This window comes from Sulfitobacter albidus (genome assembly GCF_018200035.1).
Taxonomy (GTDB): Bacteria; Pseudomonadota; Alphaproteobacteria; order Rhodobacterales; family Rhodobacteraceae; genus Sulfitobacter; species Sulfitobacter albidus.
Genome location: NZ_CP073581.1, coordinates 1,489,027 through 1,602,306, shown reverse-complemented (window position 1 = coordinate 1,602,306; position 113,280 = coordinate 1,489,027). Strand labels below are relative to the sequence as shown.

Genomic DNA, 113,280 nt, shown 5'->3' with positions numbered 1-113,280 from the left:
GGCAAGTCGCTCGGCCACGCTCCGGTCGCGCCCGGCCAGAAAGGACGCACGTACGCGGTAGGCAACTGTGCCAAGCCGTAGATCAAGGCTGGCGGGCTGGATCTGCGCGGGATCGACGGCGGGGCTTGCGTGGATCACGCCATCGGCAATCATCGCATCGATCTGCTGGTTTGGGATCACACCGGCCATGGGACGTCCTTTAATGCAAAAGACGCCCGCACCCGTCGGGGATGCGAGCGTCAATTCTATGTCGTGGTCGGGCTAGCAGGACTCGAACCTGCGACCTTCCGTCCCCCAGACGGACGCGCTACCAGGCTGCGCCATAGCCCGACATGAGCGCTGTAATATCGCAATTCATCCGGGGTGCAAGGATAAATCGCAAGCCTTTCCACGAAGGCTACGACCGCCCCGCACCGCCGCCCCGTCGCGCTGCCATGCGGTCGCGCAACGCGGTGAGTTGGTCGAGAAGGGGCGCCAGTTCGCGCGCGGTCTGCGGGGCGATCCGGCGCACGCGCGTCGCCCGGCTAAGCGCGGAGGCTTCGGCGTGAATCTCGTGTTCAAGCTGCACGGCTGGCATTCCGATATCGCGCGGTCGCGGGGCTGTATCTGCGGCTGGCGCGGCCTTGACCTCTTCGTCGGCGTCTTCCTGCGGCGTTTCTGCAGCCGCGTCTGTCGTTTGTGGATCTGCCTCCTCTGCCGCGTCGGTCGATGGTTCAGCCGCAGGCAGTTCCGTCACATCCGCAGCAGTGTCCGCGGCCGGTGTTTCGCGCGTTTCTTCTGTCGCCGCTGGCGGATTTGCGGCTGGCGTGTTGTCCGTGACGGGCCCATCCGTGTCGGGGGCGGGGGTACTGAGGAAATCGGGCAGGGGCGACATATCCTCCCCGGCGGTCCCGTCCTTGGCAGCGCCAGGGGTGTCTTGCGCGGCGGCGGCGATTTCTTCGTCCACGATCCTTTGCGTCTCGGGTGCAGGCGCGTCGGGTGCGGGGGATTCTGTTTCCGCCTCTTGAGCGGTCTCTGGCGGCGGGGCTGGCAGATCGGCGCTCCCCTCCGCGTCGCTTTCTGCGTCCTGCGTGGCGGCCTCAACCGGCGGATCGTCGGCAACCGGCTCAGGCTCGGTGGCTGCGGTGCTGAGGAACTCCGGCAGGGGCGACATATCTTCTTCGGCGGTGCCGGGGGCGACATCCTCCTGTCCGGTCTCGGCGGGCTCCGCTGGCGCGGCATCGGCCTCCTGCGGCGGCTCGAACGGAAGCACCTTTCCCTCAGGAGCGGGCGCGGGTTTTGGCTGCGGCGCCGGAGCGGCAGGGGCCGCGTCAATCACGTCGGTGTCGTCCAGAACGGGCGACAGCGCAGATACATGCGCCATGCCCTGCTCCCGCAGAATCTTTTGCACGCCCTTGATGGTCAGCCCATCGTCGTGCAGCAGTTTCTTGATCCCACCCAACAGCTGCATGTCCGCGGGACGGTAATATCGCCGTCCGCCTGCGCGCTTGATTGGTTTTACCTGGGTGAATTTGCTTTCCCAGAACCGCAGCACATGCGCCTGGATGCCGAGCCAGTCTGCGACCTCGGAAATCGTGCGGAAAGCGTCGGGAGATTTGGGCATGGCCTAGCGCTTGTTGCCGTCGGCCACACGGTCTTTCATCAGATGCGAGGGGCGGAAGGTCAGCACGCGGCGCGGGTTGATCGGGACTTCCTCGCCGGTCTTTGGGTTGCGGCCGACGCGGGCCGATTTGTCTCGCACCGAAAAGGTGCCGAACGACGAAATCTTGACCTGTTCACCGCGCACCAACGCATCGGACATCTCGTCCAGAACGGATTCGACCAATTGCGCACTCTCATTCCGGGACAGACCGACTTCACGAAACACCGCTTCGCTCAAATCCATTCGCGTCAATGTTTTGTTAGCCATCATTATCCCCCGTTGTTTCCAGAATCTTGAACCCGTTGACAGGTCAAGTCAATAAATTAGAACAGACCGCTCGGGCTGTAGCAGCAAACGCGCTACCACCGCAAGACGACCGCACCCCAGGCCAGGCCCCCGCCGATCGCTTCGGTGACGATCAGATCACCCTGTTTGATCTGGCCGCGTGCGTGGCCCACCGACAGGGCCAACGGGATCGAGGCGGCGGAGGTGTTGCCGTGGTCCTGCACGGTCACGACGACCCGCTCCATCGGCAGGCCGAGCTTTTTGGCGGTGCCCTGAATGATGCGGATGTTGGCCTGATGCGGCACAACCCAATCGATCTGATCGCCGGTGACACCTGCGCGCGCCATCGCGGTGGTCGCTGTCGCTGCGAGCTTTTCGACCGCGTGGCGAAAGACCTGATTGCCCTGCATGCGCAGATAGCCGGTGGTGCCCGTCGATACGCCGCCGTCGACGTAGAGCAGATCGCGGTGGGTGCCGTCGGAATTGAGATCGGTCGCCAGGATGCCGCGATCCTCGGGCGTGCCGTTCCCCTCGCGCGCCTCAAGCAACAGCGCACCCGCGCCATCCCCGAACAATACACAGGTGCCACGGTCGGTCCAGTCCATGATCCGGCTGAACGTCTCGGCCCCGATGACCAGCACGCGGCGCGCCTGACCGGAGGCAATCAGCGCATTGGCATTCGACAGCGCAAAGACGAACCCGGCACAAACCGCTTGAATATCAAAGGCAAATCCCGATTTCATACCCAACTGCGCCTGTACCATCGTGGCGGCGGAGGGGAATGTCAGATCGGCGGTAGACGTCGCCAGAACAATGGCGTCTACATCATCCGCCTGCATGCCGGCCATGTCGAGTGCGGCGCGCGCGGCGGCGGTGGCCATGCTCGAGGTGGTTTCATCCTCGCCCGCGAAATGCCGCCGCTCGATGCCAGAGCGGGAGCGGATCCATTCATCCGTGGTGTCGAGCGTCGCCTCGAATTCAGCGTTCTCGACGATCCGTTTGGGGAGGTAGTGGCCTACGCCGATGACGGCGGCGCGCAGGGTCACGTATCGTTCTCCTGCTGGGCGGGCAGGGTGGCGGCGACCCGCGCGGCAAGCTTGTCGTTGAACCCGTTGTCCGCCAGTTGTGCCGCCAGTTTGATCGCGGCGGATACCCCCGTGGCATCCGCCGATCCGTGCGATTTCACCACCGTGCCGTTGAGCCCCAGAAACACGCCACCGTTGACACGGCGCGGATCGATCTTGCGGCGCAGACGCATCAGCGAGGTATAGGCCAGCACCGAGGCCAGCCGCGACAGGATCGAGTATTTGAACGCCTCGCGCAGGCGGATGCCGATCAGGCTCGCCGTGCCTTCGCCCGTCTTGATCGCGATGTTGCCGGTGAATCCGTCGGTGACAATCACATCGGCGCGGTCGCCGGAAATATCGCCCCCTTCGACGAATCCGACAAAGTCAAAGCCCGCGTCGGCGGCATGGTCGCGAATCAGGTCATGGGCTTCCTTCAGCTCGGTGCGGCCCTTGTGTTCTTCGGTGCCGACGTTCAGCAGGCCGATGCGGGGATGATCCACCCCCAACCCGTTTCGGGCGTAGGATTTGCCCATCAGCGCAAAGCGCAGCAGATCGTCGGCATCGGCACGGATGTCGGCGCCCACGTCGAGCAGCACGTTGAACCCCTGGGCATTGGAGGACGGATAAAGGACGGCAATCGCGGGCCGGTTCACGCCCGGCATCTTGCGCAGGCGGATCATGCTCAGCGCCATCAGCGCGCCGGTATTGCCACAGGAGACGGCCACGCTGGCCTCACCGGAGCGTACGGCCTCGATCGCGGAATACATCGACGTGCCCTTGCCCTGGCGCACGACCTGGCTGGGCTTGTCGTCCATCGTCACGACCCCTTCGGCGTCGTGGATGGTTACGCGGTCGGCAAGGGTCGGCTGGCGTTCGACCAATGGCGCCAACTCGGACCGGGGGCCGTGCAGGATGAACGCAATGTCGGGATTGATCTTGGCCGATTTGACCATGCCGGCAACAACGGCTGCCGGCCCCTGGTCGCCCCCCATCGCATCAACAGAGATGAGGGTGCGGGCTTTCGCGGGTGAACGATCGGACGGGTCCGTCATGTGGTGCGAATGCCTTTGGTTGTTACCGCTCGCGCGCAGCTTACGCTGCGTCTTCGTCGAGATCAATCTCGTCCGTGAGGGCAACGATTTCCGCATCCGCATAGTGGCCGCAGGCCGCGCAGATATGGTGCGGGCGCTTCAGCTCGCCGCAGTTGGAGCATTCGTTGGGGTTTGCAGCCACAAGCGAATCGTGGGCCCGGCGGTTGTTGCGGCGGGATTTGGAAACTTTGTTCTGTTGGACAGCCATGTCTGGTGCCTTTGTGCTGGGGGCTGCGGGGCGGATCGTGTCGCGCGCAGCCGGGTGTGCGTTGAAATCCCCTGTCGGAGCGTAGCGTGCGTTTAGGCAAGTGTTGCCGGCTTGTCCAACCCAAAATGACAAAAAACCCCTGAAATCGCGCCATAGAGCAGCGCAATAGCAGATATTTGCCGGGGCGGGGTCAGTCCTTCTTGTCGGTCAGCTGGTCCTTGAGCGCCGCAAGACCGGCAAAGGGTTTGAGATCATCGTCGCTGAGCGGCGTTTTCCCCGCTTCGGTGACCTGCACGGGCTCCAGCGTCGCACCTTCCTTGCGCGGGTAGTCGGGCACAGCCAGCGCCAGCGCTTCTGCCATGACGGCGGCGGGGTCGATCCAGGCGCCCAGCTCTTCGGCGGTGTCATCTTCCATTTCGACTTCTGGCGCCTCCGGCTCCGGCATCTCGCGCAGGAAATGGCGTATCACGTCGGTGTCGATCCGGGTGGTCACGGGCTCCAGCGTGGTCACGCAGGGTTGCACCACGGTGGCACCCAGGCGCGCCTCCAGCAGCCAGTCGGTATCACCGATCGGGCGCAGGGTGCCCGCAAAGCTGAGCTTGCGCAGCGCGTAGAGGTCCAGCTCCTGCGCCAGCGCCGCGCAGGTATCGCGGTCGGGGCGCAATTCGAACGGGGTGGGCGCGCCGGTTTGCAGATCGGCGACCCGAAGGCTGGTGGCGGTGGGACGGGAAGGGGCCATGGCGCGTGCTTTCGTTTCTTGAACCGTAGGCGAGAGTTGGTGTAAGCGAGATAGAAGCCAAGCAGACCAAGGGCAAGGGGCAGCACATGGGCAAGACGACACAGGGGCCATGGATGCGCCGCGTGATTATGGCGCTCGCGCTGGGGGCTGCGCTTTCTGCCTGCGCCCCGCAGTTTGCCAACCATGGCTACATCCCCCCCGCCGAAGACCTCGATCTGTTGACAGTGGGCGTCGATACCCGCGCCTCTGTCGAGGAAGCCATTGGCACGCCCTCGACCGCCGGTGTGGTCAACGAAAGCGGCTTTTACTACGTGCGCAGCCGCAAACGCACCTTTGGTGCGCTCGCCCCCAAGACGGTAGAGCGTGAAGTGCTTGCCATCAGTTTCGACAGCGCGGGTGTGGTCACCAACATCGAACGCTTCGGGCTGGAGCGGGGGCGGGTCGTGCCGATCTCGCGCCGCGTGACGACGTCGGGCGTGTCGAACAACGGGTTCCTCAAGCAGCTGTTGGGCAATATCGGGCGCTTCAACCCCGCGGGGCTGGCGGGGTGACCCGCGCAGGGTGAGCGCGCCTGTGTCCAGTGGCGCCGCGCGTGCGCGTGTGTGAGCGGGCCAATGCAGACCCCGCGCTATACCCTCGGATACGCCACGACCGCGCCGCAACTGGCCGCAGCGCGCGATCTGCGCAGCCGGTGCTTTGGCCCGGCGGGCGGGCGGAGGATGCGTTTGACGCAGGCGCGCGGCATCTGACGATCACTGACCGGCAAAGCGGCGCGGTGGTCTGCACCTGCCGCCTGACGACCGTGACGGGGGCCGCGATCCTTCAGACCTATACCGCCCAGTTCTACGGCGTGGACGCGCTTGCGCAACGCGGGGGCCGATGATGGAGCTGGGGCGTTTCTGCATCGACCCCGTCCGGCAGGATCCCGATATTCTGCGGCTGGCCTGGGCGGGGCTGACCGCGCAGGTTGATGCGCAGGGGGTCGGGTTGTTGTTTGGCTGCGCCTCGTTTGCGGGATGCGATCCGGCGCCCTACGCTGACGGCTTTGCCGTTTTGCGCGCGCGCTATCTGGCGCCCGAGCCTGTGCGCCCGGCGCCCAAGGCGCCAGAAATCCACGATTTTTCGGAGGTCGCACTGCCCACCGATCCGCGCGGCGCGGCGGCCCTGCTGCCGCCGCTTCTGCGCACCTATCTGCTGATGGGGGCTGGGTCAGCGACCATGCGGTGATCGACCGCGAGATGGGCACGCTGCACGTCTTTACCGGGCTGGAGATCGCGTCGATCCCGCCCGCGCGCAAACGTCTGCTGCGCGCGCTGGTGAGCGATTGACCATTCGCGCGGGGGGCGATAGGCGCATCCCATGGCACGCGCACCCCTTCTCCAGCTCACCGATATCTCCCTCACCTTTGGCGGTGATCCCGTCTTTGCCGATCTGTCGCTGGTCGTGCAGCCCGGCGACCGTCTGGCGCTGGTGGGCCGCAACGGATCGGGCAAATCCACGCTGATGAAGGTTATGGCCGGTCTGGTCGAAGCGGACGCCGGCGAGGTCGTGCCCGGCCCCGGCGTGCGCGTGGGCTATATGGAGCAGGACCCCGATCTGGCCGGGTTCGAGACGCTGGGCGATTTCGCCTCCGACGGGCTGGACCCCGGTGAGCTCTATAAGGTGGAGCGCGCGGGCGAGGGGCTGAAATTCGACCCCGACCGCCCGGTGGCCACCGCGTCGGGCGGGGAGCGGCGGCGCGCGGCTCTGGCCCGTCTGATGGCTTCCGAGCCTGAGCTTATGCTGCTCGACGAGCCGACCAACCACCTTGATATCGAGGCGATCGCCTGGCTGGAGGACGAGCTGAAATCGACGCGCACGGCGTTTGTGACGATCTCCCACGACCGCGCCTTTCTGCGTGCGCTGACGCGTGGGACGCTTTGGATTGATCGGGGTGCCGTGCGCCGTGCCGACATTGGATTTGACGGGTTCGAGGCGTGGCGCGACAAGATCTGGGAAGAAGAAGACCAGCAACGCCACAAGCTTGACCGCAAGATCAAGGCCGAAGCGCGGTGGGCGGTCGAGGGCATCTCGGCCCGGCGCAAACGCAATCAGGGCCGCGTGCGCGCGCTCGGAGAGCTGCGCGCCGAACGCGCCAGCCAGATCAAGCGGCAGGGCACGGCGGCCATGGCGCTGGAGGCCGGGCCAAAATCGGGCCGCAAGGTCATTGAGGCCGATGGCATCGCCAAAGCCTTTGGCGACAAGCAGATCCTGCGCGATTTCTCGATCACGGTGCAGCGTGGCGACCGCATCGCGCTGGTCGGGCCCAACGGCGTGGGCAAGACCACGCTGCTGAACATGATGATCGGGCGCGAAACCCCCGACAGCGGCACGATCAAACTGGGCACCAACCTTGAGCTGGCGCTGCTGGATCAGGGGCGCGACCAGCTCGACGGGGATATGTCGCTGTGGGACAGCCTGACGGGCGATCCCGATATGCGCGTGTCGGGCAAGGCCGATCAGGTGCTGGTGCGCGGCATGCCAAAGCACGTCGTGGGTTATCTCAAGGAATTCCTGTTTGACGAAGCACAGGCTCGCGCGCCCGTGCGCTCGCTTTCGGGGGGCGAAAAGGCGCGCTTGCTGCTGGCCAAGATCATGGCGCGCGAAAGCAACTTGCTGGTGCTCGACGAGCCGACGAACGATCTGGATGTGGAAACGCTCGATCTGCTGCAAGAGCTGCTGGATACCTACGACGGCACGGTGATTTTGGTCAGCCATGACCGGGATTTTCTGGACCGCGTGGCGGCCACGACCATCGCCATGGAGGGCAACGGCCGCGCGACGGTCTACGCGGGCGGCTGGAGCGACTACCTCGCGCAGCGTGGGCAGGATGATTTCGAGGGCAGCGTGACCAAGGCCAAACAGGCCCCGCCCAAGGCGCAGGCACAGGCCGCAAAGCCCAAGAAAGGCCTGAGTTTTACCGAGCAGCACCGGCTCGAAGCGCTGCCGGACGAGATCGCGCGCATCGAGGCGGAGATCGGCAAGCTGCAAGAGCTGATGAGCGACCCGGAGCTGTTCACCCGCGAGCCGGTGAAATTCCAGAAAGCCACAGAGGCGCTCATCGCCCGGCAGGCCAAGCTGGAAGCGGCCGAAGAAGAATGGCTCGCCCTCGAAGAGAAGGCCGGCGCCTGAGGCAATGGCAAAATTTCGGGGAAATTTTGGGTCCAGAGTTTCGCGAGAAACTCTGCCGCCTCACTGCATGCGCAGCGCCCCGTCGAGGCGGATCACCTCGCCGTTCAAATAGCCCATCTCGACGATGAACGCCGCCATGCGCGCGTATTCAGTGGGATCGCCGAGCCGTGGCGGGTTTGGCACGGTCGCGGCCAGACTGTCCTGCACCTCTTGCGGCAGGCCCATCAGCATAGGCGTGCCAAAGATGCCGGGCGCGATGGTCATCACGCGAATGCGCTCTTTCGCCAGATCGCGCGCCATGGGCAGGGTCATGCCCACAATCCCGCCCTTGGAGGCAGCATAGGCCGCTTGCCCCTTTTGCCCGTCAAACGCCGCGATGGAGGCCGTGTTGATGATCACCCCGCGCTCGCCGCCTGCGTCGGGCGTGTTTCCCGCCATCGCCTGTGCCGCAAGGCGCGCGACGTTGAAACTGCCCACCAGATTGATGTCGATTGTGCGTTGGAAGGCGTCGAGCGGGTGCGGCCCGTCGCGGCCCACCGTCTTGATCCCCAGCGCGATGCCCGCGCAGTTCACCGCTGCCGTCAGCGCCCCCATGGCCGCGCCAGCGCTGTCGATCGCCGCCGCGACGGAGGTCTCGTCGGTAACGTCCGTCTCGATGAAATAACCACCGATTTCTTCGGCAACGGCGGCGCCTCGTGTGGCGTCCCGATCCAAAAGGCAGACCTGCGCCCCTTGCGCCGCGAACTGGCGGGCGGTGGCCTCGCCGAGGCCCGACGCGCCCCCGGTGATGACGGCTGCGGTGGCGTTGAGCTGCATGGATCTCTCCCTATCTGAACGGATGTTCAGATAATCACGGGCGGCGCCCGCGTGCAAGGGGGCGCCACCGCAACCATGTGCCACCGGTCTCACGCAACTGCGCGCCCGTACGTGCCTTGAACCGGTCGATCCCGTAGGCGTGTGGCAGGCTGGGGCCGAGATCGACGCGGCTGATGCCCGCGCGTACCAGCCAGCGCATCGCGGACCACATCAGCAACGTATGGGCGCCCGTCGCGCGTCCCAGGTCCGTTGTCAGGCCAATCTGATAGCTCGCGCGCGTGCCGTGCAGCAGGAAAACCATCTGTGCGATCTCTTCCCCGCGCAGGCAGGCGCGAAAGATCCGCGTCTGCTGGGGGGCCACTTGGGCCCAGGCGGCGGTGAGACCGGCGGGCCATGCGGCATAGCGGCGCGTGCGGGCCTGCGCGGCGGCGGCGGCGATGACCGGGTCGCACGGGTCAAGGCTGCCGTGGCGGACCCGCAGCGCGCCCCGTTCAGTCCTGCGCAATGCGTTGCGCCATTTACCGTGCAACGCGGCGCGTTGGCTTTGCTCATCGGTGTGCAACGCAAGATCGAAAGTGGCCACCGGCGCGCGCAGGCGCAGGACGCGACCGGACGGGCGGGCGCGTTCCGGGGACAGGATCAGAGGACGGCCGCCCAGGCCCATGGCGCACAGCTGCGCATTCAGATCGGCGGGCGGGTCGGCGCGGGGCAGCATAAGGAATTCCACGCCGCACAGTCGCCTGCGCAGAAGGATCTGACCACCCGGCAGCGTGATCGGTGACCGCCCGACCAGCCGCAAGGCGGCGCCAAAGGCGGGGGTTTGGAACAGGCTGTCGCCGGGCGGATCTGGAAGCGCGTCAAACATGCCCGCAAGCTGGCCTGCGGATGGTTAAAGCCACGTTAAGCGCGCCCTCAGCCGATCTGAACCAACGCATGCCGCTTTTTGCCCGCCGACAGTTTCACCGGTGAGGCCAGCGCGCCCGCGTCCAGCATCAGCCCCGCATCCGTCAATGGCGCATCGTCCAGGCGTGCCCCGTTCTCCGCGATCAGGCGCTTGGCCTCTTTGCCCGATTTCACCAGACCCGCACGCACGATCAGCTGCACGATGGAGATACCGTCGCCGACCTCCTCGGCGCTCAGCGTCAGGGTGGGCAGATCGTCTCCCACACCGCCGCGCTCGAATACTTCGCGGGCGGTCGCCTCTGCCGCCTGCGCGGCCTCAGCGCCGTGCAACAGGCCCGTGATCTCATTGGCGAGCCGCACTTTGGCTTCGTTGATCTCGGCCCCGCCAAGCGCGCCCAAGCGGTCACATTCATCGACCGGCAGTTCGGTGTAGAGTTTCAGGAACCGGCCCACGTCGGCGTCGGTGGTGTTGCGCCAGAACTGCCAGAATTCGTAGGGGCTGAGCATATCCGGGTTCAGCCAGACCGCGCCATTCTGGGATTTGCCCATCTTCTTGCCATCGGACGTGGTCAGCAGGGGCGACGTCAGCCCGTAGACCTCGCCATCAATCACCCGGCGCGTCAGATCGATGCCGTTGACGATATTGCCCCATTGATCCGATCCCCCCATTTGCAGGATGCAGCCATAGCGGCGATGCAGCTCCATGAAATCATAGGCTTGCAGGATCATGTAGTTGAATTCGAGAAAGCTGAGCGATTGCTCGCGGTCCAGCCGCGATTTCACCGATTCAAACGACAGCATCCGGTTGATCGAGAAATGCCGCCCGATGTCGCGCAGGAAATCGAGATAGTTCAACCCGTCGAGCCATTCGGCATTGTTGATCATCATCGCATCCGACGGGCCGTCGCCGTAGGTAAGGTAGGCGCTGAACACCTGTTTGATGCCCGCGATATTGGCGTCGATCTGCTCCGGCCCCAAAAGGGGGCGTTCATCGGCGCGAAAGCTCGGATCGCCCACTTTGGTCGTCCCGCCGCCCATCAGGGTGATGGGCTTCCCGCCGGTCTTTTGCAGCCAGCGCAGCATCATGATCTGGATAAGCGAGCCCACGTGCAGAGATTTGGCCGTCGCGTCAAATCCGATATAGCCCGGCGCGCCCCCGGATTTAAGCGCCTCATCCAGCCCCTGATAATCCGTACAGTCGGCGAGAAAGCCGCGCTCCATCATCACAGAGACGAAATCGGATTTGGGATGGTATGTCATGGCGCTTGCCCTCTTGGGATGTTGCGGGGCATCTATAGGCCGGGCATACCAAAAGGAAAAGGGCACGAAGCCATGGTGGGGCGCATTGCAAAGACCGGAATGGTCACGGCGGCGGGGGCGATGTCGGGCACCTCGCTCGATGGGGTCGACGTGGCTGTGCTGCGCACCGACGGAGAGCGGATCGACAGCTTTGGCCGCAGCGCCTACCGCGCCTACACGCAGGCCGAGCGTGAGACCATCGCCGCAGGCTTTGGGCAGTGGAGCGGCGAGGCCGTAGAGCGGGCGGCCGAGGTCGTGGATGCCGCCCACGCGGAGATTTTGGCCGAGTTTTCCGACGTCGATGTGATCGGCTTTCACGGGCAGACGCTGGCGCACGCGCCGCGCACCCATGGCACGTTGCAGGTTGGCGACGGGGCGGCGCTGGCCGATGCGGTCGGCGTGCCGGTCGTGTGGGATTATCGCAGCGCCGATGTCTCTCTGGGCGGGGAGGGCGCACCGCTGGCGCCGTTCTTTCACCACGCCTGCGCGCGCCATATCGGGGCCGAGGCACCGCTGGCATTTCTGAACCTTGGGGGGGTCGGGAATCTCACGTGGGTGGACCCGCGCATCGCGCGGCCCGAAACGGAAGGTGCGTTGCTGGCGTTCGACACCGGCCCCGCCAATGCGCCGATCAACGATCTGATGCAAGCGCGGCTGGGGGAACCGTTTGACAAGGGCGGCGCACTGGCGCGGCGCGGCACTGTCGAGACGGGCGCGCTGGAGCTGTTCCTCGCCGAGCCCTATTTTGCGCGGATGCCGCCCAAATCCCTCGACCGGAACGATTTTGCCGAGATGATCGGTCTGGTCGGGGAGCTGTCGGACGCCGATGCCGCCGCCACCCTCACGGCGATGAGTGCGGCAGGCGTGACGGAGGCGATGTCGCATTGCCCGACACCCCCGGACCGGGTGCTGGTGACCGGGGGCGGGCGTCTGAACCCAGTGTTGATGGAGATGCTGCGCGTCGCGCTCGACTGTCCGGTGGTCCCGATCGAGGACGTGGGGCTGGACGGTGATATGCTGGAGGCGCAGGCGTTTGGCTATCTCGCCGTGCGAGTGGCACGCGGGATGCCGACATCCTGCGCCAGCACCACAGGCGTGCGCGCGGCGGTTGGCGGCGGGACCTTGAGCCACCCGCGCGCAGCAAGCGCGACCTGAAGGGGCGCTGGCGCGCACGACATTTTTTCGGGCGCGCGTGCGGTGTGGTTTGCGCTCAGGACCCGCAGTCAGTCGCGGCGGAAAGGATGGATTTCTCGCGTGCAAACCGGCGCATGAAAACGTCGATGCAGACCGCATCCCCCGGATTGAGCGTCGGGCGCGCGCTGCGCCGGTCGAGCGTATGGGCGGTGCCGTCACGGGTGAGCACGTCGATCCGCCACAGGTTTGGCCCGGCATCCGGGATCTCTTCTTCGATGGCTGTGACCGTGGCGGGCAGGGTGACGCTGCGCCCGCGGTGCCGGTCAAAGAGCGCAAGGGCAGCGATCAGGGCGAGGCCGCCGAGGGCGATCGTGCGTTTGCGGCTCATACGGGGATCTCCAGATCGGGGCGCAGCGTGAAGCCGCTGAATTGAAAGCCGGGCGAAACCGTGCAGCTGACGAGCGTAAAGGCGCCGGTGGAGCTGGCGCGCTGCCAATGTCCTTCCGGCACGATGATCTGCGGCGCGCCCACGCGCAGATCGCCGCTCAATGTATGCACACTGGCGGGGCCTGCGGTACTGCCGGCCAATTCCAGTCTCAGAGGTGCGCCCGTGTGGAAATGCCAGATCTCGGTCGCGTCCACCGCATGCCAGTCGCTACGCTCGCCCTCCTTGAGCAGGAAATAGATGCAGGTGCCGGTGGGGCGACCCGCGTTCTCAGCGATCCACGTCTGACGGTAGTGCCCACCCTCGGGGTGCGGCGCGAGGTCGAGCCGGGCAATGATCTCATCGGCGGTGAGCGGTGCGGTCATAGCGGAGCCTCGAAAAACACAAGATGGGGCAGGGCGTGCTCCGGGATATCCTGATAGGGCCCGCGTTCGGCAAAGCCGAGACGCGCGTAGAGCGCGCGCGCCGCCGTGAGCCGCTGCGAGGTGTCGAGCACGACGCGGCTGAATCCGTCGTCGCGGGCCTGTGCCATCAGCTGCGTGACAAGACGGCGCGCGATGCCGTGGCTACGGGCGGCTGGGCTGACATAAAGCCGCTTGATCTCGCTGGTTTTGGGGTCCAGCGCGTGGCTCATGGCGCAGCCGACGGGCGCGCCGTCGAGGCGGGCGAGCAAAATCTGCCCTTGGGGCCGGGCGTGTTCGGCGGCCAGACGGTCCATGAGAACGGTGTATTTTGGGATGGGATAAAACGTCTCGGTGATGCGGGCGTCTTCGGCGGATGTCGCAATGAGCCCCGCGCGGTAGTCCCAGCACAGCGCGCGCACGGCGGCGAGATCCGCTTCGGTCGTGGCGGGGACGATCTGCACGTTCATTGCAGCACCCGGTCGAGCGTTTCTGGTGGAACAGGGCAGGTGATAGAAACCTCGCGCACGCTGTCGCGGGTTGTGACGAGCCCCCGGATGCGGCGATTGTCGCGAAAGGTGGCGGCAGGGGCCGTGGCGGGCACGTAGATCCACTCACCACGCCGCGCGGGGCGGCGGTCGGCGTTGCCGCTGTTGATCGGGCTGAGGTCGATATAGTCGGACAGGGCGGCAAACAGTGCGGCGCTGTCGATTTTGAACGTGTGGATAGGCACGTCAAAACTGCCCTGAAGCGCGTCGAGTTTGCGCCTGGGGGCGAGGTAGACGCGGGTATCAAGCTGCTGCGCCCAGCCCTCGATCGTGGTGCCGTCCAGAAACGCGGCGGCCCGCGCGCGGCCTTTGCGCAAGGGGAGCTGGTGGTTCAGCACCGCGCCGCCGGGCAGCGTCATCCGGGTTTGGCGCAGCACCAGCGTGCGGGGATCGACGCCCGCGTGGCGGGCGAGATCTGCCGCGCTCAAAAGCCCTTCACGGCGGATGGCGGGCACATTCTGTGCGGCCGTGACGTGGTAAAGCGTCGGGCCGCACAGGCTGGCAAACGCCTCGGGCGTCATTTGAGGATGCTGCGGCCCGCGTAGATGGCAGCCCCGTCAAGCGCCTCTTCGATGCGGATCAGCTGGTTGTATTTCGCAAGCCGGTCCGAGCGTGCGAGCGAGCCCGTCTTGATCTGGCCGCAGTTGGTGGCAACCGCGAGATCGGCAATCGTGGCATCCTCCGTCTCGCCCGAGCGGTGCGACATCACATTGGTGAACCCTGCGCGATGCGCCATCTCGACCGCTTGAAGAGTTTCCGTCAAGCTGCCGATCTGATTGACTTTTACCAGCATCGAATTCGCCGCCTTGCGGGCGATCCCGTCGGACAGGCGCGCGGGATTGGTCACGAACAGATCGTCACCCACCAGCTGCACGCGGTCACCGATGGCCGCCGTCAGCGCGCACCATCCGTCCCAATCGTCCTCGGCCATGCCATCCTCGATCGAGATGATGGGATAGTCGTTGACCAGCGATGTCAGATAGTCGACGTTCTCATCCGATGTGAGCATTCTGCCTTCGCCATCAAGCACATACTTGCCGTCCTTGAAGTACTCCGTCGCCGCGCAATCAAGGGCGAGGTGGATGTCCTCGCCCGGTTTGTAGCCCGCTTTTTCAATGGATTTCAGAATGAAATCAAGCGCTTCACGCGTACCGCTGATGTTGGGGGCAAAGCCGCCCTCGTCACCGACGCCGGTGGCCAGACCGGCTTCTGAGAGCTCCTTTTTCAGGGTGTGGAAGACTTCAGCCCCCATGCGCACGGCCTCGCGGATATTCGCGGCCGACACGGGCATGATCATGAATTCCTGAATGTCGATGGGATTGTCCGCATGCTCGCCCCCGTTGATGATGTTCATCATCGGCACGGGCAGGACGCGGGCGGAGGTGCCGCCGACGTAGCGGTACAGCGGTTGCGAGCAATAGTCCGCCGCGGCCTTGGCCGTGGCAAGCGAGACGCCGAGGATCGCGTTGGCACCCAGACGGGCCTTGTTGGGGGTGCCGTCAAGCTCGATCATGGCGCTGTCGATGTCGACCTGATCGGTGGCATCCGATCCCACCAACGCCTCGGCGATCTCACCGTTGACGGCGGCGCAGGCTTCCAGCACGCCCTTGCCCATGTAGCGGGATTTGTCGCCGTCCCGCCGCTCGACCGCTTCATGCGCGCCGGTTGACGCGCCTGACGGTACGGCGGCGCGGCCCATCGTGCCGTCTTCGAGGATCACGTCAACCTCGACCGTGGGATTGCCCCGGCTGTCGAGGATTTCGCGGGCGTGGATGTCGATGATGGTGCTCATGTGGGGCATTCCTTTGGGTCAACTGCGGTTGGCGGTGGTTTAGACGGGGGCGCCGGGCTTGGAAAGGGGGGCGGCGCGCTGTTTGCGTTCGCGCCAGAGGGTGAAGATGCCCGAGCCGACGATGATCAGCGCGCCGATCAGAGTCAGCCCATCGGGGGATTCGCCAAAGAACGCCACCCCGATGATCAGCGCAAAGATCAGGCGGGTATAGCGGAAGGGCGTCACAAAGCTGATCTCGCCCACGCGCATGGCCGCGACGATGCCGTAGTACGCAAAGACGCCGATGGCGACCGACCCGATCATCAGCGCCCAGAGGCGCGTGTCCATCGGGGCAAGATCGCCGCCCGAGACGGCCAGATGAAACAGCCCGGCGGGGATGACGGCGAGAAAGCCCAGAAAGCTGAGCTGCATGGTCGAGAGGGTGGCGGGCACCTTGCGGGTGGCGATGTCGCGCGCGGCAAGGCCGAACACCCCGCCGAGCGCAAAGAGCGACAGGATCGAAAAGCCGTCGAGCCCCGGGCGGATGATCAAAAGCACCCCGGCAAAGCCCACCCCGATGGCCGCCCAGCGGCGCCAGCCCACACGCTCGCCCAGAAATAGCGCGGCGCCCAGCGTGACCACCAGCGGTGTGGCCTGCAAGATTGCCGAGGCGGTGGACAGGGGCGTGTAGACGATGGCGGAGATGAAGCAGACGGTGCCAAAGATCTCCCCGCCCGCGCGGATCATCACCGGGCCGGTCAGCATCGCCCGCTCGAACAGTGCGCGGCCCTGCATCCGCACGATGGCCCGAAGACAGCCGATCCGCCGACGCCCAGAAGTAGCAGGATCTGGCCCACGGGCAGGGCGTCGCCCATCATCTTGATGAAACTGTCCTCGATCGCGAAGCCCAGCATGGAGAGGACCATCAAGAGCGCACCGCGCAGGTTTTCCATTCACTGGGCCTTTCGTCATGCCGCGCGGGTGTGACCGCAAGGTGCGCGTGCCGCGCAAGGGATTTTTCCGGACGCGCCCGGGATCGCCCGGTGCAGTCCGCAATCGGCGGGGTTGTCTAGCCGCGCAGTTTCACCATCAACCGCGCGCCGTCCTTGCGCGTCTCGAGCGAGTTGATCTGGCGCACGAGCGCCGACAGCTTGCCGTGGCCGTAGCTGCGGGTGTCGAAATCGGGGTGCGCGGCCTGAATGGTCTGGCCGATCTGGCCAAGGTTGTACCATTCGTCGTCTTGATCGAGCTTGCTCATGGCCGCTTCGATCAGGGGCAGCGCACTGGCGGCTTTTTCGGCGGGTTTTTCCTGCGGCGGCGCGCCGTCGAGGTTTTCGATGAAGATGAAGCGGTTGACGACGTTGCGCAGCGCCTCGGGTGTTTTCTTTTCGCCGATGCCGATGACCATCAGCCCGTCTTCGCGCAGACGGTTGGCGAGGGCGGTGAAATCGCTGTCGGAGGAGACCAGCACAAAGCCGTCAAAGCGGCCCTGATGCAGGATGTCCATCGCGTCGATCACCAGCCCGATGTCGGAGGCGTTCTTGCCCTTGGTATTCGCGGTTTCCTGCACGGCCACCAGCCCCAGCGACAGCAGTTTGTTGTTCCATGAGTTCAGCCGGTCCGATGACCAGTCGCCGTAGACCCGGCGCAGGGCGGGCTCTCCCACCGATGTAATCTCGCGCAGGATCGATTCGGCGTGTTTGGCGGGCACGTTGTCGGCGTCGATGAGGACGGCCAGAAGGGGGCGGTCGCGGTCGGTCCGTTGGGGCATGGCGCATCCTTTCGCATGTGTGGCCCTGACGTAGCGGAGCGGCGGTGAAATGACCATGCCCGTTGACTTCCCCGTCCGCGCGCCCCATGTGCAGGGTCAAGGGGCGACGCTTCCTGCCGCGTGAGCAGTTGCAGCACATCCGTGATCTGCGACCCAAAGCCGCCCGAGAGTTCCCAAAATCACGCGTGGGGCCACCGCGAACCGGACGCCTTGGGCATTTCAGCCCGTTGGCGCGATCCGTGTTTGTGCACCCATGACGCGGGGCATTGCCCCGGACAAGGAAGAACATGAGCGATTTCGACATGATGGAGCTGCCCGCAGCCCTGACCAAACGTCTGGCCAAGATGGGCATGACCGAGCCGACCCCGATCCAGAAACAGGCGATCCCGCACGGGATGAACGGCCGCGACGTGATGGGCCTTGCCCAGACGGGCACGGGGAAGACGGCCGCCTTCGGCATCCCGCTGGTGGCGCAGATGCTGGAGCTTGAGGGCCGTCCGGCGCCCAAATGCGTGCGCGGTCTGGTGCTGGCGCCCACGCGCGAGCTGGCCACGCAGATAGCCGACAACCTGCGCGGCTTTGCCGAAAACACGCCGCTGAAGGTGGCAATGGTTGTGGGCGGGCAGAATATCAACACGCAAATCAAGCGTTTGGCGCCCGGTGTTGATCTGTTGGTGGCGACGCCCGGCCGCTTGCTCGATCTGATGGACCGGCGGGCAGTGCGGCTCGATCAAGCGTCGTTTCTGGTGCTCGACGAGGCGGACCAGATGCTGGACATGGGGTTCATCCATGATCTGCGCAAGATCAGCCAGGTGATCCCGAAAGAGCGCCAGACGATGCTGTTCTCGGCCACGATGCCCAAGCTCATGAGCGAGATCGCGGAAAGCTATCTGACCAAGCCGATCCGCATCGAAGTCTCCCCTCCGGGCAAGGCGGCGGACAAGGTCACGCAGGAGATCCACTTCATCGCCAAGGCGGAAAAGAAATCCCTGCTGATGGAATTGCTCGCCAAGCATCCCGGCGAGCGGGCGCTGGTGTTCGGGCGTACGAAGCACGGCTGCGAAAAGCTGATGAAGGATCTGGTGAAGGCCGGGTTCGACGCGGCCTCGATCCACGGCAACAAATCGCAGGGCCAGCGGGATCGGGCGATCGCGGGGTTCAAGGCGGGTGACATTACCGTGCTGGTGGCCACGGATGTTGCGGCGCGGGGCCTCGACATTCCGGACGTGAAATTCGTCTATAACTACGAGCTGCCCAATGTGCCCGATCAATACGTGCACCGCATTGGCCGCACCGCGCGGGCGGGCAAGGACGGGGCCGCGATTGCCTTTTGCGCGCCCGACGAGATGGGCGAGCTGAAGGATATCCAGAAAGTGCTGAAAACCACGATCCCGGTGACTTCGGGCCGTCCGTGGGAAGGCGCCGAGATCCCCGACAAGCCGAAAGGCGGCGGCGGGCGCGGTCGCGGGCGGGGACGCTCTGGCGGCGGTGGTGGTGGTGGCGGTGGCCGTCCACAGGGTGCCGGCGCGCCAAAGCCTGCGGGGCAGGGGCGCCGCCGGGGTGGTCGCGGACGCGGCAAACCTGCCGCAAGCGGCTAAGTCAGGCGGAGCAGCTGGCTCCGCCCAGCACGCAGAACTTGGCGCAGTGGGGGTGGTTGAGGGCGACGTCGCGCTCGGCCTCCTCCAGTGTCTCGCCCAGCTCGAACTCGGGCGAATAGGGCAGCAGGGTGCAGGCCAGCACCGCCGGTTTGTCGGCGCCGCGCCGTTTGACCACCATGCGCGAGCTTGAACACATCACCGCATCGGGAGATTTGTCGAGGATCCCCAGCAGGCGGTCGTGATCTCGGGCACCTCGACGCTTTCGTCCATTTCGGGGAAGAGCACGGTCATGCCGGGATTGCTCGCGTCGATGTCAAACCCGTGCTCGGCGTAGAAGGCGGCGTAGCCCGCACGGCTGTCGGCATCGCTGTCGCCAAAGACCGAGCGCCCGGCCACGGCCATGGTAAATCCGTTCTCTGACAGCCATTTCATGCCCGTCACCGTCTTGTCGAACGCGCCACGCCCGCGTTCGGCGTCATGCAGGTCGCGGCGGTAGTGATCCACGGAGATGCGCAGCGTCAGCTTGCCGGGATAGGCCGCTTGCAGGCGCAATAAACCCTCGCGCATGCGCTTGCGCATCATCGGCACCATCGCATTGGTCAGGATCAGCACGTCATAGCCACGCTCCAGCGCGGCCTCGGTGATCTCGATCATTTGCGGGTTCATGAAGGGCTCGCCGCCGGTAAAGGCGATCTCGCGCACGCCCCAGTTACGGTCTTCCAACTGGTCGAGGTAGTCGCGCACCTCGTCGGCGGTGATGTAGACCAGCGCATCATTCGTGGGCGACGACAGAATATAGCAGTTGGCGCATTCGATGTTGCACAGCGTGCCGGTGTTGAACCACAGCGTTTCGGGATTGCGCAAAGCCACGGTCGCGCGGGCCTCGCCCTTGGCTGTCACCTCCGGGTCGACGAATTTGCCCAGATTGGCCGCTACATTGTCTTTCATCGTCACACCGCTCCGCTCGTTACGCTTGTTGGGGTCACAAATGGGATACAGTCCGGCAAATGACAAGAAAAGATCACCCACACTCTTGTGAACGGAGGCGTGTCGGGTATGTTCGGGCGGAAATGTTTGCGCTAACAAGTTTCCGCTGGCGTGCGGAATGCGGCGCGATAAAGTAGGGCCGCAGCCCGCCAAGAGGAGTGTTTCATGGTTTCCCGCACCATTCCCGTCGATCCCTTCGATCTGGTTATTTTTGGCGGCACGGGGGATCTTGCCCGCCGCAAGATCCTGCCGGGGCTGTTTCGGCGCTTTTGCGCGGGGCAGATGCCGCCGCAGGCGCGCATCATCGGGGCCGCGCGCAGCGAACTCGACAAGGGGGGCTATCGTGAGATGATCCGCGAAGCGATTGCCGAATTCGGTGGTGATCTGACCGGGACGGAAGGAAGGCTTGATCCGTTTCTTGACCGTCTCGACTATGTCGCCATAGACGCGCGCGGGGAGGGCGGCTGGAGCGAGCTTGCCGAGATGATGAAGGGGACGGAGCGGATCGAGGCCTATTACTTCTCTGTCGCACCGGCGCTTTTTGGCGATATCGCGGAGCGGTTGCAGAAATGGGGCATGGCGGACGACCGTGCGCGCATCGTTGTTGAAAAGCCGTTCGGGCGCGATCTGGAAACCGCCCGGGCGCTGAACAAGACGCTGGCGACCTACTTCAACGAGGATCAGATCTACCGGATCGATCACTATCTGGGCAAAGAGACAGTGCAGAACCTCATGGCCGTCCGCTTTGGCAACATGCTGTTCGAGCCTTTGTGGAACAGCCAATACGTCGATCATATCCAGATCACCGTGGCCGAAACGGTGGGCGTCGGCGGGCGCGGCGAATACTACGACAAATCCGGCGCAATGCGCGACATGGTGCAGAACCACCTGATGCAGCTGTTGTGCCTGATCGCGATGGAGCCGCCGGCGCGGTTCTCGCCCGATGCGGTGCGCGACGAGAAACTCAAGGTGATCCGCGCGCTTGAGCCGGTCGCCTCGCACCACATCGTGCGCGGACAGTATCAGGCCGAGCCGATGAACGAGGCGGAGAACCCCGGCTACCGCACCGCGGTGGAAAATCCGCGCTCGCGCACCGAAAGCTTTATCTCCATGCGGACCGAGATCAGCAATTGGCGGTGGGCGGGCACCCCGTTCTATCTGCGCACCGGCAAACGCATGGCCGCGCGCAGCAGCGAGATTACGGTGGTGTTCAAGGATACGCCGCACAGCATATTTGAGGAGGACGCAGGCCGTCACCGCAACGTGCTGTCGATCCGTCTGCAGCCCAACGAGGGCATTACGCTGGGCGTGACCATCAAGGAGCCGGGACCGGGGGGCATGCGCCTGATAGACGTACCGCTCGACATGACGTTCGCCGAGGCGCTGGATCCAGAGGACATCGAACAGGTCGACGCCTACGAGCGGCTGATCATGGACGTGATCCGGGGCAACCAGACCCTGTTCATGCGCGGCGACGAGGTGGAGGCCGCATGGGCCTGGACCGATCCGATCATCGAAGGATGGGAAGCGCGCAACGACGTGCCCAAACCCTATGATTACGGCTCCAACGGGCCGACGGACAGCGAAGAATTGATGCGGCGCGAAGGCCGTGCCTGGCGGGAGGTCTCTGAATGAACCTGATCGAATACCCCGATAGTGAGCTGATGGCGATGCGGCTGGCGGATACGCTGGCGTCCGAGTTGAACGCCGCGCTCAACCAATCCGACCGGGTCACGCTGGCAGTGCCGGGCGGGACCACGCCGGGGCCGGTGTTCGACGCGCTCAGCGCCGTGCATCTCGCGTGGGAGCGGGTGGACGTGATGCTTACCGATGAGCGGTGGGTGGACGAGAGCCATCCGCAATCCAACGCTGCCCTGATCCGCAAGCGTCTGCTGACCGGCCCTGCGGCGGCGGCGCATTTCATCCCCTTCTATCGCGAGGGCGGGATCGACGCTGCCGTCACCGCGCTCAGCGCAGAGCTGGCGCGGCTGCTGCCCATCGATATTCTTGTGCTGGGCATGGGGGCGGATATGCACACTGCCTCGCTCTTTCCCGATGCGGACGGTCTGGCGGAGGCTTTGGCCCCCGGTGCACCCGCCTGCGCCGCGATCACGGTGCCGGGGCAAGACGTGCAGCGGTTCACCCTGACGGCCCCCGTTTTGCGCGGGGCCAATTCGGTGCATCTGCTGGTCAAGGGCGAGGACAAGCGCGCCGCATTGAACCGGGCACAGGGTCTGCCCGCCGCGCAGGCGCCGGTGAGCTGCGTGCTCGACGCCGCAACCGTGCATTGGAGCGCCGCATGACACAGTGGAGCACCCTTTCCGAGCTGCACGCAAAAACGCGCGACCGCCGGATCACCGATCTGTTTGATGCCGATCCAAACCGGGCCGAGGATTTCTCCGCCGGGACCGAGAACATGCGGCTCGACTACTCGAAAACCAACATCGACGCAGACACCCGCGCGGCGCTTTTGGCGTTGGCGCGGGCCAGCGACCTTGTAGGGATGCGCGACGCGATGTTCAGCGGTGCGCCGATCAACGACACCGAAACCCGCGCCGTGCTGCACACGGCGTTGCGCAACCTCGACGGTGGCCCGGTCATGGTCGATGGCACGGACGTGATGCCGGGCGTGCTGGCGACGCTGGAGCGTATGCGCGCCTACGCGGAGGAGGTCCGGGCCAGCACGATCACGGATGTGGTCAACATCGGTATCGGTGGCTCTGATCTGGGCCCCGCGATGGCCGCGCAGGCGCTCAGCCCCTATCACGATGGCCCGCGGGTGCATTTCGTGTCCAACGTGGACGGCGCCGACATCGCCGACACGCTGGCCCTGCTGGATGCAAAAACGACGCTGGTGATCGTCGCGTCCAAAACCTTTACGACCATCGAGACGATGACCAACGCGCGCACAGCACGGGCGTGGATGCGCGATCACGGCGGCGATCCGGCCACGCAGTTCGCAGCCCTCAGCACCGCCGAAGATAAGACCGCCGATTTTGGCATCGACGCCGCGCGCGTCTTTGGCTTTGAGGATTGGGTCGGCGGGCGCTATTCCGTCTGGGGGCCGATCGGGCTGAGCCTGATGATCGCGATCGGACCCCGCGCCTTTCACGCCTTTCTGCGCGGCGGTCAGGCGATGGACACGCATTTTCGCCACGCTGAAGGTGCGGAAAACCTGCCGCTGATGCTGGCGCTGGTGGGCATCTGGCACAACCAGATCTGCGGCCACGCCACCCGTGCCGTGCTGCCCTACGACGAACGTCTGGGTCAGCTGCCCGCCTACCTGCAACAGCTCGAGATGGAATCGAACGGCAAGGGGACCCGCCGCGACGGATCGCACAGCCCGCGCGACACCGGGCCCGTTGTCTGGGGGGCGGCGGGCACCAATGGGCAGCACGCGTTCTACCAGCTGATCCATCAGGGCACGCGGGTCATCCCGTGTGAATTCCTCGTCGCCGCCGAAGGGCACGAGCCGGAATTGGCGCACCACCACCGCCTTTTGGTAGCCAACTGCCTTGCGCAATCAAAGGCGCTGATGCAGGGCCGCGACCTTGACGCGGCGCGCACGATTGCCGCTAGCAAGGGGTTCGAGGGCGCGGAGCTGGAGCGCCAGGCGGCCCACCGCGTCTTTCCCGGCAATCGCCCCTCAACCACGCTGATCTATCCCAAGCTTGATCCGTTCACGCTGGGCCAGATCATCGCGCTTTATGAGCACCGTGTGTTTGTCGAGGGGGTGATCCTTGGCATCAACTCGTTCGATCAATGGGGCGTTGAGCTGGGCAAGGAGCTTGCAACCTCGCTGCAACCGGTGGTCGACGGGGAAGAAGAGAGTACCGACGCGCAGGATCCCTCCACGGCGGCGCTGGTGGCCTATCTGCACGCCCATCGCGCCTAGGGCGGGTTGGCGCCATCGACCTCGATAAATCGCTGGCGCACGGCGTCGGGGATCGGCATGCGCGCCGATCCGTCCTGTGTCAGCAGCACCAGCACGCAATCGAAGGTGGCGCGCAGCGTGCCGCCCGCCCAGACCTGTTGCAGCAGCGTGTAGGAGGTCGTGCGGAACGCCGTGCAGGCGCAGGTGCAGACGTAATCCTCATCCATGCGCATCTCCTGCACATAGCGGATCTCGCCTGAGCGGATGACGATGCGTGGCGCGCCCGCCTCACCACCGTAGGTGGAGATGCCCCAATCCTGCGAATACCGCACGCGCAGCCGTTCGAACCACTCCATATACCGGCCGTTGTTCACGTGGTTGAGCACGTCGAGTTCGGAAAACCGCACCCTGTCGCCCATGGCCAGCGCCTGTGGCGGCGAAATGCCAAGCGCGCGCTGCGCAGCGGCGTCAAGTGGGGTGTGATAGATCATGCCGCCTGCATACCCAGTGCGGGCAGAGGCGGCAAGATCGCCGCCTCTATTGCGACACGCCCAGCACGTTGAAGCTGCCAACCTGCGAGAAATTGGTCAGGCTTGCCGTGCCGACCTGCACAACGGCCACCTGATTGGCACCGCCATCGGTGATGCTGCCGATGATGGTGTTGTCCGCGCCGATCTGGCTGAAGGCAAAGGCATTCCCGCCCGATTCCACCAGATCATCGCCAACCGTCAGGGTGATCTGGTTGCCGGTGCCGGACTGGAACATATCGCCGGGCGTGAGCGTGCCCGCCGCCGTCAGCGCATCCGCGCCGGTAAAGCTGAGCCCGGTGTTGTTGCCGTCCCCGTTGATCGTTGCGGTGATCGAATTTACGGAGCGGGACGTGCCGCCGGACTGGTCGATGTTGAGCGTGTTGTTGTCGCCTTCGCGCTGACCGTTGATGGTAAGCTCGGTCAGGTTTGATCCGCTTTGCGTCAGTGCCACCACGTTGTCGTCCCCGGTGATCGACAGGCGCGAGGTATTGCGCGCAAAGGCGCCGAAATTGCTTTGGGAAACGGTCACCGTGTTGTCGTCGCCCTCACCGCCGCCCGCGATCACGATGCTGGAGGTGTTGGTCCCGGTCTGAACGATGTCGATATCGGAGCGATCACCGAAGATATCGATGTCGGACGTGTTCCGCCCGGCCTGAAGCAGGGTCACGAAGTTGTCGTTCCCGCGCGCGTTGTTGCCGTCGATGGTCAGGGTAGATGCGTTGCTGCCAAACAGGCCAAGCTGGCCGATCAGCACATCGTTGCGCCGACCCGACACGTCATTCTGCGAGGTATTGCCGTTGCCGGCCTGCCCGGTGAACAGCTGGTTGCGGTTGCCCAAAACGGTATCCGAGGCCGAATTGTTGTTGTTGAACTGCGTGATTTCCAGCGTGTTGTTGTTGCCGACTACGGAAGCGCCTGCGGCATTGCCGTTCCCGCCCGCGCCAAAGATCGGATCGGCGGCTTGCAGGATGCTGGTGTCATTCCCGTCGCCAATCTGGACCGACGCTGCCTGGTTCCCGTCACCGGTGGACGTCACGATCGTGAAGTTGCCGGTGCCGATCTGAACGCTGCCAAAGAGGTTGCGATCGCCCTCGGCCAGATAGTCAAACGCGTTGCCGGTGCCGATCTGCTCGGCGGAGGCTTGCTCTGCCCCCGTCGCGGTCGTCGCACCGCTGAATGTGCCCGTCTCGCCGTCAAGCGGCCCCGCGCCGTTGTCGTCGCCGGTTTGCTGGATGACCATCAGGTTCCCGCTGCCGTCTTGCAGCAGACCCGTGCCCGCAGGGGCAGGGCGGGCACCGATGATATTGCGATTGCCGGTCTGGGTCACGGTCATCGTGTTTTCCGCGCCGGAGGCGTCGGTGTTGGTCTGGGTCACGTTGCGGATGAAATTGCCACCACCGCCACCCTGGAGCACATCGACGCTGTTCTGGGTGCTGACAGCGCCCGCCACGCCGGTCTGCTGCACGGCGCCAAGCCGCGCGCGATTGCCCGTTTGCGAAATCACCGCGACATTCCGATCGCCGATCTGGTCGACCCCGTCATCAAGATGACCGACCCGGCCACGGTTCGCCGACTGGTCGACGCTCAGCGTGTTGTTATCGCCCTCCTGCCGCATTGCACGGTTCAGCCCGTCGGTGCCGCGCAGGGGGGCCGCGCCGTTGCGATCACCGGTTTGTGTGACGGTGACACTGTTCGCGGTGCCCAACTGTTCCACTGCGGCTTCATTCAGCCCGCCTTGATCCTGCGCGATGGCCGCGCTGTTCGAGGCGCCGCTTTGCACAAGAACGGCTTCGTTCTCGTCCGCGGCGGCGGTCTGGGCGACGAGAACGGCAATGCTCGAGACGGTAACGAAAAGGGAAAATTTCATGATGTCAGGCTTTCTTGAAAAACGGTATTCGAGGTCAATTCTGATAAACGCCGGCGACGTTCCCGCTGCCGTTCTGGTCTAGGAATGCGATGTTGGCGTTGCCCATCTGGACAAAGGCTGCCTGATTGCTATCGCCCGCAACCAGCGCCGTAATGGTGTTTGCGTTTCCGGTCTGCGCGGCGGCCATCAGGTTGTCGCTGCCGGTAACAACACCCGAAAAGACATTACCGGCGCCGATCTGCGAAAAGACACCCGGTGTCAGCGCACCGCTTGCGGCAGCGCCGGAGAACGGGCCGCCCGCATTGTTGCGATCCCCGGCGATGGCCAGGCTGAACACGTTGTCGCCAAGCTGTTCGAGATCGGCAAAGTTCAGATTGCCCGTCATTGTCACGGTCGCATCATTGTCACCGCCGGTGCCTGACAGATAGTCTTGGCGCGTACGCAGGGTGTTTGTATCCCCCTCGATGCGGACTTCGAGCATGTTTGTGCCCTGCTGGAAGGCGTAGATCCGGTTGGCATTGCTCAGCCCGATCAGATCGACCTGGGCGATATTGGTGACGATCTGGTCGATGCCGATTTCGTTGTCATCGCCCTCGACCACGGCCATCTGGATGTTGTTTTCGGTGCCGTCCTGGCGAAACCCGATCTGGTTGCGGTTCCCGTTGAGCACGAGGCGGCCCATGTCGTTCATGCGCCCGCCCTGACGCAGGCCAAAGCGGTTGTCGTCCCCGATGATGTCGAGGATGATCTTGTTGCCGTAGATACCGGGATCGACGGTGTCGGCCTCCTGCACGATGGAACTGTCGGCAAGGCTCGGCTCTGCCGCGAAGCCCGACAGCGCCAGACGCCCGTTGTTGGAGCCGAGAATGTTGACATCGATCTCGTTGGGGCCCTCGCGCCCCGTATCGTTCGAGCGTTGTTCGACCCGGTCGATGATGTTGTCGGCGCCGGTCATGGTAACGCTGGCGCGTTGCGCGGCCTCTCCGGACTCCTGCACCTGCCGCACGGCGCGCAACAGGTTGCGGTCCCCGTTCTGCTGGATCACCGTCAGGGCATTGGCCCCGTTGACCACAGAGCCTTCGGAGATCTGCTCAATGCTGCCGACGGCGTTTTCGTCGGAGTTCTGGAGCAGGTCGATGGTGTTGAAGATGCCGGGGGTGTTGCGGCGTCCGATCTGGAGGATGCCGGGCAGTGTCAGGCCGATCGTGTTGTCGGTCCCGGTCTGCGAAATCGTGAGCGCGTTGTAGATGCCATCCTGCAGCATCGGATCTGCGTCCGACCCCGCCAGATTGCGAATGCCGGCCTGCGTGATGATGGCAGAGTTGTCCGATCCGATCTGATTGATCAGCACATCGTTGTCGCGATTGCTTTGCGCTTGCGCCGATGTCGCGGCGAAAGCGCATGATGCGAAGAGGATCACAGATCTGCGGTTCATTTTGGAATTCCCTGCCCGAGGTGTCTTCGTATCATTGGAAAACGGATCCGGGCGGCGCTGGCGCCGCCCGGAAGAAAATCAGCTTACTGGGTGATGCCAGCGCTGTTGGCGTTGCCGGTCTGTGTGAACACGGCCATGTTGCTGTTGCCAAGCTGTGCAACCGCAACCGCGTTGCCGTTACCGCCGACGGTACCGGTGATGGTATTGAGGTTACCCAACGTTGTGGCGCTGCCCTGCTCAAGCGCAAAGGCGTTGTCGTTGCCCGTGATGGACAGTGTTGCCGTGTTGTCGTTGCCCCACTGCGCCACAAGGCCGTTCACGCCACCGACGCCTGCCGCGACGCCGAAGAGACCGCCGGAGGTGGCCCCGTTGTCATCGCCATCAATGGTGACGCCCGCATCGTTCAGATCGCCGATCTGCGAAATGCCGAACGCGTTGTTGTTGCCGTCGTTCAGGATGGTCGCGGCTGCCGTGTTGGTGTTGCCCGCCTGGGACAGACCGACCACGTTGTCGTTACCCGAAATGGCGGCCACTGTGACAACGTTGGAATTCCCAACCTGGTTGACGCCCAGCTGGTTGCTGTTGCCCGAGATCACGATGCTGAGCGCGTCGTTCAGTGCGCCCGACTGGTTGAAGCCGAATTCGTTCGAATTGCCCCCGGCAATCGTGAATTGCAGCTCGTTCTCGGTACCGGACTGGATCGCGCTCGACGTCGCCGCGCCAACCACTGCAAGACCGGTCAGGGCGCCACGGCCGTTGTCGTCACCGGTGATCGAGATGGACAATGTGTTGCCAGCGCTGCCGTCGAACTGGGTGCCCTGGCGCACGGTCGCGATCAGGTTGTTGTTGCCGGTTTGCGAGACGTCCGCGACCTGGCCTGTCCGGCCCGCGGTGGTGCCGTCTGTCGAGCCACTGCGATCTTGTGACACGGAGGTGATTTCGTTTCCGCCGCCCGTCTGCGAGATCGTTGCTGTGTTGCCGGACGCACTTGAGGTCCGTGCGACTTGGTTGAGCGTGCCGATTTCGTTGCCGGATGCAGCGCCGGTGCTGTCCTGAGTGACGGTCGCCGTGCTGCCTGGGCCGCTCTGGTTGAATTGGAACACGCCAGTGCCGCGGTTCACGATGGTGCCTGTACCGATGGCGTTCGCGTCACCGGATTGCACGATGCTGATCGTGTTGCCGAGGGCGGTGAACTGGCCACGCTGTGTGACGACACCGTCCGAACGGCCCGCGTCGTTGTTCGATCCGCCTGTCTGATCGATCAGGGCAGAGTGGTTGCTGCCAAGCTGCTGCAGATACGCTTCGTTGCCATCGGCCATCGCGCCGGACATGGAAAGCGTCAGCGCCGTCGTTGCCGCAAGTGAAATTCTGAAAATAGTCATAGTGTACCTTCTTTAGTTTTGCCCAACCGGGCGGTTTGCAAGTCTTATCCGTCCGGTCGCGCGGGGTGCGCAGCCGACTAGCGAATTCGAAACACTTTCAATTTCTTTGAGAGTGTTATGGCGACTGCGAAATGCAGCCTGAATTGAAGTGGAAACTCTCGGCTATATCACGTCATCCAAAACAGGCTGTTGCGCGTGATTAAGGCGTTGCGAAATTCAACCGATACGTGTAATTCTGGATCCACTCCCGTTTATATGTCTTCGCGCCATATCAATCGGCGCAGTTCTGAAATTGTACTGGCAAAATAAAATGCGCTGCTTTCAGGCATTTGTAACATAACTGGGTGATGGCAATGCGAGCACGCTTAAGGACCCCCCCCGTTTCCTCCGTATCGCAGTGGTGAGCACAAGCACTCCGCACCATCCCCTGAGTTGCATTATTAACAAAATGAAAACGCTTGTTCAAATGTTTTCCAGATTTTGGCCATATTCCTGACTTACTTGTTAAATATTGGAAACAATGGGCGATAATCCGGATGACTTTTTGACTGCCGCACTGGCTCCCCGATCAGTTTTCTACCCTTGCGGGAATATGGGCGCGCGCATTTGTGTCCGACCCGCAACAAATCCCGTCCCGACGCAATGAGTCGTTCTCAGTTTTGCGAATCGGTGATAGGGAATAGCGACTGTTACGATTTCTCTCCGTTCCGCAAAACGCGCTGAACGGTGTTTCACGAAAATCAGTTTTTACATTGAGGATATGATGCAGGGATCATTCTTTCCCGGATTTCGCGGTCTGGCTTTCGTCGTCGGCATGATGACGTTGGCGGCGCAGCCGTCCACCGCGCAGGATCTGGTATATACGCCGACCAACCCGTCGTTTGGCGGAAACGCCCTGAACTCGGGGCATCTGCTGGCAATCGCAAGCGCCCAACGGGACGCGACGGCGCGCGATGCGAACGATGGCAATGGGACGGCCGATGGGGACGGGACGACCGGCAGCGGCACCACCGACGCCGATCTATTCGTGCGCCAGCTCGAAGGGCGGCTGCTGTCCGCGTTGGCGGGCCAGGTGACCGACGCCATCTTCGGAGACACGCCGCAGCAGGGCGGCACGGTGACCTTCGGCACAACGACGGTCGAATTCGCCCGGTCGCTGGACAGTATCACCCTGCTGATTGCGGATTCTCTCGACGGCACCGTGACCGAGATCATCGTGCCACAGTTGGTGACACAATAAATTCAGGGTACGCCCGCGCCGGTATTTGCGCGTGAACGAACGGGCGACAGGAAGAGGTTGAGAGCAGATGTTTTTTCAGGGTCTTACAAAATTGGTGGGCGTCGTCGCTCTCTGTGGTCTGGGGGCCTGCACATCGTTGACGGATCTGACCGTCGGCGAATACGAGGCGAGCTTCAGCCAGATCACCCCGCAGAACCGTGCGTTGCGCGCCGTGCCTGCGCCAAGCCACCGGGTGACGGTGTCGGTCTTTGATTTTCCGGATCTGACCGGGCAGTATAAAGAACCTGCGAACGTGCAATCGCTGTCGCGCGCCGTGACGCAGGGCGGTGCGCCGATCCTGATCAAGGCGCTTCAGGACGCGGGTGAGCGTCGCTGGTTCTCGGTCCTGGACCGCTCAAATCTCGAAGCATTGATCCGCGAGCGCCAGATCGTGACGGAGATGCGCCGCCTGTACCGGGGGGAGCAGAACATCAATCCCGACGCGCTCGCGCCGCTCGATCATTCGGGCATCATCTTGCAGGGGGGCATCATCGGGTATGACAGCAATGTCATGACCGGCGGTTTTGGCGCCCGTTATCTGGGCATCGGGGGCGACCGGCAGTGGAAGCTGGATATCGTCACGGTTTCGCTGCGGGCGATCTCCACCAACTCCGGTGAGGTTCTGGCAAGCGTTGTGGTGCGCAAACCGATCGCCTCGGTGGCGGATCGTGCCTCCATCTTCCGCTACATCGCGCTGGATGAGCTGCTGGAAAGCGAGGGTGGCATCGCGACCAACGAGCCCAAGCAGGTTGCGGTCGAGCAGGCGGTCGAAAAGGCCGTGATGGCGCTCATCGCCGAAGGCAACGAGCTGGGCGTTTGGCATTTCAAGGATGATGCTGCCGGCAAACGCTATATCGCGGATTACCGCGCTCAGAAGTACGACGGCAACATCCCTGCCGCCGCAGGGCGCACGCTGCGCCCGAATACGCAGAACGCGGCGCGCACGGTCAAGACCCGTCCAATTACACGCACGGTCCGGCGTGTCACCCAGCGCAGGCTGGCGCCGCAGCCGCAGCCCGCGCAGGTTGACCGTGCGCCGCTGCCACCCGCGCAGCCTGCCGCGGATGAAGCCGTGGGATGACCGCCCGGGCGAGCTTGCATCCTTTCCAGGACGGGCGGTGTTAACCGCCCGTTTTTTGTTGTGGCAGGGCGGTCCATGATTCGACGTCAAATCAGCACATCCCCTCCTTATTCGCGCCTGTATGTCCGGCGACCCTCATCCGAAAGAAAAATCGGATTTGAGGACAATCGACATGTGGAAATTTGCGACAGCAGCTGTCATCGCCCTGACGGGCGCGGTAGGCGTGACACCCGTGGCCGCGCAGGCCGAAGGGAATGCCGACAACAATCAGATCCAGCTGAGCGGGGACTTTGAGGCAAATACCCTGAGCATTCTTCAGGCACCTGCCTCTGTCGGCAACTCGGTTACCGTGCGGGTGTCGGGCACCAACAACGGGGCGGCGTCGATCAGGTATCAGCCCGACCCCGCATGGTTCGAGGCCAGCGCGCCCGGTATCGTCCGCCAGAGTGGTCGCAAGAATTCTGCCGATCTTGAAATCGCCGGTATTGGCAATCTGTTCGGTATCACCCAGCGCGGTACGCAAAACAGCGTCACCGGGCGCATCAGCGGCACCGGAAATCAGGCCGCGATTTCGCAGACCGGACATTCCAACCGCGCCGTTTTCACACAGACCGGAACCAACAACTTCGTGGCAATTCAACAAAGCATGTGATACCACATTAAGAATTCTTTATTTATGGATTCTACAATGTTTACCAACATGCGCGTTCATACGCTGGGCCTTCTTGCGGCTGCCACGCTGGCCGTCGGGGCCGCCGCGGATGAAAACCGACTTTTCATTCTGCAGGACAGCACGCAAGGATCCGGCCTGGGGAATACCCTTTTTGTGGATCAATCGCTGGCGACGGGGTCGACCATATCGGGCCAGATCAATTCCGATACGGCGGCGGTACAGGCAGGCGGTGGCAACAGCGCCACGATCAACGTCGCCAATACCGGCGGGCAGGTGGCCCTCAACCAGACAACGCTTGGAACCGGCGCCGGGAATTCGGGTGACATCAACATTACCGGTCTCAGCGGGGTGGGCGTGCTCACGCAGCTTGGCCTGAACAACGTCGGTGACATCGACGTGACGGGGGCAGGGGCCTCCGCGCTCCTTGAGCAATTGGGCGATGGAAACATCGGCGCCGTGACGGTGTCGGGCCGCAATGCCACGGGGGAGCTGCGCCAGAACGGCAACAACAATGATACCAGCCTGGATGTGTCGGGGGCCGGTACCACGGTTATCCTGACCCAGACGGGCAATAACATCGTTGCGGCACCGACCGTGGTGTCCAACGGCGGATCCGTCATCATCAATCAAACGTCTCCCTGACATGCGCCGCTGGTCGAGCGGGCCGGCCTGTAGGCCGAATGGCATCCTTTCGGTTGTTGCCGGGGGGTCATGATGTGTGCCTCAGCTGTCCTTGCCGACGGCGACGCGATGGTGATCCCGCAGATCGACATGACACCGCAGGACGGGATCATCGCGGTCGAAGCGCGCGCGCTTGGCATGGGGGCGGGGCGTGTGACGGCAACCCTCACGATTGAGAAATCCGATGGCGGCGGGACCATCAGTACCAGCCAATCGCGCGACATCACCCTCACACAGGGCAGCGATGATCTGGTGGCAAGCACGTCATTCTCGGTACAGCCGGATCTTGCGCTGACGGCAACACTCACCATGGTATCGGACGGGGTCGTTGTGGCCAGCAGTACGGTATCAATCGCGGATAACTGACCACGTCATTCATACTGGAACTTCACATGACCCTTTTTTCACGTCTCTTTTGCATTCTGGCCGTATCGCTCGCGACTGGCACGACAGCGCAGGCGCAATCCCAGCAGGAGCTGATCGACGCGTTTGCGGGGGAGTGGTATATCTTTGATCCCGCCATGCGCGCCGGGGCGGAGGCGTGCAACCTGACGCTCACGGGCACGCCAAAGGAAAGCCTGTATCCTGTCAGTTCCGTCAATTGCGCGGTGCAGTTCAGCAAGATCGACAATTGGAAAATCGTGAACGGGCAGATCCTCTTGATGGCGGGGGAGACGCAGGCCGCGGCATTGGGCGGAAACCAGTTCCGCGTCACCGGTGATCTTGTCGGCAGCCCCCTTGCACTGGTGATCGAGCGCGCGGCAGGCGATGGCAACAGCCAGAAACTGGCGGCGGCGCTGCGGCGGCACAAGTGCTATTATGCAGGCTTTAGCCAGCGCTGCGCCACGCCGGCAGAACTGCGCGCGCCCGAAGTGCCCCAGGACGCCGGATTTACCACGATCGAGACTTTGGCCAATCTCAACACCCGTGCGCAGCCACGTCGTGACGCACCCGCGCTTGGCACTGTCGCGACGGGCACGCAGATCAAGGTCAATCAATGCCTCACGGCAAGCGATGGCCCCTGGTGCCGCGCGCGTGTGGGAGATCAGACAATCTGGCTCGCGATGACCGCGATCCGGCAGGACGAATGGCCGGTGGTGACGTACAAGCAGGTTGCAACTGCGGACGAATAAACCTCGCGCGCACGGGCTTGATCCGCCCCTTTGTCGGGCCCAGGACCTGAGCGGCCGGAAAACCTGCGTCTGTCTTCATTCGGGAGGAAGTGGAGCGGGTAACGAGAATCGAACTCGTAACTAAAGCTTGGGAAGCTGCCGTGATACCTTTTCACCATACCCGCCGCAGGGACCGGAATAATCCGCTTCGGGGCGGAGATCAAGCGGGCGTGCGACGGCTTTCGAAAAATCCTTTCTGCCCGGCGCGTTATCGGTTGCGGCGGCGGGGGAGGCATGTAAACCTCCGGTAGAAACGACTCTATGGATGATGAACGCATGACCAACACCTTGACCAGACTTTGCTTTCCGCTTGCGACCCTTGCGCTGCTCGGCGCCTGTGGCGGCGGGGGCCGCGCGGACGAGCAAACCGCTGCGTTTACCGCGGGCGTGTCGAACGGGCAGGTGACGACCGATTTTGACGGCGAGGTGGTCAGGGGATCAGTGAACGACAGCCGCGTCGGGCTGGTTGCATTCGCGCGCGGTGTGGACGCAACCAGCGGCCAGTTCGTGGCGACCGCCGGGATCGAGGGGACGCCGAACGTCGGTGATGAGGTCGGCAGAGGCACGGTGACCTATGATGCGGAGTATGGGCACGTCGCCGTCTTCAATGTCAGCCGCGGGGAAACGTCGATACAGGGGATCGGCCTTTCGCAAGCGGAGACCGGCACTGCGCGGCTTACTGCGGACTTTAGCGCAGGCACGCTTACCGGATCGGGCACCGGCGGCGGCGCGGCCACGCCTAACGGCATCAGGGTCGACGGGCGCGTGAACGGACAGAGCGTCAGCGGCACGGCCACGGCCACCTATTCGACCGCGACCAGCTTTGCCACACTTGGCAACAGCGACACGATCGATGTGCGCCTTGACGGCGCTATCGGATCGACCGGCGTTATCGCCACCTATGTCGGCAAGACCGAGGACGTTACCATCGCCGGTGGCTTGGTCGGTACCGCCGACTGATCCGGCGCCGTCCTGTGTGGCGTGCGGCGCTCCTGGCGCTTGCTCTCATCCTCGCGCTGCCGGACGGCGTGCGCGCAGAAACCCTTGCCGAGGCGCGGGTGCTTCGTGCGGCAGGCGATTACGAGCGCGCGGTGGAGATCCTGCGCGGTCTGCTGCGCGCGCGGCCCGACGACATCGCGATCCGCGAAGAGCTGGGCTATGCCCTGCTGCTTGACGGCCAGATCCGCGCCGCGCGCTACCAATTCACGCTGCTGGACGAACGGGTCGACGATCCGGCGCTGCGCGCGCTCTACCGTGGTGTGCTACGCCGGATAGATGCCGAGCGGCCGACGAGCGTCTCCCTTATTTTCGAGCTGGAGCCGACGAGCAATCTCAACAACGGCACCGATGCGCGCACGGTGCGGCTCAACGGATTCGGCACGGGTGACGTCACCCCGGAGAGCCGCCGCACCGCCGGCTGGCGCGCGCGCATCGGGCTGCAGGGCTTCGTGCGCCGCCCGCTGGGCACGCAGGGGCGCGTCACGTTCGACTGGCGCGTTCAGCGGGAGATTTTTTCCGAGGTATTCGACCCATCGGACGAGGTCGAACTGGGCCTTGGCTACACCCATACGCCCCATTGGGGGGAATGGGGTGTGCGGGGCGTGGCACTGCACCACGACGGCGATCTTGCGCGCTATCAATACTACGGGATAAGCACCGGGTCCGTTCTGCGGGTCGGTCCAAAGCAGGCCGTTGACGGGCAGCTGACCCTGGCGCGCCTGGATTTCCCGCCCGGTGATGCGCGCGGTGGGCCGCGGGTATCGGTAGAGGCGGGATGGCGATTCTCCCCTGATCCGGCGACATCCTTGCGCTTTGGTGCGCGGGTGGGTCGGGTGCGCAGCGAGCGGATCGGCCTGCGCCACACGGCGGCAGAGGTAAACGCGCAGGTCAGTCGCGCCTTTCGCGGCGGGCTTGAGATCGGGGCAGCGCTTGCCATCGGTCAACGCATCTACGCGCGTGATCTGGGGTTCGGGCGCCGTGATACGATCGCCGATGTCTCTGCCACGCTGGTCAACAGCCGCTATTCGGTGCGCGGCGTGGTGCCCAAGCTGACGTGCAGCCTCGGGCGCACGCGCTCGAACGTGGCGGTGTTCGACACCACGCGCAAAGGCTGCGGCATCAGCCTGTCGCGGCGGTTCTAACCGCGTCTGCGCCGCCGCCCGCCGCGCCCCTCGGCCTCACCGCCAGAATTGAACGTGCGGGTCGGCAAATCGACGATGGAGCGCAGCAGGGGGAAGGGATCGACCGCGTTCGGAATGGCGGAGGCATTGACGAAATGCTCCTGAAAGCGCGGCTCGATCGCGGTTTCGACCTTGTGGATCTGGCGCACGGTTTCCTCGATCTCGGCGCGGGCCTCGCGGTTCAGGAGCGCGATCCGTGCCCCCGTGCCCGCCGCGTTGCCCGCCGACGTCACCTTGTCGAGCGGCACGTCGGGGATCATCCCCAGCACCATCGCGTGCTTGTTCGAGATATGCGCGCCAAAGGCGCCGGCCAGCACAACGCGGTCGACCTTTTCGACACCGAATTTATCCATCAGCAGGCGTGCCCCTGAATAAAGTGCTGCCTTGGCCATCTGGATTTCGCGGATGTCGCGGTTGGTCACGGTGATCTTTGGCCCGCCCAGCGGCGTGCCGTCATAGACCAGATAGCTATAGGTGCGCCCGTCGGCAAAGACCGCCGCCGATCCCGTCTGTTCGGGGGATCCGATGAGGCCGGGTGCGTCGAGGATGCCGTGAATGCGCATCTCGGCCACCATTTCGATGATGCCCGACCCGCAGATGCCCGTGACGCCGGTTTGGGCGATCATCGCCTCGAACCCGTCCTCGTCGGACCACATATCGCAGCCGATCACCTTGAAGCGCGGCAGTTTCGTGGCCGGGTCGATCTCGACCCGCTCGATGGCGCCGGGCGCGGCGCGCTGGCCCGAGCTGATCTGCGCGCCCTCAAACGCAGGGCCGGTGGGCGAGGAGCAGGCCAGCACCTTTTCGCGGTTGCCCAGCAGGATCTCCGCGTTGGTGCCCACATCGACGATAAGCACCAGATCGTCGGAATGGTTGGGATGCTCGGACAGCGCCACGGCGGCCGCGTCCGCGCCCACATGGCCCGCGATACAGGGCAGCAGGTAGACGCGCGCGCTTTCGTGGATGTTGAGATCCAGATCGTCCGCGCGCAGGCGCAGCGCGTTGGACGTGGCCAGCGCAAACGGCGCTTGCCCCAGCTCGAACGGATCAATCCCCAGCAACAGGTGGTGCATGACAGGGTTGCACACAAACACCGCGTCCACGATCAGCGATTTATCGATATTCGCCTCGATCCCGATCTGCGTGAACAGCGCATTCATCCCCTCGCGCACGGCCTGCGTCATTTCAGCCGCGCCGCCCGCGTTCATCATCGAATAGCTGACCCGGCTCATCAGATCCTCGCCAAAGCGGATCTGTGGGTTCATCACGCCCGACGAGGCGATAACCTCACCGGTTTGCAGATCGCACAGATGCGCCGCGATGGTGGTCGAGCCGAGATCAACGGCCAGCCCGTAGATGGTGCCGTCGTAAAAGCCGGGCCAGATGTGCATGATGCGCGGGTTGTTTTCATGGTCCCCGAGGTGAATGGCCACGGTGACCTTCCAGTCCCCTTTGCGCAGCACCGGTTGCATCTCTTGCAGGATGTGCAGATCGGCGGCGACGTTCTCCAACTCCCACTGGTCATGGAGCGCGTCGCGCAGCCGTTCCAGATCGCCCGAGGGGTCGTGCATATCGGGCTCTTTGACTTCGACGTAGTAAAGCTTGGTCGAGGGGTTGATGACGATATCGCGCAGCTCGGCGCGTTTGCGCACGACTTGCCGGTGTACCTGGCTTTCCGCGGGCACGTCGATGACGACATCCTTTTGCACCGTCGCCTGACAGCCCAGACGCCGCCCGGCTTTCAGCCCGCGTTTTTCGTCATAGCGTGCTTCGACCTTGTTCCACGCGCTCAGCGCGTCGGCCTCAACGTGCAGACCGTGCTTGGCAAAATCACCGACGCCCGGCGTGATCTGGCATTTCGAACAGATGCCCCGCCCGCCGCAGACCGAATCCAGATCGACGCCCAGCTGGCGTGCCGCCGTCAGGACGGGCGTGCCCACCGGGAACCGGCCACGCTTGCCGGAGGGGGTGAAGATGACAAGGGGATTTTCGGTCATGATCGGTCCGATTTTATCAGTGTTTCGCGGATCATAGGGGCTTGCACGCCACGCGAAAGGCCGCGCGCGGCAAAAAGCGTCGTTTTGGCGGCATGGGCACCAGAATTTGCAACCGTGCAAGTCGACCGTCGGGATTTCTGCGTGCGGCGCGTGGCCGAGGGTTAGTCGGCGCGCCGGGCGTGGAAGATGAAGCCTAGGAAGTTCAGCAGGATCTGCGCGGCGAGGATCTGGGTGGAGCCTGTGGGGTCGTAGTCGGGCGCGACCTCGACCAGATCCATGCCCACGATCTCGTGGCGCTGCGCCAGCGCCTGCAACAGCTCAAGCACTTCGTAATAGAGGAACCCGCCGTGCGACGGCGTGCCCGTGCCCGGCGCGATCGAGGGGCAGAAGGCGTCGATGTCGAGGGTCACATAAACGCGGGCGTCTTGCGGTATGTGGCTGAGGACGCCCGCCGTCCCGATCTTGCGCGCCTGCCGTACGCTGAGGATGTCCGACCCCATCGCGCGTGCCGCGTCATAGCCCTCCTTTGCGGTCGAGCTGACGTTGCGGATGCCCACTTGCGTCAGGCCGGTCACGTGGTCCTGCTCTGCCGCGCGGCGCATCGGGTTGCCGTGGCCGTGGCGCACGCCGTGGCGTTCATCGACAAAATCAAGATGCGCGTCGATTTGCAGGATGTGAATGTCGCCCTGATCGGCAAAGGCGCGGATGATGGGGATATTTATTGAATGATCGCCGCCGATGACGACGGGCAGGGCGGCGGCATCGAGGGCCGCGCGCACGCCCGTCTCGATATTGGCGTGGCTGGCTTCGGTGTCGGTGTGGATAATGTCCGCATCGCCCATATCGACGATGTTGACGTCGCCGGGCAGGTAGATTGCGTCATCCTCGTGGTCGTAGGCCCCGGCGTGTCCAAAGCTAAAGAGCGTCGAGGCCTCGCGCACCCCGCGCGGCCCGAACCGCGCGCCCGAGCGCCACTGCGTGCCCGCGTCGAAGGGCGCGCCCAGGATCGCCACATCGGCGTCCAGTTTGTCCCAATCGGGCTCGTAAGGACGCTTGCCAAAGGTTGAGATCCCCACGAAAGGCAGATCCAGTCTGCCGCCCTCGTACCCGTGTTTCGCCATGCCGCGCCCTCCTGTTTTGCGCAGCCTTCCGCGACCGCGCGCCGATTGCAAGCGCGCCCTTTCCAAACGCCCCCATCCGTGAGATAGCAGCGTGCCAAATGAAGCTGCCAAGGAGTGCGCCCGATGGAGATTCGTGAGGCCCTGACGTTTGATGATGTGTTGCTGGTGCCTGCCGCCTCATCCGTGCTGCCCTCGACTGCGGATACTCGCACGCGGGTGACCAAATCCATCGCGCTCAACATCCCGCTACTCAGTTCTGCCATGGATACGGTGACTGAGGGGCGCATGGCCATCGCCATGGCGCAGGCGGGCGGCATGGGCGTGGTGCATCGCAACCTCACGGTGGACGAACAGGCCCGCGAAATCCGCCGCGTCAAACGGTTCGAGAGCGGGATCGTCTACAACCCCATCACCCTGCGCGCCGACCAGACGCTGGCGGATGCCAAGGCGCTGCAGGAACGCTACCGCGTGACCGGATTTCCCGTCATTGACGAGAGTGGCCGCGTCGTGGGCATCGTCACCAATCGCGACATGCGCTTTGCCACCTCCGACGATACGCCGGTACGGGTGATGATGACCTCGAACGATCTGGCGATCCTGCACGAACCTGCCGACCGGGACGAGGCGATCAGCCTGATGAAGGCGCGCCGGATCGAGAAACTGCTGGTCACGGACGGGCAGGGCAAGCTTACCGGTCTGTTGACGCTGAAAGACACCGAGCAGGCCGTGCTGAACCCCACCGCCTGCAAGGACGATCTGGGCCGCCTGCGCGTGGCCGCCGCCACAACCGTGGGCGACGCAGGCTTTGAGCGGTCCGAGGCGTTGGTTGACGCGGGCGTCGACATGATCGTGATCGACACGGCGCACGGGCATTCCAAAAGCGTGGGAGAGGCCGTCGAACGGGTCAAGAAGCTGAGCAACGAAGTGCAGGTCGTGGCGGGCAACGTCGCCACCGGCGAGGCCACGCGCGCGCTGATCGGATCGGGGGCGGATGCGGTCAAGGTCGGCATCGGGCCCGGCTCCATCTGTACCACGCGCATGGTGGCGGGCGTCGGCGTGCCACAGCTGACGGCAATCATGGATTGCGCGGCGGCGGCGGGCGAGACGCCGGTGATTGCGGACGGCGGCATCAAGTTCTCGGGCGATTTCGCCAAGGCGATCGCGGCCGGCGCCTCCTGCGCCATGGTCGGCAGCATGATCGCGGGCACCGATGAAAGCCCCGGCGAAGTCATCCTGTACCAGGGCCGCAGCTTCAAAAGCTATCGCGGCATGGGCAGCCTTGGCGCCATGGCCAGCGGCTCCGCCGACCGGTATTTCCAGAAGGACGCGGCAAGCGACAAGCTGGTGCCGGAGGGCATCGAGGGGCAGGTGGCCTATAAAGGCTCCGCCGCGACGGTCGTGCACCAGATGGTCGGAGGCTTGCGCGCCGCGATGGGCTATACCGGCTGCGCCACCGTCGACGAGATGCGTCGCAACTGCACCTTCGTGAAGATCACCGGCGCGGGGCTCAAGGAGAGCCACGTGCACGACGTGCAGATCACGCGCGAATCCCCCAACTACCGGATCGGCTGAGCGTGACCCCCGGAGCGCGCATCGCGGCCGCGATCGAGATCCTCGACGAGATCGTTGCCGGTGCGCCCGCCGAGCAGACGCTGACCCGATGGGCGCGGGGGCACCGCTTTGCCGGGTCCAAGGACCGCGCGGCGATCCGGGATCACGTGTTCGACGTGGTGCGCCGCTGGCGCAGCAGCGCGCATGAGGGCGGGGGGGAGACCGGGCGCGCCCGCATGATCGGCAAGCTGCGACAGGACGGCGCGGCCCTTGCTGAGCTGTTCTCGGGCGTGGGCCACGCGCCAGCCGAACTGACCGATGCGGAGCGTACTGCCCCCACGCATGCGCCTGCCGCCGCCGTTGCGCAGGATCTGCCGGACTGGTTGATGGCGCCCTTTGCCGACAGCCTGGGCGATGCGGCGCAGTCAACGGCGGAGGCACTGAAATCCCGCGCGCCGGTCACCCTGCGCGTCAATACCGCGCGCATCGATCGCGCGACGGTCATCGACCGGCTTGCGCAGGAGGAAATCACCTGTGAAATCAACGCCGTGGCGGCAGGCGCGCTTACCGTCACAGCAAACGAACGGCGCCTGCGCCAGACGGTGCTGTATGCCGACGGGTTGATCGAATTTCAGGACGCGAGCAGTCAGGCGGTCGTTGAGGCCGCACCGGCAGCGGCGCGGGCGCTCGACTATTGCGCTGGCGGTGGCGGCAAGGCCCTGGCGCTGGCGGCGCGGCAGGGCACTGATGTGAGCGCGCACGACAGCGATGCCGCCCGCATGAAGGATTTGCCGGCCAGGGCGGCGCGCGCGGGTGTCACCATCGAATTGCTTGCGCCGGGGACAGCCGCCGACGTCGCCCCTTTTGATCTTGTGCTGGTGGATGCCCCCTGTTCGGGCAGCGGGGCGTGGCGCCGCGCGCCAGAGGGCAAATGGCGCCTGACATCCGACCGATTGGCCGAGCTGACGCAGATACAGGACGAGATCCTCGACATGGCAAGGGGGGCGCTGGCCCCGGCGGAACGCTTGTCTATGCGACCTGTTCGGTCCTCAGGGTCGAGAACGAAGCCCGCATCGAGGCGTTTCTTGCGCGGCATTCAGACTGGCATGCGCCTTTCGTGCGGCGCTACGCCGTCAGCGCAGACTGCGACGGGTTCTTTACCGCGCACTTGACGCGGCGGTAGGAAAGCGGTCAGTCTCGCGTATAGCGGGAAATTTCTGTCGATTTTGGCGGACCGCCGTAGCGCTTAAAGGTTGGTTAACCCTTCATGCCAAGACTGGCGGCAGGGCGAATCCTGTCCGCATGAAAGGGTGTTATGCCAGATCAGTCACTTCTTGCCGCCCGCGGGCGTTTTCCACCCTTGCGGCTTCTGGCGGTCGCTGGGGTTGGGGTGGCTGTGATCGCGCTGGCGCAGATCGCACCGGTTGAGACATCTGTGCCGGGCAGTATCCTGGGGGGCGCTCTGATGGCTTTTGCCGCCCTGCTTGCGATTTTGAGCGGGCGCGCGCGCCCTGCGCCGGCGGCGGCGCAGGTCCTCGACCATGATGGCACGCCGTGCCTGATTGCAGAAGCGGATGGTATCATCAGCTACGCCAATCCCGCGGCCCTTGCGGCGTTTGGGATGCCGGATAATCGCACCGTGTCACAGGCGTTGGGGGATCGCATCGCAAATCCCGGGCCCGTTTTGTTCCGGCTGCAATCCCGGGCCGACTCCGTCGGGTTCGCGCGCGAGGAGATTGTGACCGGCAGCGGCAGCCTGTCCATCAACGTGCATCAGACCGGTGAGAATTTCGTGTGGCGGATCGACGTCAACGCCGCCCCCGCTGCAGGCCAGCTTCCCAGTGACAACCGTATTCTACCGATGATCATGGTCGGGCGCAGCGGGGCGATTTTGTCGATGAACCACGCCGCGCGGCAGTTCGTCGGCGCGCGCAGCAAAACGATCGAGATGGTGTTCACGGATCAGGTCATCGTGCCGGGCACCGTGATGCAGGTCGCCACCACCACTGGCGATAAAGCGGCGCTCATCGCGCAGACGGACGCCGGGGCCGGGCGGCGCGCGATCTATCTGCTGCCCCCGCCCGCCGTTCAGGGAGAGACGGCCTCCGCCGACGGCTGGCCGGTGTTTCAGAATATGCCCATCCCGATGATCAAGATTTCGCCGCAGGGCCAGGTGATGGGTTTCAATGCAAGGGCAAGCGCGCTGATCGGCGTGGCCTTGGTCAATGACGCGAATATCGCCGACCTGATGGAGGGACTCGGCCGCGCGATATCGGACTGGCTCGACGATACGCTGGCCGGGCGCCTCGCGCAGAAATCCGAATTCCTGCGTCTTACCCGGCGCGACCGCGAGACATTCGTGCAAGTGACGCTGAACCGGATCGAAGAGGATGGCGCACCGGCACTTGTGGCGGTGCTGCATGACGCGACTGAACTCAAGACGCTCGAAGCGCAATTCGTGCAAAGCCAGAAAATGCAGGCTATCGGCCAGCTTGCGGGCGGCGTCGCGCATGATTTCAACAATCTGTTGACCGCGATTTCGGGCCATTGCGACCTTTTGCTGCTGCGCCACGATCCCGGCGATGCGAATTACGACGATCTGATCCAGATCAACCAGAACGCCAACCGGGCCGCCTCGCTTGTAGGGCAGCTCCTCGCCTTCTCGCGCAAGCAGACCCTGCGCCCGGAAACGCTCGACATGCGCGACACCCTCGCCGATCTGACCCATCTGCTGAACCGGCTGGTTGGCGAAAAAGTGACCCTGACCCTACGCCATGATCCCGTGCTGCGACCAATCCGTGCGGACAAGCGGCAGCTGGAACAGGTGCTCATGAACCTTGTTGTGAACGCCCGCGACGCGATGCCATCGGGCGGAGAGGTCCGTATCGTAACCGAAGCGGTCACGCTTGATAGCCCGCTGACGCGAGACCGGGTAACGGTGCCGTCGGGGGACTACATCACGATCCGCGTCGAGGATGACGGTGTGGGTATCCCCGGTGATCGGCTGCAGAAGGTGTTCGAACCATTCGTCACCAGCAAACGCACGGGCGAGGGCACCGGCCTCGGTCTGTCGACCGCTTACGGCATCGTCAAGCAGACGGGTGGCTATATCTTTGTCGACAGCGAAGTGGATGTGGGCACGTCCTTTATCCTCTACTTCCCCGTCTACGCACAGCCGCTCCACGACGCCGCTCAGCCAAAAGCGATGGAGCCGGCCAAGGCGGATGGCACGCCGCACGATGGTGGGGTCATCCTGCTCGTCGAGGATGAGGCCCCCGTGCGCGCCTTTGCCAGCCGGGCGCTGCGGCTGCGCGGCTACACGGTGCTGGAGGCCGAGAACGCCGAAGCCGCGCTCAACACGTTGGAGGACCGACAGCTGAAGATCGACTGTTTCGTGACGGATGTGGTTATGCCCGGCATGGATGGGCCAAGTTGGGTGCGTGAAGCCCTAAAGGACCGACCCGATGTCCGCGTTGTCTTTGTCTCTGGCTATGCAGAGGACAGTTTGGGCGAGGCGCAGAAAAAGATACCCAACTCGGTCTTTCTGCCCAAACCCTTCTCGCTCAACGATCTCACTGAAACAGTGAATAAGCAGCTGCATTAATCGCACGGGATACTGTCGTAAAGCGCGAAATCCTCGCTGAATTTGCGGCGAAATCGGGTTTCGACATCCGCCGACAGGGGTGTGTCGAGCCGGGGAGAGACATTCTCTTGCGCAAGCTCAAGCGGGACCGCAAGACGATCGCGCAAAAACTGCTGTAGTCGCGGCTGGTCCTCGTAGCGGAATAGATGGGTGATTCCCGTGCCGTTGGGCTGGCGCTCCAGGAACTTCAGTTGGCTGCCGACGTCGGCAAATCCGGGACGCTTGCCCTTCATGTAGGCCAGCACAAATTCATCGAAACTCACGTCATGGGTGCTGTTGGGCTTGCCTTGCATGAACGGGCGGCGGCGGTAGCGATACCAGCTGCTGAGCCAGCTCACAGGCTCGCGCATCACCGCCATCAGCTCCATCTCGGCGTTGCAGACGTTTGCGAACATCGGGCGGATGAAACGATTGTAGCGATAGACCGGCGCGTGCTTGAGAAGGGGCGGATCGCTGATCACCAGATCCGCGCGGTCGCGCAGCGCCGTATGATAGGCCGTCGTGCCGGTTTTTGGCACCGACAGGAACGCGAGACGTTCGGCAAAAAAGACAAGCACGCGGGCGGCTCCGTTCAAGAATTCTATCCGGGCAGTGAAGCATAAACCTTTCCTTAACCAAAAGAGACAAATGATGAGAAAGGACGATTTTGATTGAAATGTTCTCTTTTTGATCTCATAAGAACATTAACGGAACACCCACGCCCGGGCAAAGCGGCGATTGCCGCCGCCACGCCCCTGTGACAGTAAGGGAAGAACCCAATGGCAACGGCAGATCTTTTGAGCATGGATAAGAAAACGGCAGACAAGCAAAAGGCGCTCGACAGCGCGCTTGCGCAGATTGAGCGGCAGTTCGGCAAGGGCTCGATCATGAAGCTTGGCGATGAAGGGGCGATGCAGGACATCAAGGCGTCCTCCACCGGCTCGCTGGGTCTGGATATCGCGCTGGGGATCGGTGGTTTGCCGATGGGCCGGATCATCGAGATCTACGGCCCCGAATCCTCGGGCAAAACCACGCTGACGCTGCATTGCGTGGCCGAGCAACAAAAGCAGGGCGGGGTTTGCGCCTTTGTCGACGCCGAGCACGCGCTTGATCCGCAATACGCGCGCAAGCTGGGCGTGGACATCGACGAGCTGCTGATTTCGCAGCCAGACACGGGCGAGCAGGCGCTGGAGATTACCGATACGCTCGTGCGTTCGGGCGCGGTCAACATGGTCATCGTCGATTCGGTTGCGGCACTGACACCAAAGTCAGAGCTTGAAGGCGAGATGGGCGACAGCTCCGTCGGCGTGCAGGCGCGTTTGATGAGCAAAGCGATGCGCAAGCTCACCGGCTCGATCAGCCGCTCGAACTGTATGGTGATCTTCATCAACCAGATCCGCATGAAGATCGGCGTCATGTTTGGCTCGCCCGAGACGACGACCGGCGGCAACGCGCTGAAGTTCTACAGCTCCGTGCGTCTGGATATCCGCCGCATCGGCGCGCTGAAGGACCGCGACGAGGTTGTGGGCAACCAGACCCGTGTGAAGGTCGTCAAGAACAAGGTCGCACCACCGTTCAAGCAGGTTGAATTCGACATCATGTACGGCGAGGGCATCTCCAAGATGGGGGAGCTTTTGGACATGGGCGTGAAGGCCGGGATCGTTGACAAATCCGGCAGCTGGTTCTCCTACGGGGATGAGCGGATCGGGCAGGGGCGTGAGAACGCCAAAACCTTCCTGCGCGAAAACGAGGCGATGGCTCACGAGATCGAGGACAAGATCCGCGCGGCCCACGGGCTTGATTTCGACGGCTCGGATGAGATGGACGATCCGGATATCCTCGAAGGATAAGCACCCGCAGACGGGAACTGCCTAAATCCCCCGGCGCGCTGCGGCGTGTCGAGAATACCTGGAAAAGGGTGTCGGTCGCAGGATCGGCACCCTTTTTCCGTGCCGCCCTGTGGACAGGCCCGCGCGCCGCAGCTATCTGAAACGGGCGCAAAACGTGCCCAAAAAAGGACGCCCCATGCAGACGCTCAACGACATCCGCTCGACCTTCCTGTCGTATTTTGGCGACCACGGCCACGCGATCGTGCCCTCCAGCCCGCTGGTGCCGCGCAACGATCCGACGCTGATGTTCACGGCGGCGGGCATGGTGCAGTTCAAGAACCTCTTTACCGGGGTCGAGACGCGTGACTACTCCCGCGCTACCACAGCGCAGAAATGCGTGCGCGCAGGCGGCAAGCACAACGATCTGGACAACGTCGGCTACACCGCGCGCCACCACACGTTTTTCGAGATGCTCGGCAATTTCAGCTTTGGCGATTACTTCAAAGAGGACGCCATCCCGCTGGCCTGGGATCTGCTGACCAAAGGGTTCGGCATCGACGCGTCCAAGCTGCTGGTGACGGTCTATCATACTGATGATGAGGCGGTGGAGATCTGGAAGCGGCACGCGGGGCTGAGCGACGATCGCATCATCCGCATCGCCACGGACGATAACTTCTGGTCCGCAGGCCCCACGGGCCCGTGCGGGCCGTGCACCGAGATTTTCTACGATCACGGCGACCACATCTGGGGCGGTCCTCCCGGCTCCCCCGAGGAAGACGGCGACCGCTTTGTCGAGATCTGGAACCTCGTTTTCATGCAGTACGAGCAGTTCGAGGACGGCACGCGTCGCGATTTGCCGAACAAATCCATCGATACCGGCATGGGCATCGAGCGTGTCGCGGCGCTGTTGCAGGGGACCAACGACAATTACGCCACGGACCTGATGCGCAGCCTGATCGAGGCGTCGGCGAATGCCACCAGCACCGATCCCGATGGGCCGGGAAAGACGCACCACCGGGTGATTGCGGATCACCTGCGCTCGACCTCGTTCCTGATGGCGGACGGCGTGATGCCCAGCAACGATGGGCGCGGCTACGTGCTGCGCCGGATCATGCGCCGCGCGATGCGTCATGCGCATCTGCTGGGCGCGCAGGATCCGCTGATGCACCGTCTGGTGCCAGCGCTCGTCGGCCAGATGGGTGCGGCCTATCCCGAACTGGGACAAGCGCAGCGCATGATCGAACAGACGCTGTTACAAGAGGAAACACGCTTCCGCCAGACACTCGATCGCGGGCTGAAGCTGCTCGACGAAGAGGTTTCAGGCTTGGATGAGGGCGCAGTGCTGCCCGGGGCGGCGGCGTTCAAGCTTTATGACACCTACGGCTTCCCGCTGGATCTGACGCAGGACGCGCTGCGCGAAAAGGGGCGCAGCGTGGATACCGATGGGTTCGACGCGGCCATGGCCGAGCAAAAGGCCAAGGCGCGCGCGGCGTGGTCAGGCTCGGGCGAGGCGGCGGATGCGACCGTGTGGTTCGACGTGGCCGAGGCCGATGGCGTCACCGATTTTCTGGGCTACGAGACCGAGACGGCGGAGGGCAAGATTGTCGCCCTTGTGCGGGAGGGGGCCAAGGTCGAGGCAGCGGGTGAGGGGGACAGCGTGCAGATCGCGCTGAACCAGACACCATTTTACGCCGAAAGCGGCGGGCAGGTCGGCGACAGCGGGGTGATCCGCACGGCCTCCGGCACGGCGCGCGTGACCGATACACGCAAGGCGGCGGGCGTGTTCATTCACTTTGCGACCGTCGAAAAGGGGAGCGTTTCCAACGGGGAAGCCGCCGTTCTTGAAGTAGATCACGCGCGGCGCACGGCGATCCGGGCGAACCATTCGGCCACGCATCTGCTGCACGAGGCGCTGCGTCACGCGCTTGGCGATCACGTCGCGCAACGCGGCTCGCTCAATGCCGAGGATCGTTTGCGCTTTGATTTCAGCCACAACGAGGCGGTGAGCCTCGCGGATATCGCGGCGGTCGAGGCCGAGGTGAACGCCTACATCCGCCAGAACACACCCGTTGAGACCCGGATCATGACGCCCGACGACGCGCGCGGGCTTGGTGCGCAGGCGCTGTTCGGGGAGAAATACGGCGACGAGGTGCGCGTGGTGTCGATGGGTATGCAGGACGGCTCCGGCAAGGGAACCGATGGCAACACCTATTCGCTGGAGCTGTGCGGCGGCACCCACGTGCGGCGCACGGGCGATATCGGCGCGTTTGTGGTGCTGGGCGATAGTGCCAGCAGCGCGGGCGTGCGCCGGATGGAGGCGCTGACCGGCGAGGCCGCGATGGCCTATCTGCGCGGACAGGATCAACGACTGGCGCAGGTCGCGCTTGAGATGAAGGCCCCGGTGGCAGAGGTGCCCGCCCGTGTGCGCGCGCTGATGGACGAACGCCGCAGTCTCGCCAATGAGGTTGCGCAACTGCGGCGTGAACTGGCGATGGCCGGAGGTGCGGCAACCGCGCCCGAAGCCAAGGAGATCAACGGTGTGAAGTTCCACGCGCAGGTGTTGACCGGCGTGACGGGCAAGGATTTGCCGAGCCTCATCGACGAGCACAAGGCGCGGCTTGGCTCCGGCGCGGTGCTGTTGATCGCGGACACGGGCGGCAAGGCCGCCGTGGCGGCTGGCGTGACCGAGGATGCGACCGGCAGCGTTTCTGCCGTGGATCTGGTGCGCGCGGCTGTGGCCGAATTGGGCGGCAAGGGTGGCGGTGGTCGCCCCGACATGGCACAGGGCGGTGGCGCGAGTGCCGACAATGCCGAGGCCGCGATTGCAGCCGCCGAAACCGTTTTGAAAGGATAGACAATGCCCGCACTTTGGATTGCCCATGTCACCGTCACGGATGAAGAGGCGTACAAGAAATACGCCGCCGGGGCGACCATCGCCATTGCCGAGCACGGGGGCGAATTCATCGCCCGCGGCGGTCGGTTCGTGCAGCTTGAGGGCAAGGAGCGCCCGCGCAACGTCGTCGCACGCTTTCCGGACGTCGAGACCGCCGAGCGGTGCTATCATTCCGACGCCTATCAGTCCGCGCTCGCGCACGCGCGCGGCGCGTCGGAGCGGGAATTGCTGATCGTAGAGACGACTGAGTAACAAAAAACGGCGCCCCGGGAGGCGCCGTTTTTCATTCAGCTGGCTTTTGCCATCCGCTTGCGCTCGTGCGGATCGAGGTAGCGCTTGCGCAGGCGCACGGCGTTTGGCGTGACCTCGACCAATTCGTCGTCGTCGATATAGGCGATGGCTTCTTCCAGCGACAGCGACATGGGCGTGGTCAACCGGACCGCCTCATCGGTGCCAGAGGCCCGCACGTTCGTCAGCTTTTTGCCCTTCAGCGGGTTCACTTCCAGATCGTTCTCACGGCTGTGCTCACCGATGATCATGCCGGTGTAGACGTCGGCCTGTGCGCCGATCATCATCTTGCCGCGCTCTTCGAGGTTCCACAGGGCGTAGGCGACCGAGGTGCCGTTCTCCATCGAGATCAGAACGCCCGCGCGACGGCCCGGGATCGGACCCTTGTGCGGTGCCCAGTCGTGGAACACGCGGTTGAGAACACCCGTGCCGCGCGTGTCGGTCAGGAATTCACCGTGGTAGCCGATCAGCCCGCGCGAGGGCACATGGGCCACGATGCGGGTCTTGCCAGCGCCTGCGGGTTTCATCTCCACCAGCTCCCCGCGCCGGGTGCCTGTCAGCTTTTCGATCACCGCGCCGGAGTATTCGTCGTCGACGTCGATGGTGGCTTCTTCGATGGGCTCATGGCGCACACCGTCGATTTCCCGAAACAACACCTGCGGGCGCGAAATGCTCAGCTCGAACCCCTCGCGGCGCATGTTTTCGATCAGAACGCCCATCTGCAATTCGCCACGACCCGCGACCTCAAAGGCCTCGCCGCCCGGAGTATCGGTGATCTTGATCGCGACATTCGATTCCGCCTCTTTGTGCAGACGCTCGCGGATGACGCGGGACTGCACCTTTTTGCCGTCACGACCCGCCAGCGGGCTGTCGTTGATGCCAAAGGTGACGGTGATGGTGGGCGGATCGATGGGCTGCGCCGGGATCGCCTCTGACACGGATTGATCGGCGAGCGTGTCGGCCACGGTCGCCTTGGTCATACCGGCGATCGAGACGATGTCACCCGCTTCGGCCACGTCGATCGTGGTTTGCTCAAGCCCTCGGAAGGCCATGATCTTGGTCGCGCGGAAATTCTCGATCAGGGTGCCGTCGCGCGACATCGCCTTGATCGTCTGCCCTGCCTTGAGGCTCCCGGTCTCGACCCGGCCCGTGAGCATCCGGCCCAGAAACGGATCGGCGCCCAGCGTGGTGGCCAGCATGGTGAAGGGCTCGTCGCGTTTTGCGATCTGCGCGGGCGCGGGCACATGCTCGATGATCAGCTCGAAGAGCGCGTTCAGATCCTTGCGCGGGCCGTCCAGTTCCATATCCGCCCAGCCCGACCGGCCGGAGGCATACATCGTCGGGAAATCAAGCTGCTCGTCCGTGGCATCGAGGTTGGCGAAGAGATCAAAACATTCGTCCAGCGCGCGGTCGGGCTCGCCATCGGGTTTGTCGACCTTGTTGATGACCACGATGGGGCGCAGGCCGAGTTTCAGCGCCTTGGAGGTTACGAATTTGGTCTGTGGCATCGGCCCTTCGGCAGCGTCCACCAGCAGTACCACACCGTCGACCATCGACAGGATCCGCTCCACCTCACCGCCGAAATCGGCGTGGCCGGGGGTGTCGACGATGTTGATGCGGGTGCCTTTCCATTCGACGGATGTGGGCTTGGCAAAGATCGTGATGCCGCGCTCGCGCTCCAGATCGTTGCTGTCCATGGCCCGTTCGGTCGTGGCCTGGTTTTCGCGGTAGGTGCCGGATTGTTTGAGCAGCTCGTCCACCAGTGTCGTCTTGCCGTGGTCGACGTGTGCAATGATTGCGATGTTTCGCAGGTCCATGGGAATGCCTTGTCTCGGAGGGAGGGTTGCGCGCGCTCTACCGTGCGGCGCGCGCAAAGGCAATGCTATTCGGCCTCTTCGGGCCGGACCAGCTGCAACGGCTCCTTGAAGGTCATGGTGCGGTACGGGAAGGGGATCTCGATCCCCTCATCGTCGAGCGCGCGCTTCACCGCCGCCACCACCTTGTCGCGGCTTGAGCGAATGTCGATGGGGCGCGAACCGGTCCACCAGGTGACCTCGAAGTTGATCGAACTGTCGGCGAATTCCTGGGCAAAGATCTGTACGTCCTTCACGTCATCGCGCACGGCATCCACGCCGCGCACGGCGCGGGCGATGACCTCGCGGGCGTGGTCGACATCCTCGCCGTAGGCCACGCCGCAGATGATCGTTGTGCGCCGCACGTCACGGGCGGTGCGGATGGTGACGGGATTTTTGAAAAACATCGCGTTGGGGCCACGACCAGCTGACCGTCGGTCTGGCGCACGTGGGTGTCGCGGATGGTGATTTCCTCGACCTGGCCCTCGATATCCTCACATTCGATGAAATCGTCTATGGCGAACGGTTCACGGATCAGGAGCAGCACGCCCGCCAGAAAGTTCTCGAACACATCCTTGAAGGCGAAACCGATGGCCACCCCCCGACACCAAGGGCCGTCAGCGCGCGACCCGGCGTGATGGTGGGAAAGGCGATGGTCACGGCGATCAGCCCGCCCAGCAGCCACAGACCTACGGTCACCAGCATCATCACGACATCTGTCAGACCCCGCCGCATGTGTGCACGGCCAAGGAATTTCGGCAGCATCCAACCGATCAGCCGAACCAGCAAGGAAATGAAGATAAGAAAGACAATCGCAAGGATCAGGTTTGGCAGGGCGGCCCAAAATCCGCTGATATAGCTTTCGAGCTGGTCGCGGAGCGGGTCGGGGAGCTGGCGCCAAAGCGCGCTGTCGAAAAACATATCCATGCGGGGCTAACCGCCCCGGGCTCGGTTGGTTCCCGCTAGAGCGGCAGGGCGGTCGTCTCCTTGATCTCCTCCATCACAAAGCTCGCGGACACATCCGACAGCGGCACCCGCGCGATCAGCCGTTGATACAGCGCGTCGTAGCCCGCCATGTCCGCCACGCGCGCACGAATAAGATAGTCCAGATCGCCGCTCATCCTGTAGACGCCCTGAATTTCCGGCATGGCACGGGTTGCTTCGGAAAATTTGCGCAGCCAGTCTGGCGCGTGCGCGCTGGTACGGATCTGCATGAAAACCTGCAGGCCAAGGCCCAGCCGTGCGGCATCCACCGTGGCGATGCGGCCTGTCAGGATGCTTGCCTCCTCCAGCGCGCGGATCCGGCGCCAGCAGGCGTTGCGCGACAGGCCGACCTGCGCGCCGAGGGTTTCGAGCGATTGGCCCGCGTCGCGTTGCAGCGCGCTCAGGATTCGGCGATCTATTTCATCAATGTCATTCATTATGCGCGCTCTGTGTGAAAATTTCCCAAATCATGTCCAAATGTGCCGATCTTTGGGAAAAATGCAAACTCCCCTTTGGGTAGACTGATGAAAATGCAAACCCGAGGAGACAACAGATGATCAACCGGATCTTTCTCGACCACCCCGCCAGCGTGGATGAGAGCTTTTTTCAGCACATGGCCTTTGCGGGCAAATTCGCAGGAAAACTGTTTCTGGCCGGGGGGCGGCGTTGGTCCACGCGATTGTCCCCTGTCTGTTCGAGAAAACCGCAAGCACGATCATCGCGGATCTCTACCACAAGACCCACAATCGCGGCAGCTGATTACGTGGCGCGGTAGCGGTCGCGGCGGTGGTTGATTGCGATGATCAGGTTCAACACTACCGCGCCGAGCAGTGAATACAGAACGACGGACGGCGGAAAGAGGAACAGCGCCGTCCCAAAGACAGCCGCGTCAAAGATCAGCTGCACCCAGCCCGCACGAAACCCCGTAGTGTCCTGCACCATCAGGGCAATCACACCAAATCCCCCGAGCGAGCCATTGTGGCGAAACATCGCGAGCAGCCCGATCCCCACCAGTGCGCCGAACCCTACGGCGGCAAACGCGGGATCGATGCGGGCGATGTCGATAAAGCGCGGGATCGTGTCGGTGACGACAGACAGCAGAGTGACCGAGATCAGCGATTTCACGGTAAATTCAGTCCCCAACCGTTTCCACGCCAGCGCGTAGAACGGCAGGTTGATGACAAAGAACACCACCCCGAAGGAATAGCCGGTCAGGTAAGATAGGATCACCGCCACGCCGGCGGTCTGCCCGGTGATCAAACCTGCGGAGGTCAGCAAGCTCAGCCCGAAGCCGCACAGGAACACGCCAAGCGACAGGCCCTGCACGTCGTCCAGCCTACTGTGGGGAACGGAATCAGAATTAGTCATAAAGGCTGACCTAGTATGCCGCCCTGTGCCGACAATCCCGCCCAGTGAAAAAATTCGATACGCGTATCGGAAAATTTCAAATTTTCCGGCCGGAATTTTCGAAAAATTCCGATCCCCGGTCGAAAGGGCCGCCCCAACCGGGACGACCCTGCAGGTCAGCCTTTGAGAGCGGCGTTGAGGTTTTCGTCGATCTTCTCAAGGAAGCCCATGGTCGTCAGCCATCCCTGATCGGGCCCGACCAATAGCGCGAGATCCTTGGTCATATGGCCGCTCTCGACGGTTTCGACGACGACCCGCTCAAGCGTTTCGGCAAAGTTGAGAAGGGGCGCGTTCTCGTCCAGTTTGGCGCGGTGCTTGAGCGCGCCGGTCCAGGCGTAGATCGACGCGATCGAGTTGGTCGAGGTCTCCTCGCCCTTCTGGTGCTGGCGGTAGTGGCGGGTGACGGTGCCGTGGGCGGCTTCCGCCTCGACCGTCTTGCCGTCCGGCGTCATCAGCACGGATGTCATCAGCCCAAGCGATCCAAACCCCTGCGCCACCGTGTCCGACTGCACATCGCCGTCGTAATTCTTGCACGCCCAGACATAGCCACCGTTCCATTTCATCGCGCAGGCGACCATGTCGTCGATCAGCCGGTGCTGGTATTCGATGCCTGCTTCTTCGAAGTGCTCTTTGAATTCGGTCTCATAGATGTGCTGGAACAGCTCGAGGAACCGGCCGTCGTATTGCTTGAGGATCGTGTTCTTGGTCGACAGATACACCGGCCAGCCCTTGACCAGACCGTAGTTCAGCGAGGCGCGGGCAAAATCGATGATGGATTTGTCGAGGTTGTACATCGCCATCACCACGCCCGCGTCCGGCGCGTCAAAAACCTCATGCTCGATCTCGGTGCCGTCCTCGCCGACGAATTTGATCGTCAGCTTGCCCGCGCCGGGGAATTTGAAATCAGTCGCGCGGTACTGATCGCCAAAGGCGTGGCGGCCCACAACGATGGGCTGCGTCCAGCCGGGCACAAGGCGCGGCACGTTCTTGCAGATGATCGGCTCGCGGAAGATCACGCCGCCCAGGATGTTGCGGATCGTCCCGTTGGGGGAGCGCCACATCTTCTTGAGGCCAAATTCCTCCACCCGCGCCTCGTCCGGTGTGATCGTCGCGCATTTCACGCCGACGCCAAATTCCTTGATCGCGTGGGCCGCGTCGATGGTGATCTGGTCGTCGGTCTCATCGCGCGCCTCGATCCCGAGGTCGAAGTACTTCAGATCCACGTCAAGATAGGGCGTGATCAGCTTTTTCTTGATGAAATCCCACATGATGCGGGTCATTTCGTCCCCGTCGAGTTCGACGATGGGGTTGTCTACCTTGATCTTTGTCATGGGGGATCCTTTTGGGCTACGGTGCCAGCGTGGTAGCGGATTTCGCGGGCGGTGAAAAGCCGGTATACCACGGTACACATTGACACGCGCCGCCCGCTTGGATACCGCAGGGGCAATCAACGATACCGGGTTTGCGCCCGCCGACCCGACGTAGCCACGCACAGAAAGAGGACCACATGGCCCAATCAGACACGCCCGACATCATCTATACCAAGGTTGACGAAGCCCCCGAGCTGGCGAGCGCGTCTTTCCTGCCGATCATCCGCCGCTTTACGGCCCCTGCGGGCATCGAGGTCGGCACGCGCGACATCTCACTGGCGGGCCGTATCATCGCGACCTTCCCCGAGAACCTGACCGAGGATCAGCGCCAGAGCGACGATCTGGCCTGGCTGGGAGAGCTGGTGAAGACGCCCGAGGCGAATGTAATCAAGCTGCCCAACATCTCGGCCTCGACGCCCCAGCTGGTGGCGGCGATCAAGGAATTGCAGGGCAAAGGCTATGCGCTGCCCGACTACCCCGAAGAGCCCAAGGCCGACGCGGAAAAAGCGATCCGCGCGCGCTATGACACGATCAAGGGTTCGGCGGTGAATCCGGTCCTGCGCGAGGGAAATTCTGACCGTCGCGCGGCCAAGGCCGTCAAGAACTTTGCCCAGGCCAATCCTCATTCAATGGGCACATGGGACGCGTCGAGCAAGACCAAGGTCTCGTCAATGCCCGGCAATGATTTCTACGCCAATGAGGTGTCTGCGACGATCACCGCCGCACAGGCCGGCACCGCGCGCATCGAATTCGAAGGCGCCGACGGCGCCGTGACCGTGCTCAAGGAGGCATGGCCGCTGGAGGAAGGCACGATTGCCGATGCGACCTTCATGTCCGCCTCGGCGCTGTCGTCCTTCCTGGCGGAGGCCATCGAGGATACGAAATCCGACGGCACGATGTTCTCGCTGCATATGAAGGCCACGATGATGAAGGTGTCGGATCCGATCATCTTTGGCCATGCGGTCAAGGCATGGTTGGGCCCTGTATGGGAGACGCATGGCGCCGCGATCAAGGCCGCGGGCGGCTCGCCCAATTCCGGTCTGGCCGATGTGCTGGCGGCCATCGACACGATGGACAACGCCGCCGAGATCCGCGCCGAGATCGACGCACTGGAGCGTCCGTCGATGTATATGGTCGACAGCGACAAGGGCATCACCAACCTGCACGTGCCCTCGGACGTGATCATCGACGCGTCGATGCCCGCCGTGATCCGTGCGGGCGGCAAGGGCTGGGATGAAACCGGCGCCAAGGGCGACACCAACTGCGTCATCCCCGACAGGTGCTATGCCACCGTCTACGATGAGACGATCAATTTCTTCAAAGCCAATGGCGCACTGGACGTGACCACCGCCGGCGCCGTGGCCAACGTGGGCCTGATGGCCCAAAAGGCCGAGGAATACGGATCGCACCCGACCACGTTCGAGGCACCCGGCACGGGCACCATGCGGATCGTGCTGGCGAACGGTGAGACGCTGCACGCACACAGCGTTGAGGCGGGCGACATCTGGCGTTCCTGCACCGTAAAAAAAGCGCCCATCGAGAACTGGATCGAGCTGGCGATGGACCGCCAGCGGCTGACGGGGTCGGAGGCGATCTTCTGGCTTGACGCCAACCGCGCGCACGACGCGCAGTTGATCGACTACGTGAAGGCTGCGCTGCAAGCTGCTGGCGTCGCGGATAAATTCGCGATCATGGCGCCACGCGAGGCGACGGCGCAGACGCTGAAAACGATCACGGCGGGCAAAGATTCCATCGCGATCACCGGCAACGTGCTGCGCGACTATCTCACCGATCTTTTCCCGATCCTTGAGCTGGGCACCTCGGCCAAGATGCTGTCGATCGTCAAGCTGATGCAGGGCGGTGGATTGTTCGAGACGGGGGCCGGCGGCTCCGCCCCGAAACACGTGCAACAACTGCACGGCGAAAACCACCTGCGCTGGGATTCGATGGGCGAATTCTGTGCCCTGGGCGAAAGCCTCAACTTCCTGGCGGATGCGCGCGGCAACGCCAAGGCGGGCGTGCTGGGGGCAGCGGCAGAGGCCGCGACGCAAGGCATCCTCGACGACAACCGCTCGCCCAGCCGCAAGGCGGGCCAGCCCGACAACCGGCATAGCCATTACTGGTTCGCTCGCTACTGGGCCGAGGCGCTGGCGGCGCAATCGGATGACGCGGACCTCGCGGCAGAGTTTGCCCCCCTCGCAAAGGCGCTCGCAGAGGGCGAGGCGGCTATTCTGGCAGAGCTGTCCGAAGGGTCGGGTGCGGCGGCGGATACGGGCGGCTATTTCCACAACGATGATGCCAAAACGGCGCAGGTGATGCGCCCCAGCGCAACGCTGAACGCGATCATCGGCTAAGGATCGGGCGGGCTTTTCGGAGCCCGCCCCGCTACCCTTTCGGGATATTGGCAAAAAACGCGGCGATGCGGGCGCGGGCATAGTCCCAGAGGCGCGGCGCGCCGATGGCGATCTTGGCACCCACGCGAGCGGCGATCCGATCTTCACTCACGTTGTAGTCTGTCCAGCTGCCCCCGCCCGAGGCGAGGTTTTGCATGGGCGGCTGAAACCGGTCGAGCGATTTGGCGAATTGCGCGTCGGGGGTCTGTGCGGCCTCGAATTCCTCCCAGATCGCGCGCAGGGCCGGGCCCTGATCCTCGGGCAGCAGACCAAAGATGCGGGTCGCGGCGGCGGCTTCGGCCCGCGCGACGGCTGCCGCGTCCACCTCATCGAAAATCGGCGTGTCGCCCGCGTCGATCTCGACCAGATCGTGCAGGATCAGCATCTGGATCACGCGTGTGATGTCCACATCCGGCCCCGCCTGATCCGCCAGCACCAGCGCGTAGAGCGTCAGATGCCAGCTATGCTCCGCCGAGTTCTCATAGCGCGAACCATCGGTGAGCGTCGTCGCCCGCACGATGGATTTGAGCCGGTCCGCCTCGTTCAGAAACGCGATCTGCGCGTCGAGGCGGGCGGTCATGCGCCGGTGTCGCGATGCTTTTTCAACTTGGCCGCCAGAAACGCGCGGCCCTTTTGCTCGGCCATGCGCGTGCGGATCGCGGTGAGGAAGGCTTCCTCCAGCGTCTGCGAGGAGGCGCCGAGCACGTCGCCCACCTCCATGAACAGACGGTCCTCGCCGGTTTCCTTCTGCACGGCGAGGCATTCTTCGGCCAGTTTGTTGGCCATCGCGGTGACGTGTTCGTCGGCCATCAGCGCGTGTTCTCGGTCAGGCGGCGGCGCACGTAGGTGGTCGTCGTATTGATCAGCGTGTCCATATGCGGCTCTTCAAAGAAGTGGCCCGCACCGTCGACTTCCTCGTGGGTGATGGTGATGCCCTTTTGCTCGTGCAGTTTGCTGACAAGGTTCACCGTATCCGCAGGCGGCGCCACACGGTCGCCGGTGCCGTTGATGATCAGGCCCGAGGCCGGGCAGGGCGCGAGAAAGCTGAAATCATACATGTTCGCCGGAGGGGCGACCGAGATGAAGCCGGTAATCTCGGGCCGCCGCATCAGCAGCTGCATCCCGATCCATGCGCCAAAGGAGAACCCCGCCACCCAGCAGTGTTTGGAGTTGTTGTTCATCGATTGCAGGTAATCGAGCGCGGAGGCCGCATCGGACAATTCGCCCACGCCCTGATCGTATTCCCCCTGGCTGCGCCCCACGCCGCGGAAATTGAACCGCAGTACGGTAAATCCCATCTGGTAGAAGGCGTAGTGCAGGTTATAGACGACCTTGTGATTCATCGTGCCGCCGAACTGCGGATGCGGGTGCAGCACGATGGCGATTGGCGCGTCGCGTTCGCGCTGGGGGTGATAGCGGCCTTCGAGCCGTCCTTCGGGTCCGGGAAAAATCACCTCTGGCATGGGGGGTCCTTTGTCGGGGCTCAAAGAGGCGGCGAGGTTGTTGACCTTTTCGCTCAGGCATCTTAGAACGTTTCTAAACTATGGGCGTGCGGCTGCGCGCGTCCCAGCGATTTAGGCATTTCCGCCTGCAACGTCAATTCAAACGCGCGCGGCGCGCGGGAGGCTGCGATGAAACTGTCGACAAAGGGACGTTATGCGATGGTCGCCCTGGCCGACATCGCCCTGCAGCCCGCCGATACGCTGGTGCGCCTTGGTGATATCGCGGCGCGCCAGCAGGTGTCGCTGCCCTATCTTGAGCAGTTGTTTGTCAAGCTGCGGCGGGCGGAGTTGGTCCGCTCGGTGCGCGGTCCGTCGGGCGGCTATCAATTGGCCCGTCCGGCGAGCGAGATCCGTGTGGTCGACGTGCTGAGCGCTGTGGATGAGACCGTGGACGCGATGCACAAGGGGCCGGGGTGTCGGGCGGGCTGTCGGGCAGCCGCGCGCAATCGCTGACCAATCGGTTGTGGCAGGGGCTGTCGGCCAATGTCTACGTCTTCCTGCACCAGACGCGCCTGTCGGATGTCATCAACAACGAGCTGTCGCCGTGCCCTGCGGTGCCCACGCTGTTCCCTGTCGTCGATGAGCGGGACGAGGCATGAGAACCTACCTCGACCATAATGCCACGACCCCGCTGCGGGCGGAGGCGCGTGCGGCGATGATCGACGCGATGGATGTGGTGGGCAACCCGTCGTCCGTGCACAGCGAGGGCCGCGGCGCCAAGATGCTGGTGGAGCACGCCCGTGCGCAGGTGGCAGAACTGGTCGGCTGCAAGCCGCAGCAGGTGGTGTTTACCTCCAGTGCGACCGAGGCGGCGGCGCTTGCGGTCGCGCAAAAGGAGCGCCACGGCGGCAGCTTTGCCGCATTGCCGACGGAGCATGATTGTCTGGGGGTTTGGTCCGAGCGGGCGCTGCCCTCGGCCTTTGATCGCAGCGGCGCGATGACCTATATAGCGGCGCCCACGGGCCTGATCGCGCAATCGGGGGCCAATAGCGAAACCGGTATTATGCGCCCCGACCGCGCCGTTGCGGGCAGTGGCGATGGGTATTCGACCATTTGCGACATCACGCAGATGGCCGGGAAGGTCGCGGTGACCTACGGTGACGTCACGCCGTCCTACGCGATACTGTCGGCGCATAAGTTGGGCGGGCCAAAGGGCATCGGCGCGCTGATCAATTTCACCGCCGACGATCCCGCGCCCATGCTGCGCGGCGGCGGGCAAGAGATGAACCGCCGTTCGGGCACCGAAAACATCGTCGGCATCGCCGGTTTTGGTGCGGCGGCGCAGGCGGCGGGCGCCGATGTGGCGGCGGGGCGGTGGGACGAAGTGGCCCAGTTTAGAAATATTCTAGAAAACGCTATTGCGGCTGTCAGCCCAGAGACTATTTTTGTCGGGAAAGCGGTCGAACGTCTGCCCAACACCTCCTGCATGATCACCCCCGGCTGGAAGGGGGAGACGCAGGTGATGCAGATGGATCTGGCCGGATTTGCCATCTCGGCGGGCTCTGCCTGCTCAAGCGGGAAGGTAAAGGCCTCAAAGGTGCTGGGCGCCATGGGCTTTGACGAGAATGAGGCCGCGTGCGCCATCCGGGTGTCGCTGGGCCTTGAGACGACAAAAGACGATGTGATGCGGTTCGCCGAAAGCTGGGCCGCGAAATACGACAGATACAAAAGCCGCGCGGCCTAGCGCGGTGCCGATACACGCCCCACGGCGTCAATGCTGCCATGAGAGGACAGACCATGAGCTTGGACGAACAAAACGTCAAAGAAGGTGTCGATCAGGAAACCGTAGACGCCGTGCGTGAAGTCGGCGGTGCCTACAAGCACGGCTGGTCCACCGATATCGAGATGGAATACGCCCCCAAGGGTCTGACCGCCGACATCGTCAAACTGATTTCCGAGAAGAACGGGGAGCCGCAGTGGATGCTGGACTGGCGCCTTGAGGCGTATGAGCGCTGGTTGGGCATGAAGTACCCCAAATGGGCGATGGTCGATTACCCCGAGATCGACTTTCAGGACCAATATTACTACGCCCGTCCCAAGAGCATGATCCAAAAGCCCAAGTCGCTGGACGAGGTGGATCCCAAACTGCTTGAGACATACAAAAAGCTGGGTATTCCGCTGAAAGAACAGGCAATTCTGGCCGGTGTCGAGGGCGCGGAAGAAATGTCGGACGCGCCGCGCAAAGTGGCCGTCGATGCGGTCTTCGACAGTGTCTCCGTCGGCACCACCTTTCAGGAGGAGCTGAAGAAAGCCGGGGTGATCTTTTGCTCGATCTCCGAGGCGATCCAGGAGCATCCCGAGCTGGTCAAGAAATACCTCGGCACGGTCATCCCCAGCTCTGACAACTACTATGCTACGCTGAATGCGGCCGTGTTCTCGGACGGGTCGTTCGTCTATGTGCCGCCCGGCGTGCGCTGCCCGATGGAGCTGTCCACCTATTTCCGCATCAACGCCGAGAATACCGGCCAGTTCGAGCGTACGCTCATCATCGCGGACAAGGGCAGCTACGTGTCCTACCTTGAAGGCTGCACGGCGCCCCAGCGCGACGAGGCGCAACTGCACGCGGCCTGTGTCGAGATCATCATCGAGGAAGACGCGGAGGTGAAGTATTCCACCGTGCAGAACTGGTATCCCGGTGACGAGAACGGCAAGGGCGGGATCTATAACTTCGTGACCAAGCGCGCTGATTGCAGGGGCGACCGGGCCAAGGTGATGTGGACGCAGGTGGAAACCGGCTCTGCCGTCACATGGAAATACCCCTCGTGCATCCTGCGTGGCGATGACAGCCAGGGCGAGTTCTACTCCATCGCCATCGCCAACAACATGCAGCAGGCCGACACCGGCACCAAGATGGTGCATCTGGGCAAGAACACCAAATCGCGCATCGTCTCCAAAGGGATCAGCGCGGGCAAGGCCCAGAATACCTATCGTGGCCTGGTGTCGATGCACCCCAAGGCAAAGAACAGCCGCAACTACACCCAATGCGACAGCTTGCTGATCGGTGACAAATGCGGGGCGCACACGGTCCCCTACATCGAGGTCAAGAACAACTCGAGCCGGGTGGAGCATGAGGCGACAACGTCCAAGGTGGACGACGATCAGCTGTTCTATTGCCGCTCGCGCGGGATGGACGAGGAAGAGGCCGTGGCCCTCGTGGTCAACGGGTTCTGCAAGGACGTATTGCAGGCCCTGCCGATGGAATTCGCCATGGAAGCGCAGGCGCTTGTCGCGATCTCGCTTGAGGGCTCCGTCGGGTGATCGGGCAGCTTGCAAAGGAAACGGGCATCGCGGCGATCGGGTTTTTCGCGCTGTCCTTCGTGATCGATCTGGCCGGGGAAACCATGGCCGACCGCATCACCGGCACGCTGTTCTTTGCCGTGGTCTACGCGATCCTCGGCCTTGGCATCAAACTGTGGAAGCGGCGCGGCGGGAACGAGTAAGGCGCGCTGCGCGAGGGATATGACATGATCTGCACAACCACCAACAGCGTCGAGGGGCGCCCCATCACCGCGTATCACGGCGTCGTCGTGGGCGAGGCAATCATGGGGGCCAATATCGTGCGCGATCTCTTTGCGCGGGTGACCGATATCGTCGGCGGCCGCTCTGGCCAGTACGAGAACAAGCTGCGCGATGCCCGCGAGGCCGCGATGAAAGAGATCAAGGAAGAGTGCTATCACGTCGGCGGCAACGCCATCGTCGGCATCGACATCGATTATGAGATCATCTCGGACAGCATGATGATGGTGTCGGTCTCTGGCACCGCCGTGACGCTGGGCTGATCTGCACCGATGAACACCGCCTCCGACACTAATGCCCCCGTGCTGCTGCACTGGTGGAAGGGCACGCCGAATTTCGGCGATGCGATCAATCCGTTGATTGTGGGCCATGTGTCGGGGCGCGCGGTGCAACACGCGGGGCCGCGTGCGTCGGATCTGTTTGCGATCGGCTCGATGTTGCAGGTGGTCAAGCGCAAGTTCACCGAGCCGCGTGAGGACAAGGGGCCGATCCACATCTGGGGCACGGGCCTGCTGCATCCGGTGCCCGGACGCCAGTGGATCGAGAATATCGCGGTCTCGGTCGTGCGCGGGCCGGTCACTGCGGCGCTGCTGGGGCTGGACATGGACCGTTTTGGCGATCCGGGCCTGTTGATTGACGCGGTGGTGCCCAAGGCCGCGGCAAGCGGGCGCATCGGACTGGTGCCGCACCACCGCAGTCTTGATTTCGACGATCTGGCGACGCTGGTGGCGTCGGACCCGGTATACGAGCTGATCGACCCGCGCGATGACCCGGTCGAGGTCTGCGCGCGTATCTCGGCTTGCGACCACGTGTTCGCCTCGTCGCTGCACGGGCTGATTGTGGCCGATGCCTACGGCGTGCCCAATACCTGGGTGCATCCGGCAAGCGAGGGCGCGTTGAAATACCTCGATTACGCTGCCTCCGTCGGGCGGCGCGACATGCGCACGCCGATCCACTGGCGCTGCGTCCCCGAGCAGCCGAAGGGCACGCCCATCGACTATCACGAGGGTATCGACACCTGCCGCGCGACCCTGCGCACATATTTTCCCGCCGCCCTGCGCGGCGCCGCCTGACAATCGCGACCCGCGACTTACCTCACACACGAAAGGACACATCATGCTGAGCATCAAGAACCTTCAGGTCAAACTGGAAGACGAAGACAAGCAAATCCTCAAAGGCGTAGATCTGGAGGTCGAGGCGGGCAAGGTGCACGCGATCATGGGGCCCAACGGCTCTGGTAAATCGACGCTGAGCTATGTGCTATCTGGCAAGGATGGCTATGAGGTCACTGACGGCTCTGCCCACCTTGAGGGTGCAGATATTCTGGACATGGAGCCCGAAGAGCGCGCCGCCGCGGGCCTGTTTCTGGCGTTCCAATATCCGGTCGAGATCCCCGGCGTGGGCAACATGACGTTTCTGCGCACGGCGGTGAACGCACAGCGCAAGGCGCGCGGTGAGGACGAGATGTCGGCGGCGGAGTTCCTGAAAGTGGTGCGCGCGCGCGCCAAGGAGCTGAAGATCGACGCCGATATGCTTAAACGCCCGGTCAACATGGGCTTTTCGGGCGGTGAGAAAAAGCGCAACGAAATCCTGCAGATGGCGATGCTGGAGCCCAAGATGTGCATCCTCGACGAAACCGACTCTGGCCTTGACGTCGATGCGATGAAGCTGGTGGCCGAAGGCGTGAACGCGCTGCGCTCCGAAGGGCGCGGGTTTCTCGTTATCACGCACTACCAGCGTCTGCTGGATCACATCAAACCTGATGTGGTGCACATCATGGCCGACGGGCGTATCGTGAAAACCGGCGGGCCGGAGCTGGCGCTGGAAGTTGAGAACAACGGCTACGCCGACATTCTCAGCGAGGTGGCGTAATGGCTCAGCCCGCAACGACCGCAAATCCGCTCGACGCGATGATCGCGGGGCTTGAGATGCCTAGCGGCGGCTGGGCGCGTGCCGCGCGCGAGGACGCGCTGGCGCGGGTGCAGGCCACCGGCCTTCCGACCCGCCGCGACGAGTATTGGAAATACACCCGCCCCGATACGCTGACCCAGCCCGAGGCGATCCCCGCGAAGGTACTGGAAAATGACGAAGCGCCAATGTTCGACGCTGTGGACCGTCTGAAGATCGTGTTCGTGGACGGTGTTTTCGACGCCGAGGCGTCCGATGATCTGTCCCTCGAAGGGATCAGCATCGAACGCCTGGCGACCGCCGACAGCGACCTGCACTGGGCGCAGCATCTTTATGGCACGCTCGAAACGCGCGGGCAGACGCCTGTGTCGCGTCCCTTGGCGGCGTTGAACACGGCCTTCGCGACCGACGGTGTGCTGATCCATGTGACGGGCAAACCCAGCAAGCCGGTGAACCTGATTTATCGCCATGTGTCAGAGACTTCTGACGCGATGCTGCACCACTGCATCAAGTTGGACGCAGGCGCCGAGATGACGCTTTTGGAAGACGGTCCCGCCGCCGCGCGGTTCAATCAGGTGCTTGAGGTCGAGGTGGCCGATACCGCCTCGTTCCATCACATCCGCGCGCAGGGTCGCGACCATGAGCGTCGGGCGGCGACGCATATCTTTGCCCGTCTGGGCCGCGAATCCGCGTTTCGCTCCTTCACTGTCACGGTGAACGGTGTGATGACCCGCAATGATTGTGTGATCGAGATCACCGGCGACGATGCGCTGGCCCATGTGGCGGGTGCGTGCGTGGGCGACGGTGATTTTCACCACGATGATACGGTGTTCATCACCCATGACGCGGTGAATTGCGAAAGCCGTCAGGTGTTCAAGAAAGTGCTGCGCAACGGCGCCACGGGTGTTTTTCAGGGCAAGATCCTTGTGAAAGCCGGTGCGCAAAAGACTGACGGTTATCAGATCAGCCAGTCCTTGCTGCTCGATGACGACAGCCAGTTCCTCGCCAAGCCCGAGCTTGAGATCTATGCCGACGATGTGGCCTGTTCGCACGGCTCGACCTCCGGCGCGATTGACGAGGACGCGTTGTTTTACCTGCGCTCGCGCGGGGTGCCGGAAGGCGAGGCAACCGATCTGCTGACGCTCGCGTTCCTTGCCGAAGCGGTGGACGAGATTGCGCACGAAGAGCTGCGCGATGACATCACCGACCGGCTTGGCGCCTGGCTCACGCGGCATCGCAGCTGAGATGGCGCTGACCCAGGATATCGTCGCCACCTACCGGGGGCCGCGCCGCATCATGCGTCGGTTCCTGTCGCAGGGCCGTAACGAGGTGCGCGGGCTGTTGTTCCTGCTGATTGCGGGGCTGCTGATGTTCATCGCCGCCAGCCCCTATCAGGCGCGCGAGGCGCAGCTGGATCCTGACGTGCCGCTGGTGGCGCGGCTGTATTGGACGGCGTTTCTGACGATCTTCATCCTGCCGATCTTTGTCTATCTGTTCGCGGCGGCGGTCTGGGTGCTGGCGCGCGTTGCCAATCGCGTGATCAGCGGGTTCCAGATCCGGTTCACCCTGATCTGGGCGCTGCTTGCATCGACCCCGGTGCTGCTGCTGCTGGGGTTGACGGCAGGATTTGCCGGGCCGGGGCCTGCGGTGCAGATCCTCAGCCTGCTTTGGTTGATCGTCTTCACTTGGTTCTGGGTCAGCGGCCTGACCGTCGCCGAGGACACGGACACATGATCTCTGATGAGCTCAAGGATCTGGCGCTGCAAACCATCCAGTCCCCGCGTGAGGCCGCGCGCCGCATCATGGGCACTCCGCTGAGCCGTGACGCGTTGTGGAGCGGGCTTGTCCTTGCCGCCGCGATCAACGCCATCCTCTACAGCCTGTCGCTGTTCGGGGTCGACACCAGCGTGCTGCCACCGCTGCTGAGCAACCCGCTGATGTTCTTTTTCCTGATTACCGGCGTTCTGGTGATCACGGTGCACGCGTTTTTCTGGACCGGAAAGATGATCGGCGGGCAGGGGGATCTGGGCGATCTTCTGAAGCTCATGGTCTGGCTGCAGATCCTGCGGGCGGGCGCACAGGCGATCATGCTGGTGCTGATGCTGGTGGCGCCGTTCCTCGCGCAACTCTTCTCGCTTGTCGTGGGGGTGCTGGGGCTGTGGATCACCGTGAATTTCCTGACCGAAGGGTTGCAGCTGCGCTCGCTGATGCAGGGGGTCGGCGTGCTGATCCTCTCGGCGGTCGGGATCATCTTTGGACTGTTGGTGCTGGTGGCCCTGATTGGCACCGCCACCCTTGGAGTACCCGCAAATGTTTGACGTGCAAAAGATCCGTGCCGATTTCCCGATCCTGTCGCGCGAGGTGAACGGCAAGCCGCTGGTGTATTTCGACAACGGCGCTTCAGCGCAAAAGCCGCAGGTGGTGATCGACGCGATCAGCAACGCCTACGCCCACGAATACGCCAATGTGCACCGCGGGCTGCACACCCTGTCGAACATCGCCACCGACAATTATGAGGCCGTGCGCGCCAAGATTGCTAATTTTCTGAACGCGAGCGACGAGGAAGAGATCGTTTTCAACTCCGGCACGACGGAGGGCATCAACATGGTCGCCTACGGCTGGGCGATGGCACATCTGCGCGAGGGGGATGAAGTCATCCTGAGTGTAATGGAGCATCACGCCAATATCGTGCCCTGGCATTTCCTGCGCGAGCGTATGGGCGTGGTGATCAAATGGGTCGACACCGACAGCACCGGCGCGCTGGATCCGGCCCGCGTGATCGACGCGATCACCCCACGCACCAAGCTGGTTGCGATCACCCACATGTCCAACGTGCTGGGCACGGTGGTGGACGTGAAAACCATCTGCGCCGAGGCGCGCAGCCGTGGGATCTGCACCGTGATCGACGGCAGCCAGGCGGCCGTGCACATGCCCGTCGACGTCCAGGACATGGGATGCGATTTCTACGCGATCACCGGCCACAAGCTCTATGGCCCATCCGGCTCCGGCGCGATTTTTTGCCGCCGCGAGCGGATGGAGGAGATGCGCCCCTTTATCGGCGGGGGCGACATGATCCGCGAAGTCACCAAGGATACGGTCACCTACAATGATCCGCCCATGAAGTTTGAGGCCGGCACGCCGGGCATCGTGCAGATGATCGGGCTGGGCGTCGCCATCGACTACATGCAGGGTATCGGGATGCAGGCGATCAAGGCGCATGAGGACGATCTGCGCGACTACGCCGTACAGAAGCTGGGCGGACTGAACTGGGTGCAGGTGCAGGGAACGACGCCGACCAAGGGCGCGATCTTCAGCTTTACCATCGATGGGGCGGCGCACGCGCATGACATCTCGACCATCCTCGACAAGCGGGGCGTCGCGGTGCGCGCGGGGCAGCATTGCTGCGGTCCGCTGATGGCGCATATCGGGATCAACGCCACCTGCCGCGCCTCGATGGGCGTCTACAACACCAAATCCGAGATCGATACGTGGATCGACGCGCTGGAACTGGCACATGATCTGTTCGCCTGAGACGCTTTTGTAATTGCAGGGGCAGGGCGGGGCGACTATACCGCCCGTCGTGGACCCTTAGCTCAGCTGGATAGAGCGCTGCCCTCCGAAGGCTGATGTCAAGGGGTCCTTGCGTGAAGACGAGTGAAAATAGACGTTTTAGATCAGTGGTTTGCGGGGCTGTTGATCTTTGCTTTAATCCCGCGGAAAATTGAAGTAAGCACTGCGTAAGCAGTTTGCACCCATAGCTCAGCTGGATAGAGTGTCGCCCTCCGAAGGCGAAGGTCGTAGGTTCGAATCCTACTGGGTGCGCCACTTCCCCCCATATTTCCCGATTTTCAGTTCTTTGATGGTGCCGCTGGCCCCTGCTTTTCGCCGTCTTGAGAGTCAGAGACGGGCAGGGAGGGCCGTGACGGGTTAAAGGCTGGAGGAGAGGCCTCCGGCGCCCGTCGCGGGAGAAAACCCATGAATACCGAAATCATCGATGCCGGGCGTGACATCAGCGGGGGCTACAAGGTGGATGTGTCGCGCGGTACCAATGTGGACCGCGTGTCGTCGGAGTGGTTCTCGCGGCCGGATGACGAGCGGTATCTGTCGCTCGACGATCTTTTCGCCTCGGTCAAGGGCCGGGCGGAGCGGAGCCGGACGCGCACGGTGGAAAGTGCTGCGATCCGGGTCGAGGCGCATCGCGACAACCCAGAGAAGTTGGGGCTAGTCCTGCCCGGCACGGATGAGCCCATCGCGCCGACGCATTGGAGCTTTGGCCAGCTCTCGAGCCTCGTGGGCGCGCCCGCAGCATACTTGCGGCAACTTCCCGCGCCGCTGGCGGGCATCAACCTGCAATATGGGCTGACGAACCACCGGGCCGAACAGATCAAGACGGTGGAAGTCGCAGATGGCCGCACGGAACTGCGCGCCGTGACCGGCCCGGACTCTGGCCGCATCTACGATCACGAACTGGTCTCCGCCGTACAGCGCATCGCGGGCAACGGCACGGGCGACACGCGCTGGAAGGTGCCGGGCGTACTCGACTGGTCGACCGGCATCTACAACCCGCGCGTGGACGTCACGAGGGAGACGACGACGCTCTACGCCTCCGACCGTGACGTGTTCCTGTTCCTCGTCGATGACCTGAACCCCATCGAGGCGGGGCTGCTGCCCGATGGCTCACCCGACCTCTACTTCCGGGGGTTCTATTGCTGGAATTCGGAGGTGGGCGCCAAGACGCTCGGCATCGCCAGCTTCTACCTGCGCGCGGTCTGCCAGAACCGCAACCTGTGGGGCGTCGAAGACTTCCAGGAGATCACGATCCGGCATTCGAAATACGCCGCCTCCCGCTTCGCCCACGCGGCCGCCCCGGCGCTGAGCCGCTTCGCCGAGTCCTCGCCCGCGCCCTTTATCGACGGCATCCGCGCCGCGCAGGAAAAGATCGTCGCGCGGTCGGACGAGGACCGTCAGGACTTCCTGCGCAAGCGTGGGTTCTCGAAGGCGGAGACGGGGCGGATCGTCGAGACGGTACTCGCCGAGGAAGGCCGCCCGCCAGAGAGCGTCTTCGACTTCGTCCAGGGGATCACCGCGGTAGCTCGCTCGAAGCCGCAGCAGGATGCGCGGTTGGTGATGGAGGGGAAGGCGAAAGCGTTGTTGGAAAGGGCCACCTAGGACAGTTTTTTCGTTGGCGGCTAAGAAAACTGCGCCGCCAACCGTCTTGACCATTGATTTCGCATTGCTTGACAAAGCAGGTCAGTCAAAACAATGAGTTGAGCCGGGTTATCGCGCGCGTTCTAGGGTTCATCCTCTTTTCGGCTTCAATCGCAAGCTTCGGCGATAATGCCGCAGGCGCGATAAGACCAACCAGTGGGTTTGCGAGCAAGCAAGCTGCACCAATTGAGACAGAAAACACGCTTCCGCCAACTATCGAATTGTCTAAATACTTCAAGTGCTTGAGCCATTTTGGCTCTTCAATTGAGTTGCGAAGAAAGGTTCTGAAAGTTTCATCGACGAACTCCTGCGACGCGTCCTCGCGGATGTTTTCGGCCAAATAAGTCTTGCCATCAGAAAGTGCGCTGCGAACGTGGCTGAACACTTCTTCGTTTCGCCGCAGCTTGATTAGCTCACTGATTGACAGTTGCTTGTGTGAAAGTGGCAGGATCTCAATTGATACCAAATCCGAAACCAAGGAGTTTTGATCCTCAGTAAGGTGTCGAATTCTTGATGCCCATACTTGCGTTTCAATATCTGGGAACACAGGGTCCAAGCCCAAGAGTCTTGCATTCAGCCAGGCATTTACACCTCGGTCCCAGTTGAACCTTGGTTTTCGTGCATCTCTTGTCATCACAGGAATTTTGGGTGGCTTGCTCAAATCCTCTAAATTGATGCGTGCTGAGCCAGCTGGCTTAACTGTTGGGTCCGGTGGAATATACAGGCCGCGCATGGCATCTTCGATGACTGGGCTGCCTGACGCATATGGGAACGACGGTATCGCGTAATACGGGGTGAAGATTAGTGCCCCCGTCTCAATCAGCGGCTTTAACTCTGCAAGAATTCTGACCCAGTCTTTGAATGCCTTCAGACTATGTTCCACGCCGGATCGGATCTGAGGGTGATCTTTCCATCCGGTGCGCTTGTAGGAGTCTGCGACAGCGTCAAAACATCTGTAAAAGTTGTCTTCTAAGTAGATTTCGTCGGCTACCAGAAGATGCTTTTTAAGTGGATCAAGAGCGACATCAATTCTGTCTAGGCTCCCCAGAGTGTACTGAGGGTAAGGTGAGTGTCCCAGAACCGGTGTAGGTGAAAACCGTCTCTCGATTTCATACTGATACTCGAGGTGGAATCCTCGATCGAAGAAAAGCCTGACTTTCTGCGAAGATGTGTGATGCAATATCCTTTCAGTCACAAATCCGGTCTTCATCGCGGACAGGTAGGTTTTGGCAAAATCAATAAACCTGTCGCCATCGATCTCGTCGAAAAAGCCAAGATGTTCCTGTTCAACTGGCACTCCAAAGTAGTTCTCTGAAATCGATATTGGTGTTGGAAATGGGTGCATTTCTTTTCTCTTCTTCTCGTGTCGCGACGGCAGCTTCGGCCCTTTCCGTTGCAGAAGCACTTCAAGGGCGCTGGCCATAGAAGGGTAGCCATGTTGTTTGATTGCGCAATGCAAGCTGTCCAAGATTTCTCCAAAAGAGAGCTGGTGGAGTTGCCCCCCGGAAGGGAGCATTGCCTAAGGTGAAGGCCTACGCATCCCGCACTTAGAGTTAGAGGGGGCCGGGTTTTCCGTGACGGGTTTGAAGGTCGGGAGAGAGGCTCCCGGCTGGCCCGTCGCGGAGATATCCCGATGACCAAGCAACAGAAGATCACCCTCAGCGCCTCGCGCGACATTCCCTTCAACAAGCTGATGCTCAGCCAGTCGAACGTGCGCCACGTCAAGGCCGGCGTGTCGATCGAGGAACTGGCCGAGGACATCGCGCGGCGGACGCTGCTCAGCTCCATCACCGTGCGGCCCGTTCTGGATGACAGTGGTGCCGAGACCGGCATGTACACGATCCCCGCCGGCGGGCGTCGGTTCCGGGCGCTCGAACTGCTCGTCAAGCAGAAGCGCATGAACAAGACCGCGCTGGTGCCCTGCATCGTGCGCACAGACGGGCTCGCCGAGGAGGACAGTCTCGCCGAGAACGTCCAGCGCGCGCCGCTGCATCCGCTCGACCAGTTCCGCGCCTTCCAGGCGATGCGCGAGAAGGGCCGCACAGAGGAGGAGATCGCAGCGGCCTTCTTCGTCTCGGCCAGCGTGGTCAAGCAGCGGCTGAAGCTCGCCGCCGTCGCCCCGTCGCTGCTCGACGCCTATTCCGAGGAGGAGATGACGCTCGACCAGCTCATGGCCTTCACGGTCAATCCCGATCACGCGCGGCAGGAACAGGTCTGGGAGGCGCTGCAGCGGCACTATTCGCGGCAGCCCTATGAAATCCGCCGCATGCTGACCGAGGGTGCGGTGCGGGCCTCGGACAAGCGGGCACAGTTCGTCGGGCTCGACGATTACGTCGAGGCCGGGGGTGAAATCCTGCGCGACCTGTTCCAGCAGGATGACGGCGGCTGGCTGCAGGATGCCGCCCTGCTCGACGTTATGGTGCGCGAGAAACTGGCCGAGGAGGCCGAGGCGGTCCGCGCCGAGGGCTGGAATTGGGTCGAGGTCGACACCGAGTTCCCTTATGGCCACACCTTCGGGATGCGCCGGGTCCATGGCGAAGCGGTGCCGATGACCTGTGAGGAGGCTGCCAGCTACCAGTCGCTGAAGGCCGAATACGACGCGCTCGAGGCCGAGCATACGGAGGCCGACGAGCTGCCCGAAGATGTCGATGCCCGGTTGGGCGAGATCGAGGAGGCGATGGAGGCATTCGAGGCGCGTCCGATCCGGTACGAGGCCGACGGTAATCCCCCCTAAAATTAGGGGTGTGCGGAAGTAGAATTTTCTCGGCAAGATATCTGAGGAGATTTACGATGAAGAATGGACGATATAGCGACGCGCAGATCATGGGCATCTTGAAGCAAGCGGAGGGCGGTGTGCCGGTCTCAGAGCTTTGCCGTGAGCATTGGATGAGCAGCGCCAGCTTTTATAAGTGGCGTGCGAAGTTTGGCGGGATGGATGCGTCTTTGATGTCCGAGATGAAGGACATGGCCGAAGAGAACCGCCGCCTGAAGCGCATGTATGCTGAGATGAGCATGCAGAACGATCTGCTGAAGGAAGCCCTTGGAAAAAAGCGTTAAGGCCGTCTCAGAGGCGAGAGATGGCCATGAATGCGGTCGCTGGACACGGCGTCAGCATCGCGTTGGCGTGCAGGGCGTTCGAAATCAGTGAGACGTGTTATCGCTACAGCCCAGTGCTGAGCGATGAGAACCAAGAGATTGCTGACTGGCTTGAACGTCTGACGGCAAACAAGCGCTCTTGGGGCTTTGGGTTGTGCTTTTTGTACCTGCGCAACGTTCAAGGCTACGGCTGGAACCACAAGCGCGTCTACCGGATCTACTGTGAATTGGAGTTGAACCTGCGGATCAAGCCTAAGAAACGGTTGAAGCGGGACAAGCCGGAACCACTGGCGGTGCCTGAAAGACCCAATGGGACTTGGTCTATGGATTTTATGGCGGATCAGCTCGCCGATGGTCGCTCGATCAGGACGTTAAATGTCTTAGATGACTTCAATCGCGAAGGTCTGGCCATTGAGGTCGACTTCTCGCTGCCTGCTGAACGTGTCGTGCGTGCGCTGAACCAGATCATAGAGTGGCGCGGATAGCCCCAAACTATTCGTGTGGACAACGGCCCGGAATACGTCAGTGGGAAGCTCATGGAATGGGCTGAAAAATGCAACGTGCAGCTTGAATATATCCAACCCGGTAAGCCGCAGCAGAACGCCTACATCGAACGCTATAACCGCACCGTTCGTGGCGAATGGTTGGGCCAATACATCTTTGAAACCATTGAGGAGGCACAAGACCAAGCAACGGAATGGCTCTGGACTTACAACAACGAGCGACCCAACATGGGCATCGGCGGCATGACACCCGCCATGAAACTGAAAACAGCCGCCTGAATTCTACGGCTGGACCCCATTAAAAATGGGGGGATTACCGGATGAACGATCGGCATGGTCAGGACATCTTTTTCGACGACGAGCTTGAGCAGGCCGCTGCCCTTCTCCGCGCGTACCCCAAAAGTACCATCACACCTGCTATCCGTTTTCACACAGCCCTAAATGGACTGATCATGGACGCGAACCGCAGCCAGAAACAGGAAAGCAGCAATGCCATCTTGGCTCTCGATTCCGTAGAAATCATTGCCCTTGTTCAGCATTCACGACCACACAATACCGCGTTCACCTTCAATGGTCTTATTGCTGGTGACAAAGATTGGGACGCTCAGGTTGAAGATCTCGACCATCTAATATCGCACTGGCTCGTCGCGGCACCGCGCCGCCCCTTTGTTCTATTGGACAGCTACGCGCAGGAAATTCAGGATGTTTGGAGCGCCATTGAAAACCTAAATCGGGGTGATCAAGAGAGCCTTTTCCCGAAGGTTGATAGAGCAGAAGCAATCGATTTCCCACCTGAGGCTCTGGAATGTATCCGGGATTACATAGTCAGTCCGCAGACAGACGCGAAGGTATTGGGGGAGTTCGAGAAATTCCGTGATGACTTCATGCCAAGCTGGAGCATGAGCATCGTCAAGTCGCTCATCGGGAGTGACCTGCTCCCCTGAAATGTCCGGCGTTTTTGGTTAGCCTGTTCTCCAAGAAGGAGACAGACGATGAAGAGAAGCCGTTTCAGTGAAGAACAGATAATCGGGATACTGAAGGAGCATCAGGCTGGTGCGACCGCTGCTGATCTGTGCCGCAAGCATGGTGTGAGCGATGCGACGTTTTACAAATGGCGATCCCAGTATGGCGGGATGGAAGTGTCTGACGCGAAGAAGCTGAAGGCGCTTGAGGCAGAGAATGCCAAGTTGAAGAAGCTGCTGGCTGAACAGATGATGGACGTGTCGACGCTCAAGGAAATGTTGGGAAAAAACTTTTGAAGCCCGGTTCACGCAGGAAAGCTGTGACCTGGGCCATGACAGAAAGGCGATACAATCAGAAGCGGGCCTGTGCCTTGGCCGGGATCGATCCGCGTGTCTATCGGCGTGTGTCAAAGCGACCCGCGGACATTGAGTTGCGTGGGCGGCTGAAGGAACTGTCGTCCGAGCGGCGACGTTTTGAATATCGCCGCTTGCACATCCTGCTCAAGCGGGAAGGCTGGCCCCCTCTCGGCAGATTTGCCTTGCAAATCGCCTGCCGGGCAATGGGTGAACTGGAAGAAGCTGTACCGGATTTACCGCGAAGAAGGGTTAACAGTCCGTAAACGGGGCGGTCGCAAGCGCGCAGTGGGCACCAGAACGCCCATGGCGATCCCTCAGGGGCCGAACCAGCGGTGGAGCCTGGACTTCGTGTCTGACAGCCTGTCCTGTGGTCGGCGCTTCCGCATCCTGAACGTGATTGATGACTTCAGCCGCGAATGTCTGGCTGCTGTGGTCGACACATCACTCTCAGGCGACCGTGTCGCGCGGGAGCTGGACCGGATTGCCGAGATGCGTGGCTATCCCTGCATGGTGGTCTCGGACAACGGCACCGAACTGACATCAAACGCCATCCTGAAATGGCAAGAGGATCGCAAGGTTGATTGGCACTACATCGCCCCTGGCAAGCCAATGCAAAACGGCTTTGTGGAGTCTTTCAACGGACGCTTGAGGGATGAGTGCCTGAACGAAAACCTGTTCGACAGCCTCAGACATGCGCGTCATCTGATCGAGGCATGGCGTATCGATTTTAATCATCACCGCCCACACACAAGCCTCGCTGGCCTGACGCCAGCAGAATATGCTAAGCGGTCAAGTGAAGACCAAAACCTGAACAGAGCTAACCTAAATTAGCGGACTCAATGGGGAGCAGGTCAGGCGCAGAACGACGCTCCAGAAACTTGGCGAGGTTTTCCGCTCCTCTGATTATGTTTACCTGCGCGGACCGGAGTTTGAAAATCGATCGGTCGCGCGCGCGATTGCAAATTTTGACTGGGGCGGTTTTCAGGATTTTGTCGCCGACCCAAAGGTCGCACTGGAATTCGAGGGCGTACGTTCGGCAATTGCGAAACTCGCTAGTGTGCCGAAGTTTGGCAGAGACCTAGAGGCTGTCACGGTCGTCGCCGAAAATGACGCGCTCGCCTTCGCTGACATCCACACGGTGAATTCCTTCCTGCGTAAGACCGGACGCCAAGAACGCGTGGAACTTGTTACCCGTAGCTTGCTTCTGGCCAATATTCTGAGTGTTTTGCCCGCTGGGCGACTCGACGTACCTCTGCGCCATCCATTGCTCCTGCCCGACGTTTTCGAGTTTGACGAGGGCGCACTGAGTGCGATCACTGAGATTTCGCAGCGGTTCGACGCGGTGATGACGCCCTATCTGGAAGACTATGAGGATGGGTACTCCGACGCGCCTCGGGAACAGGAAGAGAAAGATCTAGAAAATACGAAGGAGATCGCACGAGATCTTGTTCGTTGGCTTCGGGACACAGCCGTAGCGCAGGTCTCAAGGAAACAGGGTGTATTGGATAGAGTTCAGTTCCAGTCGGCGAGGACCGGCAAGAACTGGGACCGAAGCGAGACCGTTACAGTAATCCGAGAAATCTTTGATGCGTTAATACAAAGCCTTGAGGATCCGACAAACCCTTTCACGACCACAACCCTAAAAGACTTGGCGCGCAGAAACCGCGATATGGCGAGCGCCATCTGGGAAAGAACGCTAAATAGCGAGGAGCTGGTCGCGCGGACTCTGAAGATCGATTCGAAGCAATTGACGCCGGTCCCGGCGATGGCTTTGCGCATTCTTCATCAGGAATTTACCCGGCTCTTTTTCTTGTATTCCGAAAAAGGCCGTGCACTTTTGGAACGTAAGTTCCTAGAGCGAGCGCCATGGGGGAAACGGCCTAATGCTCGTACAGAAGTCGAGGTCGATCTTAGCCGCGCAGACACGCTGGACGAGTTCGATCGTTTGCTCGGTTCGCTGACGAATTCCTCCGGGAGTTCAGAAGATCGATGCTATCTCTATGATATCACGCTAGTTATGTGTGCTGCTTTTGCCTCCAAGGGCGAGATGACCGCTGCCGCGAGCTTGGCGTCAACGGTGTTGCATCAGGTCTCTGTGGTGATGCGACGTCAGAGCCATGACCTGAATAAGATGGAAGTGGTCGAAAGGCTCGCACTTCAGGAGCTATTCATTTTTCGCCATTACTGTGAACGCAGCACAGCCCCATCGAACTATTTCAAGAACACGCGCCAACCTACCTATCAGTTCATGCGTGGGCTCTTGGAGAAAGATTTCGCTCGTGCTCAACGCGATCTCGATCGGGCGGCAGAACTGGACACCTCACTTTTGGGCGCAGAGGCTTCGAAACTTGTTCGCTCCGTGCGCCTTAGGCTTATTCACATGTCCGGTTGGATGGACATGTTTCTGATGACTGATACAATCGGTATGGAGCAGAAACGCGACGGGCCTGAACGCCCCTTGCGTAAGTTGGCTAGTCGGCGAGATATCTGGGCAGCTTTAGGATACGCTAAGGAATGCTTGGACGATTTAGAAAGCGTGCATTCACTGGCACAGGCGTGCGAAGACAAAGAATGCGAACGTTTTCTATCGCATCTTGAAGCCCGCATTCTTCAGAACGTAATTGTCATGTTTCTGACACTAGTGTTCTCAAAGAACGTCCCCCTAATGGACCGCGTCTTGAGAGGAGAGCACCGAGTGCAGCCGGATCACATGTTTAAATTTGATGGGTATGCGAAGCATTGGGGCCGCTTCGAGGAATTGATCAGACAATATAATTTCCAATTTAGGATTTGTGGCTTATGCGATTTGGTTTTATCGGCGGTACGTGAAATTGATACACTACGGCATGCTGATATTGATGAAATAGAGAAACGGGAGCGCTCGGCTGTGGTTTGGGCGCAGGTATTATAGCGACTCGCAGACCAATACTGCAGCGATGTTGTTGCTGACGGGTTCTCTAAGCTACTCGCCGGACACATTGTCAAAGGAATTGAATCGAAAGGTTTAGCGCGCCCTTGAGGTGGCGGCTCGACCGTGAGCTATTTTACCAATAGACCATGGTATGTGATTGGTCGGTGAACAGATAACTGCGCGTCCCTCACGTCGCTGTCCAATCCTTACTCGGGTTTCGATTTATAGCCCGAGGAACCGTATACGTCATCAACCGCAGAAAAGATGAGTTGCAAACCCTTGCAACTAACAGTGGCTGCATCGTGTTTGGTTTTCCTTGCACTATATCAACGACCCGAGTCCCAATATTCAAGCAACTTTGGCTTTGGAGCCGGTCGCGACTCGATCAGCATGTGTTCGATTGCCGAGCGTCGCGACTCCCGGTCCAGCGTGTACGTGTTCCGCCGGAACTCGACGCCTACCAGCAAAGCCTTGAGATATCCCGCGACCGTGTCGGCCGCCATAATCAGCGTTGAATCCAGTGTGTGCACGTTCCGGCTCGTCACGGAACCTTTCGCGTGTCCGATCAGGGCAGCGATCGTGATCTCAGTGAAGCCGAGGTCATTCGCGATGCTGGCAAAGCTTTGCCGAAGGACATGCGGTGTCACATCCCAAAGCGGCGTATCGGTCAGGAGCTTCTTCCAGCTTTGGGGAAAGTTGCCCACCGCGTTGTCGATGCCCTGGCCGGGAAAGACGTAGGTGCCGGTTCGCTGTGACCGCTTGCTTTCCAGATATTCGATCACCGGAAGTCCGATGGGGCGCACTGACGCGTCTTCCTTGCTGTCGATCAGGCGCAGGCAACTGCCTTCGATATCGACCTCGCTCCATCTGAGATTGATGATCTCCCCACGTCGGCAGCCGGTCACGGCAAGTATCCAGAGGATCTCGGCATGAAGCCGATAGTTGTCGCTCTTCTGTGCCTGTCGCAGAATGCCGCCAAGAATTCGGTACTCCGCCTCACTCAGCCGCCGATCGCGCACTTGGTATTTCGGCTTGCGCAAGCCATGGGTCGGGTTGTGGTCGATCACGCCAGCTTCCACCGCGTAGGAGAATATCCCGCCCAAAAGTCCCATGGTGCGGATCGCAGTTCCGCGACCCCCGCGCACGATGGCCTTGCCGCGCAGCTTCTCGGTTTTCATCACGACGCGCGTCTTGCCCGCGATGATGTCCTTCATCAGGTTGTTCATGTCCGGCTTGGTGATGTCGCGGACGCGGCGGGTACCGAGGAGGGGGATGATGTGCCGACGGATGCGGCCCACGTCGATTTCGATCGTCGAGGCTCTCTTGGGTCGGCCGCCTTTGCCCATAATCAGACCGGCCTCCATATCCTCGATATATTGCTCGCAGAGCTGCTTTATCGTCAGCGCCCTTCGGTCCTCCTCGCGTTCCTCGGCCGGATCGTTGCCCCGGGCGACGTTGCCGAGTAGGGCCTTCGCCTCCCGCCGCGCCATCTCGGGCGTCCAGATTCCATGCCGGCCGATCGTGTAGCGGCGGCATCGACCCCGCGAGCGGTACTGGATGATGTAACTGCGCTTCCCAGAGGGGTAGACGCGGAGCCCGAAGCCGGTCACCTCGTCATCCCAGGCCGCCGTGCCCTTGGGTCCCGGCCTGACCGCTTCGACAAATCGCTTCGTGAGCTTTGGCATGCTCAAACCCTCTTTCTGCGCCCGGTTTCACGAAAGCAGGACGCAACCACGCGGCCGGAAACCAAGGCGTATTCTCGGATAGAGCTTTCGGAGCAGCGCGTGGTCGTGTCTATAAATATTCAACGATTATAGTGCTCTAGAGGGCTCTATCGCATGTTTAGGAGAGCCCATTAGACCCGCTCCGAAGGCAGAGGTCAGAGGTTCGAATCCTCTAGGGTCCGCCAATTTTTCTGAATGACCTAAGGACAATTTCCTCGATCCCGCGTTTGCGCGGGCGAATTCCCTGCGTGGCGCGCCAATGATGTCGTTCTGACCTTAATTGTGTCGCACCCCTTGAACTCACCCTCTAGGTTGTAGACGCTGGACCGCTATCGCCGAACGATGGTCCAGCAACCGGACTGCGCGGGCGAAAAACAGCCAATCAGGGAGACTTCAATGCCGAAGCCACAGACGGAATACCGCAAACCGTCACTCGGTCTGGCCCTCGTGCCGATCGTCGTGACACTCGGAGTGCTTGCGCTCCAGCTTTTCTATTTTGGGAATTTTGTGCCGCATATCCCGCTGGCCATCGGGATCGCCATCACCGGCCTCGTCGGTCTGTCGCTGGGCCATGAGTGGGACAGCATCGAAAAGGGCCTGTTCCACGTGATCCGCATCTCGCTGCCTGCGGTGTCGGTTCTGATCGTGGTTGGCATGATTATCGGGGTCTGGATCGCCAGCGGCACGGTGCCGACGCTGATCTACTACGGGCTTCTGGTGCTGACGCCACAGATCTTTCTTGCGGCGGCGATGATCCTGTGTGCCGTCGTCTCGCTGTCACTGGGCACATCCTGGGGCACGGTCGGCACGGTGGGTCTGGCGCTGATGGGGATCGGCGCGGGCTTTGACATTCCGGTGTACTGGACGGCGGGCGCGGTGGTCTCCGGCGCGTTTTTCGGGGACAAGATTTCGCCGCTGTCGGATACGACCAATCTGGCCCCGGCCGTGACCGGCACGACCGTATTCGCGCATATCCAGAACATGCTGCCCACGACCGTGCCCGCCATGCTGATCGCCCTTGTGGTGTATCTGGTGGCAGGCTTTACACTGATCGATGGCTCGGGTGGCTCGTTCGAGCAGATCCAGGGCATCACCGCCGCGCTGGACGAGGCTTTCTGGATCTCGCCCTGGCTGTTGCTCCCCGCGGCCCTCGTGATCGGCCTTGCCGTGACCAAGAACCCGCCGATCCCGTCGCTTTTTGCCGGAGTGGCCGCGGGTGCCGTGATGGGGATCATTTTCCAGGGCGACGGGCTGAGCGACATCTTCGCCTACGCCAATTCGGGCTACAAGATCGAGACCGGCGTGGCCGAGATCGACAGCCTGCTCAACCGCGGTGGCATCCAGTCGATGATGTGGACGATCAGCCTGATCCTGCTCGCGCTTGGTTTTGGCGGCGCATTGGAACGCACGCGGTGCCTTGAGGCGGTGATCGACCAGATCATCGCACGGGTGAAAAGCTTTGCCGGGATCCAGACCTCTGCGATTCTGACCTCGGCGGCGACGAATGTCGTGGCGGGCGATCCCTATCTGTCGATCGCGCTGCCGGGCCGGATGTACTGCCCGATCTACCGCGGAATGGGCTATTCGACGCTGAACCTCGCGCGCGGTGTGGAAGAGGGCGGCACGCTGATTTCGCCACTGATCCCGTGGAACGCGGGCGGTGCCTTTGTCATCACCACGCTGGGGCTTGGCATCTTCGAGGGGAACTTTGAAAACCTGCTGTATATCCCGCTGGCATTCGCCTGCTGGACGGCGCCGGTGATCGGGATCTTCTATGCCTGGACCGGACTGTTCTCGCCAAAGGCGACGGAGGAAGAGCAGGCGAAGTGGGACGCGGACGGCGAGGAGCGTATGGTCATCGCGTAACCTGCACGACCAACACAAGCGGACGGCCCCCACGCGGGGCCGTCTTGCGTTTTACTCCTCCGGGTCGGCCTCGCCCTTGAACCCGGTGGCCACCACGAATTTTTCCGAACTGTCGGCCCGGCTGCTCGGTGGTTTGATATTGGCGACCTTGGTGAAGCGTTGCTTGAGAAGCTTTTGCAGCTCTCCTTCGGCACCGCCCGCCAAGACCTTGGCGACGAATGTGCCGCCCTCATCCAGAACGTCGAACGCGAAATAGGCCGCCGCCTCGCACAGCGCGATGATGCGCAGATGGTCCGTCTGCTTGTGCCCCGAGGAGGCCGCGGCCATGTCGGACATGACCACATCGGCCTTGCCGCCCAGCCATTCCTTGACCTTGAGGTCCGCGTCATCCTCCATGAAATCGAGCTGGTGCAATTCGCAGCCTGCAATCGGCTCCATCTCCTGCAGGTCAATGCCCAGGATCGTGCCCACGGCCTTGCCGCCGCGCTCGCCCAGCACGTTGCAGCGTTTCACGGCGACCTGGCACCAGCCACCCGGCGCAGCCCCCAGATCGACGATGCGCGCGCCGGGCACGAGAAAGCGGTATTTGTCGTCCAATTCCATGATCTTGAACGCCGCGCGCCCGCGATAGCCTTCGGCCTTGGCGCGTTTGACGTAAGGATCGTTCAACTGGCGTTGCAGCCAGCGGGTGCTGCTCAGCTTGCGCCCGCGTGCGGATTTGACCTTGACCTTCAACTCGCGCTGGCCACGGCCCGAGGTGTTTTTGCCGCTCGGTGTTTTGCCTGTTGGTGTCTTGCCCATCAGAACGTCCCTTCATCCAGTACGCCATCGGCGCTCATCTGTGCGTATAGCAGCCCCTCGCGCAGGCCGCGATCCGCCACGCTGAGCCGGTCGGTGGGCCAGCAGCGCATCAGCGCCTGCAGGATCGCGGCGCCTGACATGATCAGGGCAGAGCGGTCCTGCCCTATGCACGGATCCGCGCGCCGCCCGGCGGGGCCCATGGCGAGGTAGGTGTGGATCACCTTGTCGATCTGCTGACTGGTCATGCGCAGCCCGTCCACCTTGGTACGGTCATAGCGGCGCAGACCCAGGTGCGAAGCCGCCACAGTCGTGACCGTGCCGGATGTGCCCACGATCTGAAACCGCTCCTGCGGTTGCGCCGATTGGTAGGGGGTGAAATCGGTCAGGTTTTCCTCGAAAAACCAACTCATCAGGGCAAAACGGGCGGCATCATCCTCCACGTCATTGAACTGGTCGCGCAGGGTGGCCACGCCCAGCGGCACGCTGATCCAGTCGACGACCTTTGCCTGCGGGATGGTGCTGCGCGCCTGGTCGAAACCGCCGTGCAGGCGCATGATCGCCTGGGGGCGGTCGATGGGCGGCACGTGAGAGATGTCGATCCACACCAGCTCGGTCGAGCCGCCGCCGATGTCGACCACCAGCAGGTTTTCCGTCTTGGGGCTGACCAGCGGCGCGCAGGAAATCACGGCCAGCTGCGCCTCTTGCTCCGGTTCGATGATGTCGAGCCGCAGACCGGTTTCGCGTGTGATGCGGCGCATGAAATCGGCGCCGTTGAGCGCGCGGCGGCACGCTTCGGTCGCGACAAGGCGCATGCGTTTCACACGGTGACGACGGAGTTTTTGCTGGCAGATGCGCAGGGCCTGAATGGTGCGCGCCATGGATCCGCGCGACAAGCGCCCGGTTTTTTCCAACCCCGCGCCAAGCTGCACGGATTTCGAAAAACTATCCACCACGTGAAAACCGCCGCCTTTCGGCTCTGCGATCAACATGCGGCAGCTATTTGTGCCCAGATCAAGGGCCGCGTATAGCTCATTCGACCTGGACGGAGCTGGCGCGGGGCTCAGAGCCGTCTTTAACTTACGTTCGAGCGCGCCCGCACCTTTGGGCCGCTTTGGCGCCATTTTATGCGCCTCTCATCTCGTGTTACCCAAAGGGTATGCCGCAGCGCCGCGCAGCACAAGTCTAACTTGCAGGCAATCGCGTGCATTGGGTGGAGGTCGCGGATGGAACTGTTTAAGTCGAAAAACGGCGCTGTCCGCGTGGCGCCATCGTTTAGGCAGGGCAAAACGCCGCATGGCTCGGGGAGGAATCGTACTATGGCTGAGGTGATCGTCGTCTACTGGCGCGATATTCCCGCGCAGGTTATCGTGGGCAAGGGCCGTCGCGGCCAGAAACGGCCGCTGCCCGAACGGTTCGAGCAGGCGATCGACCGCGCCGCGATGAAAGTCGGCGCCGAAGATACCGACGCCTACCTCGCTGAATGGCGCAAGGCCGACCCCTATACGGTCGAGGGCGAGGATGCCGCCGTCGCCGATGCCGAAGCGGCACGATTGGACGCCGAATACGACCGCGAGCGGTTGAAGACCCTGATTGCAAACGATGGCTGGGCCTGAGCGCCGCAAATATGAAAGGAGCCTGCGATGGCTTTGCTGAATTTCCGCAAGAAAGACGACGCCCCCGCGACGGTAGATCCCAAGGTCGAAAGCTTCCTTCAGGATTTCTCGATCGAGGTGATGCCGCGCACGGCCGAGAAGGTCGAGGATTTCCGCGCCATTCTGCCTGCGGGCACGCGCGTCTATATCGCCCATATCGAAGGCACGCCGATCGAGGATATGGTTGCCACGGCCAAGCGGCTGGCAGCAGACGGCTTCAACGTGATGCCGCATTTCCCCGCGCGCATCATCAAGGACCGCGCAACGCTCGCCGATTGGATCGCGCGCTATCAGGGCGAGGCGAACGTGCGTCAGGCGCTGCTGCTGGCGGGCGGTGTGACCACGCCGCATGGCGACTTCTCGGATAGTATGCAGCTGGCCGAAACGGGTTTGTTCGACGCGGCGGGGTTCACCCATTTGCACGTTGCGGGCCACCCTGAGGGCAACCGCGACATCGACGCCGACGGCACGACCGCGAATGTCGATGCGGCGCTGCGCTGGAAGAATGACTTTCAATCGCGCACCGACGCGCAGATGGCCATCGCCACGCAATTCGCGTTCGAGGCAGGGCCGATCATTGATTGGGCCGACAGCCTGCGTGCCGCAGGCATCACGCTGCCCGTGCATATCGGCATCGCAGGCCCGGCAAAGCTTCAGACACTGATCAAATTCGCCATCGCCTGCGGGGTGGGTCCGTCGCTGAAGGTCCTGCAAAAACGCGCGATGGATGTGACCAAGCTGCTGCTGCCCTACGAGCCGACCGAGGTGATCGAGGCTTTGGCCGCGCACAAGGCCGCCCATCCGGATTTCAACATCACACACGTGCACTTCTTCCCGCTGGGCGGGATCAAGACAAACGCCACCTGGGCGCAAAACCACGGTGGCGCCGCCGCCGTGCCCGCCGCCGTAGCCTCCTGAAGGACCGATCCCCATGACCAGAACCGTCATCGAATCCAAGACCAAGACAACCGTGATCGGCTTTGACGAGCCGTTCTGCGTCATCGGGGAGCGGATCAACCCCACGGGCCGCAAGATCCTCGCCGAAGAGCTTGAGCGCGGTGATTTCTCCCGCGTCGAGGCCGATGCGATTGCGCAGGTCGCCGCGGGTGCGACCGTGCTTGACGTGAACTCGGGTGCCGTATTCTCAAACAAGATGGCCGAAGATCCCCGCTACGCCGACAACAACTTTGTCGAGCCGATGCTGATGCCCGAGATGATCAAACGCGTGCAGACCGTGACCGACTGCCCTATCTGCATCGACAGCTCCGTGCCCGGCGCGCTGGAAAACGGGCTGGAGGCCTGTGAGGGGCGTCCCCTGCTGAACTCCGTCACCGGGGAAGAAGAGCGGCTGGAGCTCGTGCTACCGCTGGTCAAGAAATACAACGTGCCGGTCGTGGCGATCTCCAATGACGATACCGGCATCTCCGAAGATCCTGATGTACGCTTTGCCGTGGCGAAAAAGATCGTCGAACGCGCTGCAGATTTTGGCATTCCCGCCCATGACATCGTCGTCGACCCGCTGGTCATGCCGATCGGTGCGATGGCGACGGCGGGGCATCAGGTCTTTACCCTCGTGCGCCGTCTGCGCGAAGAGCTGGGCGTCAACACCACTTGTGGTGCTTCCAACATCAGCTTTGGCCTGCCCAACCGCCACGGGATCAATAATGCCTTTTTGCCCATGGCGATGGGTGCCGGCATGACGAGCGCGATCATGAACCCCGTCGCACTGCCTGTCGGCCCCAAGAAGATCGCCGAGAAACGCGCCGAGATCGAAGCGCTTGGCGTGATCCTGCCCGAGGGCATGGACGACGAAGCATTCGTGCAGCTGTTTAGCATGGGCTCGACGCTGCCGCGCGCGGGCAAGGAAATGGAAGCGATCCGTGCCGCGAACTTCCTGTTTGACCGTGACCCGCACGGGGGTGAATGGATCAAGTTCAACAAGGTCGCGCCAAAGGCGGGCGAAGAAGGCCGGGGCCGGGCAGGGCGCACCGGTGGCCGGCGCAGACGCGCGTAACTCCGCGACAGCCTTCGGTTTATTGAAAATAACATTGCCGCAACTTTCAGTTGCGGCTTTGCTTTTGCGTTAATACTCTTTGCCACGGAAGGTGGCCGCGCAGATCGCGTCTGGCCGCGCGGCAAGGGGCGGCACTATGCGAATTCTGGCGGTTGATGACGATCCGACAATTCTCGAGATTACGGAGCTTTTCCTTGAATCCATTGGCTATCGGGACGTGCGGCTTGCGCCATCCGCGCAGCACGCCCGCCGCGCGCTGGACGCAGAGCAAACGCCCTTTGATTGCGTCTTGCTCGACATCAACATGCCCGAGGTCACCGGGATCGAACTGATCCCCGACATCATCGACCACCCGGTGCACCACAGCGCGCGGATCGTCATGCTCAGCGCGCTCAGCGACACCCAGCACATCGCGGATGCCTTTGTGGCCGGCGCGATCGACTACATGCTCAAGCCGTTCGAGCTTTTCGATCTTGAGGCAAGTATCCGCGCGGTCGAGGCGCAGAGCCTATCGGAGCGTCCGCTGCCCGTCACGTCATTGGATTACGACCACTCGCAGATGCTCCAGATCAGCCGGCTGATCGAACGGGGGGCGACGCTGCGCTCGGATCGGTCCGGGATCGTCTCGCCCTTCGCGATCGAGAATTGCATCCGCCGTGTCCCCACATCGAGCCGCGCCCGCGCCGCGGTCACCCTGATCGAAATGGGTCCGCTTGCCGATGGCACGACGCTGCACGGGGTGGGCTTTGACACCCCCTACGTAGCGGCGCTATCGCAGGCGTTCGTCTCCCATTCGCAGGCTTTCGCAACGATGCTCAGCTACAATGGGGACGGCGTGTTCACGGCGTTGTCCTTTGACGTCTCACCGGAAGACCAGGCAGCGATTGAGGCGGGATTTCGCGCGGCGGTGGGCGCCGCGGACGCGGCGCATTTCGGATCCGGCAGCGGGCAGAGCGCAGTCACGATCCGCAGCGTGATGTGCCGCGATCTGCCAGTCGGCAGCAACCCTCTCGATCTGCTGCGCGGCGCCCACGCGGGAGAGGCGGCAGGCTGACACCCCGCGATCGCGGCCCCGTGTGGCCCGCAGGTGCCAAACGTTGCGTCCTGACATTAAAAAAGCCTTCCAGGCAATTGACCTGGAAGGCTTATTATGGCTCCGGCGGTAGGGATCGAACCTACGACCAATTGATTAACAGTCAACTGCTCTACCGCTGAGCTACGCCGGAACGGTGGGCATCGTATAGCGTTGGCTCAAACGGGCGTCCAGAGGGTTTTCGGGGCTTGCGGGGATTTTTTACGGCCGGTGATTTATCCGGTGCCAAGCGCGAATTCCGCCTCTGCGTGAAGCGCGCCGCGCGGGTGCACGATCCGGCGGCTGTGCAGGTCGATGAGATGGGCAAGCACGTTGCGGCTGGCCGCGCCCAAAAGGGCGGGCGGGGTGTCGCGGTAGACCGCGCGCGCGATCTGCCCGGCGGTCGCCGCGCCGCTTTCGAGGGTGCGCAGGATCTCTGCCTCGCGGGTGCGGCGATGCGTGACCAGCCAGTCAAGACGCGCGTCGGGATCCGTGACGGGCGCTCCGTGCCCGGGGTAGAACACCGCCCAGTCGCGCGCCTGCAGCCGGGCGCAGGAGGCCATGAAATCGGTGAGATCCCCATCGGGGGGAGAGACCAGCGACGACGCCCAGCCCATCACGTGATCGGCGGTAAAGCACGCGTCGCCCCAGGCCAGCGCGATATGGTTGCCCAGATGACCGGGCGTGTGCAGCACTTCCAGCTCCCAGCCGTCGCCGGTGATTTTTGCCCCGTCGGTCAGCTGTGTGTCCGGGTGAAACGCCAGGTCGATGCCTTCACCGCCGCCGATATCGCCCGCCTGTGCGAGTTGCTCCATGATTTCCGACCGACCGGCCTGCGCGCCGCCGAAGGCCAGTACCGGCGCGCCGCAACGGGCGGCCAACGGCCGGGCGAGCGGGGCATGATCCAGATGGCTGTGCGTGACGATGATATGGCTGATGCGCTGCTCGGGGGTCAGCGCGCCAAGGATCGCCTCAAGATGATCGGGCGCGTCCGGGCCGGGATCGATTACTGCCAGATCACGGGTGCCCAGCAGGTAGGTATTCGTACCCCGATAGGTCATCGGCGACGGGTTGGGCGCCACAATCCGGCGCAGACCGGGGGCGAGCGTCTCGGCCACGCCGATGGGGGGATCAAAGTCGTCGGGGGGCGTCATGGTTTGGCCTTTCGCGCTGGCACAGCTCTGGTTAGGGTTTAGCCATGTCCTTTGGCTGGCTCAAACACTATATGCCGCGCGGCATCTACGGGCGGGCGGCGCTGATCCTGTTGCTGCCGGTCGTGGTGTTGCAACTGGTCGTGACCGTTCTCTTTGCGCAGCGCCATTTCGAAGGGGTCACGCAGCAGATGACCGATACCATGCTGCGCGAGATCTCCCTGGTTCGCGCGGTGCAGCGGGCGGGCGGGGATCCCGCGGCGGCCCTCGCACCGCTGGGGATCGGGGTGACCACCGGGGGCGCGGCGCTGGAGAGCGGGCGGCTTTGGTACGATTATTCCGGTCGGGTGCTGATGCAGCGGCTGGCGGACCGGCTGCCCGGGTATCTGGCGGCGGATCTGCGGGACACCGATGTTGTGCGGATCGCGGTGGATGAGATGCCGGAGCCCTTGGTGCTGTCGTTCGACCGCCGCCGGATCACGGCGGCGAATCCGCACCAGCTGTTTGTCTATATGACCGTCTTTGGATTCTTGATGACGGTGATAGCGATCATCTTTCTGCGCAACCAGTTGCGGCCCATTCGGCGTCTTGCCCGTGCGGCAGAGGCTTTCGGCAAGGGCCGCCAAATGTCGCTGACGCCCACCGGCGCGGTGGAGTTGCGCGCCGCCGGGCACGCCTTTCTGGATATGCGCGCGCGGATCGAGCGGCATATCGAGCAGCGAACGCTGATGCTGTCCGGGGTCAGCCATGACATGCGCACGCCGCTGACACGCCTGCGGCTGGGCCTTGCGATGATCGACGAGGAGGACGCCGCCCCGCTGCTGCGCGATGTCGACGACATGCAGGACATGCTTGATGAGTTTCTGAATTTTGCCAAGGGCATGGCGGAGGGGGAGCCGGAAAGGGTCGACCCGCGCGAGATCGTGACCGAGATTGTCGATAACGCACGCCGCGAGGGCAAACCCGTGACGCTCGTCCAGACCGGCGAGGGCAGCGGCACCGTAGCGCTGCGCGAGGTTGCGGTCCGCCGCGCCGTCGAAAACCTGATCAACAACGCCGTGCGTTACGGGACCCGCGCGGTCGTGACCGTGTCGCTGACCGACAAGACGCTGCGCATCCGGGTCGAGGACGACGGCCCCGGCATCCCCGCTGAGCAACGCGATCGGGCGTTGCGCCCCTTTACCCGGCTGGATGCGGCGCGCAATCAGAACGCGGGCGGCGGCGTGGGCCTTGGGCTTGCGATTGCCGCCGATGTGGCGCGGGGGCATGGCGGCACGTTGCGATTGGGGGCGTCCGAGGATCTGGGCGGGCTATGTGCGGATCTGGTCCTCGGGCGGTGACGTTGGGGGAACCTTGCGAAAATCAACACGATCAGCAACCTTTGCGGGAACAATCGAAGGGGGACCAATGGATCCGTATGAAATGATCAAGGCGCATCTGGGTCAGGCGGTGCCATACGCCACACATACCGGGGTCGAACTGATCCGCGTGGCCGATGGCGAGGCCGAGGCCCGCATGATCCAGCGCCCCGAAACCGAGAACCATATCAAGGGCCAGCACGCGGGCGCGATGTTCACGCTGGGCGAGGCTGCGTCGGGCGCGGCGGTGGCGGGCGCACTGGCCCCGGTGATTCTCGACATGCGGCCCGTGGCGGCCACGGCCGAAATTACCTACAAGAAATTCGCCCAAGGCACGCTGACGGCAACCGCCCGCACCTCGCGCCCCGGCACGGAGTTGATGAAAGAGATCAAAGACGCGGGCAAGACCGCCTTTGACGTCGATATCGAGCTGCGCGACGAGGCAGGCGATCCGGTCGTTGAAATGCGGGTGAATTGGTACGTAAGCCCCACGCGCAAAGGGTGAGGCAAGGCGGCGGCTGGTAGGCCCGGCAGGACTTGAACCCGCAACCAAAGCGTTATGAGCGCTCTGCTCTAACCAATTGAGCTACAGGCCCGCCGGGCAATGGGGTATGCCGCGCAGCCGCGCGCGTCAAGGCCGCAGGTGCGCAGGCCGCATTGCCGCGCGGCCCGAGTTGGGGTAACGGTGCGCGCGACAGCAAAAATGCAGCAGGATGATCCCATGAGCGAGACCCGAAACGGCATGACCTACGCGGACGCGGGCGTCGATATTGACGCAGGCAACGCATTGGTCGAACGGATCAAACCGGCGGCGGCGGCAACAAGACGTGCGGGCGTGATGTCGGGTCTTGGCGGATTTGGCGCGCTCTTTGATCTCAAGGGGGCAGGGTACACCGATCCGGTGCTGGTCGCCGCGACCGACGGTGTGGGCACCAAGCTGCGCATCGCCATCGACACCGGCCACGTCGACGGGATCGGCATCGATCTGGTGGCCATGTGCGTCAACGATCTGGTGTGCCAGGGCGCCGAGCCGCTCTTCTTTCTCGATTACTTCGCCACCGCCAAGCTTGAGCTGGATCAGGCGACACGCATCATCGAGGGCATCGCCACGGGCTGCGAGCGGGCGGGCTGCGCGCTGATCGGCGGCGAGACGGCGGAGATGCCCGGCATGTACGCCGAGGGGGATTTTGACCTCGCCGGTTTCTCCGTCGGCGCGATGGAGCGGGGCGGCGCGCTGCCGCGCGATGTGGCCCCCGGTGATGTGCTGCTGGGTCTGGGCAGCGACGGGGTGCATTCCAATGGCTACAGCCTTGTGCGCGTGATCGTCGAACACTCTGGCCTGACGTGGGACGATCCCTGCCCGTGGGATGCGGGCACGCTGGGTGAGGTGCTGCTGACGCCCACGCGGCTTTATGTCAAACCGGTGCTGGCGCTGGCGCAGGCGGGTTATCTGAACGCTGCCGCGCATATTACCGGCGGAGGGCTGAGCGAGAATATCCCCGCGTGCTGCCCGAAGGCTGCGGTGTGCAGATCGACCTGGGCGGATGGGAGCTGCCGGGCGTATTCCGCTGGCTCACGGCCCACGGCGGCATGGCCGAGGATGAATTGCTCAAGACCTTCAACGCAGGGCTTGGCATGGTTGTGGTCGTGCCCGCCGACAAGGCGGACGCGGCGGCCAAGATGCTGCGCGACGGGGGCGAAGACGTGTTCGAGATCGGCCGCGTTACCCACGGCAGCGGCGTCAGCTACACGGGCAATCTGGTTTGAGCCAGCGACGGGTCGCGATCTTCCTCTCCGGCGGCGGCTCGAACATGGTGTCGCTGCTTGACGATATGGCGCGCCCGGGCCACGCGGGCGCGCCCTGTGTGGTGGTTTCAAACCGCGCGGATGCGGGCGGGCTGGTGCGCGCAGCTGAACGCGGGGTCGCGACCGAGGTCGTCGATCACCGCCCCTTTGGCAAGGATCGCGCCGCGTTCGAGGCGGCGCTTACGACAACCCTCGCGCCGCACGCCCCCGATCTGATTTGCCTTGCCGGTTTCATGCGCATCCTCACCGGGGCCTTCATTGACGGCTGGCAGGGCCGGATGCTGAACATCCACCCCTCGCTTTTGCCGAAATATCGCGGGCTGAACACCCACGCGCGGGCCATCGAGGCTGGCGATGGGGTGCACGGCTGTACCGTGCATGAGGTCACCGCCGAACTAGACGAGGGGCCGATCCTGGGTCAGGCGCAGGTGCCGGTGATCGACGGTGATACGCCCGACACCCTTGCCGCGCGCGTTCTGGTGCAGGAACACAGGCTCTACCCCGCAGTGCTGCGCCGCTTTGCCGCCGGGGAGCGTGCGCCCCTGATGCTCACGAGCTGACTGGTCAAGGGGCGCGGATTTCGCTACCCCTTGGGGGCAGATAGGAAAATTGCCATGCGTACCATTACCACGACAGACGATCTTGCCAGCTATTGCGCCGAAGCCGCGGGGCATGACTACGTCACAGTCGACACAGAATTCCTGCGCGAGCGTACGTATTATTCGAAACTCTGCCTGATCCAGCTGGCCATGCCCGGCACCGATGACAGCAACGCCGTGCTGGTCGATCCGCTTGCCGAAGGGCTCTCGCTCGAACCGCTTTACGCCCTTTTCCGCGACACCTCGGTGGTCAAGGTCTTTCACGCCGCGCGTCAGGACCTTGAGATCTTTTTCGTCGATGCCGAGGTTTTCCCGGAGCCGCTGTTCGACACGCAGGTCGCCGCGATGGTCTGCGGCTTTGGTGAGCAGGTCGGCTATGAGACGCTGGTGCGCAAGATCGCGCATGAGCAACTCGACAAGACGTCACGCTTTACCGATTGGTCGCGCCGCCCGCTGAGCGACGCACAGAAGAAATACGCGCTGGCCGACGTGACGCACCTGCGCCAGATCTACGAATTTCTCGCCGCCAGGTTGGCCGAGACCGGCCGCGACAAATGGGTCGCCGAAGAGCTGGAGACACTCACGACGCCCGCGACCTATCTCAACCCGCCCGAGGATGCGTGGAAGCGGGTCAAGACGCGGACCCATTCGGGGCGGTTTCTGGCCATCGTGCGGGCGCTGGCGGCATTCCGTGAAAGGCTGGCGCAGTCGCGCAACATCCCGCGCAACCGGATCTACAAGGACGACGCGATGGTGGAGCTTGCCTCGCTCAAACCCAAGTCGCACGAAGAGCTGAGCCGCGCGCGGCTGCTGCTGCGGGAAGCACGCAAGGGCGAGATCGCCGAAGGCATCCTTACCGCAGTGGCCGAGGGAGTGAATTGCCCGACCTCCGATCTGCCCGAAATGGACAAACGGCGCGACAAGCTACAGGTGAACCCGGCGCTGGCGGATCTGCTGCGCGTGCTCTTGAAGGCCAAGGTGGAAAGCGCCGGCGTCGCGGCCAAGCTGATCGCCTCCGCCGCAGATCTGGACGCAATTGCGGGCGGGATGCGCGACGTGCAGGCGCTGCGCGGCTGGCGGCGTGAAGTGTTCGGCGATGACGCGATCGAGCTGTGCGAAGGGCGGATCGCGCTGACGGCCAAGGGCAACGACGTGGTGGTTGTGCGCAGCTGACCAATCAGCGGCGCGCGACCCGCGCCGATTGCGTGCCCTCGACCCGGATGCTGCGCACGCCGCGCAACTGCTGATCCGACAGACGGCGACCGGCGGTGACCTCACGCGTGGGCTGGGTGCCGACGGGCGTGTTGAAATCGGGCCGCACCCCTTCGAGCCGGTAGACCAGTACACCGTTTTCGGGCAGCTCATCCTCGTTCGCGGGCGTCAGCTGCACCGAATAGATCCCCTGACGCGCCGCGCGTCCCGTGGCGCGGATGATCGCACCCCCCGGCACGCGCTCGACCTTCAGATCGACGACCTCTTCAAACGGGCGGCCTTCATAGGTTTCTTCCGTCACCGCGCGACGCCCAAAAAGCCCGCCACCGCCCTGCGGGATCAGCGGGTTGACCGGTTTCGCATCCTCTGCCGCGACGGGCGCCGGGGCCGAGCGGCCAAACCAGTTGGCCGGGTTCACCGCGCTGTCGCGCACCACGGCACAACCGCCCAAAGCGGTCGCGGCGATCAGGAGAAGAGGAAGGGTGCTGCGCATGGCGGTGCCGATCTTGTTGCCTGTTTGGCATGATTTACAGCAAGCGTGCGGGCTTGGGAAGGGTTGAAGGGGTGGACGTTGCCTTGTGGCGGGCCTAGGTCAGCACTAGCCGAGAAATTGACAAGGAGCCACCATGAGCACCCCGCCTTCGAAGAGCTGGTCGAGGATTTCGAGTTTCTCGACGATTGGGAAGACCGCTATCGCCACGTGATCGATCAGGGCCGCGAGATGGACGCGCTGGACGAAAGCCTGCGCGTGCCCGCCACAAAGGTCGACGGCTGCGCAAGCCAGGTCTGGCTGCACGCCGAGATGCGCGACGGCGCGCTGCATTTCGACGGCGCGTCGGATGCGATGATCGTCTCGGGGCTGATCGCCGTGCTGCGCAAGCTCTACAACGGGTTGAAGCCGTCGGAGGTGATGGCGGTGGACGCGCGCGCGCAGATGGCGCGACTGGGGCTCAACGATCATCTGTCGGCGCAACGCTCGAACGGGTTGACGGCGATGATCGAGCGGGTGCGCGAAACAGCGGCGGCAAGCGTCTAGAGCGCGTCGAGCGCCGTTGCCAGATCGCCGTAACCGGTGAACCTTCGCTCAAACCGCAGCCCGAGGCGGTCAGCGCAGTCGCGGGCCTTTTGCGTCAGCGCCGGATCGTCGGTCTGGGCCTGATAGACCAGCCGCGTGTAATTGCCGAAATACATCTCCCGCAGTTCCGGGTGGCGGTCCAGCCCCATGGGTTTGACGATGAAGGCGTCGAACTGGCGCACCAGAAAATCGGTGAGATAGAAGGTCGTGATCGCCTCATCATCCTGCGCGGCAAAACGGTCATTGCCCTCGAAAAAGCTGTAGCAATGGGGCCCGGCGATCATCTCGACACCCATGTCGGCGCAGGCCGCCTGCAACAGCCCGCCGGTGCCGCAATCGGCGTACGCGACAAAGATCGTTCCGTGGGTCGTGCGGTGTTTGTGCACGGCGGCCCGTACGGCATCGGTGATTTTTTCGGGGTACAGGTGCAGCTTGGCCGGCAGGCAGGTCAGATCAAGGTGATCCCAACCATTCAACGCCTTGAGGTCCAGGATCTCCCGCGCCAGCGCCCCGCAGGCAATGATCAGCACCCGGCCCTCAGGGGCGGCCAGCGGCAGGCCGTGTTCGGTCAACGCGGTGTCCGACACGCTCATCGGCGCAAGTACCGCAGCGCGACCACCGCGATGAGAAACGCGGGCAGGGCGGCGACTATCAGGCCCGGACCGCCCAGCGACAAAAGCCACAGGGTGGCACCTGCGGCTACAATTACCGACAGGATCAGGATGGCGAATGTGAGTTTGGGCACAACAATCTCCTTTCCGGCGAAGATAGGCTGTGATGCGCGCATAAAAAAGGCCCCGTCACTGCGGGGCCTTGATCCGTTTGGCGACCGCGTTCAGGCGTTCGCGGAATTATGTTTGCGCCCGACCCATTCCTTTGCCGTCTCGACCGCCACGGCGGCGTCACGGCAATAGGCGTCGGCGCCGATGGCCTTTCCGAATTCCTCGTTCAGCGGTGCGCCGCCGACCAGCACGATATAATCATCGCGAATGCCCTGTTCGACCATCGTGTCGATCACGACCTTCATGTAGGGCATTGTCGTGGTCAGCAGGGCGGACATGCCCAGAATGTCGGGGCCTTCCTTTTCCAAAGCTTCCAGATAGCTCTCAACGGGGTTGTTGATGCCCAGATCGACAACTTCGAAACCGGCACCTTCCATCATCATCGACACAAGGTTTTTGCCGATGTCGTGGATGTCACCCTTGACCGTGCCGATGACCATCTTGCCCACGCGCGGTGCGCCGGTTTCGGCCAGCAGCGGCTTGAGGATGGCCATGCCGCCCTTCATCGCGTTGGCGGCCAGCAACACTTCGGGGACAAACAGGATCCCGTCGCGGAAATCCGCGCCGACGATGGTCATGCCGCCCACAAGCGCCTTGGTCAAAACGTCGTAGGGCGCCCATCCGCGGTCGATCAGAATGTTCACGCCCTCTTCGATCTCTTCCTTGAGACCATCGTAAAGGTCGTCGAACATCTGTTGAACCAGTTCTTCGTCGTCGAGCTCGGAGAGGATGATATCGTCTTCTTCGGACATGATGTTCCCTTTGAAAGTCGGGCCGCACCTGCGGACTTACGCGAGTATTTGGCACAGACGAACGTTTTTACTAAGGCATTTGCGACACCCACAGAGCGTGTGGCGACGTCCTCACACGCTTTTGCGTCGAATTTGGGCGATCCGGGCAGGAATGCTGCAGGTGCAGCGGGTTACGCCGCGCGGCGGCGTCCGCGCCGGGCGCGAGGGGCTGGCGTGTCTTCGCCCGTACCGTCGCCCGCCGAGGAGAAGGGACCAAGCGCGGCCGCGATCTCTTCGAGGTCGGGTGCGGCGCCTACGGGCATGCGATCAAGCGCGTCGCGCATCCGCTCAAGGTGTTCGGGCATCGTGCCGCAGCAGCCGCCAACGATCCGCGCACCGCAGTTGCGTGCCATCACCGCATAGGTTGCCATCAGTTCGGGCGTTCCGTCGTAGTGGATGTGGCCGTCGTGATATTTCGGAATGCCCGCATTGCCCTTGGCGATGATCGGCAGATCGGCACCCGCCGCAGCAAATCCCAGCACCGTGCGCAGCAGATCCGACGCGCCGGTGCCGCAATTGGCGCCAAATCCCAGGGGCGCGGGATCAAGGCCCGCCACCATCTCGACCATCGCGGCGGAGGTCGTGCCCATCATCGTGCGCCCGGCGGTGTCAAAGCTCATGGTGCCGACCCAGGGCAGCCCGGCCAGCGCAAAGCCTTCGGCGGCGGCGCGAAATTCCTCGGGGGCCGAGATCGTCTCGAGCCAGCCGATGTCGGCGCCGCCGGCTTTCAGACCATCGGCGGTCTCGTGGAACATCTCGACGGCCAGCGCGTGCGACAGCGCGCCCACCGGCGCCATGATTTCGCCCGTGGGGCCAACGGAGCCCGCGACGATGACCGTGCGCCCGGCGGTGTCGGCGACTTCGCGGCCCAGCTCGGCGGCGACGCGGCTCAACTCATGTGCGCGTTTGTGTGCGTCGTGCAATTTCAGGCGCGACGCGTTGGCGCCAAAGCTGTTGGTCAGAAACAGATCCGACCCCGCGTCCACCGCGCCGCGGTAAAGCGCGGTGATCTTGGCAGGCTCCGAGGTGTTCCACAGCTCGGGCGCGTCGCCCGATTGCAGGCCCATGTTGAACAGGTTGGTGCCCGTCGCCCCGTCGGCCAGAAGGGAGCCACGGTCGGCGAGGAGTTTGGCAAAGACGTCAGACATGAAAACTCCAATATTTGGTTGGCGAAGATTCTCACGGGCGCATGGATGAGGCAAGGCTCATAATCTTCAAGATCTTTATGAGGAACGCTCCGGCAACGCCCCGCTGCTGCGCTTGCAGCAAAGCGGGGCTTGCACTAAGAGGGCTGCGACGGGTCCGAACCGGGCCCCGGCTCAGATGAGGGACGCCCATGGCCCGCCGCAAGAAGATCTACGAAGGCAAAGCAAAGATCCTGTACGAAGGCCCGGAGCCGGGAACGATCGTGCAATACTTCAAGGATGATGCCACCGCGTTCAACGCCCAGAAAAAGGACGTGATCGACGGGAAGGGCGTGCTCAACAACCGCCTGTCCGAATTCTTCATGTTGGGGTTGGCGCAGATCGGTGTGCCCACGCATTTCATCAAACGTCTGAACATGCGCGAACAGCTCGTGCGCCAGGCGGAAATCGTGCCGCTTGAGATCATCGTGCGCAATTACGCGGCCGGCACCATGTCGACCCGTTTGGGCATCGACGAGGGCACGCAACTGCCGCGCCCGATTGTCGAGTATTGCTACAAGGATGATTCCCTGGGCGATCCGCTGGTCACCGAAGAGCATATCGCTGCCTTCGGCTGGGCCAGCCAGCAGGATATGGACGACATCCTGAGCCTTGCGCTGAGGGTCAATGATTTCCTGTCCGGCGTGATGATGGCCGTCGGCATCCGTCTGGTGGATTTCAAGATCGAGGTCGGCCGCGTCTATGACGGGGATTTCCAGCGGCTGATCATCGCCGACGAGATTTCGCCCGACAGCTGCCGCTTGTGGGACATCGAAACGGGCCAGAAGCTGGACAAGGATGTGTTTCGCCGGGATCTCGGCTCACTGACCGACGCCTACACGGAGGTTGCCACCCGTTTGGGCGTGATCCCGAAGTCGGCGGCACCGATGACAAAACCGACGTTGATCAACTAGGAAACGTCGGGATTTGCGTATTTTTGGCACAATGAAGCGGGGGACGCTGCGATGAAGGCACGGGTGCATGTGATGCTGAAGAACGGGGTGCTTGACCCGCAGGGCGAGGCCGTGCGCCATGCGTTGGGGGCCATGGGCTTTGACGGGGTCGAGGGCGTGCGCCAGGGCAAGGTGATCGAGCTGGATCTGGCCGAGGGCGCGACCGAGGCGCAGGTGACCGAGATGTGCGAGCGGCTGCTCGCCAACACGGTGATCGAAAATTACACGGTGGAGATGTCCGCATGAAGGCGGCAGTTGTCGTCTTTCCGGGGTCGAATTGTGACCGCGACCTGACTGTTGCGTTCGAGGCGGCGGGTGCGGATGTCACGATGGTCTGGCACAAGGATGACGCGCTGCCTGCGGGCGTGGATGTCGTGGGCGTGCCCGGTGGATTTTCCTACGGTGATTATCTGCGCTGTGGGGCGATTGCCGCAAAGTCTCCGATCTGCCGATCCGTTGCGGCCCATGCGGAGCGCGGTGGGTATGTGTTGGGGATTTGCAACGGCTTTCAGGTTCTCACCGAGACCGGCCTGCTGCCCGGCGCGCTGTTGCGCAATGCGGGTCTGAAATACATCTGCAAGACCGTTGGTCTGCGGGTGGAGACATCGGCCTCCGACTACACGGTCGGCTACAACGCGGGCGATGTGATCGACATTCCCATTGCGCATCACGACGGCAATTATTTCGCCGACGACGAGACGATTGCGCGCCTGCAGGGCGAGGACCGGATCGCCTTTACCTACACCGACAATCCCAACGGCGCGCGCGCCGACATCGCGGGCATCCTGTCGCCCAACCGGCGGGTTCTGGGGATGATGCCACATCCCGAACGGGCGGCGGACGCGGGCCACGGCGGCACGGACGGACAAGCGCTCTTCCGCGCATTGACGGGCGCGCTGACCACCGCCTGACTTGAGCAGGGGGGCAGGACCGGGGTAGGGTGGCGCGCATGAACACGCCGCCCAAGTCTCTTTTGTCGTCCTGGCAGCCCGCACCGATCAGCTGGCGCGTGCGGGTGGCATTGGGCGTGCTGCTGATCGTCGCCATCGCGGTGATCTCGATTACCAACAGGCTGCTGACAGACCGGTTCACCGAGGCCACGCGCAACCGCGCGGAGCTGCGCATCGCGCTTTATGGCGGGAACCTTCTGGCCGAATTGCGTCAGAACGCCATCGTCCCGCAACTGCTGGCGCGCGACCCGACGCTGATCGCCGCGCTCGACAGCGCCGATTACACGCTCTCTACCCAGCGCCTGATCTCATTTGTCGAGGAAATCGGCGCGGCGTCCTTGCTGCTGCTGGACGGTGACGGACGCACCGTGGCGGCCACCGACCGCAACCGCATCGGCGAGATGCACCGTGCGGACCCCTATTTCGTGGATGCCGTGCGGTCAAACGCGACCATCTTCAGCGTGATCGAACAGGAGGCCGGCGGCTACGCATTCTATTATTCCCGTCGGATCCAGAGCGGGGGCAACACGGTGGGCGTGATCGCCGTCGAGGTCGATCTGCGCAAATTCGAGCGTGCCTGGGCCGGGATCAGTGATGCGGTGATCGTGACCAACAGTACCGGGCAGATCCTGCTTGCGACCGAACCGCGTTGGCGCGGCCGCACCGAGGAGGAGGCCCTGGCCAATCAGCCGCCACGGGGGGCCATTGAACGGGCGATCCAGGCCACCGCCGATTGGACCGCGCTGCCGCCCGATGCCTATTTGCAGGGCGAGGCGGTGATGCGGCTTGAGAGCCGGATAAATTTTCGCGGCTGGCGCATGGTCAGCTACACGACCTACGCGTCGGTGCGCGAAAGGGTGAACGGGGTGCTGGCGCTGGAGGTGATGGGCTTTGCCATCTTGCTGGCGCTGACGTTCTATTTCCTGAGCCGTCGCACGGCCGGGCGGGCCGCACTCTTTCAGCGCGACGCGGCCAAGCTGCGTGCGCTGAACGCCGCCCTGCAACGCGAGATCGCAGAGCGCAAGCGCGTGCAGGAAACGCTTGCCGTGGCTGAGCAGACGTTGGAGCAATCGTCGAAACTGGCGGCGTTGGGGGAGATGTCGGCGGCGGTGAGCCATGAGTTGAACCAGCCACTGGCCGCGATGAAGACCTATCTCGCGGGTGCCCGTTTGCTCATTACGCGCAACCGCCCCGATGAGGCGCTGAGCGCGTTCCGTCGCATCGACGATCTGATTGAGCGGATGGGCGCGATCACCCGGCAGCTGAAATCCTACGCCCGCAAGGGTCAGCAGGCGCTGTCGCCTGTCAATATGGCCGATGCGCTCGCCAGCGCGCTCAGCATGATGGAGCCGCAGCTCAAGCAGCGCCGCGTTCAGATCAACCGCATCGTGCCGGATGAGCCGGTACTGGTGATGGGCGACCGGATGCGGATCGAGCAGGTGCTCGTCAACCTCTTGCGCAACGCGCTTGATGCCACCAAATCCGAGCGTAACGCGGTGGTGGAGATCATGCTGTCGGCGGGGGAGACCGCCACGTTGACGGTGCGCGACAACGGTCCGGGCATTGAGGATCTCGATGCTCTGTTCGAGCCGTTCTACACCACAAAGCAACCCGGCGACGGGGTGGGTCTGGGCCTTGCGATCTCCTCGGGGATCGTGAGCGATCTGGGCGGGCGGATGACGGCGCGCAACGGCCAGCAGGGCGGTGCGGTATTTGAAATGCAATTGCCCATCTACGAGGGCACGACTGAAATAGAAGCAGCGGAGTAACGCGGATGGCACAGGCAATGAAGATCGCGATCGTGGATGACGAACGGGACATGCGGCAATCCATCAGTCAATGGCTGGCCCTGTCGGGCTACGATACCGAAACTTTCGGCTCTGCCGAGGATGCGCTCAAGGTCTTGGGGCCGGATTATCCCGGTATCGTTATTTCGGACATCAAGATGCCCGGCATGGACGGGATGCAGTTTCTGAAGAAACTTATGGGCAACGACAGCGCCTTGCCGGTCATCATGATTACCGGTCACGGCGATGTCCCCATGGCGGTTGAGGCGATGCGCGTGGGCGCGTTCGACTTCCTCGAAAAACCATTTAACCCCGACCGGATGAGCGAGCTTGCCAAGAAGGCCACCGCGCGTCGCCGTTTGGTGATGGACACCCGCGCACTGCGCCGGGAGCTGTCCGACGGCGGCCAGTTGATGAAAAAGCTCATCGGCCAATCGCCCGTGATGGAGCGTCTGCGCGAGGACATCCTGGATCTGGGGCAGGCCGATGGCCACGTTCTGATTGACGGCGAAACCGGGACCGGCAAGACGCTTGTTGCGCACGCGCTGCACGCCGTGGGCAACCGGGCGGGCAAGAAATTCGTGCTCGTCAGCTGCTCTGCCTTTGAGGAGGACGCGCTCAACAAGCGGCTGTTCGGCCCGATGATGCCGGAGGACGCGCAGCTGCCCGCCATCGAGGAGGCGCGCGGCGGTACGCTGGTGCTGGAGGATATCGAGACACTGAGCGAGGTGCAGCAGGCCAAGCTTTTGTCCGCCATCAACGAACAGGGGACGCCCGCCGAGACGCGGATCGTCGCGATCTCCAACCTGCAGGAGGCAGGCCGCACCTCCGAGGACGCGCTGCGTTCGGATCTGTTCTACCGGCTTGCGGCGCTGCGCATCACCGTGCCGCCCCTGCGCCAGCGCGGTGAGGATATCCTGAGCCTGTTTACCCGGCTAAGCGAGCAATTCGCCGATGAATACGGCTGCGACGCGCCACAGGTCACCGCGCAGGAGGCAGCACAGCTGTTGCAGGCGCCTTGGCCCGGCAACGTGCGCCAGTTGATCAACGTGGCCGAGCGTGCGGTGCTGCAATCGCGCCGTGGCTCGGGCACCATCGCGTCTCTGCTGATGTCCGACCCCGACGAGATGCAGCCGGTGATGACGACCGAGGGCAAGCCGCTGAAGGAATACGTCGAGGCGTTCGAGCGGATGCTGATCGACAACACCATGCGGCGCCACAAAGGCTCCATCGCCAGTGTGATGGACGAGCTGTGCCTGCCGCGCCGCACGCTCAACGAGAAGATGGCAAAGTATCAGCTGCAACGCGCAGATTACCTTTAGCCACAAAAAAGGGCGCCCCGGATCCGGGGCGCCCTTTTTCATGGATTAACGGGGGTTAGCCGACGCCAAGCTTGTAGAGTTGGGTGGCATTGCCCTCGTCGTCGGTGCGGCACATCCACTGTTCCTGAACGCCGGGCGCGTCGATGATGTATTGGTTGATCTCGACGATGGGCAGCGTGGTATTAAGCTGTACCGTGCCGTCGCCCGTCTGGTCCTTGACCGCGGCCTGACAGGTCCGGCTGGCCCGCGCGTCGCGGCGCACATCGGGATCGGGATCGAATTCGGCTGGATCACAGGCGGCAAGAGCCATGAGCCCGGCACAAAGCAGGGCGGTGGTGCGCATCATTGGTCGCATATTGTCTCCAAAATAGTGGTAATAGGCCGGATCCCGGCCCATTGTTTTCACGAATACTTTACCGGTTCGGACAGATTGTCGCAACAGCGCAAGCGGATTTGAGCGGCCGCGTGAAACGTAAAGAGCGACGTAAATTCAACGATTTCGCAACCAGACGGTGAAATTGGCATTGTCATTTTGCCGCACAAGGCTTTAGGTATGAAGGACCGGGTCTGGCACGTCTTTGACGGCGCAGCGCCCGGCAGACAGATTCGCTGCGATGGTCCCGAATTTCGGTGATTGCCCGCAGACCGATAGCGCCGGAAACGGCACGACCGACACTGATGGATGCCCTGGGCCACGCCCGACGGGCGGCACAGTCATAAACGGATGCGGCAGGCGGCCTCAGCGCCTCTGTCGCGTCGGAGAAGAACCGCGATGACGCGCGCGCACACAGTTTGCCACGACAGGACCGGCCCGCAGGGCCGCCCGGTCGCGCTGTCACCAATCGCCCTGACAAGACACAGTTTGCGACGTGCCCGGCCTCCGGGCCGTCCGCCGCTGTGCAATAGAGTATCATGCCAAAGAAAATGCTTATCGATGCCACCCACGCGGAAGAAACCCGCGTGGTCGTGGTCGACGGAAACAAGGTCGAGGAATTTGATTTTGAATCCGAAAACCGGCGCCAGCTTGCCGGTAACATCTACCTTGCCAAGGTAACCCGGGTCGAGCCGTCGCTGCAGGCGGCGTTCGTGGATTACGGCGGCAACCGCCACGGCTTCCTCGCGTTCTCGGAAATTCATCCCGATTATTACCAGATCCCCGTGGCCGACCGCGAGGCGCTGCTGGAGGAAGAACGCGCCTACGCTGCCCAACAGGCGGCACAGGACGAGGAAGAGCAAAAACCCAAGCGCCGCACACGCTCGCGCAAGCCCAAGGCAAAGGCCGAGGACGTCACAAGCGATGACGCCACCACCTCGACCGAAATCGAGGGTATGGAGACCGTCGATCTGAGCGACGATGTCGATGTGCCGGAGGACGAGGCCTCCTCACCCATGGAGCGGGTCAAGGAAGCCCCCGTGGACACGCCTGCGGGCGACGATGAGGACGACAGCGACGAGAATGGCGCCGACGCCTCGGCCAAGGATGAGAACATCGAATCCGTGGCCGACGAGGACGACGCCGAGGACATCCGCCCCGTGCGCAAGCCGCGTCCGCGGCGCTACAAGATCCAGGAAGTCATCAAGGTCCGTCAGATCCTTCTGGTGCAGGTCGTCAAGGAAGAGCGCGGCAACAAGGGCGCGGCGCTGACCACCTACCTCAGCCTCGCGGGCCGTTACTGCGTCTTGATGCCCAATACCGCACGCGGTGGCGGGATCAGCCGCAAGATCACCAACGCCGCCGACCGCAAGAAGCTCAAGGAAATCGCGCAGGAGATCGAGGTGCCGCAGGGCGCGGGCCTGATCGTGCGCACGGCAGGCTCCAAACGGACCAAGGCCGAGATCAAGCGTGACTTTGAATATCTACAACGCCTGTGGGAGCAGATCCGCTCGCTTACGCTGAAATCCATCGCCCCCGCGAAGATCTACGAAGAGGGCGATCTGATCAAACGCTCGATCCGCGATCTTTATAACCGCGAGATCGACGAGGTGTTTGTCGAGGGCGAGCGCGGCTACCGCATCGCCAAGGACTTCATGAAGATGATCATGCCGTCCCATGCCAAGAACGTGAAACGCTACGAGGATCAGTTGCCGCTGTTCGCGCGCTATCAGGTGGAATCCTACCTGTCAGGCATGTTCAATCCCACGGTGCAGCTGCCCTCGGGCGGCTATATCGTGATCGGCGTGACCGAGGCGCTTGTCGCCGTCGATGTGAACTCGGGCCGGGCGACCAAGGAAGGCTCGATCGAGCAGACGGCGGTCAAGACCAACCTCGAGGCCGCCGAAGAGGTGGCGCGCCAGCTGCGCCTGCGTGACCTTGCGGGGCTGATCGTCATCGATTTCATCGACATGGACGAGCGCAAGAATAACGCCGCCGTCGAAAAGCGCATGAAGGACAAGCTCAAGACCGACCGCGCGCGCATTCAGGTCGGCCGCATCTCGGGCTTTGGCCTGATGGAGATGTCGCGCCAGCGCCTGCGCCCCGGCATGATCGAGGCGACGACGCAGCCGTGCGGGGCGTGCCACGGCACGGGGCTTATCCGCTCTGACGATAACCTCGCATTGGCCATCCTGCGCGCTATTGAGGAGGAAGGCACCCGTCGCCGCACCCGCGAGGTGCTGATCAAGGCGCCCGTGGGCATCGCGAATTTCCTGATGAACCAAAAGCGCGAGCATATCGCCCATATCGAGGCGCGCTACGGCATGTCCGTGCGCATCGAGGGGAGCCGCATCTGGTCAGCCCCGACTTCTCGATGGAGAAGTTCAAGACGGCGACGCGCGTTGTGGCGCAGACCGCTGCCGTGGTCTCGGTCGATACCTCGCTGATGGATCAGATCGACGAGGCGGACGCCGCAGCAGCCGAGGCACAGGAGGCCGCCGCTGAAAGCCAGGAGGCGCAACAGCAGCAGCCCCAGGCCGACGACGACGGCGAGGACAAGCCCAAGCGCAAGCGCCGGCGGCGGCGTCGCAGCCGCGGGGGCAAAAATCGCGATGGCGAGGATCGTCAGAACGACGGCGACGACGACAACACGGATGCAGCGGAGGCGCCCAGTGACGCCAAAAGCGAAGCCCCTGCCGAGGAAGCGACGCCCGAGGCTCCGGTCGCAGACGCCGATGCCGAGGAAAAGCCAAAGCGCCGCAGCCGGTCGCGCAGCCGCAAAAAGACTGAGGAGACCGACGCGCCGGTAGAGGAAGCGGCGTCGCCTGACACCTCGCCGGAAGCGGCCGAGCCCACCCCGGAGGAAAAGCCCAAACGCACCCGTAAGCGGGCACCGTCGAAAAAAGCGCTTGCCGAGGCGGAGGCGGCGAAAGCGGCCGAAGCGGAAGCCTCGGAGCCTGCGCCCGAGCCGACACCTGAGGCCGCGCCCGAGCCTGTCGCGGAGGCGGTACCCGAGCCGACGCCCGAACCCATCGCCGAACCGGTGGCCGATGCGGCCCCCGAAGTCGCGGCAGAGCCTACGCCGGAGCCGACCCCGGAGCCAGTCGCGGAAGAACCGCCCGCCAAGAAGAAACCGGCGCGCAAGGGGTGGTGGTCTCTGGGCCGCTAGGGCGAAGCACACGCAACACCGAAAAGGGCAGGCCGCAGGGTCTGCCCTTTTTCGTCAGCGTTTCTCGATCAGGTAGATTTGCACGCCGTCTGGCTCCTGCGTGCTTTCGATCAGCGCATGCCCGCTTTCGGCGCAGAAATGCGGCACGTCGATCACCGCCGCCGGATCATCGGCGCGCATCCGCAAGCGCGCGCCCACCTCCAGCGCTTGCAGCCGCTTGCGGGCCTTGAGAACGGGCAGGGGGCACAGCAGCCCGGTGGCATCCAGATCATGTGTCATGGTCGGACAGCTAGGCCAGTTGTTACAGCCTGTCCACAACCTTGTGACAATAGGGCACGTGACGGCGGGCGTCCGAGGGGTTAGCTGTAGCTCATGTTTGGAATTGAACTCATCGACGCGAGCCTGCTGCCCGCCATCGCCGTGGCCCTCGTGGCAGGCATCATCAGCTTCCTGTCGCCCTGCGTGCTGCCCATCGTGCCGCCCTATCTTGCGTATATGAGCGGGGTGAGCCTCAACGATATGTCGTCCGAGCAACAGGCCCGCAAACGCGCGACCATCGCCGCGCTGTTCTTTGTGCTGGGGCTCAGCACGGTTTTCCTGATCTTGGGCTTCACCGCCTCGGCCTTCGGGGCGTTTTTCCTGCAAAACCAGATCCTCTTTGCCCAGATCTCGGGCGTCGTGGTGATTATCTTCGGCATCCACTTCCTCGGCATCCTGCGTATCCCGTTTCTGGATCAAGAGGCGCGGCTGGATGCAGGCGACAAGGGCGGCTCAAGCTTTGGCGCCTATGTGCTGGGCCTTGCCTTTGCCTTTGGCTGGACGCCCTGCATCGGCCCGCAGCTGGGCGCGATCCTGTCGCTCGCCGCCTCCGAAGCATCGGTCACGCGCGGGACCTTCCTGCTGGGCATCTACGCGCTGGGGCTGGGCATCCCGTTTCTGCTGGCCGCGATGTTCATGACCCGCGCCATGGGCGTGATGAACCGCCTCAAACGCCACATGAAAACGATCGAGCGGGTGATGGGCGGTCTGCTGATCATCGTGGGTGTGGCGATGCTGACGGGGGCTTTCACCACCTTCAGCTTCTGGCTGCTGGAGACATTTCCGGCGCTGGGATCGCTTGGCTGATCGCGGCCTTACTTTGGCCGAAAATCCGCGCTAGGCTCAGCCAAACCCCGCAAGAGGCCGCGCCGTCATGTCCCGCCGATCCACGACCGTTCGCCGCAGGCGTGTGTTCTACATCCCCGGCTATGACCCCATCCATCCGCGCCGCTACCGCGAGCTTTACCGCAGCGAAGGGGCCGCGCAGGCTCGGATTTCCGGCTATGGATTAAACTTGACGCAACGTCAGGGAGGCGAGCGTTATGGGTGGTTGGTCAACGGGTTGATAGACGATGTTCATGTGGATGCAAATGTGGATGTCCTTGTGTGGTCGGACATCGTGCGCGCCTCGATGAACACCTCGATCCCCGCGACCTACGCGGCACTTTTGCGCACGGCCTGGGTCTATATCTCGACCGGCGCACTCTTCCGGCTGATGCGCCTGCGCAAGGGGCCGGTGATTGCCGCGCTTTATCCCGTGGGGATGCTGCTGGTGCAACTGCTGATCGCGATCGCCCTCGGGTCGGTGCCCGCCGCGCTGGCGGGGGCGGCGGGGTTGTCAAACACCTGGGCAAAGGTCGCATTGATCGCTGTCGGTTTCGGGATCGCGATTGCGGTCCTGCGCTGGTTCAAGGCGCGCGATGGCAAGTTTTTTGCCCATTACCTTATGCATGATTACGCCTACGGGGCCGCCACCCGTGGCGCCAATCCGCCGGAGCTTGAGGCCCGCATCGCCGAGTTTACCGATACCATTGCCCACGCGCTGACAGAGGACGTGGATGAAGTGCTGGTTGTGGGCCATTCGTCGGGCGCGCATCTGGGGGTATCGGTGCTCGCCGATCTGATCCGCGCGGACCGGGTGCGCGAGGAAGGCCCGGCGCTGGGGTTTCTGAGCCTCGGGCAGGTTGTGCCCATGGTATCGTTCTTGCCCGATGCCCACCGTCTGCGTGCCGATCTTGCGTATCTGAGTGTGAGCGAAGCGCTCTTCTGGCTCGACGTGACGGCACCCGGCGACGGCTGTGCCTTTGCGCTGTGCGATCCGGTGGCGGTCACGGGCGTGGCGCCCGAAGGGCAACGCTGGCCGCTGGTGATTTCGGCGGCGTTCACCCAAACGCTCAGCCCCGCGCGCTGGAAAGAGCTGCGCTGGCGCTTTTTCCGCCTTCATTTCCAGTACCTATGTGCCTTCGACCGCCCCGGAGACTACGATTATTTTCGCATCACCGCCGGGCCGCTGACGTTGGCCGACCGCTTTGCCGGGCGCGGCCCGTCGAAATCGCGCCTGACCCGGCCCGTCAACCGCTACACCTCAACCGCGCCATGAACGTGCTGCCGCCCAAGCCGCCCAGCCGTCCTGACAAGGTGTCGCTTTGGCGCTACGCGCGGCTGTTTCGCGCGGATATCCTGTCGGCCCAGCCCGCGCGCCTTTACCGCGCATGGATGGCCGAGTTTCGCACGCCGTTCTTTCGCAGCTACCTGCTGAACCAACCAGAACTGGTGCGTACGGTGCTCAAGGACCGGCCGCAGGATTTCCCGAAATCCGACCGCGTGGGCGAGGGGCTGCGGCCGCTCTTGGGCAATTCGGTATTCGTCACGAACGGTGCCACGTGGGAGCGTCAACGGCGCATCATCGATCCGGCGTTTGAGGGCGGTCGGCTGCGTGAAACCTTTGCCGCCATGTGGGACGCGGGCGAGGCTGCCGCAGCCCGGCTCGCCGCCCGCGTCGGAGAAACGGTCGAGATCGAGGAGGAAGCGAGCCATGCTGCCGCCGACGTGATCTTTCGCACGCTGTTCTCGCTGCCCATTGAGGACCGGCTTGCGCGCGAGACGTTTCAGGCCTTTCGCGACTATCAGCGCAGCCAGCCGATCCTGAACCTGGCAGCGCTTTTGCCGCTGCCGCGCTGGATGCCGCGCCCGCACCGCCGCGCCACCCGCGCCAATGCCGCGCGCATCCGGCGCCTGATCACCGAACTGACCCGCATGCGTGCGGCACAGATCGCGGACGGCACAGCGCCCGCCGATCTGGCAACCAAGATCATGACAACGCCTGATCCCGAAACCGGTGAGACGTTTTCCACCGAAGAGATGGTCGATCAGGTCGCGATCTTCTTTCTGGCGGGCCATGAGACAAGCGCCTCGACCCTCGCCTGGGCGCTCTATCTCATGGCGCTGTATCCCGACTGGCAGGACAGGCTGGCCGAGGAGGCACGGGCGCTGGATACCTGCGATTTTGCCGTCATGCGCCAACTGCCGCTCAGCCGCGACGTGTTTCGCGAGACCCTGCGCCTTTATCCCCCGTGCCGATGATGGTGCGCGAAAACGCCTGCCCGGAGCTGTTTCGCGACCGGACCATTCGCAAACGCTCGCAACTGGTGATCAGCCCCTGGCACCTGCACCGCCACGAACGGCTGTGGGACGCGCCCGACATCTTTGATCCCGCACGCTGGCACACCGACAACGGGCGCAAGTGCCAGCGCGAGGCGTACATCCCCTTCAGCGTCGGCGCGCGGGTCTGTCCGGGCGCGGGTTTTGCCATGATCGAGGGGCCGTTGCTGCTGTCGCGCATCCTGCGTGATTATCGTGTGACGCGCACCGAGGGGCCGGCGCCTGTGCCTGTCGCGCATCTGACCGTGCGCGCAAAAAACGGCATTCGATTGAAACTGACCGCGCGTGAGCGATAACACCGCCCCCGCATCTGGTGCGCGTCCGCGCGTTGGGCTAAGGAGACTGTGACAGTATGCCCCGACAAAGGATCTTCCCCGATGGCCACAAAAGCCGCCCAACGCGCCCGTATCGCCACTGAAACCGGTTTTATCGCAGCGCTTGACCAATCCGGGGGATCCACACCCAAAGCGCTGAGCCAGTACGGCGTCGAGCCTTCGGATTATAGCGGCGACGCGGAGATGTTCGCCGCCGTGCACGCAATGCGCACCCGGATCATCACCGCCGACGCCTTTACCTCTGACAAGGTGCTGGGTGCGATCCTGTTCGAGCGGACGATGGACGGGGAGATCGGCGGCAAGCCCACCGCGCAGGTCCTTTGGGAAGACCGGGGTGTGGTGCCATTTCTCAAGATCGACAAGGGTCTGGCGGAAGAGGCAAACGGGGTGCAGCTGCTCAACCCGATGCCCGAGCTTGGCGCGCTGCTGGCCAAGGCGAATGCCGCCGGGATCTTTGGCACAAAGGAACGCTCGCTTATTCATAGCGCCAATGCGGACGGCATTGCCGCCGTGGTCGCACAGCAGTTCGACGTGGCGCGTCAGGTCATCGCCGCCGGGCTTGTGCCGATTGTCGAGCCAGAGGTGAACATTCACTCCGACACCAAGGCCGAGGCAGAGGAAATGCTGAACACCGAGATCCTCAAACACCTCGATACGCTGGAAGACGGTCAGGACGTGATCCTGAAGCTGTCGATCCCGAGCAAGCCGGGGCTTTACGATGCGGCGGCGGATCACGCCCGGGTTGTTCGGGTGGTGGCGCTGTCGGGTGGCTATTCCACGGATGAAGCCTGCGCGCTGCTTGCGCAGAACCACAAGATGATCGCGAGCTTTAGCAGGGCGCTGGCAGAAGGGCTGAACGTGAAGATGACGGATGCAGAATTCGGCGCAGCCCTCGTCGGGAACATCGACAAGATTTACAGCGCATCGGCGGCCTGAGGCATCGGAATTTTTGAAAAATTCCGACCGTTTTCTTTGAAAGAAAACGATTACAGGACCAGCCGAATGGGCTCCTGGTTGCAGAAGATGACGAGCTGACCGGCGTTCTCGACGGCGTGGAAGCCGCGACGCCGCAGCTCGTCTTCAAACTCCACCCGCCCGACGTATTTCTCGATGTCCCGGACGCTGCGGCGGATAACACCCCCGCGTGCGGCGGCGCGGGCGCTGAAGAGATCGATCATCCACATCTGCGCTGTAAGTGGGGAGTGGGAATAGGGCATACTCCGACGCTAGTCCGGCTTTGGTAAACGATCCCTTAACGTTTCAAGCACAAAGACCCGGATTGCGGAGGCCAGCCCGCTGTCGATCCCCCGGGCCTCGTCAATCTCGGCCACAAGCGCATTGATCGGCAGGCCCCGCGCGCGGGCGATGGCGCGGAATTCGCGCCAGAACGACTCTTCAAGGGAAATGGACGTGCGGTGCCCGCGCAGGGTCACGGAGTGTTTGACGGGCCGCGCGTTCATGTCTCGCGCTTGTGCTGGTCCAGTTGCGTGGTCTTGCGCGTCTGCTCTGCCGCATCGCGGGTGCGCTCGGCCTTGGTGCGGCCGAATTTCACCGCGTTCTCATCGGCCTGGGCGCGCCTGTCGCGGCGCGCCCGGTCCTTGCGGACCTTGTTGAGGTTGATCGGCCCGCTCACTTGGGCCCGATCATGTTTTCGGGGCGCACGACACGGTCAAAGGTTTCTGCATCGACAAAGCCCAGCGCAATCGCTTCTTCCTTCAGCGTCGTGCCGTTCTTATGCGCAGTCTTGGCGACCTTGGTGGCGTTATCATACCCGATCTCGGGCGCCAGCGCGGTCACCAGCATCAAAGACTCGCGCATCAGCCGTTCGATCCGGTCGGCATCCGCGCGCAGACCGTCCACCAGATTGTCGGTGAAGGCGCTCGCCGCGTCGCCCAGAAGCTGCATGGATTGCAGCACGTTATAGGCCATCATCGGCTTGTATACGTTCAGCTCGAAATGCCCTTGCGAGCCGGCAAAGCCGACGGCGGCGTCGTTGCCCATCACATGCGCGCAGACCTGTGTGAGCGCCTCGCATTGCGTTGGGTTCACCTTGCCAGGCATGATCGAGCTGCCCGGCTCGTTCTCGGGCAGGATCAGCTCTCCCAGACCACAGCGCGGACCGGAGCCCAGCAGGCGGATGTCATTGGCGATCTTGAAGAGTGAGGCGGCTACGACCTTGAGCGCGCCCGAGATCTCGACCATCGCGTCATGGGCGGCCAGTGCTTCGAATTTGTTGGGGGCGGTGACAAAGGGCAGGCCGGTGATTTCGGCCATGTTGGCTGCGACCTCGACATCCCAGCCCTTGGCGGTGTTCAGCCCGGTGCCCACGGCGGTACCGCCCTGCGCGAGCTCGTAAATCCGGCCCAACGCGTCGTTGATGCGGCGGATGCCCATGGCGACCTGATGGGTATAGCCGGAAAATTCCTGGCTGAGCGTCAGGGGGGTTGCATCCTGCGTGTGGGTGCGCCCGATCTTGATGATGCCGTCGAATTCCTCGACCTTGGCCTGCAGCGCCCGGTGCAGCTTTTCCAGCCCAGGCAGGGTCACGTCACGTGCGGTCATGGCGGTGGCGATGTGCATGGCCGTCGGGAAGGTATCGTTCGACGATTGCCCCATGTTGCAGTGATCGTTGGGGTGCACCGGCTCTTTCGTGCCCAGCGTGCCGCCAAGGATCTCGATCGCGCGGTTGGCGATGACCTCATTGGCGTTCATATTCGATTGTGTGCCCGAGCCTGTCTGCCAGACCACCAGCGGGAAATTATCGTCAAGCTTGCCCGCGACCACCTCGCTTGCCGCCTCGATCATCGCGTCGGCGAGTTTTGCATCCAGCTTGCCCGCGCGCTTGTTCGCCATGGCGCAGGCCTGTTTGATGACGCCAAGCGCGCGCACGATGGCGACGGGCTGCTTTTCCCAACCGATGGGGAAATTCAGGATCGAACGTTGGGTCTGTGCGCCCCAGTATTTATCGGCCGGCACCTCAAGGGGGCCAAAGCTGTCGGTCTCTGTACGGGTGTCGGCCATGGGGGCGCTCCTGATCGGTCATTGTTGTCGCGCCACGGTGTAGCGCCGCACCCGCGCGCGCGCAAACCTATGTTTTGCGAAAACTGTCGAGGGAGACGATTTCGGCGGCCTTTTCGGGCGCTTCCTCGACCTCAAGCTCTTCGGCCTCGGTCTGGGGCAGATCCTGCACCTTGCGGGACGCGGTATCGGCAGCGTCCTCTTCCTGCTGCTCGAACCGCAAACCGAATTCGACGGAGGGATCCACAAAGGTGCGGATGGCATCGTAGGGAATATAAAGCGGCTCAGGCGCGTCCCCGAAATTGAGCGTGATGGCGAACCCGTCCTCGCCGACCTCGAGGTTGTCGTACCAGTGCTGCATCACCACCGTCATCTCACCGGGGTAGCGATCGGACAGCCAGTCGGCCAGTTCGGCATCGGGGTGGCTGGTGTCAAACGTGATGAAAAAGTGATGCGCCCCGGGCAGACCGTTATCCGCCACATCCAGCAACACCCGCCGGATCAGGCTGCGCATGGCATCGTGCATCAGATTGCCATAGTCGATGGTTCGGCTCATGGACGGTCTCCCGATGAAACTATTGGTAAGCATACCTGATTCCGGGGGGAGTAAAAGGGGGTGTCGCTAGGTCAGCCCAACGACCAACCCGGCCAGCGCGAGGGCCGCAAGGCAGGCGGGTACGCGCCATCTGAGGCCCATCATCAGGAGTGCTGCGACGCCGGTCAATGCGATGGCAACGGGTTGGACCGAGGCCGCCTGCGGGACGGGCAACGCCAGCGGGGCGAGGGGGCGCACGTCGCCAAACCAGACGTGAAGGGCAAACCAGAGCGACAGATTTGCAATCACGCCGACCACCGCCGCGGTGATTGCGCGCAGGGCCGAGGACAGGCGCGGGCGCGACTGCAAGGCCTCAAGATAGGGTCCCGCAAGGAAGATCCACATGAAACAGGGTGTGAAGGTGACCCACAGCGCCAGCGCTCCGGCGCTCAGGGCCTGCGGCAGGCCGCCCTGCGCGTGGCCTGCCAGCATGGCGACGAATTGCGTCACCAGGATCAACGGCCCCGGCGTGGTCTCGGCCAGCCCCAGCGCGTCGATCATCTGCGCCGTGCTGATCCAGCCCAGATCGCTCACAACCGTTTGCGTCATGAACCCCAGCACGGCGTAGGCGCCCCCAAAGCTGACCACCGCCAATGTGGAAAAGAACAGCCCAAGCTCGATCAGAAACGCGCGGTCGTGCGCCCAGACCCATACCAGCGGCGCCGCCCAGAGCGCGCCCCAGATCAGCGCCGTGCGCAGGGGGTGGCGGTGCGGGCAGACACGGCGGGCGGGGTGATTTCAGTCGTCCTGCGCCACGCACCCCATATCGCCGCCGCCGCGATGATCAGCACAAAGGGGACGCCGGCGACAAAGAGCGCGACGAATGCCAGCGCCGCAATCGCCCAATCGCTGTGCCCGCGCAGCGCCCGCGCCATCAGACTGCGCAGCGCAGCCACGACGATGACGATGA

General features: G+C 63.0%; 100 protein-coding genes, 5 tRNA genes and 14 pseudogenes (2 of these 119 cut by a window edge). 64 read left to right on the top strand and 55 right to left on the bottom strand.

All coding sequences use genetic code 11. The annotated features are described in order from the left end of the window. The 8 genes and pseudogenes from KDD17_RS07655 to KDD17_RS07620 all read right to left on the bottom strand — a co-directional run. Positions 1 to 189 (bottom strand): annotated as a pseudogene (locus KDD17_RS07655) (2'-deoxycytidine 5'-triphosphate deaminase) (it extends 887 nt beyond the left edge of the window). A 64-nt stretch (positions 190 to 253) separates the two neighbouring features. Further along, positions 254 to 330 (bottom strand) — tRNA-Pro (locus KDD17_RS07650). A 67-nt stretch (positions 331 to 397) separates the two neighbouring features. Then, a complete protein-coding gene (locus KDD17_RS18795; RefSeq protein WP_254796925.1) occupies positions 398 to 1,603 on the bottom strand; it encodes a MerR family transcriptional regulator in 1,206 nt (401 codons plus the stop codon). 3 nt (positions 1,604 to 1,606) lie between these two features. Beyond that, on the bottom strand, positions 1,607 to 1,909 hold the full coding sequence (gene ihfA / locus KDD17_RS07640) for an integration host factor subunit alpha (protein ID WP_212705995.1): 303 nt from the start codon (positions 1,907 to 1,909) through the stop codon (positions 1,607 to 1,609). A 92-nt stretch (positions 1,910 to 2,001) separates the two neighbouring features. Further along, complete coding sequence (locus tag KDD17_RS07635; protein WP_212705994.1) at positions 2,002 to 2,973, bottom strand: beta-ketoacyl-ACP synthase III; 972 nt, start codon at positions 2,971 to 2,973, stop codon at positions 2,002 to 2,004. Further along, complete coding sequence (gene plsX / locus KDD17_RS07630) at positions 2,970 to 4,046, bottom strand: phosphate acyltransferase PlsX (protein WP_212705993.1); 1,077 nt, start codon at positions 4,044 to 4,046, stop codon at positions 2,970 to 2,972. The genes KDD17_RS07635 and plsX overlap by 4 nt, the downstream gene beginning before the upstream one ends. Positions 4,047 to 4,086: 40 nt before the next feature. Further along, positions 4,087 to 4,293 (bottom strand): 50S ribosomal protein L32, encoded by a 207-nt coding sequence (gene rpmF, locus KDD17_RS07625; protein ID WP_212705992.1) that lies wholly within the window; start codon positions 4,291 to 4,293, stop codon positions 4,087 to 4,089. A 190-nt stretch (positions 4,294 to 4,483) separates the two neighbouring features. Next, positions 4,484 to 5,032 (bottom strand): YceD family protein, encoded by a 549-nt coding sequence (locus KDD17_RS07620; protein ID WP_212705991.1) that lies wholly within the window; start codon positions 5,030 to 5,032, stop codon positions 4,484 to 4,486. An 86-nt stretch (positions 5,033 to 5,118) separates the two neighbouring features. Here KDD17_RS07620 and KDD17_RS07615 point away from each other — a divergent pair, with 86 nt between their 5' ends. The 4 genes from KDD17_RS07615 to KDD17_RS07605 all read left to right on the top strand — a co-directional run bounded on the left by KDD17_RS07615 (position 5,119) and on the right by KDD17_RS07605 (position 8,203). Continuing rightward, on the top strand, positions 5,119 to 5,583 hold the full coding sequence (locus KDD17_RS07615; RefSeq protein WP_212705990.1) for an outer membrane protein assembly factor BamE: 465 nt from the start codon (positions 5,119 to 5,121) through the stop codon (positions 5,581 to 5,583). A gap of 140 nt (positions 5,584 to 5,723) precedes the next feature. Further along, the gene (locus tag KDD17_RS19125) at positions 5,724 to 5,915 is read left to right on the top strand and encodes a GNAT family N-acyltransferase (RefSeq protein ID WP_348541489.1); all 192 of its coding nucleotides are present in this window, start codon (positions 5,724 to 5,726) and stop codon (positions 5,913 to 5,915) included. Then, positions 5,912 to 6,259, top strand: coding sequence for a hypothetical protein (locus KDD17_RS19120; RefSeq protein ID WP_348541488.1), 348 nt, complete (start codon positions 5,912 to 5,914; stop codon positions 6,257 to 6,259). Before KDD17_RS19125 ends, KDD17_RS19120 begins: the two co-directional genes overlap by 4 nt. 132 nt (positions 6,260 to 6,391) lie before the next feature. Further along, complete coding sequence (locus KDD17_RS07605; protein ID WP_212705989.1) at positions 6,392 to 8,203, top strand: ABC-F family ATP-binding cassette domain-containing protein; 1,812 nt, start codon at positions 6,392 to 6,394, stop codon at positions 8,201 to 8,203. A 60-nt stretch (positions 8,204 to 8,263) separates the two neighbouring features. Here the strand turns inward: KDD17_RS07605 and KDD17_RS07600 are convergent, their stop codons facing one another. From KDD17_RS07600 to tyrS, 3 genes are read right to left on the bottom strand one after another with little or no spacing between them, the layout of a single operon-like run. Next, positions 8,264 to 9,019 carry a 3-hydroxyacyl-CoA dehydrogenase gene (locus KDD17_RS07600; RefSeq protein ID WP_212705988.1) on the bottom strand — a complete coding sequence of 252 codons (756 nt, stop codon included), beginning with the start codon at positions 9,017 to 9,019 and terminating at the stop codon, positions 8,264 to 8,266. Between the two features lie 34 nt (positions 9,020 to 9,053). Next, on the bottom strand, positions 9,054 to 9,884 hold the full coding sequence (locus tag KDD17_RS07595) for a GNAT family N-acetyltransferase (RefSeq protein WP_212705987.1): 831 nt from the start codon (positions 9,882 to 9,884) through the stop codon (positions 9,054 to 9,056). A gap of 47 nt (positions 9,885 to 9,931) precedes the next feature. Next, positions 9,932 to 11,182 carry a tyrosine--tRNA ligase gene (gene tyrS / locus KDD17_RS07590; protein ID WP_212705986.1) on the bottom strand — a complete coding sequence of 417 codons (1,251 nt, stop codon included), beginning with the start codon at positions 11,180 to 11,182 and terminating at the stop codon, positions 9,932 to 9,934. 72 nt (positions 11,183 to 11,254) lie between these two features. Between tyrS and KDD17_RS07585 the strand changes: the two genes are divergently transcribed. After that, positions 11,255 to 12,376 (top strand): anhydro-N-acetylmuramic acid kinase, encoded by a 1,122-nt coding sequence (locus KDD17_RS07585; RefSeq protein ID WP_212705985.1) that lies wholly within the window; start codon positions 11,255 to 11,257, stop codon positions 12,374 to 12,376. 55 nt (positions 12,377 to 12,431) lie between these two features. Here KDD17_RS07585 and KDD17_RS07580 read toward each other — a convergent pair whose 3' ends face one another. The 7 genes and pseudogenes from KDD17_RS07580 to KDD17_RS07550 all read right to left on the bottom strand — a co-directional run bounded on the left by KDD17_RS07580 (position 12,432) and on the right by KDD17_RS07550 (position 17,291). Further along, on the bottom strand, positions 12,432 to 12,743 hold the full coding sequence (locus tag KDD17_RS07580) for a hypothetical protein (RefSeq protein ID WP_212705984.1): 312 nt from the start codon (positions 12,741 to 12,743) through the stop codon (positions 12,432 to 12,434). Continuing rightward, positions 12,740 to 13,165, bottom strand: a complete 426-nt coding sequence (locus KDD17_RS07575; RefSeq protein ID WP_212705983.1) for a cupin domain-containing protein — start codon at positions 13,163 to 13,165, stop codon at positions 12,740 to 12,742. Before KDD17_RS07575 ends, KDD17_RS07580 begins: the two co-directional genes overlap by 4 nt. After that, positions 13,162 to 13,671, bottom strand: coding sequence for a GNAT family N-acetyltransferase (locus tag KDD17_RS07570; RefSeq protein WP_212705982.1), 510 nt, complete (start codon positions 13,669 to 13,671; stop codon positions 13,162 to 13,164). The genes KDD17_RS07575 and KDD17_RS07570 overlap by 4 nt, the downstream gene beginning before the upstream one ends. After that, entirely contained in the window at positions 13,668 to 14,270 is a 603-nt protein-coding gene (locus KDD17_RS07565; protein WP_212705981.1) for a DUF7002 family protein, read from the bottom strand. The genes KDD17_RS07570 and KDD17_RS07565 overlap by 4 nt, the downstream gene beginning before the upstream one ends. After that, positions 14,267 to 15,541 (bottom strand): phosphopyruvate hydratase, encoded by a 1,275-nt coding sequence (gene eno, locus KDD17_RS07560; RefSeq protein WP_212705980.1) that lies wholly within the window; start codon positions 15,539 to 15,541, stop codon positions 14,267 to 14,269. The genes KDD17_RS07565 and eno overlap by 4 nt, the downstream gene beginning before the upstream one ends. Positions 15,542 to 15,580: 39 nt before the next feature. Next, positions 15,581 to 16,473, bottom strand: a pseudogene (locus tag KDD17_RS07555) (DMT family transporter). A 116-nt stretch (positions 16,474 to 16,589) separates the two neighbouring features. Further along, a complete protein-coding gene (locus KDD17_RS07550; RefSeq protein WP_212705979.1) occupies positions 16,590 to 17,291 on the bottom strand; it encodes an NYN domain-containing protein in 702 nt (233 codons plus the stop codon). Positions 17,292 to 17,578: 287 nt separating this feature from the next. On the opposite strand from KDD17_RS07550, the gene KDD17_RS07545 reads away from it, so the two are divergent. Beyond that, the gene (locus KDD17_RS07545) at positions 17,579 to 18,889 is read left to right on the top strand and encodes a DEAD/DEAH box helicase (RefSeq protein ID WP_212705978.1); all 1,311 of its coding nucleotides are present in this window, start codon (positions 17,579 to 17,581) and stop codon (positions 18,887 to 18,889) included. Position 18,890: 1 nt separating this feature from the next. Here the strand turns inward: KDD17_RS07545 and KDD17_RS07540 are convergent. Further along, positions 18,891 to 19,837: pseudogene (locus KDD17_RS07540) on the bottom strand (radical SAM protein). A gap of 204 nt (positions 19,838 to 20,041) precedes the next feature. On the opposite strand from KDD17_RS07540, the gene zwf reads away from it, so the two are divergent. The 3 genes from zwf to pgi are packed head-to-tail and all read left to right on the top strand — an operon-like array spanning position 20,042 to position 23,771. Next, entirely contained in the window at positions 20,042 to 21,511 is a 1,470-nt protein-coding gene (gene zwf / locus KDD17_RS07535) for a glucose-6-phosphate dehydrogenase (RefSeq protein WP_212705977.1), read from the top strand. Then, positions 21,508 to 22,179 carry a 6-phosphogluconolactonase gene (gene pgl, locus KDD17_RS07530; RefSeq protein ID WP_212705976.1) on the top strand — a complete coding sequence of 224 codons (672 nt, stop codon included), beginning with the start codon at positions 21,508 to 21,510 and terminating at the stop codon, positions 22,177 to 22,179. Before zwf ends, pgl begins: the two co-directional genes overlap by 4 nt. Further along, the gene (gene pgi / locus KDD17_RS07525) at positions 22,176 to 23,771 is read left to right on the top strand and encodes a glucose-6-phosphate isomerase (protein ID WP_212705975.1); all 1,596 of its coding nucleotides are present in this window, start codon (positions 22,176 to 22,178) and stop codon (positions 23,769 to 23,771) included. The genes pgl and pgi overlap by 4 nt, the downstream gene beginning before the upstream one ends. Here pgi and KDD17_RS07520 read toward each other — a convergent pair. From KDD17_RS07520 to KDD17_RS07505, 4 genes are all read right to left on the bottom strand, one after another. Then, positions 23,768 to 24,241, bottom strand: a complete 474-nt coding sequence (locus KDD17_RS07520; protein ID WP_254796924.1) for an acyl-CoA thioesterase — start codon at positions 24,239 to 24,241, stop codon at positions 23,768 to 23,770. The genes pgi and KDD17_RS07520 overlap by 4 nt on opposite strands. 46 nt (positions 24,242 to 24,287) lie before the next feature. Continuing rightward, positions 24,288 to 26,147, bottom strand: coding sequence for a beta strand repeat-containing protein (locus KDD17_RS07515; protein ID WP_212705974.1), 1,860 nt, complete (start codon positions 26,145 to 26,147; stop codon positions 24,288 to 24,290). Positions 26,148 to 26,181: 34 nt separating this feature from the next. Further along, the gene (locus KDD17_RS07510) at positions 26,182 to 27,582 is read right to left on the bottom strand and encodes a hypothetical protein (protein WP_212705973.1); all 1,401 of its coding nucleotides are present in this window, start codon (positions 27,580 to 27,582) and stop codon (positions 26,182 to 26,184) included. An 83-nt stretch (positions 27,583 to 27,665) separates the two neighbouring features. Beyond that, entirely contained in the window at positions 27,666 to 28,964 is a 1,299-nt protein-coding gene (locus KDD17_RS07505; RefSeq protein ID WP_212705972.1) for a beta strand repeat-containing protein, read from the bottom strand. Positions 28,965 to 29,727: 763 nt separating this feature from the next. Between KDD17_RS07505 and KDD17_RS07500 the strand changes: the two genes are divergently transcribed. The 6 genes from KDD17_RS07500 (at position 29,728) to KDD17_RS07475 (ending at position 33,811) form a co-directional block, all read left to right on the top strand. Then, positions 29,728 to 30,204 carry a curli assembly protein CsgF gene (locus tag KDD17_RS07500; RefSeq protein ID WP_212705971.1) on the top strand — a complete coding sequence of 159 codons (477 nt, stop codon included), beginning with the start codon at positions 29,728 to 29,730 and terminating at the stop codon, positions 30,202 to 30,204. Positions 30,205 to 30,298: 94 nt separating this feature from the next. Next, a complete protein-coding gene (locus KDD17_RS07495; protein ID WP_212705970.1) occupies positions 30,299 to 31,324 on the top strand; it encodes a CsgG/HfaB family protein in 1,026 nt (341 codons plus the stop codon). A 232-nt stretch (positions 31,325 to 31,556) separates the two neighbouring features. After that, the gene (locus KDD17_RS07490; protein ID WP_212705969.1) at positions 31,557 to 31,976 is read left to right on the top strand and encodes a hypothetical protein; all 420 of its coding nucleotides are present in this window, start codon (positions 31,557 to 31,559) and stop codon (positions 31,974 to 31,976) included. 36 nt (positions 31,977 to 32,012) lie between these two features. Next, complete coding sequence (locus tag KDD17_RS07485) at positions 32,013 to 32,639, top strand: hypothetical protein (protein WP_212705968.1); 627 nt, start codon at positions 32,013 to 32,015, stop codon at positions 32,637 to 32,639. A gap of 72 nt (positions 32,640 to 32,711) precedes the next feature. Beyond that, positions 32,712 to 33,044: a curli-like amyloid fiber formation chaperone CsgH gene (csgH, locus tag KDD17_RS07480; RefSeq protein ID WP_212705967.1), complete on the top strand. Its 333-nt coding sequence runs from the start codon at positions 32,712 to 32,714 to the stop codon at positions 33,042 to 33,044. Positions 33,045 to 33,070: 26 nt separating this feature from the next. Continuing rightward, on the top strand, positions 33,071 to 33,811 hold the full coding sequence (locus tag KDD17_RS07475; RefSeq protein ID WP_212705966.1) for an SH3 domain-containing protein: 741 nt from the start codon (positions 33,071 to 33,073) through the stop codon (positions 33,809 to 33,811). Positions 33,812 to 33,901: 90 nt separating this feature from the next. On the opposite strand, the gene KDD17_RS07470 is transcribed toward KDD17_RS07475, so the two are convergent. Beyond that, positions 33,902 to 33,975, bottom strand: a tRNA-Gly gene (locus KDD17_RS07470). A gap of 151 nt (positions 33,976 to 34,126) precedes the next feature. Between KDD17_RS07470 and KDD17_RS07465 the strand changes: the two genes are divergently transcribed. Then, positions 34,127 to 34,810, top strand: coding sequence for a transferrin-binding protein-like solute binding protein (locus KDD17_RS07465; protein ID WP_212705965.1), 684 nt, complete (start codon positions 34,127 to 34,129; stop codon positions 34,808 to 34,810). Between the two features lie 68 nt (positions 34,811 to 34,878). Further along, complete coding sequence (locus KDD17_RS07460; RefSeq protein WP_212705964.1) at positions 34,879 to 35,991, top strand: surface lipoprotein assembly modifier; 1,113 nt, start codon at positions 34,879 to 34,881, stop codon at positions 35,989 to 35,991. Here the strand turns inward: KDD17_RS07460 and KDD17_RS07455 are convergent. Together KDD17_RS07455 and speB are read right to left on the bottom strand one after the other, a co-directional pair. Then, positions 35,988 to 38,027 carry an ASKHA domain-containing protein gene (locus KDD17_RS07455; RefSeq protein WP_212705963.1) on the bottom strand — a complete coding sequence of 680 codons (2,040 nt, stop codon included), beginning with the start codon at positions 38,025 to 38,027 and terminating at the stop codon, positions 35,988 to 35,990. The genes KDD17_RS07460 and KDD17_RS07455 overlap by 4 nt on opposite strands. A gap of 161 nt (positions 38,028 to 38,188) precedes the next feature. Next, the gene (speB, locus tag KDD17_RS07450; RefSeq protein WP_212705962.1) at positions 38,189 to 39,148 is read right to left on the bottom strand and encodes an agmatinase; all 960 of its coding nucleotides are present in this window, start codon (positions 39,146 to 39,148) and stop codon (positions 38,189 to 38,191) included. A gap of 123 nt (positions 39,149 to 39,271) precedes the next feature. Between speB and guaB the strand changes: the two genes are divergently transcribed. The 3 genes and pseudogenes from guaB (at position 39,272) to KDD17_RS07435 (ending at position 44,303) form a co-directional block, all read left to right on the top strand. Then, a complete protein-coding gene (gene guaB, locus KDD17_RS07445; protein WP_212705961.1) occupies positions 39,272 to 40,720 on the top strand; it encodes an IMP dehydrogenase in 1,449 nt (482 codons plus the stop codon). A 2-nt stretch (positions 40,721 to 40,722) separates the two neighbouring features. Further along, a pseudogene (locus tag KDD17_RS19225) lies at positions 40,723 to 41,882 on the top strand (RsmB/NOP family class I SAM-dependent RNA methyltransferase). A 132-nt stretch (positions 41,883 to 42,014) separates the two neighbouring features. Then, on the top strand, positions 42,015 to 44,303 hold the full coding sequence (locus KDD17_RS07435; RefSeq protein WP_212705960.1) for a hybrid sensor histidine kinase/response regulator: 2,289 nt from the start codon (positions 42,015 to 42,017) through the stop codon (positions 44,301 to 44,303). On the opposite strand, the gene KDD17_RS07430 is transcribed toward KDD17_RS07435, so the two are convergent. After that, complete coding sequence (locus KDD17_RS07430) at positions 44,300 to 44,899, bottom strand: gamma-glutamyl kinase (RefSeq protein ID WP_212705959.1); 600 nt, start codon at positions 44,897 to 44,899, stop codon at positions 44,300 to 44,302. The two genes, KDD17_RS07435 and KDD17_RS07430, sit on opposite strands and share 4 nt — an antisense overlap. 201 nt (positions 44,900 to 45,100) lie before the next feature. Between KDD17_RS07430 and recA the strand changes: the two genes are divergently transcribed. The 3 genes from recA (at position 45,101) to KDD17_RS07415 (ending at position 49,295) form a co-directional block, all read left to right on the top strand. After that, positions 45,101 to 46,171 carry a recombinase RecA gene (recA, locus tag KDD17_RS07425; protein ID WP_212705958.1) on the top strand — a complete coding sequence of 357 codons (1,071 nt, stop codon included), beginning with the start codon at positions 45,101 to 45,103 and terminating at the stop codon, positions 46,169 to 46,171. A gap of 175 nt (positions 46,172 to 46,346) precedes the next feature. After that, positions 46,347 to 49,004 (top strand): alanine--tRNA ligase, encoded by a 2,658-nt coding sequence (gene alaS / locus KDD17_RS07420; protein WP_212705957.1) that lies wholly within the window; start codon positions 46,347 to 46,349, stop codon positions 49,002 to 49,004. 3 nt (positions 49,005 to 49,007) lie between these two features. Then, a complete protein-coding gene (locus KDD17_RS07415) occupies positions 49,008 to 49,295 on the top strand; it encodes a DUF1330 domain-containing protein (protein WP_212705956.1) in 288 nt (95 codons plus the stop codon). Positions 49,296 to 49,330: 35 nt separating this feature from the next. Here the strand turns inward: KDD17_RS07415 and typA are convergent, their stop codons facing one another. The 3 genes and pseudogenes from typA to KDD17_RS07400 form a co-directional block, all read right to left on the bottom strand. Beyond that, entirely contained in the window at positions 49,331 to 51,148 is a 1,818-nt protein-coding gene (gene typA, locus KDD17_RS07410) for a translational GTPase TypA (protein WP_212705955.1), read from the bottom strand. 65 nt (positions 51,149 to 51,213) lie between these two features. Beyond that, positions 51,214 to 52,105, bottom strand: a pseudogene (locus KDD17_RS07405) (mechanosensitive ion channel family protein). A gap of 41 nt (positions 52,106 to 52,146) precedes the next feature. Beyond that, positions 52,147 to 52,605, bottom strand: a complete 459-nt coding sequence (locus KDD17_RS07400; RefSeq protein ID WP_212705954.1) for an Lrp/AsnC family transcriptional regulator — start codon at positions 52,603 to 52,605, stop codon at positions 52,147 to 52,149. A 116-nt stretch (positions 52,606 to 52,721) separates the two neighbouring features. On the opposite strand from KDD17_RS07400, the pseudogene KDD17_RS19220 reads away from it, so the two are divergent. Further along, a pseudogene (locus KDD17_RS19220) lies at positions 52,722 to 52,927 on the top strand (DUF6356 family protein). Here the strand turns inward: KDD17_RS19220 and KDD17_RS07395 are convergent. After that, entirely contained in the window at positions 52,928 to 53,536 is a 609-nt protein-coding gene (locus KDD17_RS07395) for a YitT family protein (protein ID WP_212705953.1), read from the bottom strand. A 155-nt stretch (positions 53,537 to 53,691) separates the two neighbouring features. Next, positions 53,692 to 54,906: an NADP-dependent isocitrate dehydrogenase gene (locus KDD17_RS07390; protein ID WP_212705952.1), complete on the bottom strand. Its 1,215-nt coding sequence runs from the start codon at positions 54,904 to 54,906 to the stop codon at positions 53,692 to 53,694. Between the two features lie 176 nt (positions 54,907 to 55,082). On the opposite strand from KDD17_RS07390, the gene KDD17_RS07385 reads away from it, so the two are divergent. Further along, positions 55,083 to 57,299, top strand: coding sequence for an NADP-dependent isocitrate dehydrogenase (locus tag KDD17_RS07385; protein ID WP_212705951.1), 2,217 nt, complete (start codon positions 55,083 to 55,085; stop codon positions 57,297 to 57,299). Positions 57,300 to 57,330: 31 nt separating this feature from the next. Here KDD17_RS07385 and KDD17_RS07380 read toward each other — a convergent pair whose 3' ends face one another. From KDD17_RS07380 to KDD17_RS07370, 3 genes are read right to left on the bottom strand one after another with little or no spacing between them, the layout of a single operon-like run. After that, a complete protein-coding gene (locus KDD17_RS07380; RefSeq protein WP_212705950.1) occupies positions 57,331 to 57,918 on the bottom strand; it encodes an HD domain-containing protein in 588 nt (195 codons plus the stop codon). Then, on the bottom strand, positions 57,915 to 58,148 hold the full coding sequence (locus KDD17_RS07375; RefSeq protein WP_212705949.1) for a hypothetical protein: 234 nt from the start codon (positions 58,146 to 58,148) through the stop codon (positions 57,915 to 57,917). The genes KDD17_RS07380 and KDD17_RS07375 overlap by 4 nt, the downstream gene beginning before the upstream one ends. Continuing rightward, on the bottom strand, positions 58,148 to 58,801 hold the full coding sequence (locus tag KDD17_RS07370; protein WP_212705948.1) for an alpha/beta hydrolase: 654 nt from the start codon (positions 58,799 to 58,801) through the stop codon (positions 58,148 to 58,150). Before KDD17_RS07370 ends, KDD17_RS07375 begins: the two co-directional genes overlap by 1 nt. 168 nt (positions 58,802 to 58,969) lie before the next feature. Here KDD17_RS07370 and iscR point away from each other — a divergent pair. The 13 genes and pseudogenes from iscR (at position 58,970) to KDD17_RS07305 (ending at position 69,433) form a co-directional block, all read left to right on the top strand. Beyond that, positions 58,970 to 59,439: pseudogene (gene iscR / locus KDD17_RS07365) on the top strand (Fe-S cluster assembly transcriptional regulator IscR). Further along, the gene (locus KDD17_RS07360) at positions 59,436 to 60,524 is read left to right on the top strand and encodes a cysteine desulfurase family protein (RefSeq protein ID WP_212705947.1); all 1,089 of its coding nucleotides are present in this window, start codon (positions 59,436 to 59,438) and stop codon (positions 60,522 to 60,524) included. Before iscR ends, KDD17_RS07360 begins: the two are co-directional and overlap by 4 nt. A 53-nt stretch (positions 60,525 to 60,577) precedes the next feature. After that, positions 60,578 to 62,098 (top strand): Fe-S cluster assembly protein SufB, encoded by a 1,521-nt coding sequence (sufB, locus tag KDD17_RS07355; protein ID WP_254796923.1) that lies wholly within the window; start codon positions 60,578 to 60,580, stop codon positions 62,096 to 62,098. Continuing rightward, a complete protein-coding gene (locus tag KDD17_RS07350; RefSeq protein WP_212705945.1) occupies positions 62,095 to 62,280 on the top strand; it encodes a hypothetical protein in 186 nt (61 codons plus the stop codon). Before sufB ends, KDD17_RS07350 begins: the two co-directional genes overlap by 4 nt. A gap of 24 nt (positions 62,281 to 62,304) precedes the next feature. Continuing rightward, on the top strand, positions 62,305 to 62,619 hold the full coding sequence (locus KDD17_RS07345; RefSeq protein ID WP_212705944.1) for a heavy metal-binding domain-containing protein: 315 nt from the start codon (positions 62,305 to 62,307) through the stop codon (positions 62,617 to 62,619). Between the two features lie 9 nt (positions 62,620 to 62,628). Continuing rightward, positions 62,629 to 63,429: a polysaccharide pyruvyl transferase family protein gene (locus KDD17_RS07340; protein ID WP_212705943.1), complete on the top strand. Its 801-nt coding sequence runs from the start codon at positions 62,629 to 62,631 to the stop codon at positions 63,427 to 63,429. A 43-nt stretch (positions 63,430 to 63,472) separates the two neighbouring features. After that, on the top strand, positions 63,473 to 64,228 hold the full coding sequence (gene sufC, locus KDD17_RS07335) for a Fe-S cluster assembly ATPase SufC (RefSeq protein ID WP_212705942.1): 756 nt from the start codon (positions 63,473 to 63,475) through the stop codon (positions 64,226 to 64,228). Further along, positions 64,228 to 65,508: a Fe-S cluster assembly protein SufD gene (sufD, locus tag KDD17_RS07330; RefSeq protein ID WP_212705941.1), complete on the top strand. Its 1,281-nt coding sequence runs from the start codon at positions 64,228 to 64,230 to the stop codon at positions 65,506 to 65,508. The genes sufC and sufD overlap by 1 nt, the downstream gene beginning before the upstream one ends. 1 nt (position 65,509) lies before the next feature. After that, a complete protein-coding gene (locus KDD17_RS07325) occupies positions 65,510 to 65,998 on the top strand; it encodes a YIP1 family protein (RefSeq protein ID WP_212705940.1) in 489 nt (162 codons plus the stop codon). Continuing rightward, positions 65,995 to 66,582, top strand: coding sequence for a YIP1 family protein (locus KDD17_RS07320; RefSeq protein ID WP_212705939.1), 588 nt, complete (start codon positions 65,995 to 65,997; stop codon positions 66,580 to 66,582). Before KDD17_RS07325 ends, KDD17_RS07320 begins: the two co-directional genes overlap by 4 nt. After that, the gene (locus tag KDD17_RS07315; RefSeq protein ID WP_212705938.1) at positions 66,575 to 67,795 is read left to right on the top strand and encodes an aminotransferase class V-fold PLP-dependent enzyme; all 1,221 of its coding nucleotides are present in this window, start codon (positions 66,575 to 66,577) and stop codon (positions 67,793 to 67,795) included. The genes KDD17_RS07320 and KDD17_RS07315 overlap by 8 nt, the downstream gene beginning before the upstream one ends. 217 nt (positions 67,796 to 68,012) lie before the next feature. Continuing rightward, positions 68,013 to 68,089 (top strand) — tRNA-Arg (locus tag KDD17_RS07310). Between the two features lie 150 nt (positions 68,090 to 68,239). Then, positions 68,240 to 69,433, top strand: a complete 1,194-nt coding sequence (locus KDD17_RS07305; RefSeq protein ID WP_212705937.1) for a DUF932 domain-containing protein — start codon at positions 68,240 to 68,242, stop codon at positions 69,431 to 69,433. Between the two features lie 85 nt (positions 69,434 to 69,518). Here KDD17_RS07305 and KDD17_RS07300 read toward each other — a convergent pair whose 3' ends face one another. Next, complete coding sequence (locus KDD17_RS07300) at positions 69,519 to 70,895, bottom strand: hypothetical protein (protein ID WP_212705936.1); 1,377 nt, start codon at positions 70,893 to 70,895, stop codon at positions 69,519 to 69,521. A gap of 210 nt (positions 70,896 to 71,105) precedes the next feature. On the opposite strand from KDD17_RS07300, the pseudogene KDD17_RS07295 reads away from it, so the two are divergent. The 5 genes and pseudogenes from KDD17_RS07295 to KDD17_RS07275 all read left to right on the top strand — a co-directional run. Next, a pseudogene (locus KDD17_RS07295) lies at positions 71,106 to 72,191 on the top strand (ParB/RepB/Spo0J family partition protein); the annotation flags it as partial. 71 nt (positions 72,192 to 72,262) lie between these two features. Next, a pseudogene (locus KDD17_RS07290) lies at positions 72,263 to 73,350 on the top strand (IS3 family transposase). Between the two features lie 41 nt (positions 73,351 to 73,391). After that, positions 73,392 to 74,015 (top strand): hypothetical protein, encoded by a 624-nt coding sequence (locus KDD17_RS07285; protein WP_212705935.1) that lies wholly within the window; start codon positions 73,392 to 73,394, stop codon positions 74,013 to 74,015. A gap of 48 nt (positions 74,016 to 74,063) precedes the next feature. Then, positions 74,064 to 75,221, top strand: a pseudogene (locus KDD17_RS07280) (IS3 family transposase). A 226-nt stretch (positions 75,222 to 75,447) separates the two neighbouring features. Continuing rightward, positions 75,448 to 77,301: a hypothetical protein gene (locus KDD17_RS07275; RefSeq protein WP_212705934.1), complete on the top strand. Its 1,854-nt coding sequence runs from the start codon at positions 75,448 to 75,450 to the stop codon at positions 77,299 to 77,301. 326 nt (positions 77,302 to 77,627) lie between these two features. Here the strand turns inward: KDD17_RS07275 and KDD17_RS07270 are convergent, their stop codons facing one another. Next, positions 77,628 to 78,986, bottom strand: a complete 1,359-nt coding sequence (locus KDD17_RS07270) for a tyrosine-type recombinase/integrase (protein WP_212705933.1) — start codon at positions 78,984 to 78,986, stop codon at positions 77,628 to 77,630. Between the two features lie 435 nt (positions 78,987 to 79,421). Between KDD17_RS07270 and nhaC the strand changes: the two genes are divergently transcribed. Then, entirely contained in the window at positions 79,422 to 80,891 is a 1,470-nt protein-coding gene (nhaC, locus tag KDD17_RS07265) for a Na+/H+ antiporter NhaC (protein WP_212705932.1), read from the top strand. 51 nt (positions 80,892 to 80,942) lie between these two features. On the opposite strand, the gene KDD17_RS07260 is transcribed toward nhaC, so the two are convergent. Both KDD17_RS07260 and KDD17_RS07255 read right to left on the bottom strand, forming a co-directional pair. Next, positions 80,943 to 81,692 carry an RlmE family RNA methyltransferase gene (locus KDD17_RS07260; RefSeq protein ID WP_212705931.1) on the bottom strand — a complete coding sequence of 250 codons (750 nt, stop codon included), beginning with the start codon at positions 81,690 to 81,692 and terminating at the stop codon, positions 80,943 to 80,945. Then, the gene (locus KDD17_RS07255; RefSeq protein WP_212705930.1) at positions 81,692 to 82,813 is read right to left on the bottom strand and encodes a Ppx/GppA phosphatase family protein; all 1,122 of its coding nucleotides are present in this window, start codon (positions 82,811 to 82,813) and stop codon (positions 81,692 to 81,694) included. The genes KDD17_RS07260 and KDD17_RS07255 overlap by 1 nt, the downstream gene beginning before the upstream one ends. Positions 82,814 to 83,008: 195 nt before the next feature. On the opposite strand from KDD17_RS07255, the gene KDD17_RS07250 reads away from it, so the two are divergent. The 4 genes from KDD17_RS07250 (at position 83,009) to KDD17_RS07235 (ending at position 86,412) form a co-directional block, all read left to right on the top strand. After that, positions 83,009 to 83,305, top strand: a complete 297-nt coding sequence (locus KDD17_RS07250) for a virulence factor (protein ID WP_212705929.1) — start codon at positions 83,009 to 83,011, stop codon at positions 83,303 to 83,305. 27 nt (positions 83,306 to 83,332) lie between these two features. Beyond that, entirely contained in the window at positions 83,333 to 84,262 is a 930-nt protein-coding gene (locus tag KDD17_RS07245) for a methylenetetrahydrofolate reductase (RefSeq protein ID WP_212705928.1), read from the top strand. A 13-nt stretch (positions 84,263 to 84,275) separates the two neighbouring features. Continuing rightward, a complete protein-coding gene (locus KDD17_RS07240) occupies positions 84,276 to 85,358 on the top strand; it encodes a methyltetrahydrofolate cobalamin methyltransferase (protein ID WP_212705927.1) in 1,083 nt (360 codons plus the stop codon). 136 nt (positions 85,359 to 85,494) lie between these two features. Continuing rightward, complete coding sequence (locus tag KDD17_RS07235) at positions 85,495 to 86,412, top strand: response regulator (RefSeq protein ID WP_212705926.1); 918 nt, start codon at positions 85,495 to 85,497, stop codon at positions 86,410 to 86,412. A 97-nt stretch (positions 86,413 to 86,509) separates the two neighbouring features. On the opposite strand, the gene KDD17_RS07230 is transcribed toward KDD17_RS07235, so the two are convergent. Further along, positions 86,510 to 86,584 (bottom strand) — tRNA-Asn (locus KDD17_RS07230). 82 nt (positions 86,585 to 86,666) lie between these two features. Further along, the gene (locus KDD17_RS07225) at positions 86,667 to 87,584 is read right to left on the bottom strand and encodes an MBL fold metallo-hydrolase (protein ID WP_212705925.1); all 918 of its coding nucleotides are present in this window, start codon (positions 87,582 to 87,584) and stop codon (positions 86,667 to 86,669) included. A gap of 44 nt (positions 87,585 to 87,628) precedes the next feature. Here KDD17_RS07225 and KDD17_RS07220 point away from each other — a divergent pair, with 44 nt between their 5' ends. Together KDD17_RS07220 and KDD17_RS07215 are read left to right on the top strand one after the other, a co-directional pair. Next, complete coding sequence (locus KDD17_RS07220; protein WP_212705924.1) at positions 87,629 to 88,921, top strand: ATP-binding protein; 1,293 nt, start codon at positions 87,629 to 87,631, stop codon at positions 88,919 to 88,921. A gap of 67 nt (positions 88,922 to 88,988) precedes the next feature. Continuing rightward, positions 88,989 to 89,444: a DUF4442 domain-containing protein gene (locus KDD17_RS07215; protein WP_212705923.1), complete on the top strand. Its 456-nt coding sequence runs from the start codon at positions 88,989 to 88,991 to the stop codon at positions 89,442 to 89,444. 14 nt (positions 89,445 to 89,458) lie between these two features. On the opposite strand, the gene KDD17_RS07210 is transcribed toward KDD17_RS07215, so the two are convergent. After that, positions 89,459 to 89,535 (bottom strand) — tRNA-Ile (locus KDD17_RS07210). Between the two features lie 125 nt (positions 89,536 to 89,660). On the opposite strand from KDD17_RS07210, the pseudogene purM reads away from it, so the two are divergent. The 3 genes and pseudogenes from purM (at position 89,661) to rnd (ending at position 92,517) form a co-directional block, all read left to right on the top strand. After that, positions 89,661 to 90,706, top strand: a pseudogene (gene purM / locus KDD17_RS07205) (phosphoribosylformylglycinamidine cyclo-ligase). Between the two features lie 44 nt (positions 90,707 to 90,750). Then, the gene (purN, locus tag KDD17_RS07200; protein WP_254796948.1) at positions 90,751 to 91,305 is read left to right on the top strand and encodes a phosphoribosylglycinamide formyltransferase; all 555 of its coding nucleotides are present in this window, start codon (positions 90,751 to 90,753) and stop codon (positions 91,303 to 91,305) included. A 54-nt stretch (positions 91,306 to 91,359) separates the two neighbouring features. After that, complete coding sequence (gene rnd, locus KDD17_RS07195; protein ID WP_212705921.1) at positions 91,360 to 92,517, top strand: ribonuclease D; 1,158 nt, start codon at positions 91,360 to 91,362, stop codon at positions 92,515 to 92,517. Positions 92,518 to 92,521: 4 nt separating this feature from the next. Here the strand turns inward: rnd and KDD17_RS07190 are convergent, their stop codons facing one another. Continuing rightward, positions 92,522 to 93,049, bottom strand: a complete 528-nt coding sequence (locus KDD17_RS07190) for a hypothetical protein (RefSeq protein WP_212705920.1) — start codon at positions 93,047 to 93,049, stop codon at positions 92,522 to 92,524. A 117-nt stretch (positions 93,050 to 93,166) separates the two neighbouring features. Between KDD17_RS07190 and KDD17_RS07185 the strand changes: the two genes are divergently transcribed. Further along, positions 93,167 to 93,592, top strand: a complete 426-nt coding sequence (locus KDD17_RS07185) for a SufE family protein (protein ID WP_212705919.1) — start codon at positions 93,167 to 93,169, stop codon at positions 93,590 to 93,592. Here the strand turns inward: KDD17_RS07185 and KDD17_RS07180 are convergent. The 4 genes from KDD17_RS07180 to bmt all read right to left on the bottom strand — a co-directional run bounded on the left by KDD17_RS07180 (position 93,589) and on the right by bmt (position 96,352). Further along, the gene (locus tag KDD17_RS07180; protein WP_212705918.1) at positions 93,589 to 94,224 is read right to left on the bottom strand and encodes a DUF1638 domain-containing protein; all 636 of its coding nucleotides are present in this window, start codon (positions 94,222 to 94,224) and stop codon (positions 93,589 to 93,591) included. The genes KDD17_RS07185 and KDD17_RS07180 overlap by 4 nt on opposite strands. Further along, on the bottom strand, positions 94,221 to 94,376 hold the full coding sequence (locus KDD17_RS07175; RefSeq protein ID WP_212705917.1) for a hypothetical protein: 156 nt from the start codon (positions 94,374 to 94,376) through the stop codon (positions 94,221 to 94,223). Before KDD17_RS07175 ends, KDD17_RS07180 begins: the two co-directional genes overlap by 4 nt. Positions 94,377 to 94,466: 90 nt before the next feature. After that, the gene (locus tag KDD17_RS07170) at positions 94,467 to 95,165 is read right to left on the bottom strand and encodes a corrinoid protein (protein ID WP_212705916.1); all 699 of its coding nucleotides are present in this window, start codon (positions 95,163 to 95,165) and stop codon (positions 94,467 to 94,469) included. 170 nt (positions 95,166 to 95,335) lie between these two features. Further along, on the bottom strand, positions 95,336 to 96,352 hold the full coding sequence (bmt, locus tag KDD17_RS07165) for a betaine--homocysteine S-methyltransferase (protein ID WP_212705915.1): 1,017 nt from the start codon (positions 96,350 to 96,352) through the stop codon (positions 95,336 to 95,338). A 188-nt stretch (positions 96,353 to 96,540) separates the two neighbouring features. On the opposite strand from bmt, the gene purC reads away from it, so the two are divergent. From purC to KDD17_RS07140, 5 genes are read left to right on the top strand one after another with little or no spacing between them, the layout of a single operon-like run. Then, the gene (gene purC, locus KDD17_RS07160; protein WP_212705914.1) at positions 96,541 to 97,302 is read left to right on the top strand and encodes a phosphoribosylaminoimidazolesuccinocarboxamide synthase; all 762 of its coding nucleotides are present in this window, start codon (positions 96,541 to 96,543) and stop codon (positions 97,300 to 97,302) included. 51 nt (positions 97,303 to 97,353) lie between these two features. After that, positions 97,354 to 97,587 (top strand): phosphoribosylformylglycinamidine synthase subunit PurS, encoded by a 234-nt coding sequence (gene purS / locus KDD17_RS07155; protein ID WP_212705913.1) that lies wholly within the window; start codon positions 97,354 to 97,356, stop codon positions 97,585 to 97,587. After that, positions 97,584 to 98,252 carry a phosphoribosylformylglycinamidine synthase subunit PurQ gene (gene purQ, locus KDD17_RS07150; protein ID WP_212705912.1) on the top strand — a complete coding sequence of 223 codons (669 nt, stop codon included), beginning with the start codon at positions 97,584 to 97,586 and terminating at the stop codon, positions 98,250 to 98,252. Before purS ends, purQ begins: the two co-directional genes overlap by 4 nt. Positions 98,253 to 98,290: 38 nt before the next feature. Further along, on the top strand, positions 98,291 to 100,060 hold the full coding sequence (locus tag KDD17_RS07145) for a sensor histidine kinase (RefSeq protein WP_212705911.1): 1,770 nt from the start codon (positions 98,291 to 98,293) through the stop codon (positions 100,058 to 100,060). A 5-nt stretch (positions 100,061 to 100,065) separates the two neighbouring features. Next, positions 100,066 to 101,400 (top strand): sigma-54-dependent transcriptional regulator, encoded by a 1,335-nt coding sequence (locus tag KDD17_RS07140; RefSeq protein ID WP_212705910.1) that lies wholly within the window; start codon positions 100,066 to 100,068, stop codon positions 101,398 to 101,400. Positions 101,401 to 101,455: 55 nt separating this feature from the next. Here KDD17_RS07140 and KDD17_RS07135 read toward each other — a convergent pair whose 3' ends face one another. Then, complete coding sequence (locus KDD17_RS07135) at positions 101,456 to 101,746, bottom strand: hypothetical protein (protein ID WP_212705909.1); 291 nt, start codon at positions 101,744 to 101,746, stop codon at positions 101,456 to 101,458. Positions 101,747 to 102,312: 566 nt separating this feature from the next. Here KDD17_RS07135 and KDD17_RS07130 point away from each other — a divergent pair. Beyond that, positions 102,313 to 104,942 (top strand): annotated as a pseudogene (locus tag KDD17_RS07130) (Rne/Rng family ribonuclease). A gap of 54 nt (positions 104,943 to 104,996) precedes the next feature. Here KDD17_RS07130 and KDD17_RS07125 read toward each other — a convergent pair. Beyond that, positions 104,997 to 105,221, bottom strand: a complete 225-nt coding sequence (locus KDD17_RS07125; RefSeq protein WP_212705908.1) for a sulfurtransferase TusA family protein — start codon at positions 105,219 to 105,221, stop codon at positions 104,997 to 104,999. A 93-nt stretch (positions 105,222 to 105,314) separates the two neighbouring features. On the opposite strand from KDD17_RS07125, the gene KDD17_RS07120 reads away from it, so the two are divergent. From KDD17_RS07120 to KDD17_RS07105, 4 genes and pseudogenes are all read left to right on the top strand, one after another. Beyond that, a complete protein-coding gene (locus tag KDD17_RS07120) occupies positions 105,315 to 106,067 on the top strand; it encodes a cytochrome c biogenesis CcdA family protein (RefSeq protein ID WP_212705907.1) in 753 nt (250 codons plus the stop codon). A 67-nt stretch (positions 106,068 to 106,134) separates the two neighbouring features. After that, on the top strand, positions 106,135 to 107,361 hold the full coding sequence (locus tag KDD17_RS07115) for a hypothetical protein (protein ID WP_212705906.1): 1,227 nt from the start codon (positions 106,135 to 106,137) through the stop codon (positions 107,359 to 107,361). Beyond that, positions 107,358 to 108,718: pseudogene (locus KDD17_RS07110) on the top strand (cytochrome P450). Before KDD17_RS07115 ends, KDD17_RS07110 begins: the two are co-directional and overlap by 4 nt. Positions 108,719 to 108,799: 81 nt before the next feature. Then, the gene (locus tag KDD17_RS07105; RefSeq protein WP_212705905.1) at positions 108,800 to 109,693 is read left to right on the top strand and encodes a fructose bisphosphate aldolase; all 894 of its coding nucleotides are present in this window, start codon (positions 108,800 to 108,802) and stop codon (positions 109,691 to 109,693) included. Between the two features lie 50 nt (positions 109,694 to 109,743). On the opposite strand, the gene KDD17_RS07100 is transcribed toward KDD17_RS07105, so the two are convergent. From KDD17_RS07100 to chrA, 6 genes and pseudogenes are all read right to left on the bottom strand, one after another. Continuing rightward, on the bottom strand, positions 109,744 to 109,935 hold the full coding sequence (locus tag KDD17_RS07100) for a hypothetical protein (RefSeq protein WP_254796922.1): 192 nt from the start codon (positions 109,933 to 109,935) through the stop codon (positions 109,744 to 109,746). 48 nt (positions 109,936 to 109,983) lie between these two features. Beyond that, positions 109,984 to 110,217: a ribbon-helix-helix domain-containing protein gene (locus KDD17_RS07095; RefSeq protein ID WP_212705903.1), complete on the bottom strand. Its 234-nt coding sequence runs from the start codon at positions 110,215 to 110,217 to the stop codon at positions 109,984 to 109,986. Then, entirely contained in the window at positions 110,214 to 110,390 is a 177-nt protein-coding gene (locus KDD17_RS07090) for a DUF4169 family protein (protein WP_212705902.1), read from the bottom strand. The genes KDD17_RS07095 and KDD17_RS07090 overlap by 4 nt, the downstream gene beginning before the upstream one ends. Beyond that, positions 110,387 to 111,778, bottom strand: coding sequence for a class II fumarate hydratase (fumC, locus tag KDD17_RS07085; protein ID WP_212705901.1), 1,392 nt, complete (start codon positions 111,776 to 111,778; stop codon positions 110,387 to 110,389). The genes KDD17_RS07090 and fumC overlap by 4 nt, the downstream gene beginning before the upstream one ends. A 67-nt stretch (positions 111,779 to 111,845) precedes the next feature. Beyond that, positions 111,846 to 112,331 (bottom strand): SspB family protein, encoded by a 486-nt coding sequence (locus KDD17_RS07080; protein ID WP_212705900.1) that lies wholly within the window; start codon positions 112,329 to 112,331, stop codon positions 111,846 to 111,848. Positions 112,332 to 112,397: 66 nt separating this feature from the next. Continuing rightward, positions 112,398 to 113,280 (bottom strand): annotated as a pseudogene (chrA, locus tag KDD17_RS07075) (chromate efflux transporter) (it continues 379 nt past the right edge of the window).

Coding starts and splice junctions, on each gene's coding strand:
- KDD17_RS18795 (WP_254796925.1), bottom strand. CDS start 1,603: ATGCCCAAATCTCCCGACGCTTTCCGCACGATTTCCGAGGTCGCAGAC.
- ihfA (WP_212705995.1), bottom strand. CDS start 1,909: ATGGCTAACAAAACATTGACGCGAATGGATTTGAGCGAAGCGGTGTTT.
- plsX (WP_212705993.1), bottom strand. CDS start 4,046: ATGACGGACCCGTCCGATCGTTCACCCGCGAAAGCCCGCACCCTCATC.
- rpmF (WP_212705992.1), bottom strand. CDS start 4,293: ATGGCTGTCCAACAGAACAAAGTTTCCAAATCCCGCCGCAACAACCGC.
- KDD17_RS07620 (WP_212705991.1), bottom strand. CDS start 5,032: ATGGCCCCTTCCCGTCCCACCGCCACCAGCCTTCGGGTCGCCGATCTG.
- KDD17_RS07615 (WP_212705990.1), top strand. CDS start 5,119: ATGGGCAAGACGACACAGGGGCCATGGATGCGCCGCGTGATTATGGCG.
- KDD17_RS19120 (WP_348541488.1), top strand. CDS start 5,912: ATGATGGAGCTGGGGCGTTTCTGCATCGACCCCGTCCGGCAGGATCCC.
- KDD17_RS07605 (WP_212705989.1), top strand. CDS start 6,392: ATGGCACGCGCACCCCTTCTCCAGCTCACCGATATCTCCCTCACCTTT.
- KDD17_RS07600 (WP_212705988.1), bottom strand. CDS start 9,019: ATGCAGCTCAACGCCACCGCAGCCGTCATCACCGGGGGCGCGTCGGGC.
- KDD17_RS07595 (WP_212705987.1), bottom strand. CDS start 9,884: ATGTTTGACGCGCTTCCAGATCCGCCCGGCGACAGCCTGTTCCAAACC.
- tyrS (WP_212705986.1), bottom strand. CDS start 11,182: ATGACATACCATCCCAAATCCGATTTCGTCTCTGTGATGATGGAGCGC.
- KDD17_RS07585 (WP_212705985.1), top strand. CDS start 11,255: ATGGTGGGGCGCATTGCAAAGACCGGAATGGTCACGGCGGCGGGGGCG.
- KDD17_RS07580 (WP_212705984.1), bottom strand. CDS start 12,743: ATGAGCCGCAAACGCACGATCGCCCTCGGCGGCCTCGCCCTGATCGCT.
- KDD17_RS07575 (WP_212705983.1), bottom strand. CDS start 13,165: ATGACCGCACCGCTCACCGCCGATGAGATCATTGCCCGGCTCGACCTC.
- KDD17_RS07570 (WP_212705982.1), bottom strand. CDS start 13,671: ATGAACGTGCAGATCGTCCCCGCCACGACCGAAGCGGATCTCGCCGCC.
- KDD17_RS07565 (WP_212705981.1), bottom strand. CDS start 14,270: ATGACGCCCGAGGCGTTTGCCAGCCTGTGCGGCCCGACGCTTTACCAC.
- eno (WP_212705980.1), bottom strand. CDS start 15,541: ATGAGCACCATCATCGACATCCACGCCCGCGAAATCCTCGACAGCCGG.
- KDD17_RS07550 (WP_212705979.1), bottom strand. CDS start 17,291: ATGCCCCAACGGACCGACCGCGACCGCCCCCTTCTGGCCGTCCTCATC.
- KDD17_RS07545 (WP_212705978.1), top strand. CDS start 17,579: ATGAGCGATTTCGACATGATGGAGCTGCCCGCAGCCCTGACCAAACGT.
- zwf (WP_212705977.1), top strand. CDS start 20,042: ATGGTTTCCCGCACCATTCCCGTCGATCCCTTCGATCTGGTTATTTTT.
- pgl (WP_212705976.1), top strand. CDS start 21,508: ATGAACCTGATCGAATACCCCGATAGTGAGCTGATGGCGATGCGGCTG.
- pgi (WP_212705975.1), top strand. CDS start 22,176: ATGACACAGTGGAGCACCCTTTCCGAGCTGCACGCAAAAACGCGCGAC.
- KDD17_RS07520 (WP_254796924.1), bottom strand. CDS start 24,241: ATGATCTATCACACCCCACTTGACGCCGCTGCGCAGCGCGCGCTTGGC.
- KDD17_RS07515 (WP_212705974.1), bottom strand. CDS start 26,147: ATGAAATTTTCCCTTTTCGTTACCGTCTCGAGCATTGCCGTTCTCGTC.
- KDD17_RS07510 (WP_212705973.1), bottom strand. CDS start 27,582: ATGAACCGCAGATCTGTGATCCTCTTCGCATCATGCGCTTTCGCCGCG.
- KDD17_RS07505 (WP_212705972.1), bottom strand. CDS start 28,964: ATGACTATTTTCAGAATTTCACTTGCGGCAACGACGGCGCTGACGCTT.
- KDD17_RS07500 (WP_212705971.1), top strand. CDS start 29,728: ATGCAGGGATCATTCTTTCCCGGATTTCGCGGTCTGGCTTTCGTCGTC.
- KDD17_RS07485 (WP_212705968.1), top strand. CDS start 32,013: ATGTTTACCAACATGCGCGTTCATACGCTGGGCCTTCTTGCGGCTGCC.
- csgH (WP_212705967.1), top strand. CDS start 32,712: ATGTGTGCCTCAGCTGTCCTTGCCGACGGCGACGCGATGGTGATCCCG.
- KDD17_RS07475 (WP_212705966.1), top strand. CDS start 33,071: ATGACCCTTTTTTCACGTCTCTTTTGCATTCTGGCCGTATCGCTCGCG.
- KDD17_RS07465 (WP_212705965.1), top strand. CDS start 34,127: ATGACCAACACCTTGACCAGACTTTGCTTTCCGCTTGCGACCCTTGCG.
- KDD17_RS07455 (WP_212705963.1), bottom strand. CDS start 38,027: ATGACCGAAAATCCCCTTGTCATCTTCACCCCCTCCGGCAAGCGTGGC.
- speB (WP_212705962.1), bottom strand. CDS start 39,148: ATGGCGAAACACGGGTACGAGGGCGGCAGACTGGATCTGCCTTTCGTG.
- guaB (WP_212705961.1), top strand. CDS start 39,272: ATGGAGATTCGTGAGGCCCTGACGTTTGATGATGTGTTGCTGGTGCCT.
- KDD17_RS07435 (WP_212705960.1), top strand. CDS start 42,015: ATGCCAGATCAGTCACTTCTTGCCGCCCGCGGGCGTTTTCCACCCTTG.
- recA (WP_212705958.1), top strand. CDS start 45,101: ATGGCAACGGCAGATCTTTTGAGCATGGATAAGAAAACGGCAGACAAG.
- alaS (WP_212705957.1), top strand. CDS start 46,347: ATGCAGACGCTCAACGACATCCGCTCGACCTTCCTGTCGTATTTTGGC.
- KDD17_RS07415 (WP_212705956.1), top strand. CDS start 49,008: ATGCCCGCACTTTGGATTGCCCATGTCACCGTCACGGATGAAGAGGCG.
- typA (WP_212705955.1), bottom strand. CDS start 51,148: ATGGACCTGCGAAACATCGCAATCATTGCACACGTCGACCACGGCAAG.
- KDD17_RS07400 (WP_212705954.1), bottom strand. CDS start 52,605: ATGAATGACATTGATGAAATAGATCGCCGAATCCTGAGCGCGCTGCAA.
- KDD17_RS07395 (WP_212705953.1), bottom strand. CDS start 53,536: ATGACTAATTCTGATTCCGTTCCCCACAGTAGGCTGGACGACGTGCAG.
- KDD17_RS07390 (WP_212705952.1), bottom strand. CDS start 54,906: ATGACAAAGATCAAGGTAGACAACCCCATCGTCGAACTCGACGGGGAC.
- KDD17_RS07385 (WP_212705951.1), top strand. CDS start 55,083: ATGGCCCAATCAGACACGCCCGACATCATCTATACCAAGGTTGACGAA.
- KDD17_RS07380 (WP_212705950.1), bottom strand. CDS start 57,918: ATGACCGCCCGCCTCGACGCGCAGATCGCGTTTCTGAACGAGGCGGAC.
- KDD17_RS07375 (WP_212705949.1), bottom strand. CDS start 58,148: ATGGCCGACGAACACGTCACCGCGATGGCCAACAAACTGGCCGAAGAA.
- KDD17_RS07370 (WP_212705948.1), bottom strand. CDS start 58,801: ATGCCAGAGGTGATTTTTCCCGGACCCGAAGGACGGCTCGAAGGCCGC.
- KDD17_RS07360 (WP_212705947.1), top strand. CDS start 59,436: ATGAGAACCTACCTCGACCATAATGCCACGACCCCGCTGCGGGCGGAG.
- sufB (WP_254796923.1), top strand. CDS start 60,578: ATGAGCTTGGACGAACAAAACGTCAAAGAAGGTGTCGATCAGGAAACC.
- KDD17_RS07345 (WP_212705944.1), top strand. CDS start 62,305: ATGATCTGCACAACCACCAACAGCGTCGAGGGGCGCCCCATCACCGCG.
- KDD17_RS07340 (WP_212705943.1), top strand. CDS start 62,629: ATGAACACCGCCTCCGACACTAATGCCCCCGTGCTGCTGCACTGGTGG.
- sufC (WP_212705942.1), top strand. CDS start 63,473: ATGCTGAGCATCAAGAACCTTCAGGTCAAACTGGAAGACGAAGACAAG.
- sufD (WP_212705941.1), top strand. CDS start 64,228: ATGGCTCAGCCCGCAACGACCGCAAATCCGCTCGACGCGATGATCGCG.
- KDD17_RS07325 (WP_212705940.1), top strand. CDS start 65,510: ATGGCGCTGACCCAGGATATCGTCGCCACCTACCGGGGGCCGCGCCGC.
- KDD17_RS07320 (WP_212705939.1), top strand. CDS start 65,995: ATGATCTCTGATGAGCTCAAGGATCTGGCGCTGCAAACCATCCAGTCC.
- KDD17_RS07315 (WP_212705938.1), top strand. CDS start 66,575: ATGTTTGACGTGCAAAAGATCCGTGCCGATTTCCCGATCCTGTCGCGC.
- KDD17_RS07305 (WP_212705937.1), top strand. CDS start 68,240: ATGAATACCGAAATCATCGATGCCGGGCGTGACATCAGCGGGGGCTAC.
- KDD17_RS07300 (WP_212705936.1), bottom strand. CDS start 70,895: ATGGCCAGCGCCCTTGAAGTGCTTCTGCAACGGAAAGGGCCGAAGCTG.
- KDD17_RS07285 (WP_212705935.1), top strand. CDS start 73,392: ATGAACGATCGGCATGGTCAGGACATCTTTTTCGACGACGAGCTTGAG.
- KDD17_RS07270 (WP_212705933.1), bottom strand. CDS start 78,986: ATGCCAAAGCTCACGAAGCGATTTGTCGAAGCGGTCAGGCCGGGACCC.
- nhaC (WP_212705932.1), top strand. CDS start 79,422: ATGCCGAAGCCACAGACGGAATACCGCAAACCGTCACTCGGTCTGGCC.
- KDD17_RS07260 (WP_212705931.1), bottom strand. CDS start 81,692: ATGGGCAAGACACCAACAGGCAAAACACCGAGCGGCAAAAACACCTCG.
- KDD17_RS07255 (WP_212705930.1), bottom strand. CDS start 82,813: ATGGCGCCAAAGCGGCCCAAAGGTGCGGGCGCGCTCGAACGTAAGTTA.
- KDD17_RS07250 (WP_212705929.1), top strand. CDS start 83,009: ATGGCTGAGGTGATCGTCGTCTACTGGCGCGATATTCCCGCGCAGGTT.
- KDD17_RS07245 (WP_212705928.1), top strand. CDS start 83,333: ATGGCTTTGCTGAATTTCCGCAAGAAAGACGACGCCCCCGCGACGGTA.
- KDD17_RS07240 (WP_212705927.1), top strand. CDS start 84,276: ATGACCAGAACCGTCATCGAATCCAAGACCAAGACAACCGTGATCGGC.
- KDD17_RS07235 (WP_212705926.1), top strand. CDS start 85,495: ATGCGAATTCTGGCGGTTGATGACGATCCGACAATTCTCGAGATTACG.
- KDD17_RS07225 (WP_212705925.1), bottom strand. CDS start 87,584: ATGACGCCCCCCGACGACTTTGATCCCCCCATCGGCGTGGCCGAGACG.
- KDD17_RS07220 (WP_212705924.1), top strand. CDS start 87,629: ATGTCCTTTGGCTGGCTCAAACACTATATGCCGCGCGGCATCTACGGG.
- KDD17_RS07215 (WP_212705923.1), top strand. CDS start 88,989: ATGGATCCGTATGAAATGATCAAGGCGCATCTGGGTCAGGCGGTGCCA.
- purN (WP_254796948.1), top strand. CDS start 90,751: ATGGTGTCGCTGCTTGACGATATGGCGCGCCCGGGCCACGCGGGCGCG.
- rnd (WP_212705921.1), top strand. CDS start 91,360: ATGCGTACCATTACCACGACAGACGATCTTGCCAGCTATTGCGCCGAA.
- KDD17_RS07190 (WP_212705920.1), bottom strand. CDS start 93,049: ATGCGCAGCACCCTTCCTCTTCTCCTGATCGCCGCGACCGCTTTGGGC.
- KDD17_RS07180 (WP_212705918.1), bottom strand. CDS start 94,224: ATGAGCGTGTCGGACACCGCGTTGACCGAACACGGCCTGCCGCTGGCC.
- KDD17_RS07170 (WP_212705916.1), bottom strand. CDS start 95,165: ATGTCCGAAGAAGACGATATCATCCTCTCCGAGCTCGACGACGAAGAA.
- bmt (WP_212705915.1), bottom strand. CDS start 96,352: ATGTCTGACGTCTTTGCCAAACTCCTCGCCGACCGTGGCTCCCTTCTG.
- purC (WP_212705914.1), top strand. CDS start 96,541: ATGGCCCGCCGCAAGAAGATCTACGAAGGCAAAGCAAAGATCCTGTAC.
- purS (WP_212705913.1), top strand. CDS start 97,354: ATGAAGGCACGGGTGCATGTGATGCTGAAGAACGGGGTGCTTGACCCG.
- purQ (WP_212705912.1), top strand. CDS start 97,584: ATGAAGGCGGCAGTTGTCGTCTTTCCGGGGTCGAATTGTGACCGCGAC.
- KDD17_RS07145 (WP_212705911.1), top strand. CDS start 98,291: ATGAACACGCCGCCCAAGTCTCTTTTGTCGTCCTGGCAGCCCGCACCG.
- KDD17_RS07140 (WP_212705910.1), top strand. CDS start 100,066: ATGGCACAGGCAATGAAGATCGCGATCGTGGATGACGAACGGGACATG.
- KDD17_RS07135 (WP_212705909.1), bottom strand. CDS start 101,746: ATGATGCGCACCACCGCCCTGCTTTGTGCCGGGCTCATGGCTCTTGCC.
- KDD17_RS07125 (WP_212705908.1), bottom strand. CDS start 105,221: ATGACACATGATCTGGATGCCACCGGGCTGCTGTGCCCCCTGCCCGTT.
- KDD17_RS07120 (WP_212705907.1), top strand. CDS start 105,315: ATGTTTGGAATTGAACTCATCGACGCGAGCCTGCTGCCCGCCATCGCC.
- KDD17_RS07115 (WP_212705906.1), top strand. CDS start 106,135: ATGTCCCGCCGATCCACGACCGTTCGCCGCAGGCGTGTGTTCTACATC.
- KDD17_RS07105 (WP_212705905.1), top strand. CDS start 108,800: ATGGCCACAAAAGCCGCCCAACGCGCCCGTATCGCCACTGAAACCGGT.
- KDD17_RS07100 (WP_254796922.1), bottom strand. CDS start 109,935: ATGATCGATCTCTTCAGCGCCCGCGCCGCCGCACGCGGGGGTGTTATC.
- KDD17_RS07095 (WP_212705903.1), bottom strand. CDS start 110,217: ATGAACGCGCGGCCCGTCAAACACTCCGTGACCCTGCGCGGGCACCGC.
- fumC (WP_212705901.1), bottom strand. CDS start 111,778: ATGGCCGACACCCGTACAGAGACCGACAGCTTTGGCCCCCTTGAGGTG.
- KDD17_RS07080 (WP_212705900.1), bottom strand. CDS start 112,331: ATGAGCCGAACCATCGACTATGGCAATCTGATGCACGATGCCATGCGC.